104 protein-coding genes and 4 pseudogenes (1 of these 108 running past the window's edge) are annotated in these 115,343 nt (G+C 62.2%); 48 read left to right on the top strand and 60 right to left on the bottom strand.

Annotated features, from left to right (window positions below; translation table 11 throughout):
* Window positions 1-107, bottom strand: a 107-nt coding sequence (locus ABIB73_RS18355) for a GDP-mannose 4,6-dehydratase (protein ID WP_354226446.1), incomplete at its 3' end; no start/stop codon positions are given.
* 200 nt (window positions 108-307) lie between these two features.
* On the opposite strand from ABIB73_RS18355, the gene ABIB73_RS18360 reads away from it, so the two are divergent.
* The 5 genes from ABIB73_RS18360 to ABIB73_RS18380 are packed head-to-tail and all read left to right on the top strand — an operon-like array spanning window position 308 to window position 5,982.
* Entirely contained in the window at window positions 308-1,924 is a 1,617-nt protein-coding gene (locus ABIB73_RS18360) for a hypothetical protein (RefSeq protein ID WP_354225961.1), read from the top strand.
* A gap of 44 nt (window positions 1,925-1,968) precedes the next feature.
* Window positions 1,969-3,432 carry a glycosyltransferase gene (locus tag ABIB73_RS18365; protein ID WP_354225963.1) on the top strand — a complete coding sequence of 488 codons (1,464 nt, stop codon included), beginning with the start codon at window positions 1,969-1,971 and terminating at the stop codon, window positions 3,430-3,432.
* Window positions 3,432-4,196, top strand: coding sequence for a class I SAM-dependent methyltransferase (locus tag ABIB73_RS18370; RefSeq protein WP_354225965.1), 765 nt, complete (start codon window positions 3,432-3,434; stop codon window positions 4,194-4,196). Before ABIB73_RS18365 ends, ABIB73_RS18370 begins: the two co-directional genes overlap by 1 nt.
* A 48-nt stretch (window positions 4,197-4,244) precedes the next feature.
* Window positions 4,245-4,760: a D-glycero-alpha-D-manno-heptose-1,7-bisphosphate 7-phosphatase gene (locus tag ABIB73_RS18375; protein WP_354225967.1), complete on the top strand. Its 516-nt coding sequence runs from the start codon at window positions 4,245-4,247 to the stop codon at window positions 4,758-4,760.
* A 4-nt stretch (window positions 4,761-4,764) separates the two neighbouring features.
* On the top strand, window positions 4,765-5,982 hold the full coding sequence (locus ABIB73_RS18380; RefSeq protein WP_354225969.1) for a glycosyltransferase family 4 protein: 1,218 nt from the start codon (window positions 4,765-4,767) through the stop codon (window positions 5,980-5,982).
* Here ABIB73_RS18380 and ABIB73_RS18385 read toward each other — a convergent pair.
* The 3 genes from ABIB73_RS18385 to ABIB73_RS18395 are packed head-to-tail and all read right to left on the bottom strand — an operon-like array spanning window position 5,979 to window position 8,617.
* A complete protein-coding gene (locus ABIB73_RS18385) occupies window positions 5,979-7,076 on the bottom strand; it encodes a DegT/DnrJ/EryC1/StrS family aminotransferase (RefSeq protein WP_354225971.1) in 1,098 nt (365 codons plus the stop codon). The genes ABIB73_RS18380 and ABIB73_RS18385 overlap by 4 nt on opposite strands.
* 12 nt (window positions 7,077-7,088) lie before the next feature.
* Entirely contained in the window at window positions 7,089-7,559 is a 471-nt protein-coding gene (locus ABIB73_RS18390) for an acyltransferase (protein WP_354225973.1), read from the bottom strand.
* Window positions 7,556-8,617: a Gfo/Idh/MocA family protein gene (locus ABIB73_RS18395; protein ID WP_354225975.1), complete on the bottom strand. Its 1,062-nt coding sequence runs from the start codon at window positions 8,615-8,617 to the stop codon at window positions 7,556-7,558. The genes ABIB73_RS18390 and ABIB73_RS18395 overlap by 4 nt, the downstream gene beginning before the upstream one ends.
* Window positions 8,618-8,750: 133 nt before the next feature.
* On the opposite strand from ABIB73_RS18395, the gene ABIB73_RS18400 reads away from it, so the two are divergent.
* A complete protein-coding gene (locus tag ABIB73_RS18400; RefSeq protein WP_354225977.1) occupies window positions 8,751-10,151 on the top strand; it encodes a hypothetical protein in 1,401 nt (466 codons plus the stop codon).
* Between the two features lie 13 nt (window positions 10,152-10,164).
* On the opposite strand, the gene ABIB73_RS18405 is transcribed toward ABIB73_RS18400, so the two are convergent.
* Both ABIB73_RS18405 and ABIB73_RS18410 read right to left on the bottom strand, forming a co-directional pair.
* The gene (locus ABIB73_RS18405) at window positions 10,165-11,517 is read right to left on the bottom strand and encodes a hypothetical protein (protein WP_354225979.1); all 1,353 of its coding nucleotides are present in this window, start codon (window positions 11,515-11,517) and stop codon (window positions 10,165-10,167) included.
* Window positions 11,518-11,670: 153 nt separating this feature from the next.
* Window positions 11,671-12,705: a methyltransferase domain-containing protein gene (locus ABIB73_RS18410; RefSeq protein WP_354225981.1), complete on the bottom strand. Its 1,035-nt coding sequence runs from the start codon at window positions 12,703-12,705 to the stop codon at window positions 11,671-11,673.
* A gap of 332 nt (window positions 12,706-13,037) precedes the next feature.
* Here ABIB73_RS18410 and ABIB73_RS18415 point away from each other — a divergent pair, with 332 nt between their 5' ends.
* The 5 genes from ABIB73_RS18415 (at window position 13,038) to ABIB73_RS18435 (ending at window position 17,865) form a co-directional block, all read left to right on the top strand.
* Entirely contained in the window at window positions 13,038-14,225 is a 1,188-nt protein-coding gene (locus tag ABIB73_RS18415) for a CgeB family protein (RefSeq protein WP_354225983.1), read from the top strand.
* Window positions 14,226-14,331: 106 nt separating this feature from the next.
* Complete coding sequence (locus tag ABIB73_RS18420) at window positions 14,332-14,778, top strand: cupin domain-containing protein (RefSeq protein ID WP_354225985.1); 447 nt, start codon at window positions 14,332-14,334, stop codon at window positions 14,776-14,778.
* Complete coding sequence (locus ABIB73_RS18425; protein ID WP_354225987.1) at window positions 14,775-15,893, top strand: DegT/DnrJ/EryC1/StrS family aminotransferase; 1,119 nt, start codon at window positions 14,775-14,777, stop codon at window positions 15,891-15,893. The genes ABIB73_RS18420 and ABIB73_RS18425 overlap by 4 nt, the downstream gene beginning before the upstream one ends.
* Window positions 15,890-16,657, top strand: coding sequence for a class I SAM-dependent DNA methyltransferase (locus tag ABIB73_RS18430; protein WP_354225989.1), 768 nt, complete (start codon window positions 15,890-15,892; stop codon window positions 16,655-16,657). Before ABIB73_RS18425 ends, ABIB73_RS18430 begins: the two co-directional genes overlap by 4 nt.
* The gene (locus tag ABIB73_RS18435) at window positions 16,654-17,865 is read left to right on the top strand and encodes a glycosyltransferase (RefSeq protein WP_354225991.1); all 1,212 of its coding nucleotides are present in this window, start codon (window positions 16,654-16,656) and stop codon (window positions 17,863-17,865) included. The genes ABIB73_RS18430 and ABIB73_RS18435 overlap by 4 nt, the downstream gene beginning before the upstream one ends.
* 6 nt (window positions 17,866-17,871) lie before the next feature.
* Here the strand turns inward: ABIB73_RS18435 and ABIB73_RS18440 are convergent, their stop codons facing one another.
* Window positions 17,872-19,335 (bottom strand): MATE family efflux transporter, encoded by a 1,464-nt coding sequence (locus ABIB73_RS18440; protein WP_354225993.1) that lies wholly within the window; start codon window positions 19,333-19,335, stop codon window positions 17,872-17,874.
* Window positions 19,336-20,033: 698 nt separating this feature from the next.
* A complete protein-coding gene (locus ABIB73_RS18445; protein ID WP_354225994.1) occupies window positions 20,034-21,737 on the bottom strand; it encodes a hypothetical protein in 1,704 nt (567 codons plus the stop codon).
* A gap of 141 nt (window positions 21,738-21,878) precedes the next feature.
* On the opposite strand from ABIB73_RS18445, the gene ABIB73_RS18450 reads away from it, so the two are divergent.
* Genes ABIB73_RS18450 through ABIB73_RS18465 form a run of 4 tightly spaced genes read left to right on the top strand, consistent with a single transcriptional unit; the run spans window position 21,879 to window position 25,087 of the window.
* Window positions 21,879-22,601 carry a class I SAM-dependent methyltransferase gene (locus ABIB73_RS18450; protein WP_354225996.1) on the top strand — a complete coding sequence of 241 codons (723 nt, stop codon included), beginning with the start codon at window positions 21,879-21,881 and terminating at the stop codon, window positions 22,599-22,601.
* Window positions 22,598-23,569 carry a glycosyltransferase family 2 protein gene (locus tag ABIB73_RS18455; RefSeq protein ID WP_354225998.1) on the top strand — a complete coding sequence of 324 codons (972 nt, stop codon included), beginning with the start codon at window positions 22,598-22,600 and terminating at the stop codon, window positions 23,567-23,569. The genes ABIB73_RS18450 and ABIB73_RS18455 overlap by 4 nt, the downstream gene beginning before the upstream one ends.
* The gene (locus tag ABIB73_RS18460; protein ID WP_354226000.1) at window positions 23,562-24,362 is read left to right on the top strand and encodes a class I SAM-dependent methyltransferase; all 801 of its coding nucleotides are present in this window, start codon (window positions 23,562-23,564) and stop codon (window positions 24,360-24,362) included. The genes ABIB73_RS18455 and ABIB73_RS18460 overlap by 8 nt, the downstream gene beginning before the upstream one ends.
* 8 nt (window positions 24,363-24,370) lie before the next feature.
* Window positions 24,371-25,087: a class I SAM-dependent methyltransferase gene (locus tag ABIB73_RS18465; protein WP_354226002.1), complete on the top strand. Its 717-nt coding sequence runs from the start codon at window positions 24,371-24,373 to the stop codon at window positions 25,085-25,087.
* Here the strand turns inward: ABIB73_RS18465 and ABIB73_RS18470 are convergent.
* From ABIB73_RS18470 to rfbF, 6 genes are read right to left on the bottom strand one after another with little or no spacing between them, the layout of a single operon-like run.
* Window positions 25,080-25,721, bottom strand: a complete 642-nt coding sequence (locus tag ABIB73_RS18470) for a class I SAM-dependent methyltransferase (protein WP_354226004.1) — start codon at window positions 25,719-25,721, stop codon at window positions 25,080-25,082. The two genes, ABIB73_RS18465 and ABIB73_RS18470, sit on opposite strands and share 8 nt — an antisense overlap.
* Window positions 25,722-25,763: 42 nt before the next feature.
* On the bottom strand, window positions 25,764-26,678 hold the full coding sequence (locus tag ABIB73_RS18475) for an NAD-dependent epimerase/dehydratase family protein (RefSeq protein ID WP_354226006.1): 915 nt from the start codon (window positions 26,676-26,678) through the stop codon (window positions 25,764-25,766).
* Window positions 26,675-27,598: a transketolase family protein gene (locus ABIB73_RS18480; protein WP_354226008.1), complete on the bottom strand. Its 924-nt coding sequence runs from the start codon at window positions 27,596-27,598 to the stop codon at window positions 26,675-26,677. Before ABIB73_RS18480 ends, ABIB73_RS18475 begins: the two co-directional genes overlap by 4 nt.
* Complete coding sequence (locus ABIB73_RS18485) at window positions 27,583-28,401, bottom strand: transketolase (RefSeq protein ID WP_502918438.1); 819 nt, start codon at window positions 28,399-28,401, stop codon at window positions 27,583-27,585. Before ABIB73_RS18485 ends, ABIB73_RS18480 begins: the two co-directional genes overlap by 16 nt.
* A gap of 4 nt (window positions 28,402-28,405) precedes the next feature.
* Window positions 28,406-29,500 (bottom strand): CDP-glucose 4,6-dehydratase, encoded by a 1,095-nt coding sequence (gene rfbG / locus ABIB73_RS18490; protein ID WP_354226012.1) that lies wholly within the window; start codon window positions 29,498-29,500, stop codon window positions 28,406-28,408.
* Window positions 29,461-30,231, bottom strand: coding sequence for a glucose-1-phosphate cytidylyltransferase (gene rfbF / locus ABIB73_RS18495; protein WP_354226448.1), 771 nt, complete (start codon window positions 30,229-30,231; stop codon window positions 29,461-29,463). Before rfbF ends, rfbG begins: the two co-directional genes overlap by 40 nt.
* 275 nt (window positions 30,232-30,506) lie before the next feature.
* On the opposite strand from rfbF, the pseudogene ABIB73_RS37610 reads away from it, so the two are divergent.
* Window positions 30,507-30,636: pseudogene (locus ABIB73_RS37610) on the top strand (CoA transferase); the annotation flags it as partial.
* Window positions 30,637-31,341: 705 nt separating this feature from the next.
* On the opposite strand, the gene ABIB73_RS18500 reads toward ABIB73_RS37610, so the two are convergent.
* Window positions 31,342-34,230, bottom strand: coding sequence for a M10 family metallopeptidase C-terminal domain-containing protein (locus tag ABIB73_RS18500; protein WP_354226450.1), 2,889 nt, complete (start codon window positions 34,228-34,230; stop codon window positions 31,342-31,344).
* A 201-nt stretch (window positions 34,231-34,431) separates the two neighbouring features.
* Here ABIB73_RS18500 and ABIB73_RS18505 point away from each other — a divergent pair, with 201 nt between their 5' ends.
* Both ABIB73_RS18505 and ABIB73_RS18510 read left to right on the top strand, forming a co-directional pair.
* Window positions 34,432-34,734 carry a hypothetical protein gene (locus tag ABIB73_RS18505; protein ID WP_354226014.1) on the top strand — a complete coding sequence of 101 codons (303 nt, stop codon included), beginning with the start codon at window positions 34,432-34,434 and terminating at the stop codon, window positions 34,732-34,734.
* 131 nt (window positions 34,735-34,865) lie between these two features.
* Window positions 34,866-36,059 (top strand): CaiB/BaiF CoA transferase family protein, encoded by a 1,194-nt coding sequence (locus ABIB73_RS18510; RefSeq protein ID WP_354226016.1) that lies wholly within the window; start codon window positions 34,866-34,868, stop codon window positions 36,057-36,059.
* A 109-nt stretch (window positions 36,060-36,168) separates the two neighbouring features.
* Here ABIB73_RS18510 and ABIB73_RS18515 read toward each other — a convergent pair whose 3' ends face one another.
* From ABIB73_RS18515 to ABIB73_RS18545, 7 genes are all read right to left on the bottom strand, one after another.
* Window positions 36,169-37,686, bottom strand: a complete 1,518-nt coding sequence (locus tag ABIB73_RS18515) for a tripartite tricarboxylate transporter permease (protein ID WP_354226018.1) — start codon at window positions 37,684-37,686, stop codon at window positions 36,169-36,171.
* Between the two features lie 11 nt (window positions 37,687-37,697).
* The gene (locus ABIB73_RS18520; protein WP_354226020.1) at window positions 37,698-38,240 is read right to left on the bottom strand and encodes a tripartite tricarboxylate transporter TctB family protein; all 543 of its coding nucleotides are present in this window, start codon (window positions 38,238-38,240) and stop codon (window positions 37,698-37,700) included.
* A 165-nt stretch (window positions 38,241-38,405) separates the two neighbouring features.
* Window positions 38,406-39,380 carry a Bug family tripartite tricarboxylate transporter substrate binding protein gene (locus tag ABIB73_RS18525; protein ID WP_354226022.1) on the bottom strand — a complete coding sequence of 325 codons (975 nt, stop codon included), beginning with the start codon at window positions 39,378-39,380 and terminating at the stop codon, window positions 38,406-38,408.
* Between the two features lie 243 nt (window positions 39,381-39,623).
* Window positions 39,624-40,421: an enoyl-CoA hydratase/isomerase family protein gene (locus ABIB73_RS18530; protein ID WP_354226024.1), complete on the bottom strand. Its 798-nt coding sequence runs from the start codon at window positions 40,419-40,421 to the stop codon at window positions 39,624-39,626.
* Between the two features lie 31 nt (window positions 40,422-40,452).
* Window positions 40,453-41,652 carry a pyridoxal-phosphate-dependent aminotransferase family protein gene (locus tag ABIB73_RS18535; RefSeq protein WP_354226026.1) on the bottom strand — a complete coding sequence of 400 codons (1,200 nt, stop codon included), beginning with the start codon at window positions 41,650-41,652 and terminating at the stop codon, window positions 40,453-40,455.
* A gap of 125 nt (window positions 41,653-41,777) precedes the next feature.
* Window positions 41,778-43,061, bottom strand: a complete 1,284-nt coding sequence (locus tag ABIB73_RS18540) for an MFS transporter (RefSeq protein ID WP_354226028.1) — start codon at window positions 43,059-43,061, stop codon at window positions 41,778-41,780.
* A 52-nt stretch (window positions 43,062-43,113) separates the two neighbouring features.
* Window positions 43,114-44,316 carry a pyridoxal-phosphate-dependent aminotransferase family protein gene (locus ABIB73_RS18545; protein ID WP_502918439.1) on the bottom strand — a complete coding sequence of 401 codons (1,203 nt, stop codon included), beginning with the start codon at window positions 44,314-44,316 and terminating at the stop codon, window positions 43,114-43,116.
* 133 nt (window positions 44,317-44,449) lie between these two features.
* Here ABIB73_RS18545 and ABIB73_RS18550 point away from each other — a divergent pair, with 133 nt between their 5' ends.
* From ABIB73_RS18550 to ABIB73_RS18560, 3 genes are all read left to right on the top strand, one after another.
* Entirely contained in the window at window positions 44,450-45,187 is a 738-nt protein-coding gene (locus tag ABIB73_RS18550) for a GntR family transcriptional regulator (protein ID WP_354226032.1), read from the top strand.
* 106 nt (window positions 45,188-45,293) lie between these two features.
* The gene (locus ABIB73_RS18555; RefSeq protein ID WP_354226034.1) at window positions 45,294-48,269 is read left to right on the top strand and encodes an FAD-binding and (Fe-S)-binding domain-containing protein; all 2,976 of its coding nucleotides are present in this window, start codon (window positions 45,294-45,296) and stop codon (window positions 48,267-48,269) included.
* Window positions 48,262-48,690 carry a GlcG/HbpS family heme-binding protein gene (locus ABIB73_RS18560; RefSeq protein ID WP_354226036.1) on the top strand — a complete coding sequence of 143 codons (429 nt, stop codon included), beginning with the start codon at window positions 48,262-48,264 and terminating at the stop codon, window positions 48,688-48,690. The genes ABIB73_RS18555 and ABIB73_RS18560 overlap by 8 nt, the downstream gene beginning before the upstream one ends.
* A gap of 896 nt (window positions 48,691-49,586) precedes the next feature.
* On the opposite strand, the gene ABIB73_RS18565 is transcribed toward ABIB73_RS18560, so the two are convergent.
* Window positions 49,587-50,369 (bottom strand): enoyl-CoA hydratase/isomerase family protein, encoded by a 783-nt coding sequence (locus tag ABIB73_RS18565; protein WP_354226038.1) that lies wholly within the window; start codon window positions 50,367-50,369, stop codon window positions 49,587-49,589.
* Between the two features lie 132 nt (window positions 50,370-50,501).
* Complete coding sequence (locus ABIB73_RS18570; RefSeq protein ID WP_354226452.1) at window positions 50,502-52,592, bottom strand: molybdopterin-dependent oxidoreductase; 2,091 nt, start codon at window positions 52,590-52,592, stop codon at window positions 50,502-50,504.
* A gap of 232 nt (window positions 52,593-52,824) precedes the next feature.
* Between ABIB73_RS18570 and ABIB73_RS18575 the strand changes: the two genes are divergently transcribed.
* From ABIB73_RS18575 to ABIB73_RS18590, 4 genes are read left to right on the top strand one after another with little or no spacing between them, the layout of a single operon-like run.
* Window positions 52,825-53,799: a Bug family tripartite tricarboxylate transporter substrate binding protein gene (locus tag ABIB73_RS18575; protein WP_354226040.1), complete on the top strand. Its 975-nt coding sequence runs from the start codon at window positions 52,825-52,827 to the stop codon at window positions 53,797-53,799.
* 14 nt (window positions 53,800-53,813) lie between these two features.
* The gene (locus tag ABIB73_RS18580) at window positions 53,814-54,284 is read left to right on the top strand and encodes a (2Fe-2S)-binding protein (protein WP_354226042.1); all 471 of its coding nucleotides are present in this window, start codon (window positions 53,814-53,816) and stop codon (window positions 54,282-54,284) included.
* Window positions 54,281-56,413, top strand: a complete 2,133-nt coding sequence (locus ABIB73_RS18585) for a xanthine dehydrogenase family protein molybdopterin-binding subunit (protein ID WP_354226044.1) — start codon at window positions 54,281-54,283, stop codon at window positions 56,411-56,413. Before ABIB73_RS18580 ends, ABIB73_RS18585 begins: the two co-directional genes overlap by 4 nt.
* Entirely contained in the window at window positions 56,410-57,108 is a 699-nt protein-coding gene (locus ABIB73_RS18590; RefSeq protein ID WP_354226046.1) for a molybdate ABC transporter substrate-binding protein, read from the top strand. Before ABIB73_RS18585 ends, ABIB73_RS18590 begins: the two co-directional genes overlap by 4 nt.
* A gap of 15 nt (window positions 57,109-57,123) precedes the next feature.
* On the opposite strand, the gene ABIB73_RS18595 is transcribed toward ABIB73_RS18590, so the two are convergent.
* Entirely contained in the window at window positions 57,124-57,930 is an 807-nt protein-coding gene (locus ABIB73_RS18595; protein ID WP_354226048.1) for an SDR family NAD(P)-dependent oxidoreductase, read from the bottom strand.
* A gap of 104 nt (window positions 57,931-58,034) precedes the next feature.
* Here ABIB73_RS18595 and ABIB73_RS18600 point away from each other — a divergent pair, with 104 nt between their 5' ends.
* From ABIB73_RS18600 to ABIB73_RS18620, 5 genes are all read left to right on the top strand, one after another.
* Window positions 58,035-58,778: a GntR family transcriptional regulator gene (locus ABIB73_RS18600; RefSeq protein WP_354226050.1), complete on the top strand. Its 744-nt coding sequence runs from the start codon at window positions 58,035-58,037 to the stop codon at window positions 58,776-58,778.
* 54 nt (window positions 58,779-58,832) lie between these two features.
* Window positions 58,833-59,825 carry a TRAP transporter substrate-binding protein gene (locus tag ABIB73_RS18605; RefSeq protein ID WP_354226052.1) on the top strand — a complete coding sequence of 331 codons (993 nt, stop codon included), beginning with the start codon at window positions 58,833-58,835 and terminating at the stop codon, window positions 59,823-59,825.
* 128 nt (window positions 59,826-59,953) lie between these two features.
* Window positions 59,954-60,469 carry a TRAP transporter small permease gene (locus ABIB73_RS18610; RefSeq protein ID WP_354226054.1) on the top strand — a complete coding sequence of 172 codons (516 nt, stop codon included), beginning with the start codon at window positions 59,954-59,956 and terminating at the stop codon, window positions 60,467-60,469.
* Window positions 60,470-60,485: 16 nt separating this feature from the next.
* Window positions 60,486-61,775: a TRAP transporter large permease gene (locus ABIB73_RS18615; protein ID WP_354226056.1), complete on the top strand. Its 1,290-nt coding sequence runs from the start codon at window positions 60,486-60,488 to the stop codon at window positions 61,773-61,775.
* A 105-nt stretch (window positions 61,776-61,880) separates the two neighbouring features.
* Window positions 61,881-62,657, top strand: coding sequence for a cyclase family protein (locus tag ABIB73_RS18620; protein ID WP_354226058.1), 777 nt, complete (start codon window positions 61,881-61,883; stop codon window positions 62,655-62,657).
* Between the two features lie 10 nt (window positions 62,658-62,667).
* Here ABIB73_RS18620 and ABIB73_RS18625 read toward each other — a convergent pair whose 3' ends face one another.
* The 3 genes from ABIB73_RS18625 to ABIB73_RS18635 form a co-directional block, all read right to left on the bottom strand.
* Window positions 62,668-63,396 (bottom strand): Crp/Fnr family transcriptional regulator, encoded by a 729-nt coding sequence (locus ABIB73_RS18625; protein WP_354226060.1) that lies wholly within the window; start codon window positions 63,394-63,396, stop codon window positions 62,668-62,670.
* Between the two features lie 307 nt (window positions 63,397-63,703).
* Window positions 63,704-66,397, bottom strand: a complete 2,694-nt coding sequence (locus ABIB73_RS18630) for a bifunctional acetate--CoA ligase family protein/GNAT family N-acetyltransferase (RefSeq protein ID WP_354226062.1) — start codon at window positions 66,395-66,397, stop codon at window positions 63,704-63,706.
* 65 nt (window positions 66,398-66,462) lie between these two features.
* Complete coding sequence (locus tag ABIB73_RS18635; RefSeq protein WP_354226064.1) at window positions 66,463-67,302, bottom strand: universal stress protein; 840 nt, start codon at window positions 67,300-67,302, stop codon at window positions 66,463-66,465.
* A 191-nt stretch (window positions 67,303-67,493) separates the two neighbouring features.
* Between ABIB73_RS18635 and ABIB73_RS18640 the strand changes: the two genes are divergently transcribed.
* From ABIB73_RS18640 to ABIB73_RS37615, 3 genes and pseudogenes are all read left to right on the top strand, one after another.
* Window positions 67,494-69,017: a bifunctional aminoglycoside phosphotransferase/ATP-binding protein gene (locus ABIB73_RS18640; RefSeq protein WP_354226066.1), complete on the top strand. Its 1,524-nt coding sequence runs from the start codon at window positions 67,494-67,496 to the stop codon at window positions 69,015-69,017.
* Between the two features lie 25 nt (window positions 69,018-69,042).
* The gene (locus tag ABIB73_RS18645; RefSeq protein ID WP_354226068.1) at window positions 69,043-70,017 is read left to right on the top strand and encodes a CHAD domain-containing protein; all 975 of its coding nucleotides are present in this window, start codon (window positions 69,043-69,045) and stop codon (window positions 70,015-70,017) included.
* Window positions 70,018-70,076: 59 nt separating this feature from the next.
* Window positions 70,077-70,163: pseudogene (locus ABIB73_RS37615) on the top strand (CBS domain-containing protein); the annotation flags it as partial.
* A gap of 13 nt (window positions 70,164-70,176) precedes the next feature.
* Here the strand turns inward: ABIB73_RS37615 and ABIB73_RS18650 are convergent.
* The 3 genes from ABIB73_RS18650 to ABIB73_RS18660 all read right to left on the bottom strand — a co-directional run bounded on the left by ABIB73_RS18650 (window position 70,177) and on the right by ABIB73_RS18660 (window position 73,014).
* Entirely contained in the window at window positions 70,177-70,635 is a 459-nt protein-coding gene (locus ABIB73_RS18650; protein WP_502918440.1) for a RidA family protein, read from the bottom strand.
* Between the two features lie 21 nt (window positions 70,636-70,656).
* Window positions 70,657-72,348, bottom strand: a complete 1,692-nt coding sequence (locus tag ABIB73_RS18655) for a benzoate-CoA ligase family protein (protein ID WP_354226072.1) — start codon at window positions 72,346-72,348, stop codon at window positions 70,657-70,659.
* A 147-nt stretch (window positions 72,349-72,495) separates the two neighbouring features.
* Window positions 72,496-73,014 carry a MarR family winged helix-turn-helix transcriptional regulator gene (locus tag ABIB73_RS18660; protein ID WP_354226454.1) on the bottom strand — a complete coding sequence of 173 codons (519 nt, stop codon included), beginning with the start codon at window positions 73,012-73,014 and terminating at the stop codon, window positions 72,496-72,498.
* A gap of 253 nt (window positions 73,015-73,267) precedes the next feature.
* Here ABIB73_RS18660 and ABIB73_RS18665 point away from each other — a divergent pair, with 253 nt between their 5' ends.
* The gene (locus ABIB73_RS18665; RefSeq protein ID WP_354226074.1) at window positions 73,268-74,443 is read left to right on the top strand and encodes an ABC transporter substrate-binding protein; all 1,176 of its coding nucleotides are present in this window, start codon (window positions 73,268-73,270) and stop codon (window positions 74,441-74,443) included.
* 30 nt (window positions 74,444-74,473) lie between these two features.
* Window positions 74,474-74,929: a cupin domain-containing protein gene (locus tag ABIB73_RS18670; RefSeq protein WP_007601580.1), complete on the top strand. Its 456-nt coding sequence runs from the start codon at window positions 74,474-74,476 to the stop codon at window positions 74,927-74,929.
* A 2-nt stretch (window positions 74,930-74,931) separates the two neighbouring features.
* Here ABIB73_RS18670 and ABIB73_RS18675 read toward each other — a convergent pair whose 3' ends face one another.
* From ABIB73_RS18675 to ABIB73_RS18690, 4 genes are all read right to left on the bottom strand, one after another.
* Window positions 74,932-76,182 (bottom strand): flavin-dependent oxidoreductase, encoded by a 1,251-nt coding sequence (locus tag ABIB73_RS18675; protein ID WP_354226076.1) that lies wholly within the window; start codon window positions 76,180-76,182, stop codon window positions 74,932-74,934.
* Between the two features lie 56 nt (window positions 76,183-76,238).
* Window positions 76,239-78,590, bottom strand: coding sequence for a bifunctional salicylyl-CoA 5-hydroxylase/oxidoreductase (locus ABIB73_RS18680; protein ID WP_354226078.1), 2,352 nt, complete (start codon window positions 78,588-78,590; stop codon window positions 76,239-76,241).
* A gap of 99 nt (window positions 78,591-78,689) precedes the next feature.
* Entirely contained in the window at window positions 78,690-79,526 is an 837-nt protein-coding gene (locus tag ABIB73_RS18685; RefSeq protein WP_354226080.1) for an enoyl-CoA hydratase family protein, read from the bottom strand.
* 43 nt (window positions 79,527-79,569) lie between these two features.
* On the bottom strand, window positions 79,570-80,331 hold the full coding sequence (locus tag ABIB73_RS18690) for an SDR family NAD(P)-dependent oxidoreductase (RefSeq protein ID WP_354226082.1): 762 nt from the start codon (window positions 80,329-80,331) through the stop codon (window positions 79,570-79,572).
* Window positions 80,332-80,514: 183 nt separating this feature from the next.
* On the opposite strand from ABIB73_RS18690, the gene ABIB73_RS18695 reads away from it, so the two are divergent.
* From ABIB73_RS18695 to ABIB73_RS18715, 5 genes are read left to right on the top strand one after another with little or no spacing between them, the layout of a single operon-like run.
* Window positions 80,515-81,333 carry an alpha/beta fold hydrolase gene (locus tag ABIB73_RS18695; RefSeq protein ID WP_354226084.1) on the top strand — a complete coding sequence of 273 codons (819 nt, stop codon included), beginning with the start codon at window positions 80,515-80,517 and terminating at the stop codon, window positions 81,331-81,333.
* A 7-nt stretch (window positions 81,334-81,340) separates the two neighbouring features.
* The gene (locus ABIB73_RS18700) at window positions 81,341-82,630 is read left to right on the top strand and encodes an acyl-CoA dehydrogenase family protein (RefSeq protein ID WP_354226086.1); all 1,290 of its coding nucleotides are present in this window, start codon (window positions 81,341-81,343) and stop codon (window positions 82,628-82,630) included.
* A gap of 2 nt (window positions 82,631-82,632) precedes the next feature.
* Complete coding sequence (locus ABIB73_RS18705) at window positions 82,633-84,159, top strand: class I adenylate-forming enzyme family protein (protein WP_354226088.1); 1,527 nt, start codon at window positions 82,633-82,635, stop codon at window positions 84,157-84,159.
* Window positions 84,156-85,244 (top strand): NAD/NADP-dependent octopine/nopaline dehydrogenase family protein, encoded by a 1,089-nt coding sequence (locus ABIB73_RS18710; protein WP_354226090.1) that lies wholly within the window; start codon window positions 84,156-84,158, stop codon window positions 85,242-85,244. The genes ABIB73_RS18705 and ABIB73_RS18710 overlap by 4 nt, the downstream gene beginning before the upstream one ends.
* A 3-nt stretch (window positions 85,245-85,247) precedes the next feature.
* Window positions 85,248-86,240, top strand: coding sequence for a 3-hydroxybutyryl-CoA dehydrogenase (locus ABIB73_RS18715; protein ID WP_354226092.1), 993 nt, complete (start codon window positions 85,248-85,250; stop codon window positions 86,238-86,240).
* Here the strand turns inward: ABIB73_RS18715 and ABIB73_RS18720 are convergent.
* From ABIB73_RS18720 to ABIB73_RS18745, 6 genes are all read right to left on the bottom strand, one after another.
* On the bottom strand, window positions 86,237-87,283 hold the full coding sequence (locus ABIB73_RS18720; RefSeq protein WP_354226094.1) for a 2,5-dihydroxypyridine 5,6-dioxygenase NicX family protein: 1,047 nt from the start codon (window positions 87,281-87,283) through the stop codon (window positions 86,237-86,239). The genes ABIB73_RS18715 and ABIB73_RS18720 overlap by 4 nt on opposite strands.
* A gap of 35 nt (window positions 87,284-87,318) precedes the next feature.
* Window positions 87,319-88,086, bottom strand: coding sequence for an ABC transporter permease (locus tag ABIB73_RS18725; RefSeq protein ID WP_354226096.1), 768 nt, complete (start codon window positions 88,084-88,086; stop codon window positions 87,319-87,321).
* Window positions 88,083-88,868, bottom strand: coding sequence for an ABC transporter permease (locus tag ABIB73_RS18730; RefSeq protein WP_354226098.1), 786 nt, complete (start codon window positions 88,866-88,868; stop codon window positions 88,083-88,085). Before ABIB73_RS18730 ends, ABIB73_RS18725 begins: the two co-directional genes overlap by 4 nt.
* The gene (locus tag ABIB73_RS18735) at window positions 88,865-89,710 is read right to left on the bottom strand and encodes an ABC transporter ATP-binding protein (RefSeq protein WP_354226100.1); all 846 of its coding nucleotides are present in this window, start codon (window positions 89,708-89,710) and stop codon (window positions 88,865-88,867) included. Before ABIB73_RS18735 ends, ABIB73_RS18730 begins: the two co-directional genes overlap by 4 nt.
* Before the next feature lie 121 nt (window positions 89,711-89,831).
* Window positions 89,832-91,526, bottom strand: a complete 1,695-nt coding sequence (gene ilvD / locus ABIB73_RS18740) for a dihydroxy-acid dehydratase (protein WP_354226102.1) — start codon at window positions 91,524-91,526, stop codon at window positions 89,832-89,834.
* 77 nt (window positions 91,527-91,603) lie between these two features.
* Entirely contained in the window at window positions 91,604-92,587 is a 984-nt protein-coding gene (locus ABIB73_RS18745) for an ABC transporter substrate-binding protein (RefSeq protein WP_354226104.1), read from the bottom strand.
* Window positions 92,588-92,765: 178 nt separating this feature from the next.
* Between ABIB73_RS18745 and ABIB73_RS18750 the strand changes: the two genes are divergently transcribed.
* Window positions 92,766-93,674, top strand: a complete 909-nt coding sequence (locus ABIB73_RS18750; protein ID WP_354226106.1) for an NAD(P)-dependent oxidoreductase — start codon at window positions 92,766-92,768, stop codon at window positions 93,672-93,674.
* A 15-nt stretch (window positions 93,675-93,689) separates the two neighbouring features.
* Here the strand turns inward: ABIB73_RS18750 and ABIB73_RS18755 are convergent, their stop codons facing one another.
* From ABIB73_RS18755 to ABIB73_RS18790, 8 genes and pseudogenes are all read right to left on the bottom strand, one after another.
* On the bottom strand, window positions 93,690-94,253 hold the full coding sequence (locus ABIB73_RS18755; RefSeq protein ID WP_354226108.1) for a flavin reductase family protein: 564 nt from the start codon (window positions 94,251-94,253) through the stop codon (window positions 93,690-93,692).
* A 9-nt stretch (window positions 94,254-94,262) separates the two neighbouring features.
* Complete coding sequence (locus ABIB73_RS18760; protein ID WP_354226110.1) at window positions 94,263-95,492, bottom strand: acyl-CoA dehydrogenase family protein; 1,230 nt, start codon at window positions 95,490-95,492, stop codon at window positions 94,263-94,265.
* Window positions 95,493-95,600: 108 nt separating this feature from the next.
* Window positions 95,601-96,869 carry a CaiB/BaiF CoA transferase family protein gene (locus ABIB73_RS18765; protein WP_354226112.1) on the bottom strand — a complete coding sequence of 423 codons (1,269 nt, stop codon included), beginning with the start codon at window positions 96,867-96,869 and terminating at the stop codon, window positions 95,601-95,603.
* A gap of 205 nt (window positions 96,870-97,074) precedes the next feature.
* Window positions 97,075-97,212: pseudogene (locus tag ABIB73_RS18770) on the bottom strand (GNAT family N-acetyltransferase); the annotation flags it as partial.
* Between the two features lie 25 nt (window positions 97,213-97,237).
* Window positions 97,238-98,524, bottom strand: coding sequence for a PBSX family phage terminase large subunit (locus ABIB73_RS18775; RefSeq protein ID WP_354226114.1), 1,287 nt, complete (start codon window positions 98,522-98,524; stop codon window positions 97,238-97,240).
* 13 nt (window positions 98,525-98,537) lie between these two features.
* A complete protein-coding gene (locus ABIB73_RS18780; RefSeq protein WP_354226456.1) occupies window positions 98,538-98,831 on the bottom strand; it encodes a hypothetical protein in 294 nt (97 codons plus the stop codon).
* 450 nt (window positions 98,832-99,281) lie between these two features.
* Entirely contained in the window at window positions 99,282-99,542 is a 261-nt protein-coding gene (locus ABIB73_RS18785) for a hypothetical protein (RefSeq protein ID WP_354226116.1), read from the bottom strand.
* A gap of 36 nt (window positions 99,543-99,578) precedes the next feature.
* A complete protein-coding gene (locus ABIB73_RS18790) occupies window positions 99,579-99,827 on the bottom strand; it encodes a hypothetical protein (protein WP_354226118.1) in 249 nt (82 codons plus the stop codon).
* 289 nt (window positions 99,828-100,116) lie between these two features.
* On the opposite strand from ABIB73_RS18790, the pseudogene ABIB73_RS18795 reads away from it, so the two are divergent.
* Window positions 100,117-101,701, top strand: a pseudogene (locus ABIB73_RS18795) (FAD-dependent monooxygenase).
* A gap of 145 nt (window positions 101,702-101,846) precedes the next feature.
* On the opposite strand, the gene ABIB73_RS18800 reads toward ABIB73_RS18795, so the two are convergent.
* From ABIB73_RS18800 to ABIB73_RS18835, 8 genes are all read right to left on the bottom strand, one after another.
* Window positions 101,847-103,496, bottom strand: coding sequence for a hypothetical protein (locus tag ABIB73_RS18800; RefSeq protein WP_354226120.1), 1,650 nt, complete (start codon window positions 103,494-103,496; stop codon window positions 101,847-101,849).
* 367 nt (window positions 103,497-103,863) lie between these two features.
* Window positions 103,864-104,472, bottom strand: a complete 609-nt coding sequence (locus ABIB73_RS18805) for an imm11 family protein (RefSeq protein ID WP_354226122.1) — start codon at window positions 104,470-104,472, stop codon at window positions 103,864-103,866.
* Between the two features lie 69 nt (window positions 104,473-104,541).
* Window positions 104,542-105,336 (bottom strand): DUF4261 domain-containing protein, encoded by a 795-nt coding sequence (locus ABIB73_RS18810; RefSeq protein ID WP_354226124.1) that lies wholly within the window; start codon window positions 105,334-105,336, stop codon window positions 104,542-104,544.
* Between the two features lie 92 nt (window positions 105,337-105,428).
* Window positions 105,429-105,638, bottom strand: a complete 210-nt coding sequence (locus tag ABIB73_RS18815; RefSeq protein ID WP_354226126.1) for a hypothetical protein — start codon at window positions 105,636-105,638, stop codon at window positions 105,429-105,431.
* Between the two features lie 437 nt (window positions 105,639-106,075).
* A complete protein-coding gene (locus ABIB73_RS18820) occupies window positions 106,076-106,366 on the bottom strand; it encodes a DUF1330 domain-containing protein (RefSeq protein ID WP_354226128.1) in 291 nt (96 codons plus the stop codon).
* 151 nt (window positions 106,367-106,517) lie between these two features.
* Window positions 106,518-107,123, bottom strand: coding sequence for a class I SAM-dependent DNA methyltransferase (locus ABIB73_RS18825; protein ID WP_354226130.1), 606 nt, complete (start codon window positions 107,121-107,123; stop codon window positions 106,518-106,520).
* A gap of 75 nt (window positions 107,124-107,198) precedes the next feature.
* Window positions 107,199-107,633: a hypothetical protein gene (locus ABIB73_RS18830; protein ID WP_354226132.1), complete on the bottom strand. Its 435-nt coding sequence runs from the start codon at window positions 107,631-107,633 to the stop codon at window positions 107,199-107,201.
* A 742-nt stretch (window positions 107,634-108,375) separates the two neighbouring features.
* On the bottom strand, window positions 108,376-108,636 hold the full coding sequence (locus tag ABIB73_RS18835; RefSeq protein ID WP_354226134.1) for a hypothetical protein: 261 nt from the start codon (window positions 108,634-108,636) through the stop codon (window positions 108,376-108,378).
* A 268-nt stretch (window positions 108,637-108,904) separates the two neighbouring features.
* Between ABIB73_RS18835 and ABIB73_RS18840 the strand changes: the two genes are divergently transcribed.
* Window positions 108,905-109,219, top strand: coding sequence for an NIPSNAP family protein (locus tag ABIB73_RS18840; RefSeq protein WP_354226136.1), 315 nt, complete (start codon window positions 108,905-108,907; stop codon window positions 109,217-109,219).
* Between the two features lie 162 nt (window positions 109,220-109,381).
* Here ABIB73_RS18840 and ABIB73_RS18845 read toward each other — a convergent pair whose 3' ends face one another.
* Entirely contained in the window at window positions 109,382-109,720 is a 339-nt protein-coding gene (locus tag ABIB73_RS18845; protein ID WP_354226138.1) for a PilZ domain-containing protein, read from the bottom strand.
* Window positions 109,721-110,199: 479 nt separating this feature from the next.
* On the opposite strand from ABIB73_RS18845, the gene ABIB73_RS18850 reads away from it, so the two are divergent.
* The 3 genes from ABIB73_RS18850 (at window position 110,200) to ABIB73_RS18860 (ending at window position 111,876) form a co-directional block, all read left to right on the top strand.
* Window positions 110,200-110,625, top strand: a complete 426-nt coding sequence (locus ABIB73_RS18850; RefSeq protein WP_354226139.1) for a hypothetical protein — start codon at window positions 110,200-110,202, stop codon at window positions 110,623-110,625.
* Between the two features lie 20 nt (window positions 110,626-110,645).
* Window positions 110,646-110,981 (top strand): GYD domain-containing protein, encoded by a 336-nt coding sequence (locus ABIB73_RS18855; protein ID WP_354226141.1) that lies wholly within the window; start codon window positions 110,646-110,648, stop codon window positions 110,979-110,981.
* Window positions 110,982-111,690: 709 nt separating this feature from the next.
* Window positions 111,691-111,876 (top strand): hypothetical protein, encoded by a 186-nt coding sequence (locus tag ABIB73_RS18860; RefSeq protein WP_354226143.1) that lies wholly within the window; start codon window positions 111,691-111,693, stop codon window positions 111,874-111,876.
* A 103-nt stretch (window positions 111,877-111,979) separates the two neighbouring features.
* Here ABIB73_RS18860 and ABIB73_RS18865 read toward each other — a convergent pair whose 3' ends face one another.
* Window positions 111,980-112,141, bottom strand: a complete 162-nt coding sequence (locus ABIB73_RS18865; RefSeq protein WP_502918442.1) for a DUF3606 domain-containing protein — start codon at window positions 112,139-112,141, stop codon at window positions 111,980-111,982.
* A 92-nt stretch (window positions 112,142-112,233) separates the two neighbouring features.
* Here ABIB73_RS18865 and ABIB73_RS18870 point away from each other — a divergent pair, with 92 nt between their 5' ends.
* A complete protein-coding gene (locus ABIB73_RS18870) occupies window positions 112,234-113,526 on the top strand; it encodes an NRAMP family divalent metal transporter (protein WP_354226145.1) in 1,293 nt (430 codons plus the stop codon).
* Between the two features lie 412 nt (window positions 113,527-113,938).
* Window positions 113,939-115,153 (top strand): mandelate racemase/muconate lactonizing enzyme family protein, encoded by a 1,215-nt coding sequence (locus tag ABIB73_RS18875; RefSeq protein ID WP_354226147.1) that lies wholly within the window; start codon window positions 113,939-113,941, stop codon window positions 115,151-115,153.
* A gap of 6 nt (window positions 115,154-115,159) precedes the next feature.
* On the opposite strand, the gene ABIB73_RS18880 is transcribed toward ABIB73_RS18875, so the two are convergent.
* On the bottom strand, window positions 115,160-115,343 hold the 3' portion of the coding sequence (locus tag ABIB73_RS18880; protein WP_354226149.1) for a hypothetical protein. The gene runs 101 nt beyond the window's last position; only the last 184 of its 285 coding nucleotides appear in the window; its start codon lies beyond the right edge, outside the window; it ends in the stop codon at window positions 115,160-115,162.

Below are 115,343 nucleotides of genomic sequence, written 5' to 3' on the forward strand. Positions count from 1 at the left end.
CGCCGCTTGACGCCGTGCACGACATAACCGAGCGACAGCAGATGTTCGGCGAGATAGGCGCCGTCCTGGCCGGTCACGCCGGTGATGAGAGCGATGCGTTTGGTCATGGTCTAAGCTCGCTTCCACCTAACGGGTCGGGACCCGCATCGCTCGCCAAGGCTAAGTCGGCTCTGCAGGCAAGTCAGGGCAGCCGGCCTCTTGAAACATTGTTGCGCCATGCCCTCCGACTTCTGTAGAAGCATATAGTGGACGTGATCGCAACTCCGGTAGCCCGGCCGTATTCGGGGCGCCTAGGGATTTCATTATAATGCAGTTCCATTTTCGCCCGCGTCGGCTCCAATCAATCGTTCTGGCGACCCTGTTCTTCGCGCTTCCGCCCACCTTGGCCTTCGTCTTCCCCATCTCATTTTGGGCAGGAAATGACAATGAGCCACTCGGCCTGGCGAACGCCTTCAATTTCGCCTTTCGTCTGGCCGACCACGTCATGTATCCCGCGGACGGGATGACGAATCATCCGGGCCTGCCCTTCTATTTTTTGAACTGGTCGGCCCTCGCACTCGCCGGATTTCCGATCGCCTCGAGTCCATTGGATTTCTTCCGCGCCGTCACTGACCACATTCGTACTTATCAACTGTTTGCAATCACCTTATCGGCTTTGGTCGGCGCAGCCAGTGTCTACCTATTTGCCCGCGCCACATCTCCCTTCGCACCAGGACCAGTCATTCTTGTGAGCCTTCTGCTCTGGTTGCTGTCGACCCCGGCATCGCTGACGACATTTCTATCACCAAGCGACGAATCATTTGCGCTGGCGGTCAATGCGATCTTTTTGTGTAGCCTGCTCAGGATCGCACATGACGACAGGGGCACGATTGGGACATTCGCTTTCGCCGCCGCAGTCAGTGCGTTTGCCTACCTCAACAAACTTCCCTTTATGTACGTAGCGGTCGCACTCGGGGCCGCGATGATCGTGCAATATGTCTTTACGACGGGCGTAGTTCGCCTCTCTGCCGGTTTTGCCGTGTTCGGCCTGACCACCATTGCGTTGGTTGTTGCAGCCGGAAAATTCCTTATTGGCTGGCCGGCCTTCAGAGGTTTGCTGTATTTTCATCGCAGTGTTGCTCTTGGATCGGGCCTGTACGGAGAGGGCGACGGGGCTGTCATCAGTACCAGCGCTGTCCTCAACGCGGTTCAATCGATTCCTTCGGACCGTACATTTTCCCTCCCGCTGGCGATGGTGGGTGGAATGGGGCTATTGCTGATCGCGACCTACTCATTGTTGAGAACCCGCGAGCCGCGCCCTGAACTGACCGTGGCCATCGGATGCGGCGTTGCAAGCCTTCTGTCCGCCGTTGTCGTCCTCAAGCACTATGCGCCCCACTATTCCGCCGGTGTTTCGGCGACCCTTCCCGGCTGCGTGTTCGCCTATCATCTCCTCTTGAAGAAGCGATTCCCGAGAAGCACTCCCGTAGCTGCAGCCATCATCACTCTTCTCGTGTCCTATCCCGTCGTTGCACAGTTGCAATCCTATATTCGCGACCGCACCGAATTCACTCGGGCAGCAGCGCTCGACCGGAGCGAGTTGGGGACGGTGCTCGCATCGCAAAAAAAGGTCGTTGATTACGTCTACAGGGTCCCCTTTCGCGAGTACGGTGAGGGCCTTGTCATTACCTACGCCGGGGTCAAGCCGCTGACCGATGCTTATACAAGGGACCGGCGAGGCACGACCAACAGCCTTGCCGAGGCCCTCGTCAGCGAGGACGTAGGGGCATATGTCATCGACAAGAACTATTTTCGGACTGAAGACGCGGTCAAAACGGCCTCCAATATCGACCTGCTCGGACCGAAGCCGGTTCGGTATCAAGATGGCGATACGCTGATCGAGCTTCGCACTGTCTTTGTCCTCCTGCGCCGAGCCGCGCAATAAGCAGCCGATTGACGATCACCGCCCACTAGGAAAGCGCCACGATCATGTCCACACACAACGCCGCCGACTGGAAGCAGACGCCCAGCGCTCGCAAGCTCAACTTTCTGCGGCACACCGAGGAGACGATCGGCGAACAGGTTCATTGGCGCACGCTCAATTCCGCCTATTACAACGAGGATCGCGCGTTCATGCGGTTCGTGGTCCCTCGCCAGAAGCGTGTATTGGAACTTGGCTGCGGCCGCGGCGACTTGCTGGCATCGATCGAACCGAGCCATGGCGTCGGCGTCGATTTCAGCGCCAGCGCGATTGATCGCGCGAAATCCCAGTATCCCAATCTGAACTTCATCCTCGGCGACGTCGAGGACGCGGACACGCTGAGCGCAATCGAAGGCCCTTTCGACTACATCGTGATATCCGACACCATCGGGATGTTCGAGAAGATCGACGAGACCCTGCGAACCGTGCACCGGTTGTGCTCGCCCGAGACGCGCCTCGTCATTGCCTACTATTCGCACCTCTGGGAGCCCGCCCTCAAGATCGGCGAGGTGCTGAAGCTGAAGAGCAAGCAACCGCCGATCAACTACTTCGCAACCGCCGACTTCCTGAACCTGATGGACCTCGCTGACTTCGAGGTCATTCGGCACGAGCAGCGCCAGCTGCTGCCCCGCAAGCTCCTGGGTCTCGGCACATTCGTCAATCGCTTCATCGCGCCGCTCCCCGGAATCAGGCGGCTTTGCCTGCGCACCTATCTCGTCGGGCGACCGATCCGGCCTTTCCCGGATCGTAAATTGTCGGCCAGCATCGTCATCCCCTGCCGCAACGAGCGAGGCAATATCGAGAGCGCGATCACGCGAATGCCCCGGTTCGGATCGCAGCAGGAGATCATCTTCGTCGAAGGCAATTCCGTGGACGGCACCTTCGAGGAGTGCGAGCGCATTCGCGACAAGTACAGGGAGGAATGGCAGATCAAGGTGATGAAGCAGGAGGGCAAGGGCAAGGGCGATGCCGTCCGCAAGGGCTTTGCCAATGCCACCGGCGACGTACTGATGATCCTCGATGCCGACCTCACCATGCCGCCCGAGGAACTGCCGAGGTATCACGCGATCATCGAAACGGGAAAAGCCGATTTCGTCAATGGAACGCGCCTGGTCTACCCGATGGAAGACGAGGCCATGCGCCCGTTGAATTTTCTCGCGAACCGGACGTTCGCCTACATCTTCAGCTATCTCGTGAACACACGCCTGACCGACACGCTTTGCGGCACCAAAGTGCTGCGCCGCGACGATTACGAGGCCTTGATCCGGGAGCGATCCTATTTCGGCAACTTCGATCCCTTCGGCGACTTCGATCTGATCTTCGGTGCGGCGAAGCAGAATCTGAAGATGATCGAGACCCCGGTCCACTACAAGGCGCGCACATTCGGCGAGACGCAGATATCGCGATTTCGCGACGGCTGGCTGTTGCTGAAGATGGTGTTGTTTGCCTATCGCAAACTGAAGGCCATCTGATGACCAATGCCGCCGCGCCGGATGCCCATCTCAACGAACGTCAGACACTGCATCGCAGCGTGTGGCAGCGGAAGGAAACGCTGCGGCTGCTCTATCACGACTATCACCAGCGCCTGATGGCCGCCTGTCCGGACGGGCGGCTTCTCGACATCGGCGGCGGAACCGCGCATCTGAAGGAGTCCCGCAACGACGTCATATCGATCGACGTCCTGCGCTTTCCGGGAATCGACGTGGTCGCGGATGCGCATCGCCTGCCGTTCCGGGACGGGATCTTTGCCGGCGCCGTGATGCTCGACGTCCTGCATCATCTCGAGCGCCCGCTCGAGTTCCTGCAGGAAGCATCGCGCGTTCTGCAACCGGGGGGGCGGCTTGCGATGATCGAGCCCGCCATGACGCCCCTGGCCCGCCACTTCTATACCCACTTTCACGAAGAGCCGGTCGAGATGGACGTCGATCCGTTCCAACCCGTTGCAATCAATCCGGACCGGGACCCTTTCGATTCCAACCAGGCCATTCCGACGCTTCTGTTCGCGCGGCAGGCGGCGTGGGCACGCGTCGAGCAAGCCGTGCCCAGTCTGCGCGTGAGGAGCGTCGACTGGCTCAGCCTGTTTGCATATCCGCTGAGCGGTGGATTTCAGCCCTGGACGCTGATGCCCGCAAAACTTACGCGGCCTGTCGTCGCCCTCGAGGACAGCTTGCCGGGTATCATTCGCCGGCAAATCGCGTTTCGCATGATGATCGTGATGGAGCGCGTTCAGCCTTGAGGATATCGCCATTGATCATGCCACTCCTCGTGCGCGACAGGTAGCGCCGTGGGCGGATCGTTACAGCCCGCGGTTTTCTTCGATCGCGACGGTGTTCTGAACGTCGACAGCGAATATCTGTTCGAGATCGACAAATTCCTCTGGATCTACGGTGCGATCGAGGCGGTGAAGGCGGTCAATGATGCTGGCTATCTCGCCTTCGTGATCACCAACCAGTCGGGGGTGGCCCGGGGCCTCTATGAAGAAGCCGACATACATCGTCTGCACGATTGGATGGCGAGCCAGCTGGCGGCCCGTGGCGCGCGGATCGATGCTTTCGAATATTGCCCGTTTCATCCGGACGGGCTGGTCGATCGCTACCGGCGCGTCAGCGATCGGCGCAAGCCGCAACCCGGCATGATCATGGACCTTCTGAAGACATTCCCCGTCGATGTGAGCAGGAGCTTCGTGGTTGGTGACAGGCCCTCCGACATCGAAGCGGCGCGCGCAGCCGGACTAACGGGCCATGTTTTTGTGGACGGAAATCTTCGGGATTTCATCCTGCCACTCTTGGCGAACGGCTAGCGTCGTGGAGAAAGCTCCCAGCTTCATCCTCGCGACGGAGTTCTATCCGCCGGATTCGAGCACCACTGCGACCTATCTCGGTGCAATCGCGAATGCGATCGCCCTGGACGTGAAGACGATCATCCTGTCGGGAACGCCGGGCTCCTCCATGCTGTCAGCGACCGGCAAAGGCACGCCCGAGGTCATCGAGATCGCGAACTGGAGGCCGCCGAAGCACGCGCTCGCAAGACGCCTCGTCGCAAACACGATGCTGGCAATCCGGTTGTCCTGGGCCGTCTACAGGCGTGCGCGGCCGGGCGACGTCGTCATGTCGGTCACGAGTCCTTTCACCCTGCCCTACGCGATCACGTTTGCCGCAAGGCTGCGGGGCGCCAGGACGGCGCTCCTGATCTACGATCTCTATCCGGAGGCGCTGGTCGCTGCCGGCGTCACCCGGCAGACGTCCCTCGTCGCGCGCGCCCTGCGCCTGGCCAATGGCTGGCTATTCAGATCCCTGAACGCGATCTTCGTCATCGGCCGTGACGTGCCTCCGCTGCTGCTGCGCTACCCGCGCGTGCGCGCAGACAACATCCATTTCGTGCCGAACTGGACGCTGCTCCCCATTGGCTTCCGCGCGCCCGATGCCGAAAATCGCCTCAGGCAAGACCATCCATCGCGGTTCCTGGCCGGGCTCTGCGGCAATCTCGGCTTCACCCACGCGCCCCGCACCGTGTTCGAAGCCGCACGGCTGTTGCGGCATGAGAAGAACATCCATTTCATTCTGTCTGGCTGGGGCGTCGGTTGGGCCGAGTTGAAGACCCTGCAAGCCTCGGAGAATCTCGAGAACGTCACCCTGCTCGATCCCGTTCCCGCCGAGCAGCTCGCGGAATTCCTCGCAGCAGCCGATGCGTGGATCATCCCCTACCGGCGCAACGTCGCCGGTGTATCGATTCCCAGCCGCCTCTACAATTTTCTCGCCGTCGGACGGGCCGTCATCGTCGGCACGGAGGCGAATTCCGAGGCCGGACTTGCGGTCGCGGAGGAAGACATTGGCTGGGTCGTGCCTCCGGAGGATCCCGCCAAGCTGGCGCAGGCCGTACGCGAGGCCGCGGCCGATCGCAGGGCAACGCTCGAACGGGGCCGTCTGGCCGCGGTCGCCGCACTGAAATACAGCGAACAAGCCTCGACGCTTCGTTACCGGGAAATTGTCCGACGCCTGCGTGAGGACGGTGGCGCGAACTAGAAGTTCTTGATCAGCCGAATAACCTCATCCTGCTGCTCGCGCGTGATCTCCGCGAACATCGGGAGGGACAGGATCTTGTTCTGATCGTCGGACGCCCTCGGAAATTGTTCGGGACGATGTGCAAGTCGCGCATAGGCAGGCAGCAGCGGCAGAGCTGTTGGGTAATTTATCGCCGTCTGTACTCCATTCGCGCTCAGATACGCCGCGAGCGCATCGCGCTTCTTATGCTTGATCGTGTAGAGATGGTAGACGTGGGTGCGATCGGGCGCGACGTACGGCACCTCCACGCCATCGATTTGATTGAGGCCGGCATCATAGATCGCCGCAGCATCCTGGCGCGCCTTGGTCCAGGCCTCAAGATGCTTCAGCTTCGCCGACAGGATCGCCGCCTGCATCCCGTCCAGCCGGCTGTTGATGCCCTCGATCAGGTGGTTGTGCTTCACCAGCCCGCCGTGACGGGCGAGCATGGTCATGTGCTCGGCGAGCGCCGCGTCCCCGGTCACGACCGCGCCGGCATCGCCGAATGCTCCCAGATTCTTGCCCGGATAGAACGAATAGGTCGCTGCCGTCCCGAAGGTTCCGACCGGCTGATCCTTGTACCGTGCCAGGTGCGCCTGGGCGCAGTCTTCGATGACCCAGAGGCCGTGCTTGCGCGCGATCGCCATGATCGCGTCCATATCCGCTGGCTGACCGTAGAGATGCACCGGGATGATCCCGACGGTCCGCGGCGTGATCGCCGCTTCGATCGCCGCCGGGTCGATCGTGAAGGTCTCACCGTCGGTGTCGCAGAACACGACCTGCGCGCCCGCATGGGTGATCATCGCGGACGTCGATATCCAGGAATGTGCGGTCGTGATGACCTCGTCACCCGGCTTGACCTTGAGCGCCGCCATCGCGAGGTAGAGCGCATCCGTGCCGTTCGCACAGGACACGCAGTGCTTGACGCTGGATGCAGCCGCGAACTCCCGCTCGAAGGCATCGACATACGGCCCGCGGATGAACGCGCTGTCGCGAATGACTGCAGCGATCGCACCATCGATCTCATCCTTGATCGACTGATACTGGAGCCCGAGGTCCGCATAAGGTACCGGCATGAATGCTATTCCCTAGGTCTTGCCCTTGAGGCGGCGGGCGGGATTTCCGGCGTAGCTGCCGGGCTCGGTGATGTCCTTCGTGACCACCGAGCCGGCTCCGATCACGACGTCATCGGCGATCGTGACCGGCATGATGGTGGCATTCGAACCGATCGAAACCCGATTGCCGATCTTTGTCGCGCGCCACAATTCCCGGCGCCCGCGTGCTGGCCCGCCGGTCGAGAACGTATCGTTGATGAACATCACGCCGTGCCCGACAAAGCAATCCTCGCCGATCGACACCAATTCGCAGATGAAGGCATGCGACTGCACGCGGGTCCGCGCGCCAACGACAGCGCCTGTCTGTATCTCGGTGAAGGGGCCGACGAAGCAGTCGTCAGCGATCTCGCAGCCGTAGAGATTGCAGGGCTCGACCAATTTGACGCGCTGACCGAATTTGACGTCGCGAACTCCGACCTGGTGCACTTGCGGCTTGCCGCTCACGAGATCACACCGAGCCGGCTCCGCCGGGGCTCGAAGCGAAGCGCAACTTCCTGCCCTGTCTCGATCGACTCGTAGAGGGCGGAGATCAGCTCGAGGCTCTTACGGCCTTGCAGGCCGTCGACCAGTGCCGCGCTCTGATGCAACAGGCAGTCGACGACGTGCTGATAATAGGCCTGATGGCCGAAGCCGTAGACGTTGGGCGGATTGACCGAGAATTTCTCGACGACGACCTTGTCGCTCGGCAACTCGTCGACGAAATTCCAGTGCCTGATCTGGTTGACAGCGAAGCCCGCGATCTCAACCGTGCCCTTCTCGCCGAGGATCGAAAGCGAGCCTTCGAGATCCTTTGGCCGAACCGCCGTGGTCGCTTCGATGATACCGAGCGCCCCGTTGCGGAATTTCAGAGTCGCGACCGCGGTGTCTTCGGTCTCGACCTTCACCAGGGCGGTCGTTGCACGGGCATGCACGCTCACCACATCCCCGAAGAACCACTCCAGCATGTCGATGTGATGGCTGGCCTGATTCGTGAGCACGCCGCCGTCATAGGCCCAGGTGCCGCGCCAGGCGTCCTGATCGTAGTAGGCCTGGTCCCGGCACCAGCGGACCCGCACGGTGCCGAGGATGAGCCGGCCAAACCTGCCGGCGTCCAGCGCCTCACGCGCCTTGACGACCGGGACGTTGAAGCGATTCTGCTTGACCACAAATAGCTTCACGCCGGCTTCGTCACAGGCGCGGATCATGTCGTCGGCGTCCTGTAACCGAAGCGCCATCGGCTTCTCGACGACGACGTGCTTTCCCGCGCGTGCGCACGTGATGGCGTGCTGCGGATGCATGCCGCTCGGCGTCAGAACGGCAACGGCGTCGATGTCCTTGCGCACGAGCATTTCGTCGAGGTTATCGTAGGCGGGAACCCCGAACTTCGCCGCCAGCGCGTCGGCGCGGGGTTTAACGTTGTCACAAACGGCGACGAGGCTCGCTCTCTCGATGTGATTGCCACCTAGGAGTTCCGCATGGCGTTTCGCGATGCGCCCGCAGCCCAACAAGCCGAATCTGATCATCCGCCCTTCCTCTCGGCAGTCCCCTGCCGGATCGGTTGATTGCGCTTTCCAAGACGCTGACTCCAAAGCGTATATTCGAGAAATTCGTTGTCGATCAAGACAATATTGCCCGCGCGGCGCCCATGGCCCCCCGGTGACTGGCCAAGTTTTTGGTCCCCCATCCGTTTTTCATGATATTAGGGACAGAACGCAACCTGCCCACTCTCGCCTATCAATGAATTCCGTTCCAGACGTCGCCGCCGTCAAATTGCCGGCGTGCGATCAATTTAGATTGGGTCTCGCAATCTTCTGTCACATCGTGACGTGCTGCGTCTCCCTGATCTTGGTGATCGAGTACTATCGCCCCTTGCTGCCCCTGGCGCCGAACAGCCTCGATCTCGTCATAACCGCCGCCATAGGCGTGATTCCCTTTGCGCTGTGCTCGATCGTCTTCACGATGAGACGCTTCAGCTTCGGGCATGCCCTCGGCTTTTATTTCTACACGCTCATTCTCGGCTATCTCTGGCTCGTCGAATTCTCGACCTTTCCCTACCACCATCGCACTGCAGCGATTTCCGCATTCGCGTCGGCAATCGCCTTCCTCGTTCCGGCACTGTTCGTCGGCTCCCCCATTCCTCAGCGTCTTGCTTTGACCGCAAGGCAGCTTGACGTCATTCTGGCCGCCATTGTCGCACTCTCCGTCATCGTCCTGACGATCGGTGTGCAGTTCCAGTTTCAACTGGCCCGGCCTGGAGATATGTACAAGTTCCGCAACGAGATCGATCTGCCCAGATGGCTTCAATACGCAATCGGCATCGTCTCAGGCGCTCTGCTGCCTTTCGCCTATGCCTGCTTCGTCCAATTCAGGCGTTATCTGCTTGCGGCGCTCTGTCTGGTGCTGCTCGTCCTGTTTTATCCGGTGACCTTGACGAAGGTCTCTCTTCTGGCTCCGGGCTGGCTGCTGTTCCTCACACTTTTGTCCATCTATTTCGAATCCCGGATGGCGGTCATCCTCTCCCTCCTGCTGCCGATTCTGTCGGGCGTGCTGGTCGCCGTGCTTTATCGATACGGCCTGGTCCCGGATACGGTCTTCGTCTATTTTGGAACCGTCAATTTTCGGATGATCGCGATGCCCTCGAGCGCGCTGGATTTCTACAATGACTTCTTCTCGACCCATCAATTGACCCATTTCTGCCAGATAACGCCGCTCAAGCTGGTGATGTCCTGCCCGTACAAGGACCAGCTCTCGGTCTTCATGGCCGACAGCTATCACCTGGGCTATTTCAACGCTTCGCTCTTTGCCACCGAAGGCATTGCGTCGGTTGGAATGGCATTCGCTCCAGTCTCGGCCTTCGTCTGCGGCCTGATCATTGCCTTCGGCAATTGCACCTCGGCCGGCCTTCCTGCGCGCTTCATCCTCTTGTCAGGCGGACTGCTCCTTCAGATATTCATGAACGTGCCGCTCACGGTTGCGCTCGTGACCCATGGAGCCCTCGTCCTCTTCCTGCTCTGGTACATTGCGCCGCGCGAGCTGCTAGGCGGCTCAAAGCCGTGACTGTCCGGGGAAGCTATGGGTGCTGAGACGTTCCGCTTCCGTCGCCGACGTCACTACCACACGTTACGAACATGGATCGGGGCGCGATATACCAGAGCACGATCAGGAGCGAGGCGCCGTGGGTCGCGAGAGCGACCGACAGCGGGACGTTCAATAGAAGGTTGAGTAGAAGCCCCCCCGACAGGAGGATGAAGTTGGCGGGCAACTCCTGGGACAATCGGTTGACCAAGCCAACCAGAAGCCCACAGCAGAGAGCCGAAAGCGGCGCGAATTTCATGCCAACGGACGCAATCCCCTCGGTCGCAAACAGGGACGCGTTGAAAAAGCCCATTTTGTAGGTGTTTTGCATCAGGACCGGCAGCGACTCCTGAAGGGGACAAGCCATGAGGCGCTTGATGATTCCGATTTGACAGAAATGCGTCAGGTCGTGAGTGGAAAAGTAATCGTTGTAATAATCCAGCGCGATCGACGGCAACGTGAACATTCGAAAATTCACTGATCCGAAATAGGCAACGAACATCGGATGCGGCAGCAGCTGGAGCGCATCGAGCGTGGCCAGTACAACGCCTGCCGACAGAGGCAGAAGAAGAGAAAATATGACGGCCGCTCTCGGTTCGAAAAAGCGAATCAGCGCAGTCAGGAACAGCAGCCAGATCGGGGCGAACAGCGATACCTTGCTCAATGTGATCGGCCAAAAGAGAGCAAGCAGGAACAGGCACGACGCCGCGCGCAAGTACATCCTGAGCCAGATGAAGCAGGCAAATGCAAAGGGAAGCAGCGCAGTCGAGATTATTCCTATCGCATATTCAAGGGGAACGGGGAATTCGAGTTCATTTCGAAAACGGTAGATGTCCTGGAGTTGGACAAATCGGAAATTGTAAAGCGATCCAACCGCGACAACGGCAGCGGCTGCGACCAGTATAGTTGACAACAGTCTCCGGAATGAGCGCGGCGTCAGCACGAAGTGCTGCTTGATTGGTGAGGTGATCAGAAGCGCCGGGGCCAGAAATGCAACCCCGGACAGGAACGCCGAGATCGACGCCGCGCCGTGATCATACGGAAACGCCGAAAAACTCACGAGCCACAGATAGCCAAGGATCAGTGTGTACATGTACACGCCTGCCGCATAGCCGAAACTGAATCGACTGAAGGCAAAAGCGAGGAAAACGAGGGCAAAGGGAAGCACTGTCGCCGTCGCAGCCAGAAGACGACCGGCGTCTGCTTCGGTCGTCCGCAGGTAGTGGTTGTAGTTATGGATTACCAAACCCAGCGAGATGCAGCAGGCGGCGACTTGGAAAAGGCCATAGACGGCCAACCTGCGCCAGCCGGCGGGAGAGGGATGGGTCGTGTCGCGGTCAGCCTCCAAAATGGCTCGCACTCCGGGTGAGCAGATCCATTGTCAGAAAGCTACGCACAGCGTGTCCTATCACGATCCGCCGCAGTTGCAGGAGCATTCTTCGCGCTCAGCTCGACAGGATAGCAGCTTCGGAGATCATCGGCTTCGCTATCGCAGAACCAGCTATTTGGTGGCGAGCAAGGCGATGGCGCTTCCCATCTTGCGAGCGAAAGGTATGCAGTCGCATATTGCGTCATCGATGCGCGTAACCCACTCCGCCTTGGGCACGGACAACATAAGTCCGGCTTTTTGCGCAACGATGGATGGGTATCGGGTGAACGAACCGTGATGGATGCAGTCGGCGCTCTTGAAAGAGGCAAAGAATGGCTTCACACGCTGCTCCGTAATCGGGCTGCAAAAGGGATTTGCCTCTCTCTTGCCGAAGATTGCCGTGCCGATGGTATATCCTGGGGCCTTCCAGGGCTCGATCGCAGCAAACTTCCCACCGGGCTTCAGGATGCGCGCTATCTCGGGCATCGCAATATCGGTCCTCATGTGATGCACACAGCCACCGACGAAGCAGACGTCGGCGTACTGATCGGCCAATGGCAGTTCTTCGCCGATTCCAATGATGCAACGCAGTGAAACGTTGAGGAGCCTGGCAATCTCCGAGGCGACCAGCGCTTCGCCGATCATCGGCGTGATGAGCATTGCCTCGGCCGCACCCGCGAGCAAGAGAAGCAACGCCACGGTTCCACTGCCTCCGACCTGGACAACGCGCTTTCCGAGCACGGAACCGATATGGCGATAGCAGTCGATTTCGCTCGCCGCGTCGATGTTGTCGCAAGCCCAAAGGATCGCAGGCTCCGGAAATTTGTGGCGCTGCTCCGCATCGAGGCCGGCGATCTTGAAAAGATGCTTCATGCTGATGGAGTCGACAGCTTTTGCAGAACCGTCAGCGCGTATCTGTTCGGCCCGTTTGCGCCCAACAGAATTGTAGAACTCCATCTCGGCGTACGCTTCCGCGTACTGCGGCGCTTTGATATCCCGAACCCACGGACGATTCGTGTCGGCTTCCGGTCCGAGAAGAACGGGCAGACCAATCCGCAACGGATACGCTACACTCTTGTCCGACGTGCAGACAGCTTCATCACTAACTACGGTTATGGGTTGCTTGGTAACCGGACAAACCAGCCCCTGAATATTGATGTCAGCCACGCCCGCCTCCACAAAAGAGAACTCTTCGTAACACTCATACGTAATATACGCACGGGAGATCAACCATTTCGAACAGCGCACTCTGCGGTTGTTCCCGATCCCCGCAATGTAAGCCCGTCTTTCGGGCCGAGCAGGGGCTCGCGGAGCGGCCGGCACGAAGAATCTCAATTTGCCGTCCGCAAAGGCAGTTGCCGGGATATGCCAATCTAAGTATTGGAAGCGTGGGTTCTTACCGGTGGCGAATGGCGCGGCGGTGACATCCCACCGGCAGAACGCCCGCATCGCGGTTCTCGCGCACCACGACGAAACTTGATTGGCGAGGACCAGGCTTCATGCGCGTGCTCATCCTGAACGGAGACTATCCTCGCTTTCTGAAATGGCTCTATGCCGGCGACGCCAATCTGGCCACGGCCTCCTACGCGGACCAGATGGCGGCGCGAAACGCGAGCCTGTTTGGCGTGGCCAATTTCTATTCCAGCAACTTCAGGGCACAGGGACACGAAGCCGCGGAGATTCACGTCAACAATGTATGGCTTCAATCGGCCTGGGCCCGCGAACATGGCATGGCTTTCGACATGTCGCTGGAAATCGCGGGCGGCAGGAAGGACAGCTTGCCGGGATGGCTGCAACGCGCCGTCGCGCCTCTCAAACCGATGCTCAGGCCGCTTGCAAGAGCCGTCGGACTCAGCCCGCGTCTCAGCGAACAGCTCCAACACGTTCTCGTCGCACAGATCGAGGAATTCAAGCCGGATTTCATCCTCAATCAGGACGTATTTTATGTCACGACCAGACTGATCGAGCGTATCAGCGGAATGGGCGTCTCGACGATCGTCGGCCAGGTCGGCATCGAGCCGTCTCGCGGAGAGAACTGGCGTGTGTACGACCTCATGCTATCCCAATTGCCGCGGGTCGTTCGGGCCTTCCGCGCCGCGGGCGTGGCGGCGGAAGTCAGTCACCTCGCGTTCGAGCCGGTCATTCTTGACAGGCTGCCCCCCGGAGCGGTGCAGGACGTCGACGTCTCCTTCGTCGGCTCGGTATCCGAGGATCATCGCGAGCGCATTGCGCTGCTGGAGTTCGTCGCCGACCGCTTCGACCTGAAGCTCTGGGGAAACATCCCGAATTCCCTTCCCACATCGTCGCCGCTGTGGCGCTGCTTCCAGGGCGAGGTCTGGGGCACCGAGATGTATCAGGTGCTGAGACGGTCCCGCATTACGCTGAACTCGCACATCGACATTGCTGGCGAAGAGGCGGGCAATATGCGCCTCTTCGAGGCGACGGGCGTCGGGACCTTCCTGCTTACGGACTACAAGAGAAATCTGGATACCCTTTTCGAGGCGCCCCGGGACGTCGCCGTATGGCGAACGCCCGAGGACTGTGCCGCATCGATCGAGCGGTACCTGGGCGACGACGGCGCGCGGCTAGCAATCGCAGCAACGGGGCAGCAGACGACACTTTCGCGACACAACTTCAACCTGCGTGTCCGGGAGATCCTCGACTTCATCGAGCGCATCAAACGATAGCTTTTGCAGTTCGCCAGCGGTCTTGACGACACCGCCGAAAATGGCCAAAGTCATGCCGGACTGCGGCTAACATGCTGCAATTTCTCACATTTTAGGATAAACTCGGGTGGACAGCATCGAACACTGCCGATTCGATGGTCAGTTGTACGCGATCATCGTGCGGGCTTCCTTCCGCCAGCCTGGCATCACGTTCTTTTCGCCGCCAGAGCTGTCGCAGCAGCTCGCCTTCATGAGCCATCCCCAGGGCAAGAGCATCGCGCCGCATCGCCACAACAAGGTGACGCGCGAGGTGCACTACACGCAGGAAGTTCTCTTCATCCAGAAGGGGAAACTTCAGGTCGACTTTTACACGGTGGGCGAAGAATACCTCGAGAGCCGCGTGCTCTGCCCCGGCGACGTCATCCTGCTGTGCAGCGGCGCGCACGGCTTTCGTGTGCTCGAGCCGATCGAAATGCTCGAGATCAAGCAAGGCCCCTACTCCGGGGAAAACGACAAGACGAGGTTTGACGAAGCAGCAGCTTCGGAAATACGGATCAAGGGTCCTGGCCTGTGACCTCATTCATTCCCGTCAACACGCCCCTGCTGGATGGAAACGAGGCTGAATATCTCGCCGAGTGTGTCCGCACCGGCTGGATCTCCTCCGAGGGCCCGTTCATCAAGCGCTTCGAACAGGAGATGGCGCAGGTCGCAGGACGGCGCCATGGCGTCGCCGTGACCAACGGTTCCGTCGCGCTCGACATTGCCGTCCACGCTCTCGGGCTCAAGCCGGGTGATGAAGTCATCATCCCGACTTTCACGATCATCAGTTGCGCCGCAGCGGTCGTCCGAGCCGGCCTCGTCCCGGTGGGGGTGGATTGCGATCCTGCCACATGGAACATGACTGTCGAGGGCGTGGAAGCCGCGATCACGCCGCGCACGCGCGCGATCATGCTGGTTCACATCTACGGACTGCCCGTCGATCTCGATCCGATCCTGACGCTCGCCCGCAAGCACGATCTGAAGATCGTCGAGGACGCTGCCGAGATGCACGGCCAGACCTACCGCGGCATGCCCTGCGGCAGCTTCGGCGATGTCTCGACCTTCAGCTTCTATCCCAACAAGCACGTCACGACCGGCGAAGGAGGAATGATCCTCACCGACGACAACGCGCTGTCTGATCGCCTGCAAAGCCTGAGGAATCTGTGCTTCCAGCCGCAACAGCGCTTCGTTCATGAAGAGCTGGGATGGAACGCGCGCATGACCAATTTGCAAGCTGCACTCGGGGTCGCACAGATCGAACAGCTGCCGCGCACGATCGAACTCAAGCGCAAGCTGGGCCGGCTGTACGACGAGCACCTCGAGGGTGTGGCCGGCATCCGCCGTCCTGTCGTCCGCACCAACTATGCGGACAACATCTACTGGGTCTACGCAATCGTCCTCGACGACGACGTTCCGTTCGACGCCAAGGAGGCGATGCGACGCCTGGCCGAGAAGGGCATCGGCACGCGGCCGTTCTTCTGGTGTATGCACGAGCAGCCGGTGCTGCGCCGGATGGGCTACATGCTGGACGAGTCCCACCCGCACGCCGAGCGCATCGCCCGCCGCGGCTTCTATCTGCCGAGCGGCCTTGCATTGACCGAGGCGGAGATCGCCCGCTCGGCGCAGGCCCTCAAGGAGATTCTGGCGTGACGGTGTTCGCGGAATACGCGCCCTGGTACGACCTGCTGTACGAAGACAAGAGCTACGCTTCGGAGGTGGATTTCGTGGAGACGCGCCTGCGCAACCACGGCGTCGCATCGGGCAAGGTGCTCGACCTCGGCTGCGGTACCGGGCTGCACGCCATCGAATTCGCCCGGCGCGGCTGGAGCGTTGCCGGCATCGATCTCAGTCACGAAATGATCGCACGGGCAAAGTCCAGGGCCGAGCAGGCAGGGCTTGGCATTCCCTTCCGCCAGGGCGACGCCTGCGACGCCGGACCGGAGCATGGCTTCGACGCCGTGGTGTCGCTGTTCCATGTGGCGAGCTACCAGAATGACCGCGAAAGGCTCGAGCAATTGTTCAGGACCGCTCACGCGGCACTCAAGCCGGGCGGCATATTCTTCTTCGACTATTGGTACGGCGGAGCCGTGCTCGCGCAGGGCGTCGAGACGCGCGTCAAGGAAATCCAGCGCAATCCGCTGCGGTTGACCCGGATCGCGCAATCGGAGCACGACGAGGCCACCGCGACGGTCTTCGTGAACTACACCCTCTTCTGCGAGGACATCGATCGCTCCACGATCCGGCGCGTCGACGAAACACACCGCATGCGCTACTGGTTTCCGTTCGAGATCGAGACCTCCCTCGAGGCCAGCGGGTTTCAGCCGGATGGCAGCTACGCCTGGCTCTCGGAAGCCGCACCGAACTCGAAGACCTGGGCTGCCTATTCGATCGCCAGAAAGAGACGCTCGCCGTGAGACCGTTGCGACTGGCCGTGATGCTGGAGCAAGCCCTCGAAGTCGGCGGGGGATTTCAGCAGCCACTGAACGACGTGCTCTGGCTTCGCGACTGGGCGGCGAAGTCTGGCAACGAAATCGTGGTCTACTCGCCTTATCCGCAGACCCAGCGCATCCTGAAGGAGTTCGGTATCGAGGCACGGCTGCTGAAGTTCAGCGTCCTCGATCATGCCTTCCTCTTTCTCAAATATTGCGGCCCGTTCGATCTCGTGCAGATCGGGCTGAAATTGAAGTCCCTGTTCGAACGCGCCCTGGTCCGAGACGGGATCGACGTCGTGCACTTCACATCGACGTCGAAGCGCCACCTCTTGCTCTATCAGCTTCCCTTTGTCATCACGATCTTCGACGGCTGTCATCGCGATGCGCCGGAATTTCCGGAAGTACGTGCTTTCGGCGAGTTCGAGCGGCGCGAGATCCTGTTCGGACTCGGAAGCATGAAGGCGGTTCTGGTGGTGGTCAATGCGCCAGAGCTGGTCGAGGATCTGTCCCGGCGCTATGCCGTGGAGCGATCGCGCATGGTGCAGATCCCGTTCTCGCCTTCGATCTATGTCGCCTCATCCGGCGACGGCGCGGCTGGCCGCGACGAAGCCGTCCTGAAGAAATACCGCCTGGAACCGAACTACCTGTTCTATCCGGCGCAGTTCTGGCTCCACAAGAACCACATCACGCTATTGGCGGCGCTTGCCAGGCTCCGTGACCAGGGCCGCATCGAGCGGCTGGTGCTTTGCGGATCGGACCGCGGCGGACGCGACAAGATCGAAGCCGCAATTGCGGCCTATGGCCTTGCAGATCAGGTCTCGATCCTCGGCTTCGTGGAATCCTCCGAACTCGGCGCCCTCTATCGCAGCGCCGCCGCGCTGGTCATGCCCAGCTACTTCGGCCCAACCAACCTGCCACCGCTGGAAGCCTGGGCAGTCGGAACGCCCGTCATCTATCCCGAAGCGTTCAAGGCGCAAGCAGGCGATGCCGCCATCCTGTTTGACTATGATGATCCGGATTCGCTGGCCAACGCGATCATCAGCTTGCGGGCCGCCGGGACTTCCCAGCGGCTGCGCGAAGCTGGTGAACGGCGGCTGCAGCAGCTCGCCAGCGAAACCGAGCTCGGACGACAGCACTTCGCACAGCAGATGGACCGGCTGAAGCATCGCCTTGCGCTGATGCCACGCTGACGTGCTTCAATGTGGAATGCTCCGGATAAGCTTGTTCCGTAAACCAGTTCTCGCCAACGGGGAGCTGATCAGCGCCATGCCGGCGAGCCACACACTGCATTGCAAGACCAGGTCGACGAATCCGGTTCCCGGCATCGCATAGCGCGCTACCATCCCCATCGCCAGTCCGGCCGCTACGACGGCCAGCATCATCCCGAACAGAAGCACCGCGTGCCGAAACGGATGCTGCAGCGTCTGGATCAGCAGGAACGAGAACAGGACGCCGAGCTGAGCCAGGATATCTCCAGAGGTGAGGCTGATAGCCGCCCCCAGTGGACCAAGAGCCGGAATCAGGAACACCGCCAGGCCGAAGAAGATCGCAATCTGCAGCGACTTGGTCCACAGCAGAAGTCTGCCCCTGTCGCTGTAGCTTGCATAACTCATTGCGAACGTTGCCGGCGTGACGAGGCAGGTGCCGCCGATCAGCATCACGGCAAGCGTCGCGTCGTATGGAATTGCTCCCGCAGTCCAAAGCTCGAAGAACTCACGCCAGAACGACAACAGGCCGCCCGTGATCAGGCTGACCGTAAAGGTCACGATGAATAGCCCTTTCGCATACAGGGCCCGCAGGCTGTCGCGCGCCCCCACAGCGTGGTCGTGGCCGAGCTCCGCCGCGATCGGCAGAGAGAATTGATAACAAAGGGCACGCAGGAAATTCGCAACGGTCCTGGTCAGCACCCACTGGGCGATCGCAGCCCGATCGGAGACGAGGGCTCCGATGAGAAGGACCGAAAGATACGACATTCCGACTTCTGCGAAGTTCATGACACCGAACGGAAATGCGCCGGTGAATTGAGCCCTCGCCCACCTCCAGGAGACACGCCGCGGCAGACCGCCGAGAAACGGAAAGTGCCGTTTCAGATCCGAAAAGAGGATGAATGCGGAGACACCGACCTGCCCGGCAACGAACGCCAATGCCACCATCAGCAGGTTACCTGTCAGGAATACCGCAATCACCTGCGCGACTTGGCCAAGCCCTGTCCCCCACGCCTGCACGGCGGCGACGCGGCCGTACAAACCGCGGGCGCGGAAGAGAGAACTCGCGAGGTTCGCTGGCAGCGTAGTGGCAAGGCCAAGCATCACGATTGCGAGCGCCATATCGAAGCCAGGTTCGCTGCGGAACCCGAGGACACTCGCAGGATTCGCCAGCATCAGCAGGATGCCGATGACAGAGACCAGGCCCCCGACAACGCCGATGAAAAGCAGGAGCACGCCGGCGAAGTAGCGGCGCGTACGACGATCCGCGTCATCTCGCGACTTGAACGAAAGAAAGCGATTCAGGCTCCACACATGGAGGCCGGGATCGGCAGCCTGCACCAGGCTCCCGGCGGCGAAGATCGTGAGCCACGCCGAGAGCGTTTCATGCCCCAAATATCTCAGAAAGAACGGAATGAGAACAATCTGCTGCGTGAGCGCGAGCAGAACGAGCATCGAATTCGCCGACCATCCTCCCAGGATGCGGCGAGCACGGTTTGAGCCGGATTTCGTCAAGTTGCGCCCGAGCGAAGCGATTCGATCCGATGGAAACGGCCCATCTGGCCAATCACCGTCCGAATCCGGATATGCCGCTGTTCCATCGCTGATTAAGCCTTAGTATTCCACTCGTCCACACACAAGCGACGAGATGCCTGTTCCGGCTTGGACGCCAGTCCGGAATTGGCTAGTGACGTCCGTTCCATCCGGACGACAGAGGGCTGAACTTTGTCGAAAATCGTAGTGCCAGCAGGCCATCGGGATAACGCCGCGCGACCGCCCAGTTCCGCTAGTGGGTTATCCATCCAGTACCCCACCTGTGCCGACATTCTCGCCCCCATCGAAGTCGGCGCGATGCTGTTCGAGGGCCTTGGCCGCCGGATCCTTCTTCCCCCTTCGACGTGCGGCAAGTCGGCTCGGCGCTTCAGGACGTCTTCGTCAGCAAGCTCGAGAAGCGGTGCTCCACGTGACGAGATCGTCCTGCAGGCCTCCGATACGCACTTGGTCTCGATATAGTGGTTACGGGACAAAAACATCGGCGCCGCCCAGCCAGCCTGTTCGTTCGCCAGCCGAAGAGGCACAATTGCCATATGGCAGCGGACCTCATGAGCCGCGCATCAGCAGCCAAAAGCATCGATTACTTTCGCATCTGTTCGTTAAGACCTACAAGGCACTCTTGCGCTCGGTGCAAAGAGCTCAAAGACATCGCCCTGCGGCGTCGTCATTGTCTCCCCTACCTTACGATAGCGACCTTCTAGCTCGGCAAGTCCAAGGCGATTCACGGTCTCGGGGAATGCCGGCTTACCGACGGGGACGACGAGCCAAGAGCGGTCGATCACCTCGCGAGCCACTGAACCAAGTACGAAGCTCGCAAAATTGTCACTGAACCGGTAGCCGGCCGGCAGCCACGCGAAGCCCGGGGGAAGCGCGCCCATCACGTAAGCAATGCCGGGAGACAATCCCGACAAATCAATCATCGGCTCGCCTTCGCAAAAGCCTTCATTTCGAGCAATACTTCGGAGCTTATGCACGAACAGGGCCGCCGCGGGGTCAAGGCGAAGCCGGGCCCCTGCGGAATTGATCGGAACGAGCTGGGTTTGCTCCGCGACCGGCGCGAAAACGCGATAGGGATTGTTGATCGCATACTGAATTGCAAACACCGGGTAACACAGCACGATCAGGAATCCGGCTGCGCGAAGCAGCGGCGCCTTTGGCGTGGCGAAATAGATTGCAATGGCCGCGACGATTGCAAACTGCCCGCCGTGAAAGGTCGCGACGCTCGCGGGCAGGTAGACACCCGTTCCAATTCCGGCCGCCCACGGAAAAAGAAGCATGAGAAAAAAGCTGATGCCGAGCCGAAAATCCCGACAGACCAGGATCGCCATCATGGCTGCGGTTGACGCCAGATTCGCGACGTCCAGCCCAAAGAACTCGACGTTTCTGTGGCGCACAACCAGGACGATTGAAGCGACCGCGTAAAGTGCGACACAACTCCTCAAGGTTCTGTCTGTTCGAGCAGAGATTGGCCTGAGAGAAAGCACCGAAAGAGCGAGGATACCGATCCACCCCAAAACGAGGTGGCCCCCTCTCAGCGAGAACAGGAATCCCGCCAGATCCTCAAACAGGCCCCGCCCCAACGGGGAGGTCGGTCCAAAGAAAGTCATGTAGGCGGTCAACTGCTCAATGATACGCGAGACGGGCAACAAGGTCGCGGCGACGCCGATGATTGCAAGCGTAATTGCGCCAATCGCCAGAAGCGCGCGCCCGATAGTGCGAGAGAGGAGAACGATCGCAACCCCGACAATGACGGCAAACAAGGCGGCCGACGGGATTTTCGCCAACGCCGAAACCACCGCGGCGACACTAACAATGACGCCCGTTAGCGGCAGCGCGCGTGACGTGTACAGCGCGCCGATCGCTCCGATCAACAGAAGCCCGCTTATAAATATCAGAAGATTATAGGAGGGCGTGAATACCCAGTAGAAGTAGTAGGCAAGCCCCGACGCTCCAGCTATCGCGATCAACGGTATTCGGCTCTCGAGTGGAGCATTCCGGCTCCATATCCAACCGACCAGGATTCCTGCTCCAGCGGTCAGCAGGATGAAGATGCGCCGAACCGCGGCGACATCTCCTCCAGTCAGGGTGTAGAAGGGCTGCAGCAGATACCCGAACTGGGTTTGCACCAGATTGTACGAAGCCGGCGCCTTCGCGTTGAGCAAGTAAAATGACTCATCGGAAAAAACGAAGCCGCGATCCGCCCAGGCGAGCAGCCACCCAAGGAGCAAAAGGCACCCGCAAAGCGGCGCAAGCATGATGATGCGGGGCGCATGAGGATGTCGGGCGAGATTAACGAATGGCATTCAAATTTCTCTCGCCCGGATGGGGTTCTCGTCTCGGAAGATGGTCGTTTCAAAGACCTTAACGTCCCAAAATCACAGTGACAATTCCCCCGTTACGAAGTAACAGAACATCCGATCCTTCCCCACCCAGGCGGCGTCCAGATGCGATCCGAGTCCACGTCCGAAGACGTACCATTTGACCGCGACGTCGCGGAGAGGGGTGGATACGTCTACACAACCGTCGAGCGATTATCGACACGTTTCGCGATGGATCGGCAGACCAGAGCCATGGTGTCCGCGACGGATTTTCGCGGACGCCGCGTAGTCGATATCGGTTGCGGTGACGGCGCCGCGACGGTGACATTGCACGACACCGCCGGCACCGCGGAGGTTCTGGGATTTGATCCCGCGGCGCTGGCGATGCCGGTCGCGCGCCGTAGAGCAGGCGAACGCCCGCTGCGATTTGCATCAGCGAGCGCGTACGCGCTTCCACTGCCTGATGATGCAGTCGATATCGCTCACTTGCGCGGCGTTCTGCATCACATGGACGAGCCGCGTTCCGCAATCAAGGAGGCCGCGCGCGTTTCGCGGATAGTGGCGGTGCTGGAGCCCAACGGCTGGAATCCGGCTATGAAAGCGATTGAGAAGCTTTCTGCCTATCACCGCGCGCACGGTGAGCGCTCCTTCTTCGCTCACACGATCGACGGGTGGATGAAGGACGCCGGCTTGCAGATTGTCCACCGTTCGTTTTCCGGGCTTGTTCCCTACTTCTGTCCCGACGGAGCCGCCCGGCTGCTCAAGCAAATGGAGCCGTTGGTCGAGGGCCTTCCCGGGCTGCGGCGGATTGCGTGTGGCGCCTATGTGGTCGTGGGGCAGAGACCGTGAAAAAGATCTCGATCGTTACGCCCTGCTACAATGAAGAATTGAATGTCGAAGAGTGCTGGAAGGCAGTCAGGGAGTTGTTCGATTCGCGGCTCAAGGGCTACGCTCGCGAACATATCTTCTGTGACAATGCGTCGAGCGACCGCACCGTTGAAATCCTCAAGGGAATCGCGGCCCGGGACGACAGCGTAAAGATCATCGTCAACGCGCGGAATTTCGGGCCGCTGCGCTCCAACTACAACGGCGTAATGGCGGCTTCAGGCGATGCCATCTTGCTGTGCATGGTAGCCGATCTCCAAGACCCGCCTGAACTGATCCCGGATTTCGTAAAATTGTGGGAGAGCGGATACGACGTTGTCTACGGCATCCGGGCGGTCCGCGAAGAGGGAGTGATCCTGCGCAACATCCGTCGCGCATATTATCGGCTTCTCACCGCGCTGGCGGACCTCGCCGTCCCGCCCGGCGTCGGTGACTTCCAGCTTGCCGATCGGCGCATCGTCGAGGCCATGAGAAAAATCGACGATGTCCATCCTTTCATGCGGATGATGACCTTCGAGTGCGGAGGAAAAGCAATTGGCGTTGAATACACCTGGCGGGCCCGAAAGCGCGGCATTTCGAAGAACAATTTCCTGAGATTGTTCGACCAGGGCATCAACGGCTTCGTCACCTTCACGGTGTTGCCGGTGCGGCTCGTGCTTTTTGCTGGATTCTTTCTGGCAGCGCTCTCCTTGCTCTATGCGTTTATCATTCTTCTGATTTGGCTGCACAGCGGTTCGTCCGCCGAACCCGGGATCGTGACGGTCATTACCGCGATCTTTTTCTTCGGCGCCGTTCAGCTTATCGTGGCCGGCTTGATCGGCGAATATACCCTTGCCATCTATGGCCAGGTCAGGAGGAAACCGGTCGTTTTCGAGCGCGAGCGCATCAATTTCGGAACGACCGATCTCGATGGAAGGGCCAAAGATGCCTAATGATAAGTCCCTCGCCACTGCCGACACCAACACTGCCGTCATCAAGACGAGCGGTGAATTCATTCAGCGTTCGGCGTCCGAGTCGGAGGCAGATGAGCGACTTCGCGTTCTCGCCCAAACAAGGGCTTACGGCACGGGCCCGCAATGGGCCTATCATGCCAACGCATTCGTCAAGCGACAGGCGCTGTCGCGCCTTCTCTATATGGACGAACTCTATCGCAAGATCGTGCCGGTCGCCGGCGTGATCTGCGAGTTCGGCGTACAGTACGGCGCCGGCATGGCGACGTTGATCAATCTGAGGGGCATCCACGAACCGTACAACCATACACGGCACATCTACGGATTTGATACTTTCGATGGATTCGCTGGCGTCGATGCCAAGGATGGCCCCCTGACCAAGGCGGGCGACTACCGGATCGCCGACGGTTATGAGGAGACCTTGAGGGAATTGCTCGATCTGCACGAGCGTAACGCCCCTCTTTCGCATATCCGCAAGTGGCATCTCGTCAAGGGAGATGTTTCCGAAACTCTCCCGGTCTGGCTCCAGCAGAACCAGCACGTCGTGGTCTCAATGGCAATCTTCGACATGGACGTCTACAAACCCACGCGGGATGCGCTTGCGCTGATCAAGCCGCGATTGACCAAGGGTTCGGTTCTGGTCTTCGACGAACTGAACTGCCCGCACTTCCCGGGCGAGACCTTGGCCGTGCTTGAGGTTCTTGGCATCAACAATCTTGCGCTGCGGCGCCACCCGCATCAGCCCTATTGCGCTTGGGCCGTTTACGGCGAGTAACTGACGTCATGTCTTTCGGACTACAGGACGAGCGCGGCTTCAACCAAGTGTTCCGGCCAGTGGGGACGACGCCGGAGCGCGCACGGCGCCGCTACGAGTGGTTTTCGGCGCGCGCCCGCGATCTGTCGGCGACCCGCATTCTCGAACTTGGTTGCGGCCTTGGCGACGCGGCTCATTCGGTTGCAATCTCAACTGGCGCAGAGGTGCTCGGGGTCGACCTCTCCCGAGCCTTTGTGACCGAGGCCGCTCGGCGCTTCACGGCGCCAAATTTGTCCTATCGGGTGCTTGATATCTGGTCGCCGGATTTCGACGCGCTCGGGTCCTTCGATCTCGTGATGGGGAACGGAATTCTCCATCATCTCCGCCCCAATCTTGTCGCGGTGCTGGCTCGCCTGCGCGCATTGACGACACCGGGCGGAGGTCTTGCCTTTATCGAGCCGAACCTCGCCCACCCCGCCTGCCTCTTCCTGTTCGGAACTGCGATTGGCCGGCGGTGGGGCAAACTTGAACCAGAGGAAATGGCGTTCTATGCGGGCGAGCTCGGCGATGCCGTACAGTCAGCCGGATGGGAGCAGGTAACGGTGCAGACCACCGACTTGTTGCTGCCGGGCCTACCGACCCCGCTTGCTCGGCCCCTGCTCTCGCTTGAGCGCCTGGTCAAGCACGGCGCTGCCGCAAAGATTCTGGGCCAATCTCATTTTCTTACGGCCCGAGCCGCTAAGTAGCGGCCCGGTCCGCCCGCACCAGATTGAACCTTGCAACGGCCGGCCACGTCACGACACCGGGCGACACAAGGTGATCTTCCAGGCTCGTGACCGGCACGCCCGCTGCCTCGAACAAGCCGGCCAGCTGCCGCCGGCTTCTCAGGAATCGGCCTTCTTCGAGACGATAGAACAGACGAAATATTGTATTGTCGGCCGGTCGCAGGGCCTCCGGTTCGCTGGCGATCAACAAGCCCCCTTGCGCCGTGATTTTCCAGCTGCTTTCGATGATCCCGATCGCGGTCCGGTCATCGACATGGTGAAGTATTCCCGCGATCACGACGTAATCATATGACTCGCCTCGCCTAGCCATCTCTTCGACCGGAACTGCCTCGAATTGAAAGTTCTCTTGTGAGACGAAGCGCTGCTTGGCGATTGCGATGGCCGAATTGTCGATGTCGATGCCGGTATATGAAATCCCATCGAGTTCGCGATAGGCGTCCGACAGATTTCCGAGCGAGCAGCCAATCTCGATGATGCGGCGCTGGCTCGAATAGTGACGGAGGACGAGCCCGGATTTGTCGCGCGTCCCGCCCATCATTTTTTGCGCAGCCAGCCACAGATATGGAAAGCGGCTTTGCATCGGCACGCCCGGCATCGTTAACTCTCCATCCGTCAGAAACCCTGGCGCGCCAGCGCTCTATCTTTTATCTCTTGCCATAAGCTGGCGGGCGACGGCCTCGACCACGTCGAGGCTAGACCTTTTAGGGCTATAGCCGAATTGCTCGGCCATGCGCCATTCGGACGAATACCACACGCGATCCTGCGCCACAGCGGCCTGCTCGGACACCCGCCAGTCGAGGCCGAGTTGGCCGAGGCGCTCCAGAATGTCAAATTTACCCGCCGGACGGGTCGTATAGGTGTCGACCGCGCTGTTGACGATTTCCTGCCGTGCCGCGCCATCAATCATCGAGACAAGTTCGTTTGCGCCGATGTAGTCGCGATGCATATCACTGGAATCGGTCACAAACGGTGTGCCGCTCAGCAGCGCCTGATAGACCGACGACATGAAGTATTTTGTCTTCAGATCGAGGTGAGGGCTGAGGAAGCCGAACACGCGAACGTCAACTACGCGGCGCGAAACTTGGCTGCGATGCCGAAGCTCCGCGGCGAGTTTTGACAAACCGTACCACTCTCCCGGAAGTATCGAGTTGACGGGGTGAACCGTCGGCGTGACTGCGCAGGCCGGCTCGCCGAGCTTTCCGTAGGCGGCGCCCGAGGAAATGAACACCGTGAGGCAGCCGGGATTGCCCCTGAGTGCGCTTTCGATGCGGTCCTCGTACTCCATGGCCAACTGGTAGATCTCATGTCCCCTGATCGGAACCTGAGCGGGATCACCGATGCCGACGGCGTTGATGGCGACATCGGCATCTCCCAGATCGAGATTGCTGATGTCGTGATGGCTCACATGCAACAGTCCATCAAATGCTGCAGCCGTTTCGTTCGGCCGGCGCGAGAACAGCGCAAGCTGACATCCTTCTCTCGCGGCATAGACATCGGCCAACGCACGGCCGATATGGCCGGTCGCGCCCAGGATTGAAATACGCGCCTTCATTTGGCGGCAAGAAGGAAGAGGACACGCTCGACGATGGCAGGAGCGTCGATACCGAAATCCCGCCGAAGCGCTTCGGTTGAGCCGACCAATTTGGGAAAACGAAGCGGCACCGAAATTTCGTCAAAGGGTTGCACGGAAGACTGCCTTCCCATCAAGAGCCGTCGAAGTCCGAGTTCAAGCGGATTGCCGGTGTAGCCCTCGAACACTGCGACGATCGGGCCGGGTCCAAGGATGCGATCGAGGGTCTCGATCGGAAACGGCAACAGCACGGGGACGCTTACGACCCCTGCCCTTACGCCACGCTCGGCCATCTGCCGCGCAGCATCAAGCGCTGCCGTAACGGCCGGCCCGCTGGCGACAAGCGTGACGTCCTTTCCCTCACTCAGCCTATGGGCACACTCGTTAAGCCCAGAGAAGGACGGCGTCGCAAAATCCGGGCCGTCCTCACGCGCCACACGAATGTATCCAGCCTGTCCGCTACGAACAAGCGCGGCGTGTGTCGCCGCAAGCTCGGTTCCGTTGGCTGGCGACAAAATGGCCATGCCGGGAATGCTCGAAAGCAGGCTTGCGTCGTCCAAGCTGTGGTGCGACGGACCGAGTGAGCCGTAAGATAGGCCCGCACCGGCGCCGACGAGAATGACCTGGCGACCTTCATATCCGATGTCATTGCGAATCTGCTCGTAGCATCGCGCAGTGACGAAGGGCGCTATCGAGTAGCAATAGGGTTTCAAGCCGGATGCGGCCAGCCCGGCCGCGACCGAGATCATGTTCTGCTCGGCTACGCCTGCATTGATGAAGCGGGGACCGAGCAGTTCCGCCACCGGCTCCACCACCGAGAATCCAAGATCGCCGGTGAGGAAGACGACGTCCGGATCGGACTCAGCGTGATCCGTGATTGCGTGCATCATGGACTTGCGCATGAAGCCTCCGCGGCCTTGAGCAACGCGAGATCAGCCGCGGTTGCAGGAATGTAGTGCGAACCGACGGTGCCTTCGATGTGAGGCACGCCTTTCCCTTTTACAGTATGCGCAATGATGACGTGAGGCTTTTGCGGTCGCATCTCCAGCGCGTTCAACAGGCTTGCATGATCATGGCCATCCAGTTCAGTCGCGTGCCAGCCAAAGGACCGCCACTTTTCCGCGAAGGGCTCGAGCTCCATGACGTCGGAGACACTGCCAATGCTCTGAATCTTGTTGAAGTCGACCAACGCCGTCAGGTTCTCCAGCTTGTAATGCGCGGAAAACAGGATTGCCTCCCAGGTCGATCCCTCGTCGCATTCGCCGTCGGACAAGACGCAAAAGGTGCGATGTTTCCATCCCCGAAGCCTGGCGCCGAGCGCTCTCCCCGCCGCCTGCCCTAGTCCGTGGCCGAGCGATCCCGTCGACGCATCGATGGCGGGGCACAGCGGGGTTCGCGTCACATGCCCCCACAGGTCGGACTTGTCCTTCAGGTAGTTCTCGATGGCGTCCGCAGGAACCAATCCCCACGCCTCATAGGTTGCATAGACCGCCATCGCGGCGTGTCCCTTCGAAACGACGATCCGATCGCGGTCGTTTCTCTCGACGGAGTCAGCGCGGATATCGCTTGCCGCCAAAACCGCGTCGAGGAGTTCGACGCAGGAGAGCGACGAGCCGAAATGGGCCGATTTGGCGGAAAGCGACATTTCCGCAATTCTCCGGCGGATCGCCGCGCAGCGCTGCTGGGCTTCGCTGGTGTTTCCCATGGGACTATCGGCCACCGACCCGCTCGATGAATTTTTGCACTTCGCTGCGCGTCAACGCTGCCAGATCCTCACCCTCGGCCGCCGCGCGATACCATTTGGCGGCCGATGCAATGGCCTCGCTCACGGTAAGCAAAGGACGCCAGCCGAGCAAGGTCCTTGCCCTAGACGCGTCGACCTGCAGCGACATGGCTTCGTGCGGTTTTTCACCTTTGTCCGCCTCGACATCAATGCGGCGCCCGAACGCGGCTAAAAACTGATCGACCACTTCGCCCACTGACATGACATCATCGATTGAAGGACCGAAGTTAAAAGCGTCAGGGAGCGAACGACCGCTTGCGATCGCCTCGGCGAGAACAAGGTAGCCCAGCAGCGGATCGATAACGTGCTGCCAAGGACGATTAGCCATCCGGTTACGCAGCAGCAAGGGGATGTTTTCCTGGAGCGCGCGGAAAATATCCGGGACCAGCCGGTCGACCGCAAAATCGCCGCCGCCGATCACGTTTCCGGCCCGCGCTGTTACCACCGGCGCGTGCGCCGAGAAGAAGCTGGAAGACATGCTCGCGGTGATGATTTCCGCGGCGGCCTTGCTCGCCGAGTAAGGGTCGCGACCGCCGAGCGCGTCGGTCTCCCGGTAGGCCCAGGCCCACTCCTCATTGCGGTAAACCTTGTCGCTGGTGATGATCACCGTGGCCTTCAAATCAGCCGATGACCTGAGCGCGTTGAGCAGGTTTGCGGTGCCCATGACGTTCGTTTCGAAGGTCTCGATGGGATCGCGATAAGAGCTTCGCACCAGGGGCTGGGCGGCCAGGTGAAACACGATTTCGGGCCGGGTCTCTGCAACGTTCTTTGCAAGAGCTCCTCGATCCCGAATGTCCACGCGCAGGTCGCGGATATTGCGCCGGACCCCGGCCAATTCGAAAAGGCTGTGGGAGTCCGGCGCCAACGCAATGCCGGTGACGTCAGCGCCCAGTTCACCCAGGAGCAATGACAGCCAAGATCCCTTGAAGCCGGTGTGACCGGTCAACAGAACCCGGCGGTGCTTCCAGAAAGATCGGCCAATCACCATAGCTTCCAGGCCGGCTTTCCGGATTCCCAGCATTCCTCCAGGAAGGCCTTGTCCCGGATGGTGTCCATCGGATGCCAGAAACCATCATGAATATAAGCACGCAACTCGCCGCGACGGGAAAGAGTTTCCATCGGTCCGCGCTCCCAGACGGTTTCATCTCCGTCGATCAGATCGAGGACGCCGCGATTGAGAATGAAGAACCCGCCATTGATCAGGTTTCCGTCGTTCGCCGGTTTCTCCTCGAACGCCGTGACGCGATCGCCCTCGACGCTTATTGCACCGAACCGGCGCGCAGGGCGCACGGCCGTGACAGTGGCGAGGGACCGGTGTCCGGCGTGGAAGGCCAAAGATGCCTTGATATCAACGTTCGAGACTCCATCGCCATAGGTCAGAGCAAAAACCTCGTCGTCCCCCAAATACTCGGAGGCCCGCTTGATGCGTCCGCCGGTCTGCGTGTTTTCACCGGTGTCGACAAGAGTTACGCGCCAGGGCTCTGCGCTCTTTCGATGAACGAGCATCTCGTTCCGCGCTATGTCGAACGTCACATCAGACATATGCAGAAAGTAGTTCGAAAAATACTCCTTGATCATATAGCCCTTGTAACCGAGGCAGACGACGAAGTCGTTGAAACCCCAATGGCTATAGATCTTCATGATATGCCAAAGGATTGGCCTGCCGCCGATCTCGATCATGGGTTTCGGACGGACACCCGTCTCTTCCAGGAGCCTCGTTCCTCTCCCTCCCGCAAGTATAATTACGCGCATATGCCGGTTCTCTCGCTCAGATTGCTGTTGAAGACAGCAATTCCAGTTGGAGGGCAAGCGAAAAGTAGTCAAGCCACCCGCCGGAAGGGAACGCGGCGGGAGGCGTTCGAGCTCTTCGTTGCGCGCCACGGCGGTGACCCGCTGGCCGAGCAGGCGCGCGCCGAACTGAAACACCTGTCGCGCTAGCCCCGCGGCACAGCAACCCGGGTCATATATTGCATTTCGACAGGCGGCATCCGCGCCGGCCCAGACTTGCCGCATGATCTTTCGGCACTATGGTAGGCTCGCAATCTGCCCCGGAACCTGTATCTTTCCACTGCCTCGGAAGCCCTGTCGCGCTTCACCGTGCTCGATCTGGCCCGTGTCCGGTCTGGCCCCATGTTGTTTCTGAAATACCGCAATTGGCAGCTGGTTGCCCTCGCCTTTCTATCGTTCACCGTCAAAACACACCTTACGATCTCGGGGGATTGGAGAAGCGCCTATTTTCCGTTTTATTCGCGAGTCGGCTATTTTATCCCGGGGATAATGCTATTCAGGCTGCGCGATAAATTGACATGGCCGGGATCGGCAGCACGTCCTCCGCTTCCGCCGACCTCTGTCTACTTCTGTGTCAGCAATTTTGTAGCCTTTTAGCTTAATAGTATTTTGGCCGACTTCGGGATGATTTCGGCTATCGCCATCATCACGCCAACGGCCTTCGAGCACTCCGACCAGCCAGTCTCGAATTTTCTCGGTGATGCTTCGTACGGGGTACATTTGCTGCACGTTCTGATGATCGAAGTGCTCATCTCGTTGGGGTGGTTCTGACGCGGCTTCACAACCCGCAATCATTTGGATGTTCATTCTGATGCTATCATTTTCAGCGCTCATCGCCGCGCTTTTCGAGATCGTTGTTCAAGAGCCAATCGATCGCTGGCGCCGAAAGAGATTCTATCGCGGTGCGGCACCTCAAGTCGAAATCAACATGCAGGGATCACCATAGCCCGGCCGCAATCGATCCGGCTAAACGACATCCCGATCGTTTGCCCGTTCGACAATGCCAACAGCAAGGACCGCTTCGGCTCTGCGAGCTAGACCTGACCCGCGTGGCAAACCAGCCGGCGCCTGTCGTCAGGCGAGCAGCGGATGATCGAGATGCAGACCGGCCAGAAACTGGGCCAACGTCAAGGCTCCGATCGTATCGTGCGGCTGCTCAGCGGGCGACGATGTATTGGTCACCGCTGGATTGAGGCCAGGCGTCGTGTCCGGGTGTTCGAACTGGAAGCTTGCAGTGCTGGCGGCATTCGTCGCGACAGCGAAATTGCCGGCTGCCGAAACCGCAGCCAACGGTGCCGAGGCAGTAACGCCGATCGTCCCGTCACCATTCAGATCCTGATGAAGGCTGCTCTCGGCTTGCTCCAGCGCCGTGCTGGTGCCAGCGATCGCTCCGGTGCTGCTGATAAGGTTGCCGCTGCTGTCGGTCGTCCAGACGGTGAATTGGTTCGTGCCTGGGATCTGCCAGGCAACCTCATAGCCGGACGAGACGTGTTCTGCGCCAACCGGAGTCCAGGCCCCGAACTGTCCCGCCACCACCACCGATCCACCATATTTCAGCTCGGGTCCCGTCCCACCCGCAACCGGGTTCATGTAAAAATTGCCGTTCTCAATCAAGCTGGTCGTACCGAACACCTCAATCGTCGTGACCGGGACGCCGATCGTCCCGTCACCATTCAGATCCTGATGAAGGCTGCTCTCGGCTTGCTCCAGCGCCGTGCTGGTGCCAGCGATCGCTCCGGTGCTGCTGATAAGGTTGCCGCTGCTGTCGGTCGTCCAGACGGTGAATTGGTTCGTGCCTGGGATCTGCCAGGCAACCTCATAGCCGGACGAGACGTGTTCTGCGCCGATCGGCGTCCAGGCCCCGAACTGTCCCGCCACCACCGCCGATCCACCATATTTCAGCTCGGGTCCAGTCCCACCCGCAACCGGGTTCATGTAAAAATTGCCGTTCTCAATCAAGCTGGTCGTACCGAACACCTCAATCGTCGTGACCGGGACGCCGATCGTCCCGTCACCATTCAGATCCTGATGAAGAATGGTCTCGAACTGCTCCAGCGTCGGACTGGTGCCAGCGATCGCTCCAGTGCTGCTGATAAGGTTGCCGCTGCTGTCGGTCGTCCAGACGGTGAATTGGTTCGTGCCTGGGATCTGCCAGGCAACCTCATAGCCGGACGAGACCTGCTCTGCGCCGATCGGCGTCCAGGCCCCGAACTGTCCCGCCACCACCACCGATCCACCATATTTCAGCTCGGGTCCGGTCCCACCCGCAACCGGGTTCATGTAAAAATTGCTGCCGTTCTCAATCAGGCTGGTCGTACCGAACGCCTCAATCGTCGTGACCGAGACGCCGATCGTCCCGTCACCATTCAGATCCTGATGAAGGCTGCTCTCCGCTTGCTCCAGCGCCGTGCTGGTGCCAGCGATCGCTCCGGTGCTGCTGATAAGGTTGCCGCTGCTGTCGGTCGTCCAGACGGTGAATTGGTTCGTGCCTGGGATCTGCCAGGCAACCTCATAGCCGGACGAGACGTGTTCTGCGCCAACCGGAGTCCAGCCCCCGAACTGACCAGCCACGACCGGCGAGCTTGTGTATTTCAGCTCCACGGGCGAACCGCCGCCAACCGGAGACATGTAGAAGTTGCTGCCACTCTGAAGCAGGCTTGTAGCGCCGACCGCTTCGATTGAGACAGGTGGATTGGCGAGGAAATTGTTCGAGATGATGCCATCTGCGAATTGGAAGTTCTCCACACCTGACACCGTATCAGTGCCATCAGGCGAGCCCGTGCGCTGATCGGCGATGGTGAAAGTCTGCGTACTCGCATTGTACGCTACGGCGTAGTTCGACTCATTGCCCGAATACACCGCCGTGTCGGTGCCCGCGCCGCCGATGATGGTGTCGTTGCCGCCGCCGCCGGTGATCGTATCGTTGCCGGCGCCGCCGTTCAGCACGTTGGCGATGGCGTTACCGTTAATGATGTCGTTGCCGGAGCCGCCGGTGGCATTGTCGATGTAGGAGCGCGCGTCGTTGTTGTAGAGATAGGCGTTGTAGACGTTGCCAGACGCGTAGTGGCCGTTGCCGAGATTGGCCAGTTGCACGGCGGAGAACACCGACGATGCGCCGGGATCGAGATCGATGCTGAGGTTCGTCGTATAGTTCGACAGGTCGTAGGTATCGACGCCGCCGCCGTCCCAGACAGTCTCGTAGATGCGGTTGGCCGAGCCGCCGGCGCCGCCGCCCGGCGCCAGCTGCCCGACCCCGTTGATGAACTCCTGCCCCGTGGTCGGGCTCCAGGTGTAGACGGTAGCCCCGCTCTGGGTCGCATAGTTCGCGCCGTACAGCGTCTGGAGCGCGAGGATATCGTTGGCCATATAGGTCTGCGGATATCCGTACGCCTCGTTGCTGTAACCGGTCGTCGGACCGCCGACATAGCTGCGATAGCTCATGACGGTGTATTCGCTGTCGTCATGCGCGCTCGGCACCGCGACATTGGCGACACCGCCGGTGGTCTCGTTGCTGTGCTTGAGACCGAAGGCGTGGCCGAGCTCGTGCAGCGCGGTCGTGAAATAGTAGTTGCCGAGTGATGCCAGCGAATAATTGTTTTGAGTCCCGAACCAGACGTCGCCGCCGGCCGCGTAGTTGCCGGGGTAATAGGCGTAGGACGTCGGGTTGGCCGCCGGCGACTGCGCGATCATGATGTCCGCGCTGTTCGTGCCGTTATATGTGATGCTGGCGTTGGTGTAGCTTTGGATCAGCGCAATCGCGTAATTGATCGCCGCCTGCATCTGGCTCGGCGCAGAGGCAAAGCCCAAAGTGGTCGGTTCGCCGTTGCCGCCGGAGTAAGGATTGACGTAGTCGCTGGGCGAGTCGGGAAAGCTGTAGCTGATCGTGCCTGACCATTTGGTGCCCGCCAGCAGGCCGTCGATATCTGCGTTGTTGGTCGCACTGACGTTGACAGAGGTGGCCAAGGGAAGCTCCGAAGCAGTGAGCCCCGTTCGATTCGGGGTGCGGACAGGTGATTTTAGCTTGGGAATTATGCGTTTGGTTAAAATTTGGCGACCCGGCCGGACCTCTTCCATAATGCCGTGTTAGACATCAAATCCCGTAGCCATACCGTCGGCGGCAACGATGCTGGTTCCGGCAGGCCATCGTGATTTGCAAGGGAAATCATGAAACTATTCCCGCTCTCGGCCGGCCTGTTCGCTGCCCTGGTGGCGCTTTCCGGGCTGGATCACCTGCCCTTCGGAGGACTGCCTGTCATGGTCGAAAAAGCCAGCGCGGACGAAGGCGGCAACGCGCGGCGCGCGCCCTCGGTTCCACCGGCCCGCGACCCTGCGACGGCGGTTGCCGAGGAATATGAGCTCGCCCGCCGGAAGGGGACGCCGGAGGCGTTCGAGCTCTTCATCGCCCGCCACGGCGATGATCCGCTGGCCGAGCAGGCGCGCGCAGAGCTGAAGCGCCTGTCGCGCTGATCTCCGCACGCATCGCGACAGAGAACGTCAGGCATCGCATTTTGGCAGACGGCATCGGCGCCGGACCGGACTTGCCGCATGATCTTTCGGCACTATGGTGGGGTCCGCAATCTGTCCCGGAGCCACTCAAGATGCCCTTTCCGCATGCCTCGGAAGCCCTGTCGCGCTTCACCGTGCTCGATCTGACCCGCGTCCGCTCCGGGCCTACCTGCGTGCGCCAGCTCGCGGACTGGGGCGCCACCGTGATCAAAATCGATGCGTTGACCGAGGAATCGGGCGGCGAGCAGCCGGGCGGACCTAGGCGGGGGTCCGACTTCCAGAATTTGCACCGCAACAAGCGGGCGATGACACTCAATCTGAAGGACGAGCGCGGGCTTGCCGTCTTCAAGCGTCTCGCCGCCAAGGCCGACGTCGTGGTCGAGAATTTCCGACCCGACGTGAAGAAGAAACTCGGCATCGACTACGAAAGTCTGCGCGAGATCAATCCGCGCATCGTCTATGGCAGCATCTCCGGCTTCGGCCAGGATGGCCCCTATCACAAGCGGCCGGGTTTCGATCAGATCGCGCAGGGCATGGGCGGGCTGATGTCGATCACCGGCGCGCCGGGCGAAGGCCCGATGCGGGTCGGCATTCCCGTTGCCGACCTCACCGCGGGCCTGTTCTGCGCCATGGGCATCCTCACCGCGCTGCTCGAGCGCGAAGTCTCGGGCAAAGGCCAGTGGGTGCAGACCTCATTGTTGCAAGCCCAAATCTTCATGCTCGACTTCCAGGCCGCGCGCTGGCTGATGGAAAAGGAGGTGGCCAAGCAGGCCGGCAACAACCACCCGACCAGCATCCCGACCGGCGTGTTCAAGACCTCCGATGGCTACATCAACATCGCCACGACAGGCGGGCGGATCTGGGAGCGCTGCGCACAATCGGTCGGCGCGCCTGAGCTCTACAGCCATCCCGACTATGCGACCGCGCCTGCCCGCTCCAAGAATCGTGACGCGCTCAACGCCGAGATCGAGAAGCGCACTGTGACGAAGTCGACCGAAACCTGGGTCAGGGAGTTCAACGAGGCCGGCGTGCCCTGCGGGCCGATCTATGCCATCGATCAGATGTTCGAGGACGCCCAGGTCAAGCATCTCGGCATTGCGCAGGACGTGCCGAACGACGAGGACCGCCACATCCGCCTGGTCGGCCAGCCCGTCACGCTGTCGCGCACGCCGAGCAAGATGGTGGCGCGGCCGCCGGAATTCGGCGAGCAGACCGATGAGGTGCTGAAGGAGTTCGGTTTCGGCGCGGACGAGATCGCCAGGCTCAAAGATGCGAAGGTGGTGTAAGCGCCGCGCGTCGCGCCTCCAACGAAAAGCCCGGCACAGGCCACGCTTTGCTTCTTGTTGGACGCCTCTGTTGGTCTCAGTACATCGCGACCACGGGCCAGCGAATTTGCTAGTTCGGTGCCGGCTTCGCCCGCTGCGTCCATCCGACGCGGGTGAGCAGGCCGTCGATCACCGGCCAAAACAGCAGCACGATCGCCAGCGTCGTAATCGATCCGACCAGGCCGTTGGACCAGAACACCTTGAGGTCGCCTCCGGAGCCAATCATCGACAGGCGGAAGGCATCTTCGGCGCGGTTGCCGAGCACTAGCGCCAGGGTGAACGGCGCAAGCGGTATGCCGATCTTCTTGAAGACGTAGCCGACGACGCCAAAGCCCAACATCAGCCAGATGTCGAACATCGCGTTCTGGATCGCATAGGCGCCGATCGCGCAGGACACCACGATCATCGGCGCCACTGCGGCAAACGGCACGCGCAGGATCGAGGCGAAGATCGGCACCGTCGTCAGCACCAGCACGAGGCCGACGACGTTGCCGAGATACATCGAGGCGATCAGGCCCCAGACGAAATCCTTGTGCTCGATGAACAGCAGCGGACCAGGATTGAGCCCCCACACCATCAAGCCGCCGAGCAGGATCGCGGCGGTGCCGGAGCCGGGAATGCCGAGTGCCAGCATCGGCAAGAGCGCCGCGGTGCCGGAGGCGTGCGCAGCGGTCTCCGGCGCGAACACGCCTTCGATGCGGCCCTTGCCAAAGCTCTCCGGATCCTTGGAAAAGCGCTTGGCGAGGTTGTAGCCCATGAAGGACGCCGCGATCGCGCCGCCCGGCGTAATGCCGAGCCAGCAGCCGATGAAGGAGGAGCGCAGCAGCGTCACCCAGTATTTCGGCAGGTCCTTCCAGACGCTCAACACCACGCGCAGCGAGATGCTCGCCGCATGACCGCGTAGCGCGAGGCGCTCCTCCATGGTCAGCAGGATCTCGCTGATGCCGAACAGGCCGATCACGGCGACCAGGAAGTTGATGCCGCGCAGAAGCTCCGCGGAGCCGAAGGTCATGCGCAACTGGCCCGACACCGTGTCCATGCCGACGCCGGCGAGCAGCAGCCCCAGCGACATCGAGATGACCGTCTTGTGCTTGGCCTCACGCCCGAGGCCGACGAAGGAGCAGAAGGTCAACAGATAGACCGCAAAGAACTCGGGCGGGCCGAACTTCAGCGCAAAGGACGAGATCATCGGCGCGAGGAAGGTGATCAGGAGCACCGCGACCAGCGAGCCGATGAAGGAAGACGTGAACGCCGCGGTCAGCGCTTCGGCCGCCCTGCCCTGTTGCGCCATCGGATAGCCGTCGAAGGTGGTCGCGACCGACCAGGCCTCGCCGGGAATGTTGAACAGGATCGAGGTGATCGCGCCGCCGAACAGCGCGCCCCAATAGATGCAGGACAGCATCACGATCGCCGAGGTCGGATCCATCGTGAAGGTCAGCGGCAGCAGGATCGCGACGCCGTTGGGGCCGCCGAGCCCCGGCAGCACGCCGACGAAGATGCCGAGCACCAGCCCGACCATCATTAGCACGAGCGTCTTCCACGTCAGCAGGACGGCGAAGCCGTGCAGCAAGAGACCGAAAGCTTCCATCGCGGGCCCGCCTAGTAGCCGAAGGCCGCTTCGAGCGGTCCCTTCGGCATGATGACGTCGAAGGCGATGTCGAAGGTGACGAACATGATCGCCGTGAACAGGAAGGCCGTGAGCAGCGACTTCCACAGCGCGATCTTGCCGACCAGCCGCATGAAGCCTGCGATCAGGAGAAAGCTCGCGACATAGAGCCCGAGGAACTGCGTCACCAGACAGAACAGCAGCGTCGGCACGAACACCGCCATCACGCGGCGGGCTTGCGCGCGTGTGACGAAGGTCTCGGGCACAGCACGACGCGCGAGGAATGCGGTAACCAGGCCATAGAGGCTGCCGCCGCCGAGGATGATGGAAAGATAGAACGGGAAATAGCCGGGCTCCGGCCCGGTCGAATCCCAGGAGGCGCCGGTGCGCCAATTGTCGTAGCCGAGGATTGCGGCCAGCGCGAGCAGCAGGAAGCAGACGACGATCTCGACCGTGCCGGCGCTCGCCACGGCGGGCGAGTCCTCTTCAGGCGCGGTCGGATCGTCGACGACGATTTCAAGATCAGTTTGGGACATGCTCTGTCAGGGACGGAGTGCGGTCAATTCTCCCTCGCCCCGCTTGCGGGGAGAGGGTTGGGGTGAGGGGGGTCTCCGCGGGGACGGTGAGCATTGGACACGCGGAGAGCGCCCCTCACCCCAACCCTCTCCCCGTAAGAACGGGGCGAGGAAGAAGAAGAGAGTCTACTTCGCGACGAATCCGGCTTCCGTCATCAGCGACTTGTTGGTCGCATCGTCCTCCTCGAGGAACTGCACCATGTCCTTGCCGGTGAGGAAGATCGGCTTCAACGCCTGCTTTTCCATGTAATCCTTGTATTCGGCAGTCTGCGTCACCTTGTGGAACAGCTCGACATAGAAGGCCTGCTGCTCCGGCGTGACCTTGCCGGGCAGGAACATCGCACGCAGCATCAGATACTGGACGTCGACGCCCTCCTCCTTGCAGGTCGGGATGTCGGCCCAGGACTGCGTGTCCGTCACCTTGCTGGTGTAGGAGATGCGCTCCTTGTCGAACACGCAGAGCGGACGCACCTGCCCCGCACGCCAGACTTCGAGATTTTCGGATGGATTGTTGACGTTGGATTCGGTGTGGTTGCCGACGAGCTGGGTCGCGGCCTCACCGCCGGACTTGTAGGGCAGATAGGAGAATTTCGCGCCGGTCTTTTGCTCGAGGAAGACGGTCAGCACGTGATCCTCGCGCTTGGAGCCGGTACCGCCCATCTTGAACGGCGAGGATGCCGCCTTCGCGGCCTCGACGAATTCCTTCACCGTCTTGGGACCGGCGCTGTTGTCCCACAGCACGAACTGGTCGAGCGCAATCACCGAGACCGGGGTCAGCTCGCGCCAGTTGAACGGAATCTTGGCCGACAGCGGCAGCATGTAGATCAGCGAATAGGCGATCAGCACCTTGTTCGGATCGCCCTCGCTGGACTTCATGTACATCAGCGCTTCGGCCCCCGAGGCACCGCCCTTGAGCGAGACCACAATCGGCTGCTTCATCAGATTGTTCTTCTGGATCGCGGCCTGCATCATCCGCGCCATCTGATCGGAGGCGCCGCCTGCGCCCGCCGCCACCACGATCTCGACGGGTTTCGTCGGCTCCCAGCCGGCAAATGCCGGCGCAGCCCAAAGTACGGCCGCCAGCGTGATCGCGGCCTTCATTCCATGTCCCACGCGCGTCTTCCCCAAATTCTTGCCTAGTTCTTGTTCGGATTGGCAATTCGTGAAGTAAAGGCGAATTGCATTGTGCGGGCGAACGCCGGCCAGTTCAAGCTGCCCAACGTCGCACCGCTTATGACTTTGGAATGAGAGTGATTGCAAGCACGGCTAGGCCCGCAAAAAAGCGCGGGCCCCTTGCGGAGCCCGCGCGCAGCTCGCAAAGCCGGTGCGGCGAGGCGCTATGCGCTACTTGCCCTTCCAGTTCGGCGTGCGCTTGTTGAGGAAGGCGTCCATGCCCTCACGAAAATCTTCGCTCATATAGGCCTTGAGGATCAGGTCCTCGCCCTCTTCGCGCGACAGCGTGCGGCGGATGCGGCGCACCGCTTCCTTGGTCGTTTCGAGCGTGAGCGGCGCATGGCTCGCGACGAGCTTTGCAGTCTCATCCGCACGGCGCTGGAGCGTCTCGACGTCGGGTACGACCTCGCTGAGCAGGCCGAGCGCAAGCGCTTCCGGCGCCTCGACCAGGCGCGCCTTAAAGATCATGTCCTTGGTGCGCGCAGGTCCCACCAGCGAGACGATGCGGCTGATATTCGACATCGACAGGCAATTGCCGAGCGTGCGCGCGATCGGAAAGCCGATCCGCGTCGCTTCGGTCCCGATCCGGATGTCGCAGCAGGCCGCAATGCCGGCGCCGCCGCCGGTGCAAGCGCCCGCAATCGCGGCGATCACGGGCACGCGGACCATTTCGAGCGTACCGAGCACGCGGTCGATCCGGGCCTCGTATTCGAGCGCGTCCTGCGCGGTTTTGAACGCACGGAACTGAGAAATGTCGGTGCCGGAGGCGAACGCCTTGTCGCCGGCGCCGGTCATGATCAGCGCCTTGATCGAACGATCAGCGTTGATCTCCTGGCAGATCTCCGCCATGCGCTCATACATGGCGAAGGTCAGCGCGTTGCGCGCCTGCGGGCGGTTGAAGGTGAGCCGCGCGATCCCGTCCTGGACGGAGTAGAGCAGGTCTTCGTTGGTCGTCGTCGGTGCGTTCATCGCGCGTTCTCTTCAGTTCAATAACATTGGTTCAGGCCACCTGAGCTTTGGCCATCGGCACCACGTCACGTCCCTTCAAGACGTCCATAGCCGCCAACACGCCACCGCTCCTGTGCGGGATCTTTGCAAGATCCAGGCCCATCTCGACGCCGGCGAGCGTGCCCATCAGCATCAGATCGTTGAAATGGCCGATATGGCCGATGCGGAAAACCTTGCCCTTGACCTTGTTCAGGCCGGTGCCGAGCGACATGTCGAAATTCTCCAGCACCACCTTGCGGAAGGCGTCGGCGTCGTGTCCGTCCGGCACGCGCACACCGGTCAGCGCCGGCGAGTGTGCGGCAGGATCGGCGCACTGCGTCTCCAGGCCCCAGACCTTGACTGCGGCACGTGTCGCCGCACTGTGGCGCTTGTGGCGGGTCCAGACGTTCTCGAGCCCTTCCTCTTCCAGCATCTTGACCGCTTCGCGCAGGCCGTAGAGCAAATTGGTGGCGGGCGTATAGGGAAAGGTGCCGAGCTGGTTGAAGGTGATGACCTCCTGCCAGTCCCAGTAGGAGCGCATGCCGGGGTTGGCCTTCGCAACAGTGAGTGCCTTCTCCGAGACGGCGTTGAAGCCGAGGCCCGGGGGCAGCATCAGGCCCTTCTGCGAGCCCGCGACCGAGACGTCGATGCCCCAGGAATCGTGCTCGTATTCCATCGAGCCGAGGCCGGAGATGGTGTCGACCATCAGCAGCGCCGGATGCTTGACGCGATCGAGCAGCTTGCGCACCTCCAGCGGCGGCGTCACGCAGCCGGTCGAGGTCTCGTTGTGCACGACGCAGACCGCCTTGATCGTGTGCTGCTTGTCGGCGACGAGGCGCTTCTCGATCTCGGCGAGGTCGGCGCCATGGCGCCAGTCGCTCGGGACGAAGTCGACATCGAGCTTGAACTTCTCGGCGATGCCGCGCCACAGCACGGCGAACTGGCCGGTCTCGCACATCAGCACCTTGTCGCCGGGTGAGAAGACGTTGACCATCGCCGCTTCCCAGGCGCCGGTGCCGGACGAGGGGAAAATGATCACGGGCTGCTTGGTGCGGAACACGCGCTGCATTGCGGCAAGCACGCCAAAACCGAGTTCGGCGAACTCCGGGCCGCGATGGTCCAGCGTCGGCATGTCCATCGCCCGCAGCACCCGGTCGGGCACGTTGGTCGGTCCAGGAATCTGGAGAAAATGCCTTCCAGTGTGCACGGTCATCGGCGTCCTTCCCGGTCTTGCCTTGATTTTGATGGCCGCCGAATAGCACCATTTGACCGGCTTGTCCCCTCTCCTTAAGGCGCCTCCCATGCGTAACCGGCGGACCTCTGCCCTGAGGCCGCCCGCTACTCCGCAGCCACCACCGTTCCCGAGGAAACCCGCTCCTCGGCCTCGGCGAACGGGCGCTCGGGATGCATCAGGAAGGCGGAAAAGCCGCCGAGCAGCAACAGCCCCATCGACATCAGAAACGGCAGGTACCAGTTGCCGGTCGCGTCGATCACGAAGCCGGCAACGAGCGGGGACACGATGGCGGCGAAGGCCGAGCCGGTATTCATGAGCCCCGAGGCGGTGCCGGAATATTTCGGGGCGATGTCCATCGGGATCGACCACATTGGGCCGATCACCAGTTCGGCGCAGAAGAAGCCGGCCGACAGGCACAGCGCGACGATCGTGATGTCGTGGACGAACAGGATCGGAAACAGCGAGAGCAGCGCGCCCGTAAATCCCGCAACGGTGACGCTCAGCCGCGCCAGGCGGACATTGCCGGTGCGATCGAGGATCTTGTCCGACAGCACGCCGCCGACACTGTCGCCGACCACACCGGCGAAAAAGACGCCCGAGGCGAACAGCGCGGAGTTCTTGATGTCGAGATTGTAGTTGTTCTTGAAGAACAGCGGCAGCCAGTTGAGGTAGAGCCACAAGCTCCAGCCGTAGCAGAAATAGGTCAGCGTCACCGGCCACATCCGGCCGAACAGCGGGCCCCAGGGCACGCGCGGCCGCTCGCCGGTCGGGCGCGGCGGCAATGCGGCGAGCTCGGCTTCCGTGATGGAGGCATGCTCCTTCGGCTCATTGCGGAAGTACCAGACCCAGATGACGCCCCAAACCAGGCTGACGAAGCCGAGTACGACGAACGCGCCGCGCCAGGTCAGCCAGAGGATCAGGAGCGCGACCACCGGTGGCGTTATCGCATTGCCGAGCCGGGCGAAGGAATGAGTGAGCCCCTGCGCGAAGCCGCGGCGGTTCGCCGGCGTCCAGTATTGCATCGCGCGCGTCGCCGTGGGGAACGTCGCGCCCTCGCCGAAGCCAAGTGCGAAGCGCGCGATGAACAGCGCGGCAAGACCGTGCACGAAGCCGGTCATGATGGTGGCCGCCGCCCAGATCATGCCGCACCAGAACAGCGTCTTGCGCGGCCCGAAACGATCGCCGACCCAGCCGCCGATCACCTGGAACAGCAGATAGGGATAGGCGAAGGCGGAGAAGACGAGGCCAAGCTGGGTGTTCGAGAGGCCGAGTTCCTTCTGGATCTCGCTCGCCGCCGTGCCGATGTTCACCCGGTCGACATAGGTGATGAAATACATCGCGCACAGCATCGCCAGCACGACATGCGTGGCCTTGAACCGAACTCCCATCTCCACCCTCCCTGATCTTTTGTTATGATTGTCGTTGCGTGTCCCGCGCGTTTTAAGTGCCGACGACTTTCAAATGCGGCGATGCATTGCCCTGCGGACGCTGTTCCAGCAGCTTCATCGCGACGTCGACGCCGCCAGAGCGGTGCGGCACGCCGGCAACCGACAGGCCCATCTCCACGCCGGTGAGCGCACCGAGCAACGTCAGCGCGTTGCATTCGCCGAGATGGCCGATGCGGAAGACCTTTCCGGCGACTTTCGACAGGCCCGACCCGAGCGACATGTTGTAATTCTCGAGCACGATCTGACGGAACTGATCGGCATCATGTCCCGGCGGCATCAATACCGCCGTGAGCACCGGCGAGAATTCCGATGGCTCCTGGCAGAGCACCTCGAGGCCCCAATGATTGACGGCGGCGCGCGTTGCGGCAGCTAGCCGCTGATGGCGCGCGAAGACGTTGTCGAGCCCTTCCTCCAGCAGCATCGCGATCGCCTCGCGCAGGCCGTAGAGAAGGTTGGTCGCTGGCGTGTAGGGGAAGAAGCCCTTTGCGTTGGGCTTGAGCATCTCCTCCCAGTCGAAATAGGAGCGCGGCATCTTGTTGGTCTTCGAAGCAGTGCGGGCCTTCTCCGAGATCGCGTTGAAGCCGAGGCCGGGCGGCAGCATGAAACCCTTTTGCGAGCAGCTCACGCTGACATCGACCCTCCACTCGCCGTGGCGGTAGTCGACCGAGCCGAGCGACGAAATGGTGTCGACCATCAACAGCGCCGGATGCGAGGCGCGGTCGATCGCAGCGCGGATCTCGGCGACGCGGCTGGTCGCACCGGTCGAGGTCTCGTTGTGCACGACCATCACCGCCTTGATCGCGCGCGCGGTATCCTCGGTGAGCCTGGCTTCGATCACGGCCGGATCGGCGCCGCGGCGCCAGTCGCCGGGAACGAAGTCGACCTCAATACCGAAGCGGCCCGCCATCTGCCGCCACAGGGTGGCGAAATGGCCGGTCTCGACCATCAGCACCTTGTCGCCCGGCGACAGCGTGTTGACGATCGCGGCCTCCCAGGCGCCCGTCCCCGACGAGGGGAAGATCACGACCGGACCTGCGGTCTGGAAGATTTTCTGGCTGCCTTCGAGCACGGTCCGGCCGAGCTCGCCGAATTCTGCGCTTCGATGGTCGATCACCGGCATGTCCATGGCGCGCAGGACGCGCTCGGGGACCGGGCTCGGGCCCGGAATCTGAAGGAAATGGCGTCCCTGATGCATGAAAACCTCCCTGGCAGCGGATTCTCGCCGGCTCATTTGGCCATTTTGCATTCATTTTTTGTCATTTCAATCAAAATTTGGTATTCGATTGTGGACGTCGACGCGGTCAATTGAGCAAACTACTGTGCTGCAAATGAAATCCACGATTCCCGACACCGGGGTTCCGATCGCCCCGCCGGCCGGCAATGGCGGCGATCGTCAGGAGGCCTCGCTCCATGGCGAGATCCTGCTGCGGCTGCGCGACCACGTCGTGGAAGGCAACATTCCCGACGGTGCGCGCGTTCCCGAACGCCAGCTCTGCGAGATGTTCGGCATCTCCCGCACGCCCTTGCGCGAAGCTCTAAAAGTGCTCGCCGCGGAGGGCCTGATCGAGCTCCTGCCCAACCGCGGCGCGCGGGTGCGCCAGCTCAGCCAGCGCGACCTCGAGGAACTGTTCGACGTCATGGCAGGGCTGGAGAGCCTCGCCGGCCGGCTGGCCTGCGAGGCCATCACCGATGCGGAAATCGCCGCGATCGAGCAGCTGCATTACGAGATGTACGGCCACTATCTGCACCGCGACATGCACGGCTATTTCCAGACCAACCAACGCATCCATGAGAGCATCGTCGCAGCCGCACGCAATGAGACACTGAAGACGGCCTACGGCAACTTTGCCGGCCGGATCCGCCGCGTCCGCTACTCCGCCAATTTCGCTCGCAAGCGACAGCGCTGGGCGGAAGCGATGCGCGAGCACGAGGCCATTCTCGATGCGCTGCGCCGCCGCGCCGGCAGCGAGCTGAGCGACATTCTGTTCCAGCACCTGCGCAACAAGCGGGCGGCGGCGATCGAGCACCTGACCGAGCCCCAGGACCAGGCGCCTGCAGCGCTTTAAGGGGCGGTTGGCTTGCTCATTTTGAATTCATAATATAATCGGTCAGAAACAAGAATGAATAATTCGACCGGGCGGGACGCCTTGTCGGATCAGTCCGGGATCAGGGATGACAAACGCCTCCTCGCTCGAACGGCGCCTGCGCGCGGAAATGACCGGCGACGTCCTGTTCGACGGCTTCAGCCGCGGCCGCTACGCCACCGATGCCTCGTTCTATCAGATCATGCCGGCGGGCGTGGTGGTGCCCAAGACCATGGACGAGGCGCTGCGCGCACTGGCGATTGCGCGCGACGAGGGGGTGAAGGTGACGCCCCGCGGCGGCGGCACCTCGCAATGCGGCCAGACCGTCAATGACGGCCTCGTCGTCGATCTCTCAAAACACCTGAACCGCATCCTGTCACTCGACGTCGCGAACCGCACCTGCGTGGTCGAGCCCGGCATCGTGCTCGATGACCTCAACCGCCAGCTCAAAAAGCACGGCCTGTGGTTTCCGGTCGACGTCTCTACGGCTTCGCGCGCCACCATCGGCGGCATGGCCGGCAACAATTCCTGCGGCGGCCGTTCGCTGCGCTACGGCACCATGCGCGACAACACGCTGTCGATGGAAGCAGCCCTCGCGGACGGCACGCTGAACCGCTTCGGCGAGGTGTCGCGCGATCTCTCCGACGTCGATGCAAGCAACAACGCCCGCGCCCTGTTCCGCGACATGCTCGACCTCGGCGCGCGCGAGGCCGAGGAGATCGCCGCGCGCTTCCCAAAGGTGCAGCGCCGCGTCGGCGGCTACAATCTCGATGCGCTGGTGCCGCGCAACGCGCCCAACAACATGGCGCATCTGCTGGTCGGCTCCGAAGGCACACTGGCCTTCACCACCAAGGTCGAGCTGAAGCTGTGGCCCGTCATCCGCAACAAGGCGCTGGGCGTCTGCCACTTCGGCAGCTTCTACGAGGCCATGGATGCGGCTCAGCATCTCGTAAAACTCAAGCCGATCGCCGTCGAGCTGGTCGACCGCACCATGATCGCGCTCGGCCGCGACATCGCGATGTTCCGCCCCATTATCTCGGCCGCGATCAAGGGCGATCCGGATGCGGTGCTGGTGGTCGAGTTCGCCGAGGAGGACCAGGCGGACAATCTTCTGCGCCTCAAGCAGCTCGGCGAGCTGATGGGCGATCTCGGCTTCGGCTGGAATAACGACCAGCGCAAATGGGGCGGCGTGGTCGAGATTACCGAGCCCGCGCTTCAGGGCGGCATCGCCGATTTCCGCGCCGCCGGCCTCAACGTCATGATGTCGATGAAGCAGGAAGGCAAGCCGGTCTCCTTCGTCGAGGACTGCGCCGTGCCGCTGCCGCATCTCGCCGACTACACCGCGCGATTGAGCGAGGTTTTTGCCAAGCACGGCACCAGCGGCACGATGTATGCCCACGCCTCCGAGGGCTGCCTGCATGTGCGCCCCGTGCTGAACTTGAAGCTGGAGAAGGACGTCAAGGCGATGCGGGCCATTGCGGAGGAAGCCTTCGCGATGGTGCGTGAATACAAGGGCTCGCATTCCGGCGAGCATGGCGACGGCCTGGTGCGCTCCGAGTTTCACACCACGATGTTCGGCGAGCGTCTCGTCGCCGACTTCAAAGAGGTGAAGCAGCGCTTTGATCCCGAAGGCGTCCTCAACCCCGGCAAGATTGTCGATGCGCCGAAAATGGACGATCGCTCGCTGTTCCGCTACCGGCCGGATTATCGCGTCACTGAGCTGAAGACGAAGCTCGACTGGTCAGCTTATCCCGGCGCTGGCGGCGGTTTCCAGGGCGCGGTCGAGATGTGCAACAACAACGGCGCCTGCCGCAAGCTCGAGGGCGGCGTGATGTGCCCGTCCTTCCGCGCGACGCGGAACGAGAAGGACGTCACGCGCGGCCGCGCCAACACGCTGCGGCTGGCGATCTCCGGCCAGCTCGGCGCGGGCGCGCTTTCCTCCGACGAGATGATGGAGACGCTGAAACTCTGCGTCTCCTGCAAGGCCTGCCGCCACGAATGCCCGACCGGCGTCGACATCGCTAAGATGAAGATCGAAGTGCTCGCCGCGCGCGCAGCCTCACACGGCCTGACACTGCGCGACCGCCTGGTCGGCTATCTCCCGCGCTATGCCGGCCTCGCGTCGCGCTTTGCGCCGCTGGCGAATTTGCGCAATCACAGCCCGCTGCTGCGAAAGCTGTTCGAGCGTTTTGCCGGCATCAGCGCGCGCCGCGCTCTCCCCGCGTTCCGTAACGACGTCTTTGTGCCGCCCGCCGATAGCATTGGGCCGGAGACCGGCCGCGAGGTTGTGCTGTTCGCCGACACCTTTAACCGCATCTACGAACGTGAAAATCTCGACGACGCGTTGCGCGTACTCTCCGCCGGCGGCTATCGCGTGCATCTGCCGAAGCCTGCGGGCGGCAGCCGGCCGCTGTGCTGCGGTCGCACCTTCCTGTCGGCCGGCCTCGTCGACGAAGCCAGATCCGAGCTCGACCGGCTGGTGGCAGCTTTCGCGCCCTTTGCCGCACGCGGCGTGCCGATTGTGGGCCTCGAGCCAAGCTGCCTGTTGACGCTGCGCGACGAGCTTGCCTCGCTGCGCAAGGACAACGACGCCAAAGCGGTCGGCGCGCACGCCCTGACCTTCGAGGAATTTCTGGTGCATGAGGCGGAAGCCGGCCGGCTGCAACTGCCGCTCGGCGCCGTCGCCGACAAGGCGATGGTCCACGGCCATTGCCACCAAAAATCCTTCGGCGCTTTCAAGCCGGTCGAGCAGGTGCTGCGCCTTGTCCCCGGCCTCAAGGTCGAGACCATCGAGTCGAGCTGCTGCGGCATGGCGGGCGCCTTCGGTTACGGCACAGACACCTACGATGCCTCGATTGAGATGGCCGAGCTGTCGCTGCTGCCTGCCGTGCGGCGCGCAGACAAGGCGACGCTGGTCGTCGCCGACGGCACCTCCTGCCGCCACCAGATCCACGACGGTACGCAGCGCGAGGCCCTTCACGTCGCGCGCGTGCTGGCGATGAGCCTCGATCGCGCCGAAACCAATTCCACTTCTCCCCCTGAAAAGGAAACCAGCCATGGCTGAACTCACGCTCGACACCGCTCGCAAGATCCTCGACGCCGCCTTCGTGAAGGCCACCGAACTCAAGCTCAAGCCGCTCGTCGTCACCATCCTGGACGCGCGCGGCGTCCTCAAGCTCGCCGCGGCACAGGACGGCACCAGCCTGATGCGCGCCGAGATCGCCCACGGCAAGGCCTATGGCGCGCTCGCACTGGGCATGGGTTCGCGCGCGCTATACCAGCGCGCCCAGGAGCAGGCCTATTTCATCGACGCCGTGAACACCATCGCGAGGGGCGCGCTGGTGCCGGTCCCCGGCGGCGTGCTGATCATGGACGGCACCACCCTGCTCGGCGCCGTCGGCGTCTCCGGCGACACCTCCGACAATGACGAAGCCTGCGCGGTGGCCGGCATCCAGGCGGCGGGGCTGAAGGCCAACGCGGGGTGACGGCTTCGTAGGGTGGGTTAGCGAAGCGTAACCCACCTCTTCAGCCTCCGCCGGAACGGAAGCGGTGAGTTACGCCTTCGGCTAACCCACCCTACGCACCAGCGCTTGCGTTGCCCGTCGGGCAAAACACGCCAGCCCTCGGTCAACCGCCCCTCGCCAAAATATTCGTCTTTACAGAATTTTCGATTTGCCGCATCCTGCCGCCATCCTGATCCGGGAAAAGGGGCGGTCGTACGTCGTCACGAGCCGCGGATCGGGCTGCGGTGGACGCGGGAAGCGTCGGGCACGAGACGCGGGAGCAGGGCGGGATGAACCCCGTGAGATCCCGGCGGCGTGCGGACGAACGGCGCTCGAAGCGTACGGCAAAACGTGTGGTCCTGGCCGTCGTTGCTACGGTCAAGCCTTTGCGGAGGCGGCGTTGCTTCAACCGGGGCGGTGTCCGTGAATTTCGCAGATGTGACGGAGGCAAGACCGAATTCGTCTCCGGGGAGAGCGCGCATAAGCCGTCAAACCACTGCGCAGGGAAGGCCGGATGTTTCGGCTGCCCTGTGTCTCTCCTGTGCCTTGCGTGTGCAACGTTCTCGCACGGGAGTTTGCGGGTGCCAGCCGGCACCCGGCCTTCCCTGCGCCCTCTTTTGCGAGAGGGCGTGACGAGCAGGGCAAAACTCGGGCGAAATGAGCCGCGAGAACGCGAAGGCGTGTCTGCTGCTTGAGAGTTGAATATGGATAGGTCGTCCTACGCTCTCGTGCCCCGGACGCGGCGCAGCGCTTCTTCAGCGGTGCGCTGCAGAGCCGGGGCCCATCTCGCCGAGTGTGCCGCGCCGCCTTCTGGATCCCGGCTCTGCGCAGCAACGCTTGCGCGTTGCAGCGCGTCCGGGACACGAGAATGGCTCCCCTCACCGCCCCGTCCAGACCGGCTTGCGCTTCTCACCGAACGCCTTCAGTCCCTCCTTCGCATCCTCGGTCATCGCGAGCAGCGCGATCTGGCTTTCGGTGTAGGCGATGCTCTCGTCGAACGACATCGAGGCGATAGCGCGCATGGCGTATTTGCCGCGGCGGATCGCGGTCGGCGATTTGTCGACGATGCGCCCGATCAGCCAGTCGACCTTGGCGTCGAGCTCGGCCGTGGGCGCGACGTAATTGAGCAAGCCGGCCGCTTGCGCCACCTTCGCATCGAACGGCTCGCCCGTGAGCGCCCATTCGTTGACGAGGCGCGGCGGCGCGATGGTCTGCAACAAACTCAGCACCTGCATCGGGAACACGCCGACCTTGACCTCCGGCAGGCCGAAGATGACGTGATCGGCCGCGACCGCCATGTCGGTCATGCACAGAAGGCCCATGCCGCCGGCCATGCAGACGCCGCCGACCCGCGCAATCGCCGGCTTGGTGGCGTTCTGTGACAAACGCAACAGATCGGCATAGTCGACATTTGGTTTGGAATGATCCATCGCGAAAGCGGCGCCGGAATTCTGCAGATCGGCGCCGGCGCAGAACGCCTTGTCGCCCGCGCCGGTCAGCACGATGACGCGGACATCTTTGTCGTCATGCGCATCGCGATAGCCTTTGGTGATGCCGGCGATCACCTCGCCGTTCAACGCGTTGCGTTTCTCTGGCCGGTTGATGGTGATCCAGAACACCTGCCCGCGCTTCTCGGTGATGACGCTTGTGGTGTCGGTCATGGCGTTGCTTCCTTGCTCCCGTTTTGCAGCCATTTGCGGCAGCTCGGACGCGAGGTGCAAGGGCAATCTGTGACGAGGCGCCGCTTTAGCGCCTCGACACAAATTTGCAAGCGGTCAAAGCGCGAGCGCGCCTCAAGCCGCGGCAGCTTTCCTGATCCAGACCTTGTTGTCGTGGAACGCAGCCCCGCCGATCGGCGCGACGGCTTCGGCGCCGGTCAACATGTTGATGCCGCGGCCGCCGATATGATCCTTGTTCGGATGGACGGACTCCGCGATCAGGACGCCACGCCGCACGCCCTCGAACAACGTTGCGATCAGCGTCGTCTCGCCGCGGGTATTGCCGACGGTCACGGCGTCGCCCTTCGCAATGTCGAGGGAAGCCGCATCCATCGGATGGATCATCACGCTCGCCTTGCCCTCGCGCGCCTGCGAGGACGGCGTCTCGTTGAAGGTGGTGTTGAGGAAGCTGCGCGAGGGGCTGGTGGCAAGCCGGAACGGATGTGCCTGGTCAGCGTGCTCGATCACGGCCCAATGGTCCGGCAGCGACGGCATCTTGTCGAACTCGCCCATCATCAAGCCGAACGGCGGATTCGCCCAGTCGGCCTTGAAGTGGAATTTCTTGTCGGCGTGGGCGAAGCCATCGAGGTAGTGCGCGGTCCGGAAGTCCGGTTGCAGGTCGCGCCAGATATCGGCCTCGAGGCCGGCGATGTCGCCATGGTCGCTCAGCTTCAGCGTCGCGTCGATCAATTCGCGCGGCGTCATGTCGAAGCCCTGATGCTTGGCACCAAGGCGCGGCGCCAGCGCTTGCAGGACCTGATGGTTGGAGCGGCATTCGCCGGGTGGATCGATCAGCTTGGGGCCGACCGAGATGTGCTGATGGCCGCCGCCGTAGTAGAGGTCGTCGTGCTCCATGAACATCGTTGCCGGCAGCACGATGTCGGCCATCTGCGCCGTCTCGGTCATGAATTGCTCGTGCACCGCGACGAACAGATCCTCACGCGCAAAGCCCTGGGCTACCCGCGCCTGCTCCGGCGCCACCGTCATCGGGTTGGTGTTCTGGATCAACATCGCCTTGACTGGCCCTTTGCCATGCAAGGCCTCGGCATCGCCGGTGAGGATGCGGCCGATCTGCGACTGGTCGAGCGCACGCGTGGTCTTGTCGATCGCGTCGTGACCTTCGATGATGGATTCGTTGAAATGCCACAGCGCATAATTGTTGAAGAAGGCGCCGCCGCCTTCATGCTGCCAGGCACCCGTCACTGCGGGGATGGACAGCGCCGCATGCATCTGTGTCGCGCCGTTGCGGGAGCGGGTAAAACCGTAGCCGAGACGGAAGAACGTCCGCTTGGTCTCGCCGACCAATTTGGCAAAAGCCTCAATCTCGGACACCGGCACGCCAGAGATGGCGGAGGCCCATTCGGGGGTGCGCGTCTTCAGATGCGCCTCGAGCTCGGCCGGGCAATCGGTGTATTTGTCCATGTAGGCGCGATCGGCATAGCCGTCGCGAAACAGGACATGCATGACTGCGCAGGCGAATGCGCCGTCGGTGCCGGGGCGCAGGAGGATCTTGATGTCGGCCTGCTTCATGGTCTCGTTGTCGTAGACATCGACCGCCGCGATCTTGGCGCCGCGCTCCTTGCGGGCACGGGCAGCGTGCGTCATCACGTTGACTTGCGTGTTGACAGGGTTGGTGCCCCAGATCACGACGAGGTCGGAGAGCGCCATCTCGCGCGGATCGACGCCGGCGATCTTGCCGGTGCCGACGGCATAACCGACGCGCGCGATGTTGGCGCAGATCGTCGAATAGAAGCGCGAATATTTCTTCACATGCGCGAGGCGATTGAGCCCGTCGCGCATCACCAGCCCCATCGTGCCCGCGTAGTAATAGGGCCAGATCGATTCCGCGCCGAACTCGCGCTCGGCCTGGTTGAAGCGATGCCCGATCTCGTCGAGCGCCTCGTCCCAGGAGATGCGCGCGAACTGCCCGGAGCCTTTCGGCCCGGTCCGACGCATCGGGTACATCAGCCGCTCGGGATGATGGATGCGCTCGGCATAGCGGGCGACCTTGGCGCAGACCACGCCGGCCGTATAGGTCTGCTTCTTCGAGCCGCGGACGCGGCCGATGCTCCGGCCTTCCACCACCTCGATATCGAGGGCACAAGCCGACGGGCAATCATGCGGACAGGTGGAGTGGCGGATCTCGATCTTGGCGTGCTGGTTCATGGCCATTCGTAACACCAAAATACCAGCCCGCCGAGCGCATTTATCCGGCAATGCCCATGCGATTTGCTCAAGTCGCGCGCGCGACAGGTTCCTGCTACGCCCGCGAATTGCCGCGCGATCACACCGAAAACGGCCCGATATTCCGTCCCCAATCGACTTTGTGAGGCGTCGACAGCCCGCGCGCCATACCGCTAGAGTGCCGCCCAACAAGAACGACATCAGGGAGGTGGGCATGAAGGCCCGAAGAATCGTGCTGGCGCTGGCCGCCGGCCTGCTCACCACATTGTCCGCTGCCCCGTCCTTCGCGCAAGGTTATCCCGCCCACGCGGTCCGGATCGTCGTGCCTTTCGGCGCGGGCGGGCCAGCGGACGTTGCAGCGCGGCTGATCGGCAATGCCCTCCAGGAGAGTTTTGGGCAGCCCTTCGTCATCGAGAACCGCACGGGTGCGGGCGGCGTCATCGGCACCGTCGAGGCGGCGAAGTCGCCGGCCGACGGCTACACGTTGCTGATGATGTCGAACACCCAGACGGCCAACGAATCGCTGCTGACGCCCGAGCAGCGCAAATACGAGCTGATGCGCGACCTCGCACCGATCGCGCCGGTGAACTATTCCGACCTCGTCATCGTGGTGAACCCGCAGGTCGCGGCGAAATCGTTGCAGGAGTTCATCGCGATCGCGAGATCGCAGCCGGGCAAGCTGAACTACGCCTCCTCCGGCCAGGGCACGCCCTATCACATGGCCGGCGAACTGTTCAAAGCGATGGCCGGCATCGACCTCGTCCACGTGCCCTATCGCAACAGCGGCGAAGCGCGCAGCGGCGTGATCGGCGGGCAGGTACAGATGATGATCGATGCTGTTCCGGCGATGGCGCCCAATATCGGGGAGAACCAGGTGCGTGCACTCGCGACCACGGGCAGGCAGCGTTCCGCTGCGCTGCCGAACGTGCCGACCGCGAATGAGTCCGGCGTACCCGGCTATGAAGCCACAATCTGGCTCGGCCTGATGGCACCGGTCGGCACGCCGAAGCCAATCATCGACAAGCTCAATGCCGCCGTGAACGCGATGGTGAAACGGCCCGACATCATAAAGCTCTGGACAGAGCAAGGTGCGGTGCCCATGTCGATGACGCCGGAGGAGTTCGAAAAATTCCTGCGCGGCGACATCGAAAAATGGGCCGACGTCGTCAAGAAGTTCGACAAGTCCTGAGGCTTAGAGCGACAATGCCTACCATTCAATTCCAGCTCAATGGCGCGGCGATAGCCGTGGATACCGATCCGGATCACACACTGCTCGATGTGCTGCGCGGTCGGCTCGGCGTCACCGGTTCGCATTTCGGCTGCGGAACCGGCGAATGCGGCGCCTGCCATGTCATGGTTGACGACCGCGCGATGGCCTCCTGCGACATGCCGATGTGGTCGGTCGCGGACAAGGACGTCGTCACGGTGGAAGGCCTCGGCACGGCGGAGCAACCGCATCCGCTGCAACGTGCCTTCATCTCCGAGCAGGCGATGCAATGCGGCTATTGCGTCTCGGGGATCCTGATCAGCGCTGCGGCGCTGCTGAAGCGCAACCCGTCGCCGACGGAGGCGGAGGTCAGAACGGCGCTGGATCGCAATCTGTGCCGCTGCGGATCGCATAACCGCATGGTGCGCGCCGTGCTGCGGGCAGCGTCGGAGATAGCGACGTCATGAGTGCGCCGTCCCCCGCCCCGAAACTGCCGGTCAGTCTGGCGGCCAATCCAAGACTGTCGTCCTGGGTGAGGTTCACCGACGAAGGTCGTGTCGCGATCACGCCCGGCAAGGTCGAGATCGGCCAAGGCATCGTCACGGCACTGGCGCAGATCGCGGCGGACGAACTCGATGTCGATATCATCAGGATCGAAATGATCCGCGCCTCGACAGCGACCAGCCCGAACGAAGGCGTTACCTCGGGCAGCCTGTCGGTCCAGCAGTCCGGCCGCGCGCTACGCCACGCCTGTGCCGAGGTACGGCAGCGCTTCCTCACCGCGGCGTCGGAACGTCTCGGGGTCGATGCCCCGCTGCTTGGTGTCGATGACGGCACGATCTCGGGTCCCGGCAATGTCAGGACCAGCTATTGGGAGCTGGCCGGCGACGTCTCGCTCGACCACGACGCCACTGCGGGCGCAACGGCGAAGAGCGCCGCCATGCGCGCCGTCGCGGGACATTCGGTCCAGCGCGTCGATATTTCCGACAAGGTGTTCGCGCGGCCACGCTTCATCCATGACCGTGCGCTGCCGGAGTTGCTGCACGGACGCGTGCTGCGGCCGGACATTTCGGGCGCAAGGCTGACCGCGCTCGACGAAGAGTCCGCGCGCGCCCTTCCGGGCGTCGTAGTGATCGCTCGCGACGGCGGCTTTGCCGGCGTGGTTGCCGACAGCGAGGAAGCGGCTGAGACTGCTCTGAAAGCCTTGCGCAAGGGCGCGACATGGTCGGCCGGCGAGCCGCTGCCCAATGAAGATGAACTGGCAGGCTTCCTGAAGAGCCAGCCGGTCGAGACGACCGTCATCGACACCAGAACAACGGCCACGACAAAGAAGGTTGCCCGCACCCTCAGTCGGCAATACACCCGTCCCTACATCGCGCATGCCTCGATCGCACCATCCTGTGCCATGGCGCGATGGGACGGCGATCGTGTCCATGTCTGGACACACAGCCAGGGTGTCTATTTGCTGCGCGCCGATCTCGCGATCGTGCTCAAGCTGCCGCTCGAGAACATCGTCGTCGAGCACATGGAGGGCGCCGGCTGCTACGGACATAATGCGGCCGATGACGTCGCGCTCGATGCCGTGCTGCTGGCCAAGGCTGCCGGAGGCCGTCCGGTCCGGGTGCAGTGGTCGCGCCACGACGAGATGTCCCATGCACCGTTTGGCGCGGCGATGGCTATCGAGATCGAGGCCGATCTCGACACCGACGATGAGATCACTGGCTGGTGCCATACGATCTGGAGCAATGGCCATGCGGCGCGGCCGGGGCGCGCGGCGCAGCCTGCGCTGCTTGCGGCGACCGAGATCGAAAATCCCTACCCCCGCATGATCTCGACGAACCCGGCCGCGGCCAATGGCGGCGGCGGAGATCGCAACTCCGTTCCGCTCTATGACCTCCCGGCCTGGACGATCACGAGCCACCGGCTGCTGACCATGCCGGTACGCACCTCGGCGCTGCGGACCCTGGGGGCGCAGGGCAATGTATTCGCGATCGAATCACTGCTCGACGAGATCGCCGCCTTGCGCGGCGAAGACCCGGTCGCGCTCCGCCTACGCCATCTGCAAGACGAGCGCGCCAGGGACGTCATCCGCGCCGCCGCACGACGTGCCGCATGGAGGCCGCAGAAGCGATCCGGTGTCGGTCACGGTGTCGGCTTCGCGCGCTACAAGAATACGGGCGCCTATTGCGCGGCGATTGCCGAGATCGAAGGCTCCGACGACATCCGCGTCAAGCGGCTGACACTTGCGGTCGATGTCGGCGAAGCCATCAATCCGGACGGCGTGGTCAATCAGATCGAGGGCGGCGCGATCCAGGCGACGAGCTGGGTGCTGAAGGAGCGTGTCCGCTTCGACCGGACGCGCATCACATCGACGTCCTGGACGGACTATCCGATCCTGACCTTCAGCGAGGTACCGGCCGTGGACGTCGAGATCATCCAGCGGCCGGAGATCGAGCCGGTCGGCGCCGGCGAAGCCGCCCACGGCCCGGTGACCGCCGCAATCGTGAATGCCGTCTACGATTGCCTCGGCGTGCGCGTCCGCGACCTGCCGATGACGCGCGACAAGATCATCGCAGCCATGGAGCTTGCATCGTGACGACAGTGACCATTTTGAGCGGCGGCGCGGCGCAAGGCCTGGTGCGCGGCCTCACCGACGCCTTCAAGGCGCAGACCGGATTCGGCATCGACGGCGAATTCGGCGCAGTCGGCGTGATGGCCGACAAGCTGCGCGCAAGTACGTCGGCTGATCTCGTCATCCTGACGCAGGCGCTCCTTGCCAAACTTGCCGACGAGAAGCTCGTTATCCCCTCTTCGGTTGCAGATGTCGGCCGGGTTGAGACCGCACTCGCGGTTCGCAGCCGCGATCCCAAGGTGACGGTCAAAACCGAAGCCGATCTGCGCGAGGTGTTGCGCGCCGCGGACGCGATCTTCGTGCCGGACACCAAGGCGTCGACCGCGGGTCAGCACCTCGCAAAGGTACTGGATCAGCTCGGCATCGCCTATGAGGTTGCCTCGCGCCTCAAGATATTTCCGAACGGCGCGACTGCGATGCGGGAGCTCGCGGCTTCCACCGCGCAACGGCCGATCGGATGCACGCAGGCGACCGAGATCATCGCGACCGAGGGCATCGCGCTGTCAGGATCGCTGCCGCCGGGCTGCGAGCTCGTGACGATGTACACAGCCGGTGTGACCGCGCGAGCCGCCCATCCGAAGGAGGCGGCCGCGCTGATCGCCTTGCTGACCGACGCAGACCGGAAGGAACTGCGCCAGCGCGTGGGCTTTGCCGGCTAGGTGCGGATGATCGCCCTATTTGTGCAGCTCGGTGAGACCGGTTGGCGGACCGTCGACGGCGGTCCAGCCACCGTCGACGAACAGCGTGCTGCCGCTGACATAGCTCGCAGCATCCGAGGCGAGATAGGCGACAGCCGTCGCGACCTCGTCGGCGCTGCTCCAGCGGTTGAATACGGTATGACCAGCGTAGAGATTGTAGATGTCTGGCCGCTGCTTGAATGGGCCGGTCAGCGCGGTCTCGGCGATGCTCGGCGCGATCGCATTGACGCGCACGCCGGAGCGGCCGACCTCCGAGGCAAAGCCTTTCACCAGCAAGCCGATCGCCGCCTTGGTCGAGCCGTAGACGCCAAGGCCGGGCTCGATGGTCACCGCGCGCACCGAGGAGCAGGCAATGATGCTGCCACCCTTCTGCTCGACCATGATGCGGCCGAACGCCTGGAGGAACCAGACCGTGCCCTTGACGTTGAGCGTGAGGACGCGGTCGAGATCCTCCTCGGTGTAGTCGAGGATGGTCTTGCGGATGTTGAGCCCGGGCGTCGTCACCGCGATATCGAGCTGCGAAAATTTCTGCATCACGGTTTTGGCCAGCGCATTGACATCCGCAGCGCTCGCGGCGTCACACGCGGCCGCCTCGGCCCAGCCGCCGTTGTCACGAATGCCGGCGGCGGTCGCTTCCGCTGCGTCAAGCGCGCGATCGGCGCAGACAACCCGGGCGCCGAGCCCGGCCAGCGCCTCGGCCGACGATTTGCCGATGCCCGAGGCGGCGCCGAGCACCACGGCCGTCTTACCGGTGAGATCGAAGAGCTTGCGATAGTCCGTCACGGACGAATCCTCCTTATGTTGCGGCGCACAGTTAGCCTATTTCCTCTGTTGACATTTTGCCGCGGATTGCCTCGTATACTAATATATCAATTTCAACCACAAGCATGTCTGCACGCCCAACGAGGAAAGCCCAGGCCGCGTCCGCGCCGGCTGCCATCAGCCCACGCCGCGGCAAGCCACCGCGGCGGGCGACGGCGTCGTCACGCATCTATACCGAGCTGCGTGGCGAACTGGTGTCGATGCGGCGGCGGCCGGGCGAAGTGGTCTCGGAAGCCGAGATCGCTCTGACCTATGGCGTGAGCCGCACGCCGGTGCGCGAGGCGATCCTCAAACTTTCCGACGAGGGCCTGCTCGACGTCTTCCCACAATCGGGCATCTTCGTCTCCCGCATCCCGCTCGCCGCGCTGCCCGAAGCCATCATCATCCGCAAAGCGCTGGAAGAGACCACCGCACGGCTTGCGGCCGAACGCGCCACCACGAGCCAAATCCTGCAATTGCGGTCGATCGTGGAGCGCCAGCGCGAAGCCGACGAGGCCGGCGACCGTGTCGCGTTTCATCAGGCCGACGAGCTGTTCCACGCCACCGTCGCCGACGTCGCAAAACATCCAGGGATCTGGACGCTGATCCTGCATGTGAAGGTTCACGTCGACCGCTATCGCCAATTGACCCTGCCGGTGGCCGGGCGCATGACGCAGGTGATCGCCGAGCACGAACCGATCCTCGCGGCAATCGAGGCGCACGATCCACAACGCGCAGGTGTCGCAATGGAGCGGCATCTCGACCGGCTGCTCCGCGACATCTCGCAGACCCAACACACCAATCCGGAGTTTTTCGCCAGCACGGAATGACCGGACCACGGTCATCAACGACATACGCCAAACAAGGAATGAGGGAGGACTACAATGAGACGCCGTGATTTCATCAAATTGAGCGCCGGACTTGGAGCAGCAACACTGGCTCCGATCTCGTCCGGCCACGCCCAGACCAAGACCGTGTTCAAGGCCGCCGACGTGCAGCCGGTCGGCTATCCGACGGTCGCTGCCGTCGAGAGCATGGGCAAGAAGCTGGCCGAGGCAACCCAAGGCCGCCTCTCGATCCAGACCTATCCTTCCGCGCAGCTTGGCGCCGAGAAGGAGACGATCGAGCAGACCCAGATCGGCGCGATCCAGATGCTGCGCGTCAGCGCCGGCGCGGTCGGTCCGATCGTGGACGACATCAACGTCGTCAACATGCCGTTCCTGTTCAAGAACGTGGCGCAATCCTGGAAGATGATGGACGGCGACATCGGCCATGAGCTGCTGGACAAGATCACCGCAAGCCCGAACGCGAACCTGGTCGGACTGTGCTGGATGGATTCGGGTGCACGCAGCTTCTACAACACCAAACATCCGATCAAGTCGATCGCCGACGTCAAGGGCCTGAAGCTTCGCGTCATCGGCAACCCGATCTTCATCGACATGGTCAACGCGCTCGGCGGCAACGGCATCGCCATGGGTTACGACCAGGTGTTCAGCTCGTTGCAGACCGGCGTGATTGACGGCGCAGAGAACAACCCGCCGAGCTATGTTTTCAGCAATCACTACACCGCCGCAAAATACTACTCGCTGACCGAACACCTCGTGATCCCCGAGATCCTCTGCTTCTCCAAGCGGTCCTGGACCGCGCTGTCCGCCGACGACCAGGCGCTGATCAAGAAGTTCGCGCGCGAAGCCCAGCTCGAGGAGCGCGAACTCTGGAAGAAGTACGAAACGACGGCCATGGAGAAAGCCAAGGCCGCCGGCTGCGAGATCGTGGAGATCACCGACAAGAAGCCATTCCAGGATGCGGTCAAGCCGGTGTGGGACAAATATGGCCCGAAATACCAGGCCATGATCCAACGCATCCAGGCGCTCTAGAACATGATCCGGAAAAGTGCGTAGCGGTTTCCGGAAAGATCATGCTCGAACAAGGAGCCAAGGCGCGATGATGGTTCATCGCGCTTTGGCCTCGACAACTTAAACCACTGACAGAGCAGGAAACGCGGATGGCCGCACTGTTTCGCCGAGCGATGGACTTTCTCTACCTGTTGTGCGTGATCGTCGGCTGCATCGCGCTGGTCGCGATCTCCGCAGTGATCCCATGGGCGGTGTTCACGCGCTACGTACTCAACAGTGCGGCTTCCTGGCCGGAACCAACGGCGGTGCTTCTGACGATCGTGCTGACCTTCATCGGCGCCGCCGCCGGTTATCGACTCAACCTACATATGAGCGTCGCTTATTTCGCCAAGAGGCTTCCCCCGCCCCTGCAACGGGCGACCGACATCCTCGTTCAGCTCCTGATGGCGCTGATCGCGCTGTTCATGGTCATCTGGGGCGAACGCCTGGTCGAGATCACCTGGTACAACACCATCGCCGACTTCCCCTCACTGTCGGTCGGGGTCACCTACCTGCCGATCCCGATCGGCGGCGGCTGTCTACTCCTGTTCGTGATCGAACGGATCTTCCTCGGCGTGCCACCGGACCCGATCGGCAAGCATTCCGAGCCTGCGGCCTTCGAGTGATCCAGGAGTTATCGTAATGGACATCTTTATCCTGCTCGGCACGATGGTCGTCTGCTTCCTGATCGGCATGCCGATCGCCTATTCGCTGGCGATGGCGGCGATCGCCGGCGCGCTGTCGGTCGGCATCCCCCTCGAAGCGCTGATGCTGAAGATCTCCGACGGCGTCAGCAAGGTTGCGATGCTGACGATCCCATTCTTCGTGCTCGCCGGCGCTATCATGGCCGAAGGCGGCATGGCGCGCCGTCTCGTCGCCTTCGCCGACGTGCTGGTCGGCTTGACCCGGCTGCGCGGCGGGCTCTCGATCGTCAACGTGCTGGCGACGACGTTCCTCAGCGGCATCTCCGGCTCGGCCGTGGCCGACACATCAGCGATCGGCTCGGTGATGATCCCGCAAATGGAGAAGAACGGCTACCCGCGCGTGTTCGCGACCAACCTCACTATTTCGTCCTCGGTGCAGGCGCTGCTGGTGCCGCCAAGCCACAATGCCGTGCTCTATTCGCTCGCGACCGGCGGCACCATCTCGATCAGCGCGCTGTTCATGGCGGGCGTCTTTCCCGGCCTCCTGCTCGGCTTCTCCCTGATCGTGCTGTGCGTCGCGATCGCCTATCGCGAAGGCCATCCGCACGGCCGCACCGTCCCGGCCAAGGACGCGATCAAGATCACGATCGACGCCGCCTGGGGCCTGATCACGCTCGTCATCATCCTCGGCGGTATTTTGGGCGGCATCTTCACCGCGATCGAAGCCGGCGCCGTCGCCTGCATCTGGGCGTTCTTCGTCACGATGTTCGTCTACCGCGACTATAAGTGGCGCGATTTGCCGGTATTGCTGCACCGGACCTTGCGTACCGTCGCGATGGTGATGACGCTGATCGCCTGCGCATCCGCTGTCGGCTATATCATGGCGCTGACGCAGATGCCGGCGAAGATGACGGCGTTCTTCCTGTCGATCTCGGACAATAAATACGTCATCCTGCTGCTGCTCAACGTCCTGTTATTGCTCCTGGGCACGCTACTCGACATGGCGCCCTCGATCCTGATCGCGACGCCGATCCTGCTGCCGGTGATGCAGAACTTCGGTGTCGATCCCGTGCATTTCGGCATGATCATGCTGCTCAACCTCGGCATCGGCCTGTGCCATCCGCCGGTCGGCGCAATCCTGTTCGTCGGCTGCGCGGTGGGCAAGGTCTCGCTCGAAGAGGTCATGCGGAAGATCTGGCCATTCTATGGCGTCATGCTGTTCGTGCTGATGCTCGTCACTTACCTGCCGGAAATCTCACTCTGGCTGCCTCGCCACATTCTGCGATGACGCCAGGCACGTCGGCGTGACATCACCGGTGCGTCACTTGACGCCGTCAGCGCACCGCCCTCAAGATGCTCCTAAACATGCCGGAACATCTTGAGGGAAACGCCGATGCCGCGGAAGCTGATCGACATCTCCGTGCCGTTACAGAACGATGTGCCGGCCGATCCGCCCGGCAATCACCCGACGATCCAGTATGTCGACCATCAGCAGGGACTGCCGCGCATGCTGCAGTTCTTTGACGGCCTCAAGGCGCAGGATTTGCCGGACGCCCAGGGCTGGGCGATCGAGCAGGTTTCGCTGTCGACCCACAACGGCACGCATCTCGACGCACCCTGGCACTTTCATCCGACCATGAATCGCGGCGAACGCTCATGGACCATCGACGAGGTGCCGCTGGAATGGTGTCTTCAGCCCGGCGTCAAGCTGGACTTCCGGCATTTGCCGGATGGTTATGTAGCGACGGCCGACGACGTCGAGAAGGAGCTCGAGCGCATCGGCCACACGCTCTCTCCGCTGGAGATCGTCGTCGTCAACACCAGCGCCGGCGCAAAGTTCGGCCGGGCCGACTACGTCAATTCCGGCTGCGGCATGGGCTATGAAGCCACCATGTACCTGCTTGAACGCGGCGTGCGGCTAACCGGAACGGATGGCTGGAGCTGGGACGCGCCGTTCGTCTTCACCGCCAGGAAATATGCGGAGACAAGAGACGCCAGTCTGATCTGGGAAGGCCACAAGGCGGGACGGCACATCGGCTACTGCCATCTCGAGAAGCTGCACAATCTTGACAAGCTGCCCTCCACCGGATTCACGATCTCATGCTTCCCGGTGAAGATCGAGCGTGCATCCGCGGGCTGGACCCGCGCGGTTGCGATCATCGACAGCTAGGGCGGGACCGTCACCCGCCGTCGAGACCACTCTCGGCGAGCTCGCGCAGCGCATTGGTGTCGAGCACGACGATGGCGCCATGCTCGAGACGAACCCAGTTGCGTCCCGACCACGCGCGCAATTGCTTGTTGATGCTCTCGCGCGTCATCCCCACCATCTCGCTGATCTCCTGCTGGGTGATGGCGAGCGTGCCGCTGCCGGAGTCGAACTTGCGCTCCTCGGTGAGCCCGAGCAGCGCGCTTGCAAGCCGGCCTGGCAGGTTCTGCAGAATCACCTGCTCGACCTGCTGGCTGGTCCAGCGCAGGCGCGCGCAGAGCAGCTCGATGAATTTCATCGCCAGCGCCGGCTGGCTCTTCACGAACGGCAGGAAGTCGCGGCGGTCGATGATGTAGAGCTCGCAATTCGTGTTGGCGGTCGCATCCGCCGACCGCGGTGCACCATCAAGGACCGCGATCTCGCCAAAGATTTCTCCGGGACCGATCAAATTGAGAATGGCATTGCGGCCGTCGGGCGACGAAGAGGATATCTTCACTGTTCCTGAGATCACCGCGAACAGGTTGTTCCCGGGATCGCCCTTGGCAGCGATCGTCGCGCCACGCTTTACCGTCGTATGCTTGGCGTAACGGCAGAGCTGATCGAGCGCCTCCGGCTCCAGATCTGCGAAGATCGGGTGCTTGCGCAGGACGGACAGTTTGTTGCCCGACGATTGTCGGGGGTCGCCGGTCTTGTCCTGAGGCACGCCGGGACTCCTAAGACTGCGAGGCACTGGAGTTCCTGCGTAGTCAACGTTGCCCCGCATTTCAACCGGAAAGCACGTAAACAGTTTTAGGCAAGTTCCGCTAAAATGGCGCCCGTCGGGCCGGGGCGCCGCACCTGCAGGGTGCGCCAATGCGTTCAAGGCGATGCAGAGTTGCAAAAGTAAGCCTCTGGCGCAGGGCGACGAGCGGGCGGCGAAACGCCGTTCCGCCCGGCGCGCCAAAATGCGGCAGTGATCTCAGGAGCTTCGGCGCTTGGCAGCAGAGTCGAGCCGGCCTGCGCCGGTCCGCTCAGAGCTTCAGCCTGACGTCGCAGATGCTCGGCTCCATCGGATCCGGCTTCGCCTCGAAGCCGAGCTGACGGCACATCTCCAGCATCGTGCTGTTCTCCTTGAGCACATCGCCCGAGATGGCCTTCAGCCCCTCCGACTTCGCGTAGTCGATGATCAGTTGCATCAAGGCCCAACCGAGCCCCCTGCCTTTGAGGTCGGATCGCAGCAGGATGGCGTATTCGCCGGTCTCGTAGATCGAGTCCGAGTGGAGCCGCACCACGCCCACCATCTCGTTGGTGGCCCCATCGAACGCAATGAAGGCCATCGCGCGCGCATAGTCGAGCTGGGTCAGGCGCGCAATGAACTCGTGGGTAAACTCCTTCATCGGCGCGAAGAAGCGGAGGCGGAGGTCATGCGGCGTGACGTGGCGCAGGAATTCGTGGATGGTCGGCTCGTCCTCCGGGCGCAACGGCCGCACGAAGATGCGCCAGCCGTCCTTAAGCTCGAGGCGGCGCTCCCATTGCGACGGATAGGCGCGGACGGCGAAATTGGCGGGGCCTGAGCCTGTAAACTTCCGTTGCGACGGGCCCACTGCGACGCGGGCATCGACGGCCGTCACGCCGGTTTCGTCCGCGAGCAGAGGATTGATATCGAACTCGCGGATTTCCGGAATGTCGGCCGCCATCTGCGCCAGCTTGACCAGCACCAGAGCAACGGCATCCTGCTTGACGGCGGGCACATCCCGATAGGCCTGCAACAACCGCGAGACGCGGGTACGGTCGATCAGGTCGCGGGCGAGCTGCAAATCGAGCGGCGGCAGCGCCAGCGCCTTGTCGTTGATGATCTCCACCGCCGTTCCGCCGCGGCCGAACACGACGACGGTACCGAACGTCGGGTCGTCAGCAAGACCCAGAATCAACTCGCGTGCCTTTGCCTTGATGACCATGGCCTGCACGATGATGCCGGAAATACGGGCTTCGGGACGCAGCTTCTTCGCTCGCGCAAGAATGTCGGTCGCGGCCGTGCGGACGGCATCCGGCGTGGTGAGATTGAGAACAACGCCACCGACATCGGACTTGTGGACGATGTCGCGCGACATGATCTTCAGCACGACGGTGGCGCCTTGCGCGAACATTTCGTTCGCGTAGACCACTGCCTGCTCGAGATCGGCCGCCGCATAGGTCGGCACCACTGCGATGTCGTAGGCTTCAAGGAGATGCCTGATCTCGACGGGCTCGAGCCATTTGCGACCGTCGGCAACCGCGGTCGCGACGATTCGCTTGGCAGCCTGGGCATCAGGAACGAACGCATCGGGCATCGCCGGGGGCACCTGACTCAGCTCCTCGACCACCTCACGGTGCCGGACCAGATGCATGAAACCACGCACCGCGTCGTCTTCGGTCGGATAGTTCGGAACGCCCGCGGCGGATAGTGTTTCGATGATACTCTGGCCTGCCCCGATCCAGGACGCGAGCACAGGCTTCGCCCAACTGCGGTGCTTCTCGCGATACTTGCTGATGAGCTCGGTCACCGTCGCTGCGATGTCGGCAGCGGAGGCGATCGCAGTCTGTACATTGAGGACCAAAACCCCGTCATTGTCGGGATCTGCGAGCAGCACCTCCAGCGCCGCCGCGTAGCGCGATGCATCTGCGTCGCCGACAATGTCGACGGGATTTGCGCCAGACCAGGTCGGCGGCAGCGCCGCATCAAGATCCTTGCGCGCGTCCGCAGAGATGGACGCGGGAATTCCGCCAAGCTCCACCAACCGGTCGACGGCAAGGACACCGATGCCGCCGCCATTGGTCAGGATGGCGAGGCGCTTGCCCGCCGGCGATTCGACCCGACCGAGGGTCTCGGCGCAGTCGAACAGCTCGCGCAGATCGGAGACCCGGAGCACACCGGCGCGGCGGAACGCCGCCTCATACACCGCATCTGCGCCGGCCAAAGCGCCCGTATGCGTGGCGGCCGCCTTCGCGCCCTGCGCCATGCGGCCGGATTTCACCACGACGACGGGCTTCACCCGCGCCGCGGCGCGCGCAGCCGACATGAACTTCCGCGCGTCCTTGATGGCCTCGATATACAGCAGGATCGCGCGGGTCTTGTGGTCTAGCGCGAAGTAATCGAGCAGGTCGGCAATGTCGACGTCGATCTGATCGCCGATCGAGACGATGCCGGAGAAGCCGACGCCACGCTGCGCGGCCCAATCGACCATACCCGCTGCGATCGCGCCCGACTGCGAGATCAGGGCGAGGTTTCCGGCGCCCGGCATGTGCGCAGCGAAACCGGCGTTGAGACTGACACCGGGCATCATGATGCCGAGACAGTTCGGGCCGATCAACCGCATGCCATATTTCCGGGATGCGGCGATGGCGGCCTCGTGCAGCGATCCCGGTCCGTGACCGAGCCCGGCCGAGACGATCAGGGCGCCTGCCGAGCCGCCGCGGCCGGCCTCGTCGATGATCCCGGGAACCTCAGGCGCCGGTGCGGTGATGACGACGAGATCGGGCACGAATGGCAGCTTGTCCAGGCTGCTGACCGCAGCGACGCCACCGATCTCGGCATGGCGCGCATTCACCAGGCCGAACTGTCCCTTGAATCCCGCCTTGCGAATGTTTTCGAGAACAGCGCGCCCCACCGACACCTGACGGGGACTTGCCCCAACGAGCGCCACTGACCTCGGCGACAGCAGGTTCTTCAGGCGGTAGGTCGACATGATTGCAATCGTCCGATCGCGCGACGGGTCCGAAAATCGCGAAGCTAGCCCGCAGATGGGTTGAACTAATGCGACATCATGACCCAGCACGGTGGCTGGCCGATGACGGTTTTGGTGACACCGCCCCAGACGATCTCGTTCAGGCGCGAATGGTGGTAGGCGCCCATGACGATGGCGTCGATCTCATGCGAATGCGCCCAGCTCCCGAGCACCTTGCCGATCGAGCTGCCGCTGCCCTTCACTGTTTCAAAGGATGCGTAGACCCCATGTTCCCTCAGATGATCGACGAGGCTCGTTCCGGACTGCATGACCTCGTCAGTCTTGTCGTCCGTGGCGGTAACCACGCGCACCGCATTGGCGGCCTGGAGGATCGGCAGCGCGTCGCCGATCGCACGCGCAGCGCGGGCCGAGGGGGCCCAGGCAATCATGACGTTCTCGATTTCCGGCCGCAGCACCTCCACATGCTGCTCCGGACAGAGCAGCAGCGGCCGGCCGGATTCGAACAGGAACGTCTCGACGATGTTTTCCGTTTGGCTGTCATGCGGCTTTACGGGCATCAGCGTAAGGTCGTTGAAGCGCGCATGTTCGGCGAAGGTCGACGCAATCTGGTCTGCCGGCACCCTGCCCGATCGGCTCTGGGCGCGAATGCCGGTGCGGGAAGCCGCATTGGTGAATGCATTCAGGAGATGCTGCATGTCGCCCACCTCGCGCGCCGCCGGCGCCTCCGCGGAATCCGGATCGTCGGGAAAAACCACCTTCGGCCGCACGAATACATCTTGCTCAAGCGCAAGCGCGGTGATCCTGGCACCGAGGCCGGCGGCGACGGCCACGCATTTCTCGATCGCAGCAAGCGCGGGGGCACGCGGCTGGCCAACCAGCGGCAGAAAGACGTCCTTGAAGGGCATCGGGATTCTCCTTGCTGGCCAAAACAGGCCGCCTTTGGTCGTGACGCTTGATCCTCGTCAAGCCGGGGAACTCCGTCCCATCAACCGACGACAGGGCTTGACCGAAGTCAAGGACTGGTCGCCATCCCGGTCTAGGATTAACCTGGTTTGCGGCCGGACCGCTCGCCGCCCATCTGCACATGCCAGCAAGAATGACAGACGATTCTGCGACCCAGGAACGGATCTTTGCAGCGCTGACTGCGCATGCCGGCGTCAGGCGGATCGACACGCACGCGGCTTCCGTTTTCCTCGACGGAGCACGCGCGCTGAAGGTCAAGCGAGCCGTCCGGTTTCCCTTTCTCGACTATTCGACACTCGATATGCGCAAGGCAGCATGCGAGGAGGAGATCAGGATCAATCGGCCGCTGGCGCCACAGATCTATCATCGCGTCGTGGCAATCACGGAGGAGCCGGACGGATCGGTGAAGGTCGACGGGCGCGGTCGGCCGATCGAGTATGCGGTCGACATGTCCCGCTTCGACGAGAGCCAGACGCTGGATCATCTGGCGAAAGCTGGACCGTTTGCCGCGAACCTTGCGTCGGCCATCGCCGATGCGATCGCGGCCTCGCATGCGGTGGCGATACCCGTCAACCGCGAAGCATGGGTCTCCTCCATCCCCGCCCTGATCGATGGAAACAGCAATGGCCTGCGGAACGGCAGCCATTTCCCGGCAGCGGAGATCGAGCAGCTCGCCCAAGCCTCGCACGAGACATTTCTGTGCGTTCGCGTGCTGCTTGACGAGCGCGGCCGCCGGGGTCTCGTGCGCCGTTGCCACGGCGACTTACATCTTGCGAATATCGTGTTGATCGACCAGCAGCCCGTGCTGTTCGATGCCATCGAGTTCGACGCACGGATGGCGACTGTCGACGTGCTCTACGATCTCGCGTTCACACTGATGGATCTGTTGCGCCACGACCAGCCGATGGCGGCCAACATCGTCCTGAACCAGTATCTTGCCGTGACGCCGCTCGAAAATCTCGACGCACTCGGCGCACTACCATTGTTCATGTCCCTCCGGGCAGCGATCCGCGCCCAGGTGGCGCTGGCACGGCTGAAGCCGCCGCATTCCGACGATGCCGGCATTCTTGACGAGGCACGCAGCTATTTTGACCTTGCCCGGGCGCTGATCCGACCTCCCGCTCCCCGTCTGATCGCGGTGGGCGGACTGTCGGGCACCGGCAAGACGGTTTTGGCGCGCGCGCTCGCGCCGGCCGTGGCACCACAACCGGGGGCCGTCGTGTTGCGCAGCGACGCCATTCGCAAGCAGATGTCCGGGGTGAGGGACACGGACCGGTTGCCGCCATCCGCATACACGCCCGAGCTCGCGGAGCGGGTTTACCAGGCGTTGGCCCAACGTGCCCGACGCGTGCTAGCCCAAGGCCATTCGGCGATCGTGGACGGTGTATTTGCCCGCGATTTCGAACGAGACGCATTCGCCGCGCTGGCCCGGGAGTGCAACGTGCCTCTCGCCGGCCTCTTCCTGGTTGCGGACCTCGCGACGCGGCAGGCCCGAATCGGGGGCCGCCGCGGGGATGCATCCGACGCCACGCAAGAGGTTGCCGCGCTGCAAGAGCACTATAATATCGGCCATATCGGTTGGGCGACCATCGATGCATCCGGGACACAAGAGCAGACGCTCCAGAGCTGCCGGGACGCGATCGCCGAGGGCAGGTAAGGCAATCTGATTGGCGCGGACAAGGATGGCGCGACCCACCACGACCTCGACGGCGACCGCTCGCGCCAAGCCGGCGGCACGACGCAATACCCTGCCCGGCCGTCTCAGTCCCGGCATGGCCTGTGACACGGCCTTTCGGATCATCGCGCGCCGCCATCTCGACGCCGTCCTCGCCCAGCATGACGGCACTTGCCGCGGCGATCCGGACGCGCTGCATCAGATCCGGATCGCACTGACGCATCTGCGAACCGCTATCCGCTTCTTCTCGCCCATGGTCGACGACGGGTTGCGGCCGAAGGTGTGGGCCGAGCTGAAATGGCTGAACAGCCAGCTCGGCATGGTGCGGGATCTCGACGTGGCGATTGAACGCGTCGTCGCCGAAACCGGCGACGAGCTCGCCGTGATTGCCGAACTCCAGCACTGGGACGAGAAGCGCGCCGAGAGCCACCGCCTGCTGGCGCGCGCGCTGCAATCGGCGCGATATCGGCGTCTGATCGAGCAGACATCGGCCTGGATCGAGAGCGGCCCCTGGTCGACCAAGCGCAGCAAGGAGGCCATCAGGCTGCGCCGCTGCCCGCTCACCGACCACGCGACGGCGCAACTGATGGAATGGGAAAAGACGCTGCTCAGAAAGGCCCGGAAGCTCCGCAAGCTCGACGTCGAGAAACGGCACAAGCTGCGGATTCTCAACAAGCGGCTGACCTATTCGATCGAATCGCTGGAGGATCTGTTCGCCGACAAGTCGCTGACGAAGCAGAAGTCCATCCTCAAACAATTGCGCAAGGCGCAACGATCCCTCGGACAACTGAATGACGATGCACGGGGCCAGACTCTGGCAGCGTCGTTGAACGGAGCTGGCCCCGAGGCAGGCGTTCGTTTCCTCAACCGCAAGCGGCAGAAGAAACTGTTACGCACCGCCTCTGCGGCCTACCGGAAACTGGACAAGGCCAGGCCATTCCGCTCCTTCGACCTTGCGCCAAATTCGGAGCCTGAGGACTAGGTGTGGACGTCGCCAGGCGAGAAGCGGCTTCGCTCGCTTGACCTGAGGGCGTGAAGTAGGTGCACGACCATCTGTGCCGGGTCGACACCATGTCGGACGTCTATCTGAACTCGCCCGAGGACGACGACCTCGCCAAGGCGAGCTGAAGCAGAACGCGGCTCAGCGCGGAACGACGGCGGTGGCCTCGATTTCGACACGCGCCGCCCTCTCGACGAGGCGCACGACCTGAACCAGCGCCATCGCAGGATAGTACGCACCGAAGATCGTCCGGTAGATCTTGCCGAGCTCCTTCAGATTGGCCAAATATTCGTCCATGTCGACGACGTACCAGGTCAGGCGCACGAGATGCTCGGGCCGTGCACCCGCTTCGGCAAGAATCGCCGCAATATTGCTCAGCGTCTGGTGCACCTGCGCGACAAAGCCGTCCGCAAGACGTTCCTCGGCATCCCAGCCAATCACGCCGCCGGTGACGACGATGCGCCCCTCAGCAGCCATGCCGTTGGCATAGCCTTTCGGCGTCGGCCAGCCGGAAGGTTGGAGGACCTGCGCCACCGATCGAATGTCATTCTCGGCTGCGGTCGGCAGCACCGCAAGCTGCGGGCCCTTCGGCGTCGTCACGGACAATTCTCTATCCTCTTCTCATTCTGCTGCGACGCCCGAGGACGTCGCTGCGGCTTGCGCTAGCTGCCGCAAGGCAAAGCGCTTCAGCTTGCCGGTCTCGGTCTTCGGGAGTTGCGTCACAAACTCGATCGCGCGCGGATATTTGTAAGGCGCAATCTCACGTTTGACATGCTCCTGCAATTCGGATGCAAGCTGAGCATCAGGCGTCGCCCCAGGCGCGGCAATGACATAGGCCTTCACGATCATTCCGCGCGCTTCGTCGGGCGCGCCGACGACACCGCACTCGACGACAGCGGGATGTGTGAGCAGCGCCGCTTCAACGTCGGTGCCCGCGATATTGTAGCCGGCCGACACGATCATGTCGTCGGAGCGCGACTGGTACCAGAAATAGCCGTCGGCATCCATCAGATAGGTATCGCCGGTGACGTTCCACCCGTTCTGGACGTATTTGCGCTGGCGCTCATCGGCGAGATAGCGGCAACCGGTCGGCCCGCGCACCGCGAGGCGTCCCATCGTGCCTGGCGGCACGTCATTACCGGCGTCATCGACGATCTTCGCTTCATAGCCCGGCACGGGTTTGCCGGTCGCGCCGGGGCGGATCTCGTCTTCGGTCGCGCTGATGAAGATGTGCAGCATCTCGGTCGAGCCGATACCGTCCATCAGCTTGATGCCGGTCGCCTTGAGCCAGGCATCGAATGTCGGCTTGGGCAACGTCTCGCCGGCGGAGACGCACTTGCGGAGCGAGGAAATATCGCGGTCCGGGAGCTTTCCGATCATGGCGCGATACGCCGTCGGTGCCGTGAAGCAGACCGTGGTCTTGTACTGCTCGATCGCGCTCAGGATATCGTCAGGCGTCGTCTTCTCCAGAACCACGAAGGAGGCGCCGATATGCATCGGAAACAGTACGCCACCGAAGCCGAAGGTGAAGGCGAGCGGCGCGGAGCCGACGAAGCGGTCGTTCTGGTCCGCCCGCAAGATATTATGCGCGTAGCCGTCGCAGACCGCCAGCATATCGCGGTGGAAGTGCATGGTGCCCTTGGGATCGCCGGTCGTGCCAGACGTGAAGGCGATCAGGCAGATATCATCGGAGGCGGTGTCGACCGCCGTGAACTCGGGGCTCGCGTCCGCAATCAGCGCCTCGAGCGAATCCGCTGCGCCACTGCCCCAATAGACCACGTGCTTGAGACCGGGCGCCGCGGCTTTAGCCTTCTCCATCTCGTCAGAGAGTTTTCCATCGCAGAGCGCGAGCGTGATCTCCGCCTTCTGGATCGGATAGGACAGCTCCTTGGCGCGCAGCAACGGCATCGTCGCTACGCAAACGCCCCCGGCCTTGATCACCGCGAGATAGGTCGCGACCATCATCGGACTGTTGGCGGAACGCAGCAGCACGCGCCCGCCGGTCACGAGACCAAGCTTGCCGACCAGCACATTGGCGATACGGTTCACGAGCGCCTGCAGCTCGCGATAAGTGTAGCTGACCGCGGGACTGATGACACAAGGGGCATCACCGTGGCCCTGCTCGACCCAGCGGTCGACGAAATAACTGACGCAGTTCAATCGCGGCGGATAATGCAGCTCCGACCGCGTGAAGATGAATTCAGGCCAGAGCTCACGCGGCGGCAGATGCTGCCGCGCAAACGTGTCGACATGGGCCGTCGCAGCGTTGCCGTCATACGAGCCCGAGACTTGAACCTTGGCGGCGTTGGCCATCGCACGCTCCTTTGCGCATGGAAAGCACCCGGCAGCACTATCGGAGAATCATTTTAGGCTTAAAGTAATTTGGCGCAATAGCGGATTTTGGGCATCCTATGCTTTTTCCCGCGGCAAATGGGATTGGCGGGGCGTCAGCCCACGGACTTAAGTCCGGCGGCGCGCAGCCGATTTCTGCGCTGACGCCTTGGTCTTGGCGAGGAGCCGCATCAACTCGCGCACATCCTTCGGCGTCAGGTCGGCGAAGAGATCGGCGATCCAGGTCTCGTGTTCCGCGGCCATCCTGCGAAACTCGGCCCGCCCGAGTTTTGTGAGGCGGATCACCTGGACCCGGCGGTCCGTCTCCGAAGTGCGGCGATCAAGGTGGCCGGATTCCACAAGCCGCTCGACGAGGCCCGTGACGTTGCCGTTAGACACCATCATACGCTTGGAGACGTCAGACAGCGTCATGCCGTCAGACGCCTTGTCGAGCTGCGCCATCAGATCGAAACGGGGCAGTGTGACGTCAAACCGCTGGCGCAGCCGGCCGCGGACTTCGCCCTCGATCAGGGTCGTGCAGGTCAAGAGACGCAGCCACAGCCGAAGCTCTTCGGCATGGTCTTCCGGCGTTTCGACGGCCTTGGTCTCGGAATCGAGCATCTTGATGCAGTCACTCACGGCCGGCATTAGCGCCGGCACGGATTCCCTAACATTTTGAGCTTCAAATAAATTCGCGGCGGCCGCAAGCCCAAAGCTGCAACAATCGATCCCATGCGAATTTCTTTAAGCTTCAAGCAATTGGCGCGACGTTTGCATGAATGCCGCCTGCGCGATGGCACGACGCTTGCGGCCTTGCTTGCCGCGGCAGCCATCATCAGCATAAGCTTGGAATTGAGTACGCGGCCTGCGGCGCAAGCCCAATCGACACGGGGGACAAATCATGAAGACACAATTGACCTTGGCCGCAGCCGCCTTGCTGCTCGGTACCGCAGTGAACCCTGCCCTCGCCCAGGAGAAGATCAAGCTGGGTGTGATCGTAACCCTGTCAGGACCCGCCGCTGCGCTGGGCCAACAGGTTCGCGACGGCTTTGCGCTCGCGGTGAAGGATCTCGGCGGCAAAATGGGCGGCCGCGATGTCGAGGTCGTCGTGGTCGACGACGAGCTCAAACCGGATGCGGCCGTGACCAAGGTCAAGGGCCTGCTCGAACGCGACAAGGTCGATTTCGTGGTCGGACCGGTCTTCTCCAACATCCTCCAAGCCATCCACCGGCCGGTCACGGAATCGAAGACCTTTCTGATCAGCCCGAATGCCGGCCCGTCGACCTATGCCGGCAAGGACTGCAATCCATTTTTCTATGTGACGTCTTACCAGAACGATCAGGTCCACGAGATCCTCGGCAAAGTGGCGCAGGATCGCGGCTACAGGCGGATGTATCTGATCGTGCCGAACTATCAGGCCGGCAAGGATTCGGTGGCCGGCTTCAAGCTCGACTACAAGGGCGAGATTGTCGAAGAGTCCTACATGCCGCTGAACACCTTGGACTTCCAGCCGGAGCTTTCCAAGATTTCGTCGCAGAAGCCCGATGCGCTGTTCACGTTCATGCCGGGCGGCCTCGGCGTCAATCTCGTCAAACAGTACAAGCAGGCCGGCCTCGCCGACAGCATTCCGGTGCTCTCGGCCTTCACAGTGGATGAATCGACCCTGCCGGCGCAGCAGGACGCGGCCGTCGGCATGTTCGGCGGCGCCAACTGGGCGCCCAATCTCGACAATCCCCAGAACAAGAAGTTCGTCGCCGCCTATGAAGCCGCCTATAACGGCGTGCCCGGCACCTACGCATTCCAGGCCTATGACGCTGCAATGCTGATCGACAGCGCCGTCAAGGCTGTGAAGGGCGACCTCTCCAACAAGGACGCCGTCGCGGCTGCGCTCAAGAAGGCCGATTTCACCTCGCTGCGCGGCGCCTTCAAGTTCAACACCAACGGCTATCCGATCCAGGATTTTTATCTGACCAAGGTCGCCAAGCGTCCGGACGGAAAGTTCCAGACCGAGATCGTCCAGAAGGTCTTTGAGAACTACGGCGACCGCTATGCCAAGGATTGCAAGGCGGCGAACTAAGGCCGCGCATCGCGTTAAGGGAGAACTGCAATGAAAAGCGAAATCACCGGCATCACGCGGGCCAATGAGGGGATACAGGGCATTTCCTGGAACATCCTCGGCCAGACCTATGTGCCGAAGAGCAATACCGAGCACAGCTTCTCCTGGCACGCGACGCTACCGCCTGGCACGTTCGTGCCGCCGCATATCCACCCCGACCAGGATGAGTATCTCTACATGCTGGAAGGCAAGCTCGATTTCATGCTCGGCAATTCCGAGTCGCAGGCCACCGCAGGCGACCTGATCCGCCTCGGCATGGGCGTGCCGCATGGCATTTTCAACAAGTCGGAGCAGACCGCAAAGGTGCTGTTCTGGGTCTCGCCGACCCGCAAGCTGTTCGACCTGTTCTGGGGCCTTCACAACATGAAGGAACAGAAGCCGGAGGACGTGGTGGCGATGGCCGCCGAGTTTAACATCCACTTCCTGCCGCCGCCGCCCGGCGGCTAGCTTCAGGCGCGCACCGCCGCAAGTCCTGGCACTGCGGCGAAGCCGGCTTTGGTCGCGTAGCCGCGCACGATCGCCTCGCGCTGGGAATAGCTCAGGACGTTGTCGACATTGTCGAAGCCGTCGGGCGCGAGCTGCTCAACGGCGTCGATGACGCCCTCCGGGCCGCCGCGCCGGTTAGAGCGGACGATATCCGCGGTCATCGGCAGGCGCTTCTTCTCGTATTCGAGCAGCGCCTGGCGTGGGTGCTCGGCGCGCACCAGCGCGTCCGCAAGGCAGCGCGCATCGAGGATCGCCTGCGATGCGCCATTCGAACCGACCGGATACATCGGATGCGCGGCATCGCCGAGCAGCGTGACGCGTCCGGACGACCAATAGGGCAAGGGATCGCGGTCGCAGGTTGGGTATTCGTAGAATTCGGGCGTCGCCGAGATCAGGCTTTTCACGTCGATGTAGGGCACGGAGAAGCGCGCGACATGCGGCATCAACTCCTCGCGCCGGCCCGGCCGCGACCAGTCTTCTTTCCGCGGCGGTGGCGCATTGCCCTCTCCGACCTTCACCAGCACCGCCCAATTGGTCAGTCGACTCGCCGGGCTTGATCCCTCGGCGATCGGATAGATCACCACCTTGGCGTTCAGGCCGCCGGCCACGATCATCGATTTGCCGGTGAGGAACTGCGGCCAGTCGCGCGCACCGCGCCACAACATCAAGCCGTTCCAGCACGGCGGCCCCTCGCTGGGGAACAGCGTGTCGCGGACCCGCGAATGGATGCCGTCAGCACCGATCAGGATGTCGCCGCGCGTGGTGTGGATGTGCGCACCGGCACGATCGAAGAAATAGGCGGTGACCCCGCCTTCGTCCTGCGTGAACGCACCCAGCCGGCAACCGGTGTGGATCGACTCTGGCCCGAGCCGCTCCTCGACGGCACGATGAATCACACCTTGAAGGCGGCCGCGATGAATCGAGAATTGCGGAACGTCGTGACCGGCGTCGACGCCGCGGGCTTCGCGCCAGACCTCCTGGCCGTGGCGGTTGAGGTAATAGAGCTGGTCGGTACGGATCGCGACGTCGTCGAGCTTTTGCAAAAGGCCGAGGCCGGCAAGTTCGCGCATGGCATGCGGCAGCGTGTTGATGCCGACGCCGAGCTCGCGGATGGTATCGGCCTGCTCGAAAATCTCGCAAACAATGCCGCGCGCGCGAAGCATCAATGCCGTGGTGAGACCACCGATACCGCCACCGACGATAATCGCCCTCATCGCCTTAAACTCCACTCAGAACACGCCAGGCAATGCGGTTAACGTCGCACGGGCGGTTACTCCGCCGCAAGCGGCTTTGTCGCCTCCGCCTTGAGCTCGGCCCGGGTCTTGGGCTTAGCCTTAATTCGCAGCTCCTCGAGATCCTGCCGGTCGCGGACGCTGTTGCGGAAAATTTGCTCTTTTCCCGGCAGATATTGCGGCGGGCAGAACGTCCCGTCGGCCCCGTACCAGGCAGCAGCCTTCATGGCGAAGAAGGGATCGACCAGATGCGGCCGGCCGAGCGCGACGAGGTCTGCCCGGCCGGCGGCCAGGATGGTGTTGGCCTGGTCCGCGGTCGTGATGTTGCCGACGCACATGGTGGCCACGCGCGCCTCGTTGCGGACCTGATCGGAAAACGGCGTCTGGAACATGCGCCCGTAGATCGGCTGGGCATCGCGCACGGTCTGCCCGGTCGAGACGTCGACGAGGTCGACACCGACCTCCGCAAAGGCGCGCGAAATGGCGACGGCATCATCGCCGTCGATGCCGCCTTCAGCCCAGTCGGTCGCAGAAATGCGCACCGACATCGGCTTCTGCGACGACCACGCAGCCCGCAGCGCCTCGAAAACCTCGAGCGGGAAACGCAGGCGATTGGCAAGCGAGCCGCCATATTCGTCAGTACGGGTATTTGTCAGCGGCGAGATGAAGCTCGCGAGCAAATAGCCGTGGGCACAGTGCAGCTCGAGCATGTCGAAGCCGCAGCGTTCGCCGCGCTCGGCTGCCGCGACGAAAGAGTCTCTCACCGCGTTCATGCCGGCGCGGTCGAGCTCGCGCGGCACCTGGCTATCGGGAAAATAGGGCAACGGCGATGCCGAGAAGACCTCCCAGCCGCCATCGTCCAGCGGCCGGTCGATGCCGTCCCACATCAGCTTGGTCGCGCCCTTGCGGCCGGCATGCCCCAATTGCAGGCAGATTTTTGCGGCCGAGTTGCTGTGGACGAAATCCACGATGCGCCGCCAAACCGCCTCCTGCTCGTCGTTCCAGAGGCCTGCGCAGCCCGGCGTGATCCGGGCGTCGCGGCTCACGCAGGTCATCTCCGTGAAAATCAGGCCGGCGCCGCCGATCGCGCGCGATCCGTAGTGCACGAGATGAAAATCCGTCGGCACGCCTTCCTTCGCCGAATACATGCACATCGGCGACACCACCGCGCGATTGGCGATCTCCATTTCGCGCAAGCGGAACGGCTGGAACAGCGGCACCATCGGCTTGCTGGTATCGACAGCAAAACCGTTGTCACGAACCTGCTTGGCAAACGACTTCTCGACCTCGGCAACGAAATCCGGGGCGCGCAGTTTCAGATTGTCATAGGTGATCGCCTTCGAGCGCGTCATCACGCCGAAGGCGAACTGCACGGGATCGAAATCCCAGAACCGGTCGACGTGCTCGAACCAGACCAGCGAGACGTCGGCCGCATGCTGCGTCTTCTCGACTTCCTCACGGCGGCCGTGCTCATAGACCTCCAGCGCAGCCTTGATGCTGGGCGCCTTTTCCATCGCTTCGGCCAGGGCGATCGCGTCTTCCATCGCGAGCTTGGTGCCGGAGCCGATCGAGAAATGCGCAGTCGCCTTGGCGTCGCCAAGCAGCACCATCTTGTCCTTGACCCAGCGCTTGCTGCGGACCATTGGGAAATTGCGCCACATCGAGCGGTTGGTGAGCAATTGGTGCCCATCGAGGAACCAGCCGAAGATTTCCGCCATCCGCGCGGCAGACTGGGTTTCGTTGAGCCCGGTCAGCCCCGCTCGCTCGAAAGTCTGCGGATCGGTCTCGAAAATCCACGTCGAATGGCCGACTTCATACTGATAGGCGTGAGCGATGAACGGTCCCCACTCGGTCTCCTGGAAGATGAAGGTGAAGGCGTCGAGCGGCTTGGTCGAGCCCATCCAGGCAAACATGTTGGTGCGGACATCGACCTCTGGCTGGAAGTGATCGACGTGTTTCTCACGGAAGCGGCTGTTGATGCCGTCGGCAAGGAGGATGAGATCGGCATCGGCGAAGCGGGATTCCTCGTCAATGTCGACTTCGAAGTGCAGGTTGACGCCGAGTTCGCGCGCCCGCTCCTGGAGGATCAGAAGCAGCTTGCGTCGCGAGCAGCCGCAAAAGCCGTTGCCGCCGACCCGATGCACCGTGCCGCGGAAATGTACGGCGATGTCGTCCCAGTACGCGAATTCCTGGGTGATGCGGCGGTAGCTCGGAAGATCGTGCTTTTCAAAATTGTCCAGCGTGGCGTCGGAGAACACCACGCCGAAGCCGAACGTGTCATCGGCGCGGTTGCGCTCGTATACGGTGATATCGGCACCCGGCCGCTGCTTCTTGAGCAGGATCGCTGCGTAGAGACCCGCAGGTCCGCCACCGATGATCGCGACTTTCATGGGAGCCTCGCCAATTCGCCCGGCCATAAAAACTATTTTAAGCCTAAAATAATTTCGCGCAAGTCCCCGTTGCTGGTTCGACCCGGGCAGGGCGAGCGCCTAGTCGCCCCTGAAGACCGGCTTGACCTTGTTGGCGAAGGCTTCGAAAGCGCGGGCGAAATCCGCCGTCGTCATGCACAGCGCTTGAGCAATGGCTTCCGCCTCGATCGCCTCCTCGATCGACATCGCCCATTCCATGGCCAGCATTCGCTTGGTCATGGTGTTGCCGAAGGTCGGTCCTTCCGCGACCTGCTTGGCCAGCAGCTGGGTCTGGAGCAGCACCTGCTCCGGCGTCACGATGCGGCTGAAGAAGCCCCAGCGCTCGCCCTCCTCCGCGGTCATGAACCGGCCGGTGTAGAGCAGCTCGGAGGCGCGGGACTGCCCGATGATCCGCGGCAGGATCGCACAGGCACCCATATCGCAGCCGGCAAGCCCCACCTTGTTGAACAGGAAGGCGACCTTGGCTCCGCTGGCAGCAAGCCGCATGTCCGATGCCATGGCGATGATCGCGCCAGCGCCGGCGCAGATGCCTTCGACCGCGGCAATGATCGGCTGCGGACAGGCCCGCATCGCCTTGACGAGGTCACCGGTCATACGCGTAAAGGCGGTCAGCCCCTTGGTGTCCATCTTCACGAGCGGCCCGATGATCTCGAACACGTCGCCGCCGGACGAGAAATTGCCGCCCGCACCCGTCACGACGATCGTCTTGACCGCATCGTCAAACGCACTGGCGCGGAAGAAATCGGTGAGTTCCCGGTAACTTTCGAATGTCAGCGGGTTCTTCCGTTCGGGACGATTGAGCGTCACCGTGGCAACACCGTCGACCACGGCCAACAGGAAGTGCTCCGGTGCATAGTCAGCGAGCGGAATGGTCACGGGATTGGCTGGTCTGCTCATGCGATCTCCTTAGCTTCCTTGTTCCGCGGCTGCGACACGTACGCTAAATCTCACCACCGGCGACCGCAATCGCCTGTCCCGTGATCGCGCCAGCACCCTCACCGCACAACCAAAGCACGGCGTCAGCCACCTCCTGCGGCGTGATCAGGCGCCCCTGTGGATTGTGCCTCGCGAGCTCCGCAATGGCCTGCTCGCGGCTCCGGCCGGTCTTCTTCATGATGTTTTCAATGCTGCCGGCGACCAGATCGGTGTCGGTGAAGCCGGGACACACCGCATTCACGGTCACGTTGTTGCCGGCCATCTCCAGGGCGAGCGAACGCACGAGACCGACCACGGCGTGCTTGGCAGCGCTATACGCGCTGACATAGGCGTAGCCCTTGAGGCCGGCCGTCGACGCAATCGCGACGATCCGTCCATAGGGGCGATTCTTCATCTCAGGCAATACAGCATGGATGGCATGGACGACGCCCATGAAATTGGCGTCCATCATGCGTGCGAAAAGGGCACTGTCGGATTTCGAGAACGGCGCGGATTCAGCGGCGCCGGCGTTGGCGACCAGAATGTCGATTGGCTTTCGTGCCTGTGCTTCTGCGATAGCTGCTTTCAGCGCTGCTTCGTCCGCAACATCGGCAACGGCGGCAAAATGTGCGGCGCCTGCGTTCACTGCCTCTTCAAGAGTTGCTGTGTTCCGGCCAAGCACCGTTACGGTCGCTCCAGCTCCAACGAAAGCCGCCGCAATCGCGCGGCCGATACCACGGCCGCCACCCGTCACTAGCGCGTGCGGCGAATGCGGCAATCCGGACATGCGCTGGCTCCTGCTGCTGGTCTATGCTTCGATATATTTTAAACTTCAAGCTTTTGCAACGAAGCGTCCGCTCAAACGGAAGTGCACCGAAGACCGGCCTGAAAATTGCTTTAAGTATAAAATTATCTCTTTCCATCCCCCACAGGCCTGTTAGCATCGCGAGCCCAAGCAAAAGGATGTCGCGTGCCGCAACCCACGCCGATGATAACAAAGGACCGACGCTTCGCCTACGAAGCCGCGGGCGATCCGGGCGCAATTCCTTTGATTTTCCTGCATGGCATTGGCGGCGCGGCGCGGGCTTGGCGACAGCAGCTCGCCACATTCGGCAATCGCTTCCGCGCAATCGCCTGGGACATGCCAGGCTATGGCGGGTCAGTGCCACTTGCCAGCGTCAGCATCGGTGCCCTGGCGGATGCGCTCCAGCAATTTATCGCGCAGATCGACGTGGCGAACCCCATTCTGGTGGGCCATTCGATTGGCGGCATGATCGTCCAGAAATGGCTGGTTCAATCGCCAAGATTGGCGCGCGCGGTCGTTCTCGCGCAGACCAGCCCGGCCTTCGGCAAGGCCGACGGCGACTGGCAGAGGTCGTTCATCGCAGCGCGGCTTGGACCGCTCGATCGTGGTGAGACCATGAAGTCGCTGTCCCCCTCCCTGGTGAAGGAGCTTGTCGGTGACGAGCCAAACCCACGGGGGATGGAGCTTGCGCGCGAGTGCATGGCAAGCGTGCCGGAGGCGAGCTATCGCGCCATGATGCTGGCCCTCATCGGGTTCGATCAGCGCGGCTCACTCAAGGATATCTCCATACCGACGCTGCTGTTGTCCGGCTCCAAGGACAACAACGCTCCCGCCCCCATGATGGCGAAGACGGCGACTTACATTCCTTCGGCCACGTATGTCGAGCTGGCCGGCGTCGGCCATCTCGCAAATCTTGAACGACCTGATGCCTTCGATGAAGCTCTCGGCGGGTTCCTGGACTCCGTCACTGCAAAACACAGGTGACCGCACAATGACCATGCAAGTCAGCAAAACCATTGGTGCGACGAGCAAGGTCGCGCTGGATGCCCCGATCTTCGATCCCATCGCGTTCCGCCTGAGCGATGAGCAGGCCGATATCATTGCGCGGGCGCGCGAGATCGGACAGAGCGTGTTCGCCGGCCGGGCCGCGACTTACGATCGCGAGGCGATTTTTCCAACCGAGAATTATCGCGATCTGCATCGTGTCGGCCTCCTCGGCATTGCCGTGCCGAAGAAGCACGGCGGACTTGGCGCGAACTACCAGACTTATGCGTTGGCGGCGGCCGAGATCGGCCGCTATTGCGGCGCAACGGCGCTGACCTGGAACATGCATGTCTGCTCGACCCTGTGGTCGGGCCCGCTCGCCGACGATCTCGACATGGACGCAGACATGCGCGCCGAGCACGAGCAGCGGCGCGCGGTCCACTACAAGCGCATCGTCGAGGACGGCGCAATCTACTCGCAGCCATTCTCCGAGGGCGGTGCGGCCGCCGCCGGCGGCGTCGCCTTCGGCACGGAAGCAAAGCCCGTGAAGGGCGGATGGATCATCAACGGCAAGAAGATTTTTGCATCGCTCTCCGGCTATGCGGACTATTACGGTGTGCTCTGCACCGAAATCGAAGAAGGCGAGAAAGCTTCGCGCCGCAATACGCTTTACTTGGCGATTCCCGCCAAATCGGAAGGCGTCTCCGTAGTCGGCGACTGGGATCCGCTCGGCATGCGCGGCACGGTCTCGCGGACGCTTCTGTTCAAGGACGTGTTCGTACCGGAGGAGGCCGCTCTGATGCCGCGCGGCGTCTACTTCCAGGCGGCGATGCGCTGGCCGCATATGTTCCTGACGTTGTCGCCGACCTATATGGGCCTGGCGCAAGCCGCCTACGATTTCACCGTGCGCTATCTGCGCGGCGAGGTGCCGGGCATGCCGCCGGTCAAGCGCCGGATGTACCCGACAAAGCAGATCGCGGTCGCCCAGATGCAGATCAAGCTCGAGCAAATCAAGGCGATCTGGTTCCAGGCTGTCACCGAGGCCTGCCCCAATCCGAGCAAGGAGCAGGTGCTGCGCGCCTACGCTGCGCAATATTCTGTCATGGAAGGCGCCAATGAGCTCGCCGCACTTGCGATCCGCACCTGCGGGGGACAGGCGATGCTTCGCTCCCTGCCGCTTGAACGTATCTATCGCGACAGCCGCTGCGGCTCGCTGATGCTGCCGTGGACGGCCGAGCTCTGCCTCGACCGCATCGGCCGCGAGGCGCTGTACGAGGCCGGCGAAACGGACGACTGACGGTGGACCTATGTAGTCTGATCGATCGCAACGCGGCGTTCGCGCCAGACAAGACTGCCATTGCCTTCGAAGGGGAACGGCTGAGCTACGCGGCGTTCGCCACACGCATCGAGCGGACCGCCAGCGCGTTGAAGAAGGAACTCGGAGTCGGCCGGGGCGACCGCGTTGCGATCCTGAGCCTGAACCGGCCGGATTACTTGGTCCTGCTCTATGCATGCGCGCGGCTCGGCGCGATGCTAGTGCCGCTGAACTGGCGGCTGGCCATCGCCGAGCAGCTCTTCATTCTCACCGATGCGGGTGCCAAGGTGCTGGTGCTCGAGGAGGCCTTTGAGGGAGTTCTTCCCGAACTCGCGCCGGGGACAGCCGTTGTCGGCCTCGACTTCACGCCGCCTCACGGCGCAACATTCGAGGACTTGCTGGCGCGCAACGACGGAAGCGGTCGCAACCCGCATACCGACCTCTCCTGCCCGCTGCTCATCGTGTACACGTCTGGAACGACCGGACGGCCGAAAGGCGCGGTGCTGCGCCAGGAAGCACTGTTCTGGAACGGCGTCATGAGCCAGCACATGCACAACATGACGTCCGACGATCACGTGCTGACCGTGCTGCCGTTCTTCCATGTCGGCGGCCTCAACATCCAGACCACGCCGGCGCTTCAGCTGGGCGCGACCGTCACGATCCACGCCCGTTTCGCGCCCGACACGGCGCTTGCTGCCATCGCGAACGACAGGCCGACACTGACGGTGATGGTGCCGGCGATCATCCAGGCCGTGAGCGACCATCCCGCCTGGGCCACGACCGATCTTTCGTCACTCAAGGCGGTTGCCACTGGCTCGACCATCGTGCCGCCGCATCTGATCGATCGCTTTGTCGCGCGCGATGTTCCGGTGCTTCAGGTCTACGGCTCCACGGAAACCTGCCCCATCGCAGTCTACACGCGACTTGGCGGCGATCTCTCGCGTGTGGGATCGACCGGTCTTGCCGGCCTGTGCTGCGAGGCAGAGGTGATCGATCAGGCAGGCCGCGAGGTGCCAGCCGGCACGCTGGGCGAGATCGCGCTACGCGGCCCCAACATCTTCTTCGAGTATTGGGGCAATGCGGATGCCACGCGCGACGCGCTGCACGACGGCTGGTATCGCACGGGCGACATCGGCCTGTGCGACGCGGACGGCTATTTCTGGGTCCGCGATCGCAAGAAGAACATGATTATTTCCGGTGGCGAGAACGTCTACCCGGCCGAAGTCGAGCGGGTCCTGCTCGAACATCCGGACGTCAGCGAATGCGCCGTGATCGGGCGACCGGACCCGCGCTGGGACGAGGTGCCGATCGCCTATGTCATCCGGCGGTCCGGCTGCCGGCTCGAAGCTGATGAGCTGCGAGCGCACCTTCAGGCGCAGCTCGCCCGTTACAAGCTTCCGCGCGACATCGTCTTTGTCACCGACCTGCCGCGCACGGCGCTGGGCAAGATCCAGCACTTCCTGCTGAAGCAGCTTGATGCGCAGTCACGCGCGCAAGGAGAAGCATCTTGAAGATTGCGGTTCTGGGTGGGGGAAACGGCTCTTTCGCAGCCGCAGGCGATTTTGCGCTGTTGGGGCATGAGGTCCGGCTCTGGCGCCGTGACGCTGATCAAGTGGCCGCACATCGCGCTGCGGGCTCGCGCATCCTGGTGAAGGACCACAACGGCCGCCACGACGTGGAGCTGGCGCTGGTCACGACCGACATTTCCGAAGCCGTCAGCGGCGCCGAGCTGATCCTGTGCCCTGCCCCCGCCTTCGCGCAGCCGGACATTGCCCGCCTGCTCGCCCCACACCTACAGGACGGCCAAGTCGTGTTTCTGCCGCCGGCCACATTCGGCTCGATGATCTTCGCCCAGGCCGCTCGGGATGCCGGCAACCACGCCAAAGCGAGCTTTGCCGAGACCGGCACACTGCCGTGGCTCACCCGCAAGCACGGTCCGTTCGAGGTCGCGATCACCATCCGCGCCAAGCGACTGCCGGTCGGCGTGTTCCCGCTCAATCAAGCGCCGCAGGCACTCGAAGTGATCCGACGCGCTTTCCCTGATGCGATCGAGCCATGCGGAGACGCGCTTTCGGGTGCGTTGATGAATGCAGGCCCCATCATCCATCCGCCACTGATCGTGATGAATGCAGGACCGATCGAGCATTTCGAACGATGGGACATCCACAAGGAAGGCACGCAAGCCGCGATCCGGCGGGTCACTGACGCGCTCGACGCCGAGCGGATCGCCGTACGTGAGGCGCTTGGATATAGCGCGCCGCATTTTCCGCTCGCTCACCATTACGCCAGGGAAGGCGAGATCTGGATGTATGGCCGCGGCTCGCACGATCGGCTGACCGATTCCGGCGACTGGCGCGAGCGGATCGTGCTGACTGAGCATCGCTACATGCGTGAGGATCTGCGGCTTGGATTGTCGCTGCTGGTCTCAGTCGCGGCGATGGCCGGTGTGGCGACGCCACTGGCGAGAGCATTTCTGGCGATCGGCGGCGCGATCCGCGGCGAGGATTTTACGCAAGGCGGCCGAACGCTTGAGGCGCTGGAGCTTGGCAAGCTCGATAAGGTGGAACTGCAGACGCTTCTTCGTAAGGGATTTTGACCGATGACCCGCCGCGCCAACATTGCCTGTCTCGGGGCCGGCCGCATGGGCCGCGGCATTGCTGTCGCGTTCGCTTACGCAGGCCACCGGGTCGCCATGATCGACGTCAAGGCTCGTTCCCCGGAAGACTTCGCCAAGCTGGAGACGGACGCGCTCGGCGAAGTCAGGAAGACCTTTGCCAGCCTGTCGAAGCTGGGGCTACTGACCGAGGCAGATGTCGATCCGCTCATCGCACGGGTTTCGGTGGTGCCGTCCCGCCAGAGCGGTGTAGCGCTGTCCGAAGCCGGAATCGTCTTCGAGGGCATTCCCGAGGTCGTCGAACTCAAGCGGGAGGTGCTCGGGGCGGCTTCAAAACAGGTCGGCCCGGACACGATCATTGCATCAACTACGTCCACCATCCTCGTCGATGATCTGTCCGGCGTAGTCGAAAACCCTCGCCGCTTCCTCAACGTTCACTGGCTCAATCCCGCCTATCTGATCCCGCTGGTGGAAGTTTCGCCCGGCAAAACAACCGATCCCGCCATCATTGACGAAATCAAGGCACTGCTTGAAGGCATCGGCAAGGTACCGGTCGTCTGCGCAGCGACGCCGGGCTTCATCGTCCCTCGAATCCAGGCGCTTGCGATGAATGAAGCCGCGCGCATGGTCGAGGAAGGCGTCGCCAGCGCGGAGGACATCGACAAGGCGATCCGTTACGGCTTCGGCTTCCGCTACGCGGTGCTCGGGCTACTCGAATTCATCGACTGGGGCGGCGGCGACATCCTGTATTACGCCAGCCGCTACCTCGAAGGCGCGCTCGGCAGCGACCGCTATCGCGCGCCGGACGTCATTTCACGCAACATGCACGAAGGCCGGATCGGCCTGCGGACGGGCGCAGGCTTTCTCGATTATTCCGGCCTCGACGTCGACGCCTATCGGGCAAAGCGGCTTCAGGCCATGGTCGACCTGCTCCGGCACTTCGACCTGGCTCGCCCGCCCGTGCTCGATCGCAGCTAGCCGAAGACGTCCTGGAGCACGCCTTCCCGCACCACCGCGACGCCATCGAGCTCGATGGTCGTTCCCATCATTGGCAGGTCGAAATGGCCCGCCGTGTAGCGGCCGGCAAATTCGTTGGCGCCGGTCGAGAACAGGAAATTGCCGGAGACCGCACGGATCTCCGTGCCATTGGTGTCGCGCTGGTCGTACATCGAGAGCGCTTCGTAGCGCGCGCCCGGGTTCATGCCGAAACCGACATGCGACACCGCATAGGCCTCGCGATCGCCCCAGGCGGCGAGATAAGCCCGCATCATCGCGGCATCCGTGCCCTCGCCATCCAGCTCGACGACATAATCGTCCTTCAGCGTCATCTTCACCGGCGACGTCAAGTAGCGTTTGAAGGTCAGGTTGATGTCGCCGGGCGCCATTACCAAGGTGCCGTTGATCGTCCCGCTCTTGGGAAAGCTGACGACGATGCCGCCTGGCCAATGCGCGAGCGTGCCCGGCTTGTCGGTCCAGCCCCACACGCCGACGGTCGAAGCACCGACCATATCCACGTCAAGCGCCGTACCAGCTTTTGAGGTGACGCGCATCCGCTTGGTCCCGCGCAGCATCTTCGCCGCCGCCCGAACCCGCTTCTCCAGTGCGGAATCCGGCACCATCCGCTCCAGCGCCTCGGGATGCTCGTTGGAAATCACGAGGATCCGCGCACCGGCCTTCAGGATCTCGGGTGTCTCCACCGCGTGCATCAGGCCCTCGATGGTGCAATCCACCACGAAGCCCGCCTGCTGAAGCGCGCTGATGACCGGCCCAAGCCGCTGGATCGCCTCGCTCGCCCCTGTTGAGCGAACCGGAACGATATTCCGGTTACGCGGCGTCGGCATCACAACGTGAAACGGCCGTGCACCCATCCGCAACAGCGCGAGCTCCGCGAGATGCACATTCAGCGCTCGCGACTGGGTTTCCGAGAGGATTGCCGGGGTATCACCGGGCTTGACGGCGCACCGCTCGAAAATCTCGCAAAACGCGTCGATCCACTTTGCTTCGATGCGATCAGCCAGCATGGTTCACTCCCGGTCTTATTTTCTTGTTCGGTCCGTTACGCTTCGGGGAAACCCCGGAGCAGGTATGACCGCACGGCCCCCAGCAGGCCATTCAGGATCAAACCCAAAAGGGAGATCGTGATCAGCGGCACGAACATGTCAACGGCCTGGAAGGTCCGGGCCGCGGTCACGAGGACATGGCCCAGCCCATCCGTCGACGTAATCATCTCGGCCAGAAACACCACGATACAGGAAATGACAAGACCGATCCGGCAGCCGGTCAGGATAGACGGCATCGCCGCCGGCAACACCACCTTGAACAGAATTTCGTAGCGCGGCGTTCCCGCCGCCATCGCCGACCAGATCAGCTTCTGCTCGACAGTCGACGCGCCATAATAGGTGGACAGCAGAATGGGAAAGAGCGCGTCCGCCGCCACCAATGTGATCTTCGATCCGTGGCCGAAACCGAGCAGTAACAACAGCGCCGGATAGAGCGCGACCTTGGGCAGCGGCGCCAGCACCCGCACGATCGGCCGAACCACAGCGTTGATCGCCGGATTGGCCGCAGCTGCGATGCCAATGCTGACGCCGAGCACGACCGCAATCACGAAGCCGGCAAACAGCCGGACCAGGGTTGCCGCGATCTCCTGCTGAAACGTCCACGTGAAAACTTGCTGGAGTAGCCGGCTGAAGACGACCCCTGGCGGCGGCAGCAAAACCGCGGGCGCAAGGCCGGACGACACGAGGCCCTGCCAGATCGCGATGACCAGCGCTATTGGCGCCAGCCCGAGGATCACATTAGTTGAGGAAAGGCGCGATGTCATGAGAAACTCAGGGGCATGTCGAGCTGAGGTTCAGACCAACGCACGAGTCTTGCGCGGACCCGCTCGAACATCGCGTCGAGGCAGATTCCCATCGCGCCCACGATGATGATCATTGCGTACACGGTGTCATATTGGCCCATGTCGAGTGCGTTAAATAGGATGTTTCCGGCTCCGGACTGACGGGCGATCATCTCGCTCGTGATCATCGTGATCAGGGCCAACACCAACCCCGTACGGCACCCGGTCAGTATCTCCGGTAGCGCCGCCGGCAACACGATCCGCACCAGGCGTTGCGCAAGCGAAAGTCCCATGGCCGCGCCGGACCACAGCATCTTCTCCTCGACGGCCTTGGCGCCTTCAAAGCTGTGATAGATCACCGGCAGGCTTACGCCGAGGAAGATCACCAGCGTCTTCGTGATGTCGCCGACCCCGAGCCACAGCATGATGATCGGCATCAAGGCTGCCTTCGGCACGGGATAGATCACCATCAAGAGCGGATTGAAGAAAGCCGCAACCGCCCGGCTGCGGCCCATCAACAGGCCCAGCGGAATCGAGAAGAGCACCGCAACGCCAAACCCGATCGCCATGCGGCGGAGCGAGGCCAGGATGTTGATCAGCGCTTCCTTGTCGCCGAGGATGTCCGGGATCGCGCGGATTGCCTCGATCGCAGTTGGGAAGCTGTCGTTCTTCAGCATGAGGGCCGCGAGCTGCCACACTGCCAGCAGCCCAATGCAGGCGAACACAGGGGCGGCGCGTCTGGCCAAGGCAGCCGGCGACATCATAACGGCGATCCGGTCTCGTCGACCTCGTCGAACATGCGCTCGATGTCGACGACGTATTTCTGGTAGCGCGGATCGAGCAACAGCTCGTTTCGACGGCGCGGCCGCGGCAGATCGATGTCGATGACCTGTCGAATGCGGCCGGGAGATTTCGACATCATGACGACCTTATCGGAGAGAAAGACGGCTTCGTCGACCGAATGGGTGACGAACAACACGGTCTTGCGGTCACGCTCCCAGATGTTCAAGAGATCGTTCTGCAAGCGCGTACGCGTGTGGGCGTCGAGCGCACCGAACGGCTCGTCCATCAGCAGAACTTCGGGATGATAGGCCAGCGTCCGGGCCAGCGCGACGCGCTGCTTCATGCCGCCCGACAGCTCCTTCGGATAGAAGTTCTCGTAGCCCTTTAGGCCGACCATCTCGATCAAGGCCCGGCTTTGCGCTTCAGCCTCAGTCGGTCGTACACCTTGCTGGCGCGGTCCATACATCACATTGCCCAGCACAGTCTTCCAGGGAAACAGCGCGAATTCCTGGAACACTGGTCCGCGATCCGGGCCGGGCGCCGTGATCGCCTTTCCTTTCATCTTGGCCGCCCCGCGGGTTGGACTGACGAAGCCTCCAACGATGTAAAGCAGTGTCGACTTGCCACAGCCGGACGGGCCGAGGATGGAAACGAACGCTCCCTCTTCGATCGTCAGGGAGATGTCCGACAACGCCAAATGATCCTTGCGCGCCGAGGTCTGAAAAACCTGCGAGACGCGGTCGATCACGATGATCGCAGAAGCCGGCTTTTGTGACGTCACCGGTCTCACCCATTCGCTCGATCTCGAAGGCACTACCTTCATCCCGTCTCTCACTTCACCCGCGCGCGACGATCGCTTTAACCTGCTGAATGTCCTTCTTCAGCGACACGAGCTTAGCAAGAAACCTGCCAGACAGGCGGTCGTTTTCGCACGGGTCGGCGCGTCATTCGAACCAGGGCCATTCTGCCGGACCCTCATGCGTAACCGCGCCACCCGGCGCCTGGCCAACCAGCCGCGCATATTTTGCGAGCGCACCTGCACGGTGACGCGGCGGGCGTGGCTTCCAGTCGCGTCGGCGCGCCACGAGTTCCTGCTCGTCGACCAGCATATCCATCCGTCGGTTTGCAGCATCAATCCGGATCCCGTCGCCGTCACGAACCAACGCGAGCGGCCCGCCGACGAAGGCCTCAGGAGACACATAGCCGATGCACATGCCGCGGGTGGCGCCAGAGAACCGTCCATCGGTGATCAGGGCCACCTTTTCGCCCATACCCTGCCCATAGATCAGCGCGGTAACGCCGAGCATCTCGCGCATGCCGGGGCCGCCAACCGGTCCTTCATTACGGATCACGAGAACTTCGCCCGCCTTGTAGCTGCGGTCGCGAACCGCTGCGACACAAGCCTCCTCATCTTCAAAAACACGTGCGACGCCCTCGAAGAACTGGCTCTTCAAACCCGCGACCTTCATCACCGCACCATCGGGGCAGAGGTTTCCCTTCAGCACCGCCACGCCGCCGTCCGACATGATCGGCGCGCGGACCGCATAAACGACCTCTCCGTCGGGCGCGTTGGCGGCGCCATATTCTTCGGCAAGCGCACGGCCGGTAACACTCAGGCAGCTGCCATCGATATGCCCGCTCTGGATCAACTCGCGGATCACAACGGCCGCGCCACCGATGTCGTAGACATCCTTCGCCGTGTATTTGCCGCCGGGCCGCAGGTTTCCAATCAGGGGCGTCCTCGCAAAAACCTCTCCGACATCATCGATCGTGAATGCGATGCCGGCCTCGTTCGCGATTGCCGGCAAATGTAGCGCAGCGTTGGTCGAGCCGCCCGTCGCAGCAACGATCGCGGCGCCGTTCTCCAGGGATTTCCGCGTCACGATGTCGCGTGGCAGCGGCCCACCGCGCTCCAGCATTTCCATTACTAGCCTCCCGGCGCGGCGCGATATCTGCGCGCGCTCGGCGTAGACACCGGGCACCATCGAGACGTTGGGAATAGTGAGCCCCATCGCCTCTGACACCATCCCCATCGTGTTCGCGGTGAACTGGCCGGCGCACGCGCCGATGGTCGGCAGGCACGCGCGCTCGATCCGCTCGAGCGTGGCACCATCGATCTCACCGGTCATGAAGCTGCCAACGGCTTCGTAGGAGTCGAGTACCGTCAGGGTCCGCCCGTCCACGCGCCCCGGCAGCGAGCTGCCGCCATAGATGAAGATGGACGGCACGTTGCAACGAACCATGCCCATCATCACGCCCGGAAGCGTTTTGTCGCATCCGCCGTATCCGATCAGTGCATCGTAAGCGAGGCCATGCACGACAGCTTCGATCGAGTCGGCGATCAGTTCGCGCGAAAAGAGGGAAAACTTCATTCCCTCATGATTCATGCTGATGCCGTCGGAGACTGACACAGTCGAGAACTCGCGCGGCGTGCCGCCGGCCTCCTCGATACCGGTTTTGGCCGCCGCCACCTGGAAGTCGTGTGTCATGTTGCAGGGCGTTTGCTCGCCCTTCATGCTAACGACACCCACCATCGGCTTCGCAATCGCCGCATCGTCCAGGCCCATCGCGCGCATGAATGCGCGGTGCGGGGCCCGGTCAAGGCCATCAGTCGTTATCCGTGATCGCAACTTCTTCATACTTGCATCATCTTCATGCAATGTCCCGCACATGGCGGGACATTGCGACCTCGATAATTCGACAAACTGCCGATCGCCTATTGCAGAGGCGCGACGATGGTCGGATGCTTGAACTGCGCGACGTCCAGCTTCGGCAACATTCCGGTCTCTGCGTAGATGTCCAGCATCTTCTGGATCGCGGGAAAATTCGGAGCCGCACCGGGATCGCGACCGAAATCATTGTCCTTGAGGAGGTAGGTCTCAAGCACCGGAATAGGTGCCTTCAGAACTTCGTTGACGACCTTCAAAGTCTCTTCGCGGTTCGCCAGCGCTTTCTTCATGCCTGAGGTGATGTCGCGGACATAGGCCTTGACCAGGTCAGGGTTCTTGTCGACGAAATCGGCGCGGCACGCTTCCAGGATGTGCACGATGTTCGGCATGGCCTGCGACAGCGAGAACAGTTTTCGCGTACCGCCCTTCGCCTCTGCGCGCGCCGCAAACGGCTGGTTCATGTTGACCGCATCGACCCGGCCCTGCCGTAACGCATCTTCCGAAACGGCAAAGCCGACCTCGACCAGCTTGATATCCTTGGCCGGATCGACGCCGTTCTGCTTCAGGAGCAGGTTGAACGGTCCTTGCGTACCGCCGCCGATCACGGAAATCCCGACCGTCTTGCCCTTGAGATCGGCGATCGTCTTGATCGGCGAGTCGTCCATCACTGCCCAGTAGACCGAGAAGCCGCCGGGCTTCTCGAAGACGTGCTGCGCCACGATGTAGGCCTTGAGATTGCCGCCGACTACGCCGTTGGCGAGCGACAGCGGCGCCTGCGTCGCGCAATCGAGAGCGCCGGCCGCCAAAGCCTGCGTCATCGGCGCGGTGCCCTGAAATTGGGTCCATTCGATATTGTAGGTCTTGCCGATGTCGGGAAATTCAGCCGGCCTGCGCATCATCCAGTACTTGGATTCCTCGGCCGGGATCGTCCAGCCGACGCGGATCGTCTGCTGCGCTCGTGAGGGGCTTGCGCCCGCAATCATGGCCGCCACGGCCCCTATTGCCAGCATCCACCTCGAAACCGTTCGCATTGTGCCCACTCCGCTGCTCCGGCGCCGACGGGCGCCACCCAACCCGACCGACCCAAATGTTTCATGGTTCAAACAATCAGGCAAGCCATGCATGCCTGCCCGGTTTCGCCGTGGGGCGCACGATGTATGGTGCAGCGGCGGCCACGCGGCATTGCGCCGCGGGAGAAGGAGGCAACCTATGGCTGATGCGAGCGGGGTAAACCCGCAAGGCGTCGAGAGACTCGGCTATCTCGGCCTTGGACTGATGGGGACGCCGATGACCCGGCGCCTGCTCAAGGCCGGCTATCAGGTGACGGTCTGGAACCGCTCGGAGGGCAAGGTGGCTCCGCTCGTTGAGGCCGGCGCCAGGCGCGCAACCGCGCCCCTCGACGTTCTGGCGGGATCGGACATCGTCTTCATGTGCGTGACAGACGCGACGGCAGTCGAAGAACTGATTTTTGGATCCGAGGGCATTTCAGCGGCTCCTGGTGCAGGCAAACTCGTCGTCGATTTCTCGTCGATCCATCCGGATGCCGCACGCGATCTTGCGGCTCGACTGAAAGACGCGAACGGCGCAGGCTTGATCGATGCACCGGTGTCCGGTGGCACCAAGGGCGCCGAAGAAGGCACGCTTGCCATCATGGCCGGCGGAGAAGCCGCCGACATCGAACGGGTGCGACCCTACGTGCTGGCCATCGCGCGCAGGTTCACCCACATGGGTCCCACGGGCGCCGGCCAGACTACAAAGCTCTGCAATCAGGTCATCGTCGGATGCGCGATGGCCGTCCTTGCGGAAGCAACCCGCCTTGCCGTGAACGCCGGAATTGACGCTAGTCGGCTACCCGAAGCGCTCGCCGGCGGCTTTGCGGATTCCATTCCGCTTCAGCTCTTCGTGCCGCGTATGGTCCATGGCATTCACTCACCGCCGCTCGGTCACATTGCGACGATGCTCAAGGACCTCGACACGGTTGCCGATGTGGCCCAGGCGACGTCGACGCCGGTGCCAATGGCCTCACTCGCCGGGCAGCTTTTCAGACTGGCCAAGACCGCGCGTGGCGCCGATGCCGATGCACTGGAGATCTACAAGCTTTCAGCGGAAGAGCGGTAAGCTGCAGTTCCCGACTTACGGCGATTTCTTGGGCCCATCGTCGGGGAGGAATCGGCCAAACGCCCCTCGCGCGAAGAGCAGCGGCTCTTTCGTGTTGTAGGTATAGGCCTCTACCGCGCCGAGGAAGATCACGTGGTCGCCGCCATAATAGCGATTGACCGAGCGGCACTGAAAATTGGCCACGCTCTCGGCAAACACCGGCGCGTTGCCGAGCCCCGGCGTCCAGTCGACCCCGGTGAATTTGTCATCGGATGATTTGGCGAATTTGTTCGCGAGCGCCTGCTGCGAAGCGCCAAGCACATTGACCGTGAAATGGCTGGCGTTCTGAAACACGGTCAGGCTCGACGAGTAGACGACGAGGCTCCAGAGAACCAGAGGCGGATTCAAGGAGACCGAAGCGAACGAGTTGCAGGTTAAGCCATAAGGCTTTCCGTCCGGCCCTGCAGCCGTAATGATCGTCACACCCGTGGCGTAGGTGCCGAGCGCATTGCGAAAGTCGCGGGGATCGATCGGCGAGTTGTCGCTCGCAAGTTCGTTGGCTGGATCAGGGACGACCGGTTGTTTTGGCAGATCATTCATCGGCCGGCCTCACAAGGTGAGATTCTCGGACGGAAGGCCAAGCGCCACACGTCCATAATTGGTCCCGGCCGCATCGAAATTGAATGCAAGGTGCGAGTTGATCGCATGCGCATCACGGAACTGCCTCTGCAACACCCCCGTCGTGAACAAGCCGCGCGCACCGCTCGCAGCAAACAGCATCGAGACCGCGTCGGTACATAGATTGACCGAGAAGGCACCATCACGCCGATACCTGGTCTTGGTCGCCATGTCCGGAATGTGACGACGTTGCGCATCCTCCATGGCATCGATGCAGGCCGAGCGCATGATCAAACGTGCCGCATCGATCTTGGCCGAGGCCTCCGCGATCTTGATCTGAGTGCTTTGAAAGTCGCTCAACTTGGCGCGATTGTAGGTCGATATGCGGTGACGCGAGACCTCCGCATAGTCGTCCAGACACGCCTGCGCATTCCCGAGCGCGACGCCGGATAAAACGTAGGGAAACAGTGAGAATACCGGCAGCGCATACAGCGGGTTGGGATTCACCTTGCTTCCCGGCGCCGAACCGCCGGCAAGATCGCCTACAGCGACCGTCATATGGTCGGCGACGAAAGCATCCCTGACTTCCACGTCCGACGACCCGGTGCCGCGCAGTCCGGTGACATTCCAGGTATCGAGAATCTTGTAGTCGGCCTTGGGCAACAGAAAGATGCGGTATTCGATGCCGTCAGCCTCATCGTCAGAAGAGACGACGCTTGCGAGCATGTTCCACTCGCAGGAGGCGACGCCCGATGAGAACGGCCAGCTTCCGTTTAGCTGGTATCCGCCCTCGACCTTCCTGGCGCGGCCAGCAGGGAAGATGAACGATGATGCGATCAGCACGTCCGGGTCGCCGCCCCAGACCAGATCCTGCGCTCTCTGCTCGAACATCCCGAGCATCCAGTGGTGGCTTGCGAGATTGGCGAGATTCCAGGCCACGGATGCGTCCGCTTGTCCGAGCAGGTCGGCGCAATCGATCAGGGCGACGTAGTCGAGCTCGGCGCCGCCGATGCGCTTTGGCTGAAGCATCCGGAACAGGCCGGAGTCGTGCAGATCCCGCTCGGTTTCCGACGGCAGGTGCCGCAACTCTTCGGTCCGAGCCGCCCGCTCCCGCAGTTGCGGCAGGAGCGCCCGCGCCCTCGCAATCATCGTCGCATAGGCACGTTCGCCGGAGTTCGTACCTGCCGACTGACCCATGCTCGGCTCTTGACCAGGCGCCATTCGTGTCCCTCGCTCTCACACAGTTATGCGGCGGGAACCTAGCCAAATCAAGCCGGTGCAGCGTCAACGGGGTACGCAAACCGTGCCTGCCATCCCGGTGTGCTCTGCTCAGACCAACCCCGTGGTTTTTCGCAACCCAAACGCCCCTTTCTCGACCAGCGACGCAATCCGGCGCTCGTCGTAACCAAGCGTCTCACGCATGACACCCTCGGTGTGCTCGCCCAACAACGGCGCGGCAACAGGGTCGACTGCGCTGGTCAAGCTCATGGTGATCGGCGTCTCGATATTTGGCACCCATTCCGCCGTTCGATGCGGGATCCGGCTCAAGCGATGGCGCTCGCGCGCTTCGGGCGCATTGAACCCCTCTTCGACGGTGCGGAGATAACCGACCGGGATATTGGCCAGCTTCATCTTTGCCATCCAGTTCTCGAGGGTATCGCTTGCAAAGACCTCCGCGATGGCTGCCCGTAGGAGTTCCTTGTTCTCGGAGCGCGCTTTGCGCGACGCGAACTGCGGATCGGTGATCAGATCGGGCCGGTTCAACACCTCGACCACCAGCCGGCGATAGAGCCGGTCGTTGGCGCAGGCCATGTAGAGTGGTCCATCGGACGCCTCGTAGACACCGACGGTGGGAGACCCGCTCGGCGAATTGCCGAACCGCCCAGGGTTCTCGCCGTTGATCAGATAGGCCATGCCGAAGAAGCCGGTCATCCCCATGGCAACGTCGAACAGGGCAACCTCGACATGCTGCCCGCGGCCGAGCCGATCCCGCGCCAATAGCGCCAGCAGGATGGCGTTGCAGGCAGACATCCCCGTCGCCATGTCGACAATCGGCGGGCCGGTACGAACCGCCGGCCCATCGGCAAACCCGTTGAGCGACATGAAGCCGCTTTCCGCTTGCGTGATGGGATCGAAACCGGGTCGCGAGGCAAACGGTCCGGTACGTCCATAGGCCGAGATCGAGCAATAGACCAGCCGCGGATTGAGCGGCGCGACCGCCTCATAGTCGAGGCCGAACTTCTTCATGACCCCGCTCGAAAAATTCTCGACGACCACATCCGCTTTGCGGATCAGATCCAGCGCGATCCCGCGCGCCTCCGGCACGGCAAGGTCGAGCGCGATACCGCGCTTGTTGCGGTTCAGGCTGAGATAGGCCGCGCTTTCACCACCGATCTCGGCATGCTCGTAGGCGCGCGTGTCGTCGCCACCATCGGGATTTTCGATCTTGATGACGCGTGCACCGAAATCGGCGAGCGTCTGCGTGCAGGCGGGACCCGCCACCACCCGCGTAAAATCGACCACCAGCAGACCATCAAGTGCGGTCGGCCCTCCCATCGCCTGCGACGGACGTTCCGGCAATTGAGGCTTGGTGGACATCTTTGGCGCTCCGTTACATCGGCTTGTGGTCGCCGAATTTCCTGCAAGATCAAATTTAAAGCCCGGCGGCGCCGGTTGCGCAAGTGCCCGATCCAACTCTCTCTCAAAACGCAAAAAGGGCCCGGCAGCCGTCAAGCTGCCGGGCCTATTCGATCGTGCAAATTATTCGCAGCGGAAGTGACGTTCCGCGTCGCGGGAAACCCGCCTATTTGAGCCACTTTCTCCAATAGAGCGTATTCGACCAGGCCCAGGGCACATCGGGTTCATAGAGCCGATAGCCGGCCGCAATGAAATTATTGGCCGACACCGGATTGTCCGTCGTATCTGAAACAATGCTGTGCCAGTTTCATCGCGGCAACCTGCTTCGCTCATACCCAGCCCTGCTCGGCATACCGGATCGGCCGATTGAATGCGGCCGTCCTGCCCGGCTGCTCGTAGCAGATCGCCATCAGCCCCAGCGCGTCGGCGGCGTGGCTCGACCAGTCGTGCTCGGGCCCGAACCCGATGTTGCGCGTCTGGTCCTTGCGCTCGTGATAGAAGCCGAGCGCCTCGCGGCCGGGCTCGGTCGCGTCTTCGTTGAACCAGAGCTGCGGCCCAAGCCGCCGCAGCGCCTCGATCCGCATCATCGCCGCGCCCGGCCCCTGGTTCTTCACCGGAGGCTCGACCGTAAAACCGGCCTCGCGCAAATGATCCTCATAGCGCTTGCCGGTGATGTTGTTGGCAGCGATGCCGTCATGCGGAAGGTACAGGATCGCGCTATCGTAGCCGCGCGAGCGCAGCCAGTTGACGTGAAACGCCAGCACCTGGCCGACACTCTCGTAATAATCCAGAACGCGAATTTCGCTTCCGACCCACTGGGCGATCCAGATCGTGAAGGCATCCGCCGCGGCCCCCGCGCCGCCGATATCGATGAACGCGCGCAGCGGCAGCAGCGGATCCGCGGCAACTTTTCCGATCCGTCCCTGCGCACGCGCCTCCGAGAGCAGCGCGGCGAAATAGGCGCCTTCGAATGCGCGCGCATATTCGCCCTCCCAGATGTGGTCGTAGCGCTCCGGATAGAGCTTTTGGTCGAGCAGCCGCTCCTCCTCGAGCACATCCGGAAACCAGGGATTGTCGCGCCAGTTCGCCTTCACGGTGACCGCGCCATCCGGCTTGCGCCCGCGCAGAAAATCGTCAATCGCATCGCTCTTGCGGCGCGGATTCCAGCTCGCCCACAGCTCGGAGTCCTTGGCGCGGATCGTCGGCCGCAGCAGCGCGAGGCTGCGCGCGCTCAAGGATTGCGCCTCGTCGATCCAGGCGATGCGAAACCCCTCCAGCGACTTGATCGAGTTGGCGGTATGATCCTGAAGCCCGCGGAAGATGATCAATCCGTCGCCGGGCGCCTCGATCTTATCGCTGAAGAGCTTGAAGCCGTGGCCAAGACCGAGGCTCGCGATCTTGCCCTCTATCAGCCGCTTGGAAGATTGCGCCAGCGTCCGCTGCGCCTCGCGAATGCAGACTGCAAGCGTGCCGCGCTCGGCCTGGCAGGTCTCGACGAGGAGCTCGCCGAAGAAATGCGATTTTCCGGAGCCGCGTCCGCCGAAAACGCCCTTGTAGCGGGCGGGTTGCAGCAGCGGCTCGAAGATCTTGGCGGTCGGAATTTTCAGGATGGACATCGCATCCGCCTCCTCATGCGATCGCGTCAGGATCCCGGTTGTCGAGCTTTTCCGGGTGAACGATGATGCGCTCGATCCGGTGGATCAGTTGCAGCGCGCCGTCCTCGCCGTTCTCGATCGGCTGCGCGGCCTTGCCCCAGCCGCGGTCGAGGATGGCATTGGCGGCCGAGACGCGGGCAGCCGGCGTTGCATCATTGCTGCGCATGATGCCGACGAGGACGTTGATCGCCGTTCTGGTATGGCTGCGCGCCACCGATCGGATCTCGGTGAGCGTCCGCGCTTTCGACGCCTTCCTGGCGGCAAGCAGGCGAACCGGAGCGTTGCCAGGCTCGCATTCGAGTTCATCGTTCAAGCGAAAATCTCCCACAAGGCAATCGCGATCAGGCCCGCAGTCGCGAGCGATATCAGATACGCCGTCATCGCTTCTCCATAACAACAAGAGTGCGGCAGATCGCGAGACGAGACGCGATCGTTTCGGGCGCGAACCCTATCTCCGTGTGTCCGGAGACCGCGGCGGCGCAAGCGAAAGGCTCGCGCCGCGGGCCGGCACGTTCGCGCGTGCTCGGCCAATAAAATAGTTCGGACGGCGGCGCGCCATTCGGCGCTCCATGAAGGCTATCTGCGAGTGCGTGGCCGCAATGCGTGGCCGCCATCCGATTCTGAAATCGAGACGAAAAAACCCGCGGCGAATTTGCTTCGCGCGGGCCTGACAAACTCGTCTCGATGATGTCATTCTGCCAGTGTTTTGCCCGACGTGTCAAACCTTGTGTTCAGCAAAGGGGGCGCCAACGCGCTTCGCGTGTGCGGGCTGCAAATAAAAAAGCCCGCCGCGGACTGCGTCCCGCGCGGGCTGAACCAAACTCGTCTCGATGATGCCACTCTGCCAGTGTTTTGCCCGACGTGTCAAACCTGAATGCAGCGGCGCGACCTCGGTGACCTCGGGTGAGACGAAGGCTTCGAAAGAGATCGAGTTTGCCGTGCAGAAATCCGCGGATGGCAAACTCTCGGTATCGGTCACGCCCTTTCAGTTTTGATCCGCGCGCTCTTGCGGACGCTACTGCCGCGTCGCTCCGCTTGATCCCGGGATCTGTCCGCCGAACTTCGATGAGCCGGTGCCGCTGACGCTGGTCGGACCGCTTGCCGTCCCGTTCGGGTCGGTTCGCGCTGCGGTCCGTCCCGGGCCGTGCATCATGTTCATCGAATTGAACCAGCCATGGTGATGACGCTTGGCGCTGTGGGCCGAGGCGTCGCCGGTCGAGCAGGCCAACAAGATCGCTAAAGTAACAGTTGCTGTTTTCATCATGGTTCCTCCAGCTGAGGAAACTGCGTAACCAGCCGCGGGTTCCAGCCAGGCCCCGTCCGATCCGGCATCGAAACGAAAAACCCGCTCCGGATTGCTCCGTGCGGGTTGAACCAAACTCGTCTCGATGATGTCACTCTGCCGGTGTTTTGCCCGACGAGTCAAACGTCAGCGAACGCGCGAGAGGAGACCCTTCCTCCCAACTCAATATGTGGTGCGCAAGGGGCTTGCTTCAAGTCCCCGACCATCGCGTAGAACCCCCGGCCCAACCAACAAGTCGAGGGGTCACGACATGCCTGTACTGCTTCCGAGGTCGCGGTCGCACGGCCGAGCAAGCGCGAAACGCGCGGCAGCCACCGACCATGCAGTCATCATCGCCGGCGGCGGTCCGACCGGGCTGATGCTGGCGGCCGAGCTCGCGCTGGCCGATGTCGACGTTGCGATCATCGAGCGGCGCGCGAGCCAGGACATCGTCGGTGCGCGCGCCGGCGGGTTGCACGCGCGCACCCTCGAGATCCTCGATCAGCGCGGCGTCGTGGACCGCTTTCTCGCCAAAGGACAAATCACCCAGCTCGCAGGCTTCGCCTGGACCAGGCTGGACATCAGCGATTGCCCGACCCGGCACCCAGCTCGCAGGCTTCGCCTGGACCAGGCTGGACATCAGCGATTGCCCGACCCGGCACAATTACGGGCTCGCGCTATGGCAGAACCACATCGAACGCATCCTGGCCGGCTGGGTCGAGGAGCTGAATGTGCCGATCCATCGCGGCTGCGAGGTCGCAGGTTTCGCGCAGGATGAGATCGGCATTGAGGTCGCACTGTCCGGTGGCGGGACGCTGCGGGCAAAATATCTCGTCGGCTGTGACGGCGGCCGCAGCCTGGTACGCAAGGCGGCCAGCATCGACTTCGTCGGCTTCGATCCGACGCTCAGCAATCTCATGGCCGAAGTCGAGATGACGGAGGAGCCCGCATGGGGCCTGCGTCACGACGCGCTCGGCTTTCATGGCCTCAGCAAATCGAAAAATGGTCGCGTGCGTGTCCTCGTGACAGAACGGACTCTCGACCGCGGCGGCGAACCCACGCTGCGCGATCTCAGCGAAGCGCTCATCGCCGTGTACGGCACCGATTATGGACTCCACAGCCCGACCTGGATCTCAGGTTTCACCGACGTGAGCCGTCAGGCCGCGTCCTATCGGAGCGGGCGCGTGTTGCTCGCCGGCGACGCCGCGCACGTCCATCACTCCGCGGGCGGACAAATCCTCAACACCGGCATGCAGGATGCCGTCAATCTCGGCTGGAAGCTGGCGCAAGTCGTCAATAACATTTCACCGGACAGCCTGCTCGACACCTACCATGCCGAGCGGCATCCCGTCGCAGCGCGCGTCATACGCAACACCATGGCGCAGATCGCCCTGCTCCGCCGCGCCAGCGACGGCCTCAAAGCCGCGCGCGACGTCATATCCGAACTGCTCGCCATGGACGCGCCGCGCAAATGCTTTGGCGCGATGATGAGCGGGCTCGACATTCACTACGATCTCGGCGAAGGGCATCCGCTGCTCGGGCGCCGCATGCCCGATCTCGACTTGATGGTCGAAGGTCGTCCCAGGAAACTGTTTACGTTGCTGCGTCGCGCCCGACCCGTGCTGCTTAACTTTGGTGAGGCGTGCCGTTTCGACATCGCGCCCTGGACGGATCAGGTCACATGCGTTGACGCACACTACGACTGCCCGTGGGAGCTTCCGGCGACCGGACCGGTGATGGCACCAGGAGCCGTGCTAGTGCGGCCCGACGGGTATGTCGCCTGGGTAGGCGACGGCAGCCAGCACGGATTGGCGGATACGCTGGTGACTTGGTTTGGGCCGCCTGCGATTGCATAGCAAGCCAATCTTAGCCAGCGAAACGAACAAAGCCCGCGGCATCACCGCGGGCTTGATCCAAATTCTGATGATGCCATTCTGCCAGTGTTTTGCCCGACGTGTCAAACTGCCTCGAGCCGAGTTCGCAGAAGTCGGCGGCCCGCCTTCAATCTTGCCGAAGCAGCGGCCGGATCCAGCGCGAGAACCATTCTTCGGCATCGTTTCGTGCATTGCCGGAATTCTCCAATCCCCAAATCGGCGGCGGGACGACGTAACCCGGATCATCAGCAAATGCGCCGATCGGCCTGCTCGTCTGCGGTGACCGCTCTTCGCCGGTCGGCATACTCCAATTGCCAAATCGGTCGTTGAATTCGGGAGAAGGCAGATGCGGAACCGGCGCACTCCCCGATTCGAACACGCTGCCCGCGTTCGAGGCGTTCACGCGAGTGAGACGCCGAACCTCTTCCGGCGCAGCGACTCCCGCAGCAGAAGCAACCGGCGCTCCATACGCATTCGATGGCTGTGCAGGCGTGGCGGCAGCCGAAGCGACAGGCCAGTCGCCAAAACGATCGACAAAAGTGGCGGAGCGCGTCGATTCTTGATCGCGCAGGTTGTTCGCGACCTGAGGCGCGGCGGACTGACGCCCGAGCTGCTGGCCATCGTTATTGGCGCCCGATGTATCGTCCGGGTTGAACGGATCGTAGGGAGGGGCGCCTGTGGCAAAAACCCCCTTGCCAGAATTCTTCGTTGATCCCGCATGAGCAGCTGAGCTTGCGGTGGTGCCTGCTACGCCTAAAGCACCCAACAGCCCTGCCCAAGCGGGCGGTAGCGCCAATAGCTCGGGCGCGGCCATCGCCGCTGCGAATGTTACCATTCCATAGAGAGGGGACGGATCGGCCGGATCACGAGGCATGTCGTACGAGTTCGGTCCCATCATGGGTGATCCGTCGGAAAAAAACATCTGGTGGCTAGTTTCCGAATGGAACTGAGGAATCTGCGGCAGAGATGGAGCGGCAGTACTGGGAGGTGGCTGTCCGATCCGTTGCCAATACGGATCCAGCGCCGGAAATCCGCGCAGTCCATAAGTCAGAGAGGGATTGCTCGGTGTAAATCCTTCCGGCTGTTTCACATCGCCGGGCGACACGGGAGTGAAGCCGGGCAGCTGCGTGTTGACGAAGGATGGTACCAGACCTGGAAGCGCGGGAACCGGTCCAACAGCAGTAAATTGTAGGGAGATCGGAGAGCCTGCGAGATATCGCTTCCTGATTTCGATCCGGTCAGCAAGGCTGAGCCCGCTGGTCGGAGAAAGAATGGGCCAATGGAGAGCGCCGTTCCATTGGCCAGAAGCGCTCAGCTGGTCGACCGTGTTCTGCATCTCCTGGATCTGATCTTCATTATCTTCCGCATACTTTCTCCAATTCTTAAACCAATTCTCGTTCGTCTCGTTTGCCTGCTCACGTGTCATTCCCGTCGGCGTGTTGGGAAACAGGTGGCCATTCGCCTGTGCGTATTTGGCAGCGGCCAGAAGCTTGTTCAGATCGGAAACAACCTCGTCGAGTTGCCATTGACGGCCGGCCAAACCTGCCCTGAATCCGTCAGAGAGATTGACCTCGTCAAGATATCCGGAGAACCCATCGAAGTACGATCCAAGATGTCCTCCCGTGTGCGGGCTCGACTTGAGATCGTCGGCAAGCCCCTGCGTAGCAGGCAGCGCCATACGATTTCTAATCCCGTCAATGTTGAACCGATTGGCTAGAAAATAAATAACCGGGTGACTTGCAAGAACTTGAGGCAAGACATGATGAATCGGAAACATGCGATCGTTACTTTCTGGCGCACGCCGGCATCCGAGCTGATCGTGAGCTCAGCCGGCGATTTTTTATTGGAGATGTTTGGTGGCACGGCCAGCGATGGGAGCTGGCTTCTAGATTTGCGCGCGGCATGAAGCCGCGTCAGCCGGCATCGCCGCTCGGCAAGCAAGTGTTTTCATCGTCGGCGTCTTAAGCCAACGTCATGACGGCAACACTTTACACTGCCGCAAACTGAGATTGCGGCGCGCGCCTTCTCGTACAGACTTCTTGGAAAGGGTTTCGATAGCGAACTATTTGTGTTCGGATTGAAAAACGACCGAGGCAGGCTTTGCGTCTCTCAACGTGGTGAGTTTCCGCACCAACGTGCGACCACTAATTGGAGGTATCTCGAAAGCCTATTCCCCTCATGCCGGCGGCCCGACAGGCGTCCTTCACGGTTTGATCGCAGATGATGTTTCCCCAGAATCGCGGCCTGAAGATATGGGCCGAACCAACAACCCCTTCTTTGAAGACAAGGCTGAGCCTTCCCATACCGTTATAGTGCCTGTTTTCGGTTCCATCGTCCAAGATTTCGCCTAGCGACTTTTCTTCGTCGATGGCATCGAGGACGCGAATGACATCGCAAAGCCAGTAATCCGGGGCGGCATTCCGACCCAGAGACCGGGATTCACACTTCAGGAACGCCACGCCCTCTCGATCTACGGCTTCGAGAACGCCTTTCATCCGATCGGATACGAGCCAGAAGTCGTGAAAAAGCTCCCAATCGGCGGGTGCCCGGCCGAGAGACCGGTCGAGCACCAGTCGTGGCGGCTCGGAAAGCGGCGGAAAACTTCGCCCGCCCGGCGGGGACATCAGAGTACGGTCTCCGATATTTTCCATCCGCAGCCCTGGCGCCGTGTGAATTCTGAAATCAAACCCTACGCGGTAGAATTTTGTTGCCTTTGGCTTCCGCAAGCGCTTCTCAACAGAGGGTGCAGCCATGAATTGTCGCTCTCTTGGCGTGTCCAGCAACTCATCTTCCTCGAGCGCTATCGCGCTGAGCAATGCCAGTCAGCTGTGCTCCATTACGACGGGGCTGTCAGTACAGAGAAACACAGGCATACCATTAAACTGATCAGAGCTCTTGTAACGAACAGCGATGCGCTCATGCACATCACCTCCAAACGTGTCGCCGTCTCTGAGCACTCGTCCGTGCTCAATTAGATAGACAGCAAGGCTGGCCACCTTTTCGATCAGCGTTGCAAGCGTCCGCCTGGAGGTCTCGAACTCAATCTCACGCCCGACAAAAGCGGACAGTCCCATCGTCACGGCGCCGATGCCCGACTCTATGCGGAACGGCAGGATGTCGACCCAGAGCGTGAAAGGATATTCAGGGAACGGCGCATAGGATTGCGTAGACAGATGCATCCAGAGATCGGCAGATCGCGCGACCTTGCCATCCCAGACCACGGCACAGCATTGCGGCATGGTTGCAATCAACGCGCCGATAACGGCAGTCATTGGACGAGCAGTGGGTAACAATTGCTGGTTTTGGCCAAGTACCGAGATCATCAAATGACCTCGGTGCCGCGCAGCGACCGCCTTCGCTTCCGGCCAAGCGGTAGCGGCGCGCGACCAAAGGCCGGAGTCCTGCGGAATGGGAGTCGGCATCGACATCACCGCAATGAGTTGGTTGCCACAGCGGATGACCGACGCACTTGAGCTCTGGCGAACACCCGGCGCGTCGCCGTTTCCCATCTCCGTCGCCAGCTGCGGGTGCCGGCTGCGAAGCGCCGCAGCAACCGCGACCATGTCAGGAGTTGCGGGGGTTTCCAGCAAGACAAAAGCAAGAAACGATCTACTCATCGCCACCTCGGAAGTTTCGAGACCTGAATGACGCCCATCACGGCTCGCTCACAGGTTGAGCATTCACTACATAGAACATAACGAGAACATCGTCAACGCATTTTCCGCAGGGAGCCAATCGCAGCAGAGCCTGAACCAGCTCGCTCCTCCGCCAGCTTCCGCTCGATATAAGCGTCCACCGTTTCCGCGAACAAGCGTTGCACACCGACCGCGGCACCATGCAGGTCCCACGCGTCCTGCTGGAGCACGCGCAGGCCGCGCATGCGTGCGCTGACCGGCGCAGCTTCCAGATACTCATCCAATCAAGACGCTTCGCATTTTGCGGAGGCGGCACCATGAGCCGCACTCGTGCTCCGATCTGCCACGGCGGCGGAGATAACAGCCAATGGCGTAATGGCTTTTCGTCATCGTTTCGATTGGATCGATACCGCTCGCGGGCGCCATGGCGCGCGAGCGCAACAGGTCATCGAAGACGTGGCTTTGGGGCCGCCACAGCGATCGGCCCGCTCGCGCCTTTGGCACTGCTGATCCTTGGCGATGCGCAGCACAGCTAGGGTGGATGCGCGACCGCCGTCCGATTCCGGACATCGAGACGAAAAAACCCGCAGCCGATTGCATCCCGCGCGGGTGTTACGAACTTCTGTCGATGATGCCATCATGCCCGTGTTTTGCCCGACGGGTCAATGAACGTTTCGGACCTTACGACTAGACTTCAAAACGTGCGGCTCTCAAGAGCCGGTCAGCCGAGGCCCTCCACACTGACCAAACGTGCGGAGCTGCAAGCGTCTCTTATGCTTTTCAGTCCCTGGTACGTTGCGCCGTTGTAAAACGACTCCCAGGCCGCAACTGACGGGAATTCCAGTAAGACAATCCTTCGAGGTTCCCAATCTCCTTCGTGAACCTTGTGAGCTCCGCCCCGCGCCAGATATTTTGCTCCGGCCATTTCCAGGGCAGGCTTCACGCCCGACATGAATTCCTGGTACTGTTTCGGGTCACGAATATCGACGTCAAAAATCACGTAAGCCGCCATTGCGATCCTCAATCCATTTGTGTTGAAAGCCCCTCCCCTCGGCAAGAGGCAACATCGAGGGCTGTCCTTGTGTCAAGTCGGATGTCGGTCGAGCATCAGAAATTGAAGTCGGCCAGGCCTGCCGTCGCGGTCCGCTCCGCCAAAAGTGAAGTCATCGCCTACGTGCCAACCAGAAAATCCGGCCACCCTGCGCGGGATCGTTGATCGCATGCTCGATCAGATCGAAACCCGAGTTTGCCAACAATGCCGCGTATTCGGCGGCATCGAGGCTTGCATGGTACAGCGGATCGCCGCGATAACAGCCGACGGCCTCACCACGACCAGGGCCGGCATTGAACATCAGCGCTGCGGCCGGCGCCGCGTGCAAGGCAAATACGTCGAACATCGTTCGCTGGTCCTGGTGCCGGAGATGGAAGAAGCTGTCCCAGGCCAATAATCCTTGAAACCGCCGGCCAAGGGCGAGCAATCGCATATCGCCGATGATCCATTCCTGATCCGGCATTCTGGTTTGGCAAAGCGAAATGAGGGTCGGCGAGCTGTCCACGCCGGTGACGTGAAAACCGCGGGCGACCATGTTCAGCGCAACCGGTGAGCCACCCCCGCAGCCAAGATCGAGAACCGTTGCGCCCAGTGGAAGACAACCGAGGAAGCGATCGATAAACGGTTTGTCTGTCCAGGCGGCGGCCCGGCGGTCGGCATCCCATGACACCGCGTGGCGCTCGTAATGGCCGACAATGCGGTTCGCGAAATCTTCCAAAGCCACCTCCGCAACAAGCGGGACCCGACAACGATACGCGCGATTGGCAGTCCCGGCTTGTCCGAACGGGTTCGGTCATCGCAGGCCGCGTCTCGAGAGAGCAACGAGCTCGGCGTGACCCGCGAGCGCGGCGTCGTAGTCGCTGTAGCGGCGGCGCAACTGGAGCTCCTCGCGGTGGCCTGTGATCGTCGTCTCGAACAAGAGCGGCGCCTGATCCATGCGGCTGGGGGAGCTGCTGCGATCCCAGCCCAGGAATACAGTCAAAACCTTCATGGCTCCGACCTCATCGAAGCCGAGCCGAACCTGTTCGGGGTTGGCTTTCGCCCAGGCGCACACCGCGTTCTGCGCCTCCAGATCGTTGCCGACATGGACCGGCATCTTGCCGTCCAGAATGTAGAAGCCGAACGGAAAGATGATCAGAGCGACCTCGTCTGCATTTGCGTTGGGGCCGCGATCTCTAGCCTTTCCACGCGCCGGGTCGCGCGACTCCGCGATCATAGGTGCGGCCAAGACGTCGCGCAAATGGAAAGCGGGACAAGTCGGCAATGGCGCACAGGGCGATGGTCTGCCGGTCGTCGGCGGAAATCTTTTCAACCCTCAGTGGCCAAGTCCGGAAATTTCAGCTAGTTGATAATGGCCGGTCACGTCTACGCATTGGGACGGCTCGCCCGTCCCCGAGAGGACATGGTCATGAGATTGTCGTCAAGCGTTGTCGCGCCTTCAGCCGTCGCTGTCTTGTCAACTGTTCTGCTGTGCGGCCCGGCCGCGTCGCAAACCGCGACAGGTTCTGCCGCCCCGCTTCCCGCCGTCACGGTCGAAGCGCCGAAGCAGGTGGCAAGGCCGGAGCGGCCGAAGCAGGTGGCAAACACGGGGGCATCGCGCCGGACATCGCCAACTGGTCACACGCCATCGGCGGCGCCAGATTCAGTATTGGGAAGGATTGCCAAGCTGGAGAAAGTCGCCAGCAATTGCAACGGTGGCTGTGAATCAAGCTTCCCACACGGCAAGGATCCGTGGGTTGGATGTAGCGAGTCGGGGGGCGGACAAACGAATGCACCTTTCTCGCCAACGTGCAGAGACAGCCTCACCTACAAATCCTACGTGGATTGCGTCGAGACCAAGGTGTTCCTGGGCGACTACCGAAATAGAGCCTACTGGATTTGCAGCAGCCTGTCCGCCGGCAACAAGTTTCAAGTCGCCGAACTCAAGCGACCAAGACGTCCGCGCTAGTCCATACCTCCACAGCGGGCGCTCAGCTGTTCGGCTGCCACCCGATGATCGCACCCACGAGGCATAGAACCGCGCCGAAGGCCGAACCGCCCATTTGCATCCAGTAGCGGATCGGCATGGTGTCTCGGTAAAATATCTGGTTCGACCACCGCGACCAGTCCAGCCAATCATCATTGACGAATCTGATTTTTCTCTCGACGAGGCCATACCACACCTGGCGGGCGCAATAGACACTCACCGCGATCGCAACAATGCGGTAGCCGAGATCAAGAGCAGGGTTCATGCGAACAATCCGCGCATGCTCTACCCGCGCGACGATCTCGGCTTGGGGGCCTTGACGGGCTGGGTGTGGGTGCCGAACAACGCCAGCAGCAACGCGATTTCTTCCTTCGAACCGACCTGGATCATGGCCGTCTCCTTTTCGCTCCGTTGGTCGGAGCCAGCGGCGACGGCGTTCAGGACAATCGGGTTTCAGGACTGTTTCAAACGTGTTTCGTGGCTATGATGACGCCGGCCCTGCCGCCGTTCAACTTTAACCGGAGCACCACCGGATGATTACCTGTTACCTGCGTTACGAGGTCCGTCCGGACAAGCTCGCCGAGTTCGAAGCTTACGGTGCAATGTGGCTGGATCTCATGCCACGGTTCGGCGGCATCCATCACGGCTACTTCTTGCCGTCGGAGGGCGCGAGCGACGTCGCCCTGGCGATGTTCAGCTTCCCCAGCCTCGCGGCCTATGAACAGTACCGCAAGGACTCCGCCGCCGATCCAGACGTCCAGAAGGCAATAGCCTTCGCAAAGGAGACGCGCTGCTTCGTCCGCTATGAACGCTCGTTTTTCCGGCCATTGCTTCCGAAAACAGCCTAGAGGCGGACGAGCAGGATTTGTTGCGAAGGTCCGCGCCTTGGGTCAAAGGCAACGTCTGCCGACAGTGGGGTCGTGGCGGCTCAGGGCCAATACCCGAGAAGTGGCCGGGCCAATTCGGTCGCCTTGTCAGCGCACGCCAGCAGTTATGCTGGCGCTTCTAAGCTAGGGACGCCGTCGGCAGCACACGATCTGGTGATCAAGTCGCACCACATTTGTGTGGTTGCTCGAATCGTTCGCCAATTTCGGCGAGCGGCGATGCAGGAGGAAGCATACGCCGCAAAGCGTCTCCTTCCTCCACGCGACGCGGCAGATGAAGATTCCGGAATGGCCGTCGAACGACAGCACAAATTCGCTGGCAAATATGTAGTACGGCGCGGAGATGCAGGCCCCCAGGGCACTGATATCGCGCACCATGCACGGATGAGGCCCACTAATTTCGCTAAATGACAGCTGCGCCGCCCGGTTGATCGGTATGCGCTTTATTGCACGACGTTCGATCATGGCGAGATGCTCCGAATAAGAATTTAACTTCCAATCGAACGATCGCAGCGATTGCGATCGCACGTTACGAAGTCAGTTTCCCGGTCCCGCCGACGTTCGGAAAACGGCAATACCTGCACGTTGATTTGCGCGGCCTCCGCTAACAAGCAGTGTTGTTGTCTTATTAAAATTGGATCGGAGTTAGTGGTTAATTCCGGAGCCGAGCTTACAAGCGGACGTTCGTGCTTTCGAAGCGGGAGGTCGGCCTCAGCACCGATACCAAACAAGTGGCGCCTTTAGGCCGGAGGCATAGTTAGCTATCTTGCTCAGTTGGTTCGTCTGACCATAGCCAGTCATTCTCGGTCAATGGGCTGGATCGCCTAAAGGTCTGCTTCGGGTCCAAAAGCCGACATCTCTCGACAGTCGGCTCATACGTGCTAACGGGCAACAGCCGACATCGAACGACAAACCAGCATCGCCCCGCCTGCCCGAACCAACACATGCGCGATGATGCCATTGTGCCGGTGTTTTGCCCGACGGGTCAAACTCTATCCAAAATGCAACGCAGCGGATTCGCCGAGATGAAATCTCTGCGCGCCATGCCGGCGGCGTGGCCCTGTTCGGCCCGGCGCTTTGACCCTCGCGTGGTCCGCCGCGTCGAAAGGCGACGACGTTGTCGCAACCGGGAGAATCTCGCCGCCGATCGCTCCATGGCGGTACTTCGCTGCCATCGCGTCGATCATCGTAATCCGGAATCGTCTTTTGCGCGCGCGCCGTCTGATGTATCGTGCCGGCCGAGCCGCCAACGAGGTGTGCCGAAGTCTCGTCAGTCAGTGGCGGCGTTTGTGCCCACGGCGGGCATTGTACTCCATCTTTCAGATACGGCCGTCGTGACGAGCAACTCGGAACGGCGCGAACGTGAATGAACCTCAGAAGGAGGACCGCCATGCATTTTTGTCTCACCGGGCAATACACACCACGCGCTCTCAACGCCATACTTGAAAAGCCAACGATCAACCGCGAGGAAGCGGCGAGAAAACTCATCGAGGCGGCCGGCGGAAGGCTGATCTCGATGTACAGCGTCGCGGCCGATGGCCCCGGCGTTCTGGTGATTTTCGACGTGCCCGATCCGGCTGCGGCCCCGGCCATCTCCGGCTTGACCGTCACGGCGGGCACGCTTCAGAACGTGAAATTGACGCGGCTCTTCACGCAGGACGAGATCAAGCAGGTGCGGCAGAACGCGGCCAAGCTGCGCACGTCCTATACTCCGCCGGGCAGCTGATGCCTGAACTTGAAGTTGCGACGGAGCCCACGGCCAGAACCAGGTCAGCCCTCCATACGGTAGTTTTCCGAGTATTCCCGGGGACGGCGGGAGGGCCTAAGCTGATCCTGCCGGGGCTGATATTTCCATCCCGTAGAACGATTTTAACCGGCAAGGGGCCGCCGCGAGGCGGCCCCTTTCAATTCCTGACACGCGCCGAAGCAGATGAGGGACACCCCTGCTGACCCGCTTCAATGCGGGCGCGCGGAAGCGAGCCCGTGACATCGGCTTGGCTTGCGTGGACGTGAAACGTGAAAGAGGCCGCTAGCGAGCGGTCTCTTGCTTCATGCGCTCATCAGCCTGTAGGCGAGGACTGTCGAAAAGACGCCCAATCCAACAATGGTCACTTTGAAAATGAGGACGGCCAGCATGCTGTACCTCCCTTTTTGCAAATCACCCGAATCCTACGCCTTGCCATGCCGCTCGCAAGCGACTTCAGATTTGCACGAACGCCAAATTCAACCTGAGAGGCGCATCCGGCATCGCACCGGCACAGCCCGACGGTGCCATGTTGCCGGTGCTTTGCCCCGACACATCAAACTTTATCTAAAATTCAGCGAATCGGATTTGGCGGAATGAAATCTCTCTGCGCCAAGCTGAGCCATCAACCGCCGGAATGGCGATGGTGGGCGAGGCCAGGATACCAGAGGCAGCCGAGGAGAGACGGACCATGTATTACGTCGCCGCCGCATTGCTGGTGCTGTCGGGACTGTTCTACTCCGCCAGCCATCACGAGCTCGGCCAGTTCGGCGCGAACGTGTGTAGCTATGGCAGCACGTTCTGCGACAATCCGGTGGTCGTCTTCACCGGCGCGGCACTGGCCGCCGCCTGGGGCATGTTCGTCAGCATCAAGTAACACGCGGCGTTTCAGCGGCGCGCGATCGGTTAAGTCTCGTTCTGCACGTACCGTCCGCGGATGACGCTGTCGGCGGCACCCCGAACCCTTCCGTGGAACGCTGCTACGTCGCCAGCTCCTTGCGGACGACGGCCGCCGAATTGCCGACCTTGTCGACGGACTTTTGCAGCTGCTCCCGCGACACGCCGAGCGCCTGGGTCCAGTGCTTGACCTCGCAAGGCTCGCGTCGCGGCGCTGGCCGGCGCTGGAACTTCCCGGCTATGATCGGACTTGATCCCCGACTTCGAAAATTCCGGAGAGAAAACCCTGTCCAACCGATCGAAACGCCGGCCCTCCCGCAAAGGCGGCAAGAACGGCGTGAAGACCGGCGGCGCCTTCGCACCGACCAAGTCGGCGCCGACGCTGCTGCAACGGCTGGGCCCCGGCCTTGTCACGGGTGCTGCCGACGACGATCCGTCGGGCATCGCCACCTATTCGCAAGCCGGTGCGCAATTCGGCTACGGGCTGCTCTGGACGGTCTTCCTCACGACGCCGTTCATGATCGCCATTCAATTGGTGAGCGCGCAGATCGGCCGGGTCACCGGCAAGGGGCTCGCCGCCAACGTCATGGTGCTCGCGCCGCGCTGGGTGGTGCTGGGGCTGGTCGCGCTTCTGGTCGCCGCGAACACCTTCAACATCGCCGCCGACATCGCAGCGATGGCGGAATCGCTCTCGCTCGTCATCGGCGGGCTCAACCACGAGCATGCGCTGATCTTCGCGGCCGGCTCGACCATCCTTCAGGTGTTCCTGCCCTATCGCCGTTACGCGCCGGTGCTGAAATTCCTGACGCTGACGCTGTTCGCCTATGTCGCGACCGCCTTCACCGTGAAGATTCCGTGGAGCACGGCGCTGCTCGCCGCGGTGTGGCCGAAAGCGACCGTCAACGCCGATTATTTCCTGATGGTGGTCGCAGTCCTCGGCACCACCATCAGCCCTTACCTGTTCTTCTGGCAGGCCTCGCAGGAGGTCGAGGAGATGAACCAGGGCAAGCGCAACCGGCCGCTGCGCGAAGAGACGCTGCGCGGCGGCGATCCCGAGCTCGCGCGCATCAAGGCCGACACCACGCTCGGCATGCTGCTGTCGAACGGCATCGCCTTCTTCATCATCCTGACCACGGCCTCGGTGCTGAACGCCAACGGCGTCACCAACATCAATTCGGCGACGGAGGCCGCCGAGGCGCTGCGGCCACTTGCCGGCGATTTCACTTTCGCGCTGTTCGCGCTCGGCATCATCGGCACGGGACTTTTGGCGATCCCGGTGCTGGCGGGCTCGGCGGCTTACGGCGTCGCCGAGGTCTTCGGCTGGCGCGCCACGCTGGAGGCAAGACCCGAGAAGGCGGTCGGCTTCTACACCATCATCGCCGCCGCAACCATCATCGGCTTCGGCCTCGGCTTCACCAGCATCAGCGCGATCCACATGCTGGTGTGGAGCGCCGTGCTCAACGGCATCGTCGCCGTCCCGATCATGGCGATGATGATGTTGATCGTCTCGAGCGAAGCGATCATGGGCCCGTTCAAGGCCCGGTCATGGCTCATCGCGCTGGGCTGGCTCGGCACCGCGCTGATGGCGCTCGCCGTCCTCGCCCTGCTCGGCTCGTTCGTGGTTCGCTGAGGCGACGCCGCTAGACCGGCGACAGTGCCGCCGAGATCTGCGAGGCAATGATGAAGGCCGCAAACACGGCCGGCACGCTGATGAATCGCAAGAACTGATCTACCGAAAGTATCGCTGTCGTCCCCGCCCCAAAGACAAAGCGCCCTCGCCCGCCGCGCCTACTTCATCCCTTGCGCGACGTGCTGATCGGCCGTCAGAAACTGATCGGAAATGGCGGCCCCGCTCATCGTGAGTAACGCCAGAATCGAAATCATGGCCATCCCCAGCGACAAAAAGCGGCCGGAATGCATGCCCGGCCGGCCACTCTGTGGGCTTCACGCCGATCCGTCGTTAGCCTAACAATTGTGGCTGGGGCCGGGCTTGCGACCGGGCCACAAAAGCAACAACGCCCGGCCGGGCGACAGGGAGCGACATGACAAAATCATCAAAAGCAACAAGTCTCGAAATCCTCGCCTGCGACGCCGGCTGGAGAAACTACCATTTCGTCAAGGTGACAACCGAAGACGGCATCGTCGGCTGGAGCGAATTCGATGAGGGCTTTGGCTCGCCCGGCGTCGGCGCCGCGATCCAGCGCCTCTCTGCCCGCGTGATCGGGCAGAACGTCTTCCAGCACGAGCGCATTTTTGCCGAGCTGTTCGCGGCCACGCGTCCTGCCGCCGGCGGAGTAGTGGCGCAGGCACTCGGCGCAATCGAGAATGCATTGCTCGACGCAAAGGCGAAGTGCCTCGGCGTGCCCTGCTATGAACTGCTCGGCGGCAAGATCCGCGACCGCGTCCGGGTCTATTGGTCGCACTGCGCCACCTGGCGGATCAATCATCCATCCTGGTACAAGCCGCCGATCGAGAGCCTCGACGGCGTCAGGGCGATGGGACGCGAGGCGCGCGAGAAGAAGTTCACCGCGCTCAAGACCAATATCTTCTCCTATGACGACGGCAAGCCGACCGGCTGGCGACCCGGCTTCGGCTCGCCCTTTGCGCCCGAGATCAACGTCGACCGCAAGATCCTGCATGACTTGCGCATGCATCTGGAAGCGATCCGCGACGGTGCAGGTCCTGACGTCGACATCCTGCTCGACTGCAATTTCAACGCCAAGACTGAAGGCTACCTGAAGATCCTGCGCACCATCGCCGACCTCGACATGTTCTGGATCGAGATCGACAGCTTCAATCCGGACGCGCTCGGCTATATCCGAAGGCAGAGCCCGCATCCGATCTCGTCCTGCGAGACGTTATTGGGCCTGCGCGAATTCCTGCCCTATTTCCGCGAGCAGGCGATGGACGTCGCGATCATCGACACGCCGTGGAATGGCGTGTGGCAGTCGATGAAGATCGCGGCAGCTGCCGAAGCCTTCGAGGTCAACGTCGCGCCGCATAATTTCTACGGCCACCTTTGCTCGATGATGAACGCGCATTTCTGCGCCGCGGTGCCGAACCTGCGCATCATGGAGATCGACATCGATCGCCTCGCGTGGGACCGCGAGCTGTTCACGCACGAGCCTGAGATCCAACACGGCCACCTGGTCATTCCTGACCGACCCGGCTGGGGCACCGAGCCGAACGAAGACTCTCTTCGCGCTCATCCGCCGAAGACGACCGGCGGGCTCCTCAACTACGGCCGCAAGAGCTGAGCAGGACTACGGCGTCACGGGATTGACGGTCGGGGATGTTTTGGGCCCCGGCCGTTCCGGTTCAACCGGCGATTTCGGTTCGGTCGGAAGCACCTTCGCGCCAGCGGCGCGCGCGGCCTCGCCAGTCGTCGCGTACATCGCAACATGAGCCGGCTGCGTCTTGGCCCGGCTCCACGGTCCGTGGTCGACG

This window comes from Bradyrhizobium sp. F1.4.3, assembly GCF_040548375.1.
GTDB lineage: Bacteria > Pseudomonadota > Alphaproteobacteria > Rhizobiales > Xanthobacteraceae > Bradyrhizobium.

Bases quoted from the DNA above. Each gene is read 5' to 3' on its own strand.
- ABIB73_RS18360 (WP_354225961.1), top strand. From the start codon at position 308: ATGCAGTTCCATTTTCGCCCGCGTCGGCTCCAATCAATCGTTCTGGCG.
- ABIB73_RS18365 (WP_354225963.1), top strand. From the start codon at position 1,969: ATGTCCACACACAACGCCGCCGACTGGAAGCAGACGCCCAGCGCTCGC.
- ABIB73_RS18370 (WP_354225965.1), top strand. From the start codon at position 3,432: ATGACCAATGCCGCCGCGCCGGATGCCCATCTCAACGAACGTCAGACA.
- ABIB73_RS18385 (WP_354225971.1), bottom strand. From the start codon at position 7,076: ATGCCGGTACCTTATGCGGACCTCGGGCTCCAGTATCAGTCGATCAAG.
- ABIB73_RS18395 (WP_354225975.1), bottom strand. From the start codon at position 8,617: ATGATCAGATTCGGCTTGTTGGGCTGCGGGCGCATCGCGAAACGCCAT.
- ABIB73_RS18415 (WP_354225983.1), top strand. From the start codon at position 13,038: ATGCGCGTGCTCATCCTGAACGGAGACTATCCTCGCTTTCTGAAATGG.
- ABIB73_RS18440 (WP_354225993.1), bottom strand. From the start codon at position 19,335: ATGCTCGTTCTGCTCGCGCTCACGCAGCAGATTGTTCTCATTCCGTTC.
- ABIB73_RS18445 (WP_354225994.1), bottom strand. From the start codon at position 21,737: ATGCCATTCGTTAATCTCGCCCGACATCCTCATGCGCCCCGCATCATC.
- ABIB73_RS18450 (WP_354225996.1), top strand. From the start codon at position 21,879: ATGCGATCCGAGTCCACGTCCGAAGACGTACCATTTGACCGCGACGTC.
- ABIB73_RS18460 (WP_354226000.1), top strand. From the start codon at position 23,562: ATGCCTAATGATAAGTCCCTCGCCACTGCCGACACCAACACTGCCGTC.
- ABIB73_RS18465 (WP_354226002.1), top strand. From the start codon at position 24,371: ATGTCTTTCGGACTACAGGACGAGCGCGGCTTCAACCAAGTGTTCCGG.
- ABIB73_RS18470 (WP_354226004.1), bottom strand. From the start codon at position 25,721: ATGCCGGGCGTGCCGATGCAAAGCCGCTTTCCATATCTGTGGCTGGCT.
- ABIB73_RS18475 (WP_354226006.1), bottom strand. From the start codon at position 26,678: ATGAAGGCGCGTATTTCAATCCTGGGCGCGACCGGCCATATCGGCCGT.
- ABIB73_RS18480 (WP_354226008.1), bottom strand. From the start codon at position 27,598: ATGCGCAAGTCCATGATGCACGCAATCACGGATCACGCTGAGTCCGAT.
- ABIB73_RS18485 (WP_502918438.1), bottom strand. From the start codon at position 28,401: ATGGGAAACACCAGCGAAGCCCAGCAGCGCTGCGCGGCGATCCGCCGG.
- rfbG (WP_354226012.1), bottom strand. From the start codon at position 29,500: ATGCTGGGAATCCGGAAAGCCGGCCTGGAAGCTATGGTGATTGGCCGA.
- rfbF (WP_354226448.1), bottom strand. From the start codon at position 30,231: ATGCGCGTAATTATACTTGCGGGAGGGAGAGGAACGAGGCTCCTGGAA.
- ABIB73_RS18505 (WP_354226014.1), top strand. From the start codon at position 34,432: ATGAAACTATTCCCGCTCTCGGCCGGCCTGTTCGCTGCCCTGGTGGCG.
- ABIB73_RS18510 (WP_354226016.1), top strand. From the start codon at position 34,866: ATGCCCTTTCCGCATGCCTCGGAAGCCCTGTCGCGCTTCACCGTGCTC.
- ABIB73_RS18515 (WP_354226018.1), bottom strand. From the start codon at position 37,686: ATGGAAGCTTTCGGTCTCTTGCTGCACGGCTTCGCCGTCCTGCTGACG.
- ABIB73_RS18520 (WP_354226020.1), bottom strand. From the start codon at position 38,240: ATGTCCCAAACTGATCTTGAAATCGTCGTCGACGATCCGACCGCGCCT.
- ABIB73_RS18525 (WP_354226022.1), bottom strand. From the start codon at position 39,380: ATGAAGGCCGCGATCACGCTGGCGGCCGTACTTTGGGCTGCGCCGGCA.
- ABIB73_RS18530 (WP_354226024.1), bottom strand. From the start codon at position 40,421: ATGAACGCACCGACGACGACCAACGAAGACCTGCTCTACTCCGTCCAG.
- ABIB73_RS18535 (WP_354226026.1), bottom strand. From the start codon at position 41,652: ATGACCGTGCACACTGGAAGGCATTTTCTCCAGATTCCTGGACCGACC.
- ABIB73_RS18540 (WP_354226028.1), bottom strand. From the start codon at position 43,061: ATGGGAGTTCGGTTCAAGGCCACGCATGTCGTGCTGGCGATGCTGTGC.
- ABIB73_RS18545 (WP_502918439.1), bottom strand. From the start codon at position 44,316: ATGCATCAGGGACGCCATTTCCTTCAGATTCCGGGCCCGAGCCCGGTC.
- ABIB73_RS18550 (WP_354226032.1), top strand. From the start codon at position 44,450: ATGAAATCCACGATTCCCGACACCGGGGTTCCGATCGCCCCGCCGGCC.
- ABIB73_RS18555 (WP_354226034.1), top strand. From the start codon at position 45,294: ATGACAAACGCCTCCTCGCTCGAACGGCGCCTGCGCGCGGAAATGACC.
- ABIB73_RS18560 (WP_354226036.1), top strand. From the start codon at position 48,262: ATGGCTGAACTCACGCTCGACACCGCTCGCAAGATCCTCGACGCCGCC.
- ABIB73_RS18565 (WP_354226038.1), bottom strand. From the start codon at position 50,369: ATGACCGACACCACAAGCGTCATCACCGAGAAGCGCGGGCAGGTGTTC.
- ABIB73_RS18570 (WP_354226452.1), bottom strand. From the start codon at position 52,592: ATGAACCAGCACGCCAAGATCGAGATCCGCCACTCCACCTGTCCGCAT.
- ABIB73_RS18575 (WP_354226040.1), top strand. From the start codon at position 52,825: ATGAAGGCCCGAAGAATCGTGCTGGCGCTGGCCGCCGGCCTGCTCACC.
- ABIB73_RS18580 (WP_354226042.1), top strand. From the start codon at position 53,814: ATGCCTACCATTCAATTCCAGCTCAATGGCGCGGCGATAGCCGTGGAT.
- ABIB73_RS18585 (WP_354226044.1), top strand. From the start codon at position 54,281: ATGAGTGCGCCGTCCCCCGCCCCGAAACTGCCGGTCAGTCTGGCGGCC.
- ABIB73_RS18600 (WP_354226050.1), top strand. From the start codon at position 58,035: ATGTCTGCACGCCCAACGAGGAAAGCCCAGGCCGCGTCCGCGCCGGCT.
- ABIB73_RS18605 (WP_354226052.1), top strand. From the start codon at position 58,833: ATGAGACGCCGTGATTTCATCAAATTGAGCGCCGGACTTGGAGCAGCA.
- ABIB73_RS18610 (WP_354226054.1), top strand. From the start codon at position 59,954: ATGGCCGCACTGTTTCGCCGAGCGATGGACTTTCTCTACCTGTTGTGC.
- ABIB73_RS18615 (WP_354226056.1), top strand. From the start codon at position 60,486: ATGGACATCTTTATCCTGCTCGGCACGATGGTCGTCTGCTTCCTGATC.
- ABIB73_RS18620 (WP_354226058.1), top strand. From the start codon at position 61,881: ATGCCGCGGAAGCTGATCGACATCTCCGTGCCGTTACAGAACGATGTG.
- ABIB73_RS18630 (WP_354226062.1), bottom strand. From the start codon at position 66,397: ATGTCGACCTACCGCCTGAAGAACCTGCTGTCGCCGAGGTCAGTGGCG.
- ABIB73_RS18635 (WP_354226064.1), bottom strand. From the start codon at position 67,302: ATGCCCTTCAAGGACGTCTTTCTGCCGCTGGTTGGCCAGCCGCGTGCC.
- ABIB73_RS18640 (WP_354226066.1), top strand. From the start codon at position 67,494: ATGACAGACGATTCTGCGACCCAGGAACGGATCTTTGCAGCGCTGACT.
- ABIB73_RS18645 (WP_354226068.1), top strand. From the start codon at position 69,043: ATGGCGCGACCCACCACGACCTCGACGGCGACCGCTCGCGCCAAGCCG.
- ABIB73_RS18655 (WP_354226072.1), bottom strand. From the start codon at position 72,348: ATGGCCAACGCCGCCAAGGTTCAAGTCTCGGGCTCGTATGACGGCAAC.
- ABIB73_RS18660 (WP_354226454.1), bottom strand. From the start codon at position 73,014: ATGCCGGCCGTGAGTGACTGCATCAAGATGCTCGATTCCGAGACCAAG.
- ABIB73_RS18665 (WP_354226074.1), top strand. From the start codon at position 73,268: ATGAAGACACAATTGACCTTGGCCGCAGCCGCCTTGCTGCTCGGTACC.
- ABIB73_RS18670 (WP_007601580.1), top strand. From the start codon at position 74,474: ATGAAAAGCGAAATCACCGGCATCACGCGGGCCAATGAGGGGATACAG.
- ABIB73_RS18675 (WP_354226076.1), bottom strand. From the start codon at position 76,182: ATGAGGGCGATTATCGTCGGTGGCGGTATCGGTGGTCTCACCACGGCA.
- ABIB73_RS18680 (WP_354226078.1), bottom strand. From the start codon at position 78,590: ATGAAAGTCGCGATCATCGGTGGCGGACCTGCGGGTCTCTACGCAGCG.
- ABIB73_RS18685 (WP_354226080.1), bottom strand. From the start codon at position 79,526: ATGAGCAGACCAGCCAATCCCGTGACCATTCCGCTCGCTGACTATGCA.
- ABIB73_RS18690 (WP_354226082.1), bottom strand. From the start codon at position 80,331: ATGTCCGGATTGCCGCATTCGCCGCACGCGCTAGTGACGGGTGGCGGC.
- ABIB73_RS18700 (WP_354226086.1), top strand. From the start codon at position 81,341: ATGACCATGCAAGTCAGCAAAACCATTGGTGCGACGAGCAAGGTCGCG.
- ABIB73_RS18715 (WP_354226092.1), top strand. From the start codon at position 85,248: ATGACCCGCCGCGCCAACATTGCCTGTCTCGGGGCCGGCCGCATGGGC.
- ABIB73_RS18720 (WP_354226094.1), bottom strand. From the start codon at position 87,283: ATGCTGGCTGATCGCATCGAAGCAAAGTGGATCGACGCGTTTTGCGAG.
- ABIB73_RS18725 (WP_354226096.1), bottom strand. From the start codon at position 88,086: ATGACATCGCGCCTTTCCTCAACTAATGTGATCCTCGGGCTGGCGCCA.
- ABIB73_RS18730 (WP_354226098.1), bottom strand. From the start codon at position 88,868: ATGATGTCGCCGGCTGCCTTGGCCAGACGCGCCGCCCCTGTGTTCGCC.
- ABIB73_RS18735 (WP_354226100.1), bottom strand. From the start codon at position 89,710: ATGAAGGTAGTGCCTTCGAGATCGAGCGAATGGGTGAGACCGGTGACG.
- ilvD (WP_354226102.1), bottom strand. From the start codon at position 91,526: ATGAAGAAGTTGCGATCACGGATAACGACTGATGGCCTTGACCGGGCC.
- ABIB73_RS18745 (WP_354226104.1), bottom strand. From the start codon at position 92,587: ATGCGAACGGTTTCGAGGTGGATGCTGGCAATAGGGGCCGTGGCGGCC.
- ABIB73_RS18750 (WP_354226106.1), top strand. From the start codon at position 92,766: ATGGCTGATGCGAGCGGGGTAAACCCGCAAGGCGTCGAGAGACTCGGC.
- ABIB73_RS18755 (WP_354226108.1), bottom strand. From the start codon at position 94,253: ATGAATGATCTGCCAAAACAACCGGTCGTCCCTGATCCAGCCAACGAA.
- ABIB73_RS18760 (WP_354226110.1), bottom strand. From the start codon at position 95,492: ATGGCGCCTGGTCAAGAGCCGAGCATGGGTCAGTCGGCAGGTACGAAC.
- ABIB73_RS18765 (WP_354226112.1), bottom strand. From the start codon at position 96,869: ATGTCCACCAAGCCTCAATTGCCGGAACGTCCGTCGCAGGCGATGGGA.
- ABIB73_RS18775 (WP_354226114.1), bottom strand. From the start codon at position 98,524: ATGTCCATCCTGAAAATTCCGACCGCCAAGATCTTCGAGCCGCTGCTG.
- ABIB73_RS18790 (WP_354226118.1), bottom strand. From the start codon at position 99,827: ATGATGAAAACAGCAACTGTTACTTTAGCGATCTTGTTGGCCTGCTCG.
- ABIB73_RS18800 (WP_354226120.1), bottom strand. From the start codon at position 103,496: ATGTTTCCGATTCATCATGTCTTGCCTCAAGTTCTTGCAAGTCACCCG.
- ABIB73_RS18805 (WP_354226122.1), bottom strand. From the start codon at position 104,472: ATGGCTGCACCCTCTGTTGAGAAGCGCTTGCGGAAGCCAAAGGCAACA.
- ABIB73_RS18810 (WP_354226124.1), bottom strand. From the start codon at position 105,336: ATGAGTAGATCGTTTCTTGCTTTTGTCTTGCTGGAAACCCCCGCAACT.
- ABIB73_RS18820 (WP_354226128.1), bottom strand. From the start codon at position 106,366: ATGGCGGCTTACGTGATTTTTGACGTCGATATTCGTGACCCGAAACAG.
- ABIB73_RS18835 (WP_354226134.1), bottom strand. From the start codon at position 108,636: ATGAACCCTGCTCTTGATCTCGGCTACCGCATTGTTGCGATCGCGGTG.
- ABIB73_RS18840 (WP_354226136.1), top strand. From the start codon at position 108,905: ATGATTACCTGTTACCTGCGTTACGAGGTCCGTCCGGACAAGCTCGCC.
- ABIB73_RS18845 (WP_354226138.1), bottom strand. From the start codon at position 109,720: ATGATCGAACGTCGTGCAATAAAGCGCATACCGATCAACCGGGCGGCG.
- ABIB73_RS18850 (WP_354226139.1), top strand. From the start codon at position 110,200: ATGCGCGATGATGCCATTGTGCCGGTGTTTTGCCCGACGGGTCAAACT.
- ABIB73_RS18855 (WP_354226141.1), top strand. From the start codon at position 110,646: ATGCATTTTTGTCTCACCGGGCAATACACACCACGCGCTCTCAACGCC.
- ABIB73_RS18860 (WP_354226143.1), top strand. From the start codon at position 111,691: ATGTATTACGTCGCCGCCGCATTGCTGGTGCTGTCGGGACTGTTCTAC.
- ABIB73_RS18875 (WP_354226147.1), top strand. From the start codon at position 113,939: ATGACAAAATCATCAAAAGCAACAAGTCTCGAAATCCTCGCCTGCGAC.